Below are 93,437 nucleotides of genomic sequence, written 5' to 3' on the forward strand. Positions count from 1 at the left end.
AAATCCTCCCGATTTTCGTTGGGAGGGTGCGAAATGTGAGTTATTCACAAAACAGCGCGATGTTCAACCATCGCCCGTTCGATTCGGCTTTTTTATTCGCTCGATGGCGTCGTGTTGAAAAAATCAGGCGCTTGTTTGCCCGTTTGCCGGCTGTCCGAGCGGCGCGGATGCTTTTCATTGCTTTTCCCCATCAGTCCGTCGGATTCGTAGCTGAGCGGAAACGTCCGCTTTTTGCCCACCGCCCTCACCCCCTTCGCTTTTACTGTTTGCCGCCAGCCAGCGTTTTACTCCAACCGATGAAAACAAGGACACCGCCACTTTATGGAAAGCGTTTTATCCTAAAATTGTCAGCTAATGTTCACACAATCGTTTTACCGGCGCCGTCCATTCACTTATAATAAACAAGTGAGGAGGGGAAGCCATGAACATCATGATTACAAAAAAAGCGTTTGATTGGTACAAGCGGGAGCTCGGGCTGAAGCCGGGCGATGCGATCCGCTTTTTTGCCCGCTACGGCGGGTGCAGCACCGTGCAAAAAGGGTTTTCGCTTGGCATGGCCAAAGACGAACTGGTCGACAAGCCGGCGGCGCAGACGACGGTTGACGGCGTGACGTTTTTTGTCGAAGACAGCGACCAATGGTATTTTGACGGCCGCGATTTGACGGTTGATTTGGACGAAAAAAGCGGCGAACCGGTGTTTTTGCTCCATTAACCAGCGAAAAAAGCTAGCCGTGACGCTAGCTTTTTCGAATAATGGCGATCGTGCAGCGGGAGATGCAGACGAGCTCCCCTTGTTCGTCCGTAATGCGCACATCCCACACCATCGTCGTCCGGCCGCGGTGCAACACCGTCCCTGTCGCCGTCACCGTCCCGCGGCGAACGGCGCGGACGTGATTGGCGTTGATTTCCAATCCAACGACGTTTTCCGTGTTGGGGTCCACAAGCGCGTACGCGCCGATGCTGGCGACCGTCTCCGCTAAGGCGACTGAGGCGCCGCCATGCAGCAGCCCGGCCGGCTGATGCGTGCGATGGTCGACCGGCATCGTCGCGACGACGCGGCCTTCGCCAAGCTCGATGATATCGATGCCGAGCGTATCGATCAACGTATGTTTCGACATTTCCTTCACAACGGCCAAATCGATCATCATTCCTTCTTCCCCCGTTTCGTGAATCGTTCCAGTTCAAACAGCCGTCCTTCCTGCTGCAAAATGCGCGTTTGCGTCTCACCGAGCAAATCGAAATGCGGAAACTCACCGCGCCGGTCGATCCACTCTTCCTTCAGCCCGTACTGCCGCCCCCAAGCGGCGAGTTTTTCGACATCGGCGCAGCCGACTTTCGTCACTGTCGTGCAATGCGGAAACCGTTCGTCGTACCAATAGTGGGTCAAAAAGGCGATTTCACCGCGCTTCACTTTCTCTTTCCATGCCGCGAGCTCATGTCGGCGGATGCCAAACGCCATCGCACCGCTCCCCTTTACCGCTTCGCCCGCTCATATGCTTCATGCCAGTCAGGAAAATATTTGCGGATCACGATCGGCCGAAACGTATCGCGCTTGACGCAAACGTGCTGCGACTTTCCGGTCACCGCCACCTCGCCGTCCGGGGCGAGAATCTCGTAGCCGTATGTCACGCGGATGCCGTCATAGGCGTCAATCCATGTGCGGACAGTCGCGGTTTCCCCATAACGAAGCGGCTTTTTGTACGACACTTGCAAATCGACAACAGGCGAAATGATGCCTTCTTTCTCCATGTCAGCATAATGAAAGCCAAGCTGTTTGATCAATTCCGTGCGCCCGACTTCCATCCAAACTAAATAGTTCGCGTGGTAGACGACGCCCATTTGGTCTGTTTCCGCATAACGCACTTCAATTTGTTTTTCTGCCACTTTCACGTTCGTTCTCCCTCCATTTTTTACCGGGCCTCCTCTTCTATGTTACCATTCGCCCGTCGGCTCGCTCAAGCGGTAGACAAAAAAACGAAGCCGCCCCCCGCATGAGGGCTGCTTCGTTTACTGGTAGCCGTGCTCCCGTGCAGCGGCTTCGTCTTTAATTTCCGCGCGCATGGCCGCGATCGCTTCTTCGCGGCGGCGGTTTTTCGCCCGGATCTTCTCCTGCTCCTCCGGCGACGCAAACTGCATCGTTTCTTCGGCTTTTTCTATGTTCTCAATGGTGTTTTGCACCATTTCTTGCAACTTTTCCACATTGTCGCTGCGGTCATCCGGTTTCGGACGCGGCATATAGGCTTCCTCCTTTACAAGATTTTCCAGCTACTCACCCTTCGTTTGGATGACTTGGGCGTGCTGGCCGGACTGGTCTTGCATTTGTTTGCCCTTGTTTCCTCCTGCGGCGCGAGGCTGTGTGCCGATATGGTTCGGCACGAAATGCTTGCGGCTTCCTTTCGGATTGCTCATTGTCTTCGCCTCCTCGCCATCTAGTCTGTCCGCCCGGAGGACCGCTATGCATGGGTTATTCTGCTTTTTTGAGCATCCGCTCTTCCAGCTTTTTCTCGATTTTCTCGAGCGCTTCCCGGTCGTTCAACAATTGCCGTTTGTTCTCGCTGATCAATTCTTGGAGAGTCATTTTGCGGGATCGTCTCATCGCTATCAACCTCCCCTCATTATATATTGTAATCTTATTCATGCCCAAAAAAGATAAAAATTATGACAACTTTTCGAAAAATAATGAACCATGAAAAAAAGCGCCTTCCGTCAAAACTGTTCGGTCAACGAAAGAGCGCTGTCTTCTTTTCGAGTTGCGCGGCGGTCACCGGGCCGATGATTTTTTGCCGGATGACGCCGTTTGGGTCGATGATATACGTCGTCGGAATCGTCTGGATTCGGTATCGGTGAAGCGCCTCGCCGCGCACATCCAAGGCGACGGGCAACGTCAGTTTTTTGTCTTTCGCAAATCGCTCCGCATTATCGAGCGTATCTTGCGTCGTCAAATGGACGGCAAGCAACATGACTTCGCGGCCGTGCTGCTTGTAAAACGCCTCAAGCTCCGGCATTTCCTTTTTGCACGGCGGACACCACGACGTCCAAAAGTTGAGGACAACCGCTTTGCCGCGCAAATCAGACAGCCGGACGGCTTTGCCGCCAAGCGTCGGCAGCGTCAAATCAGGGGCCGTCTGGCCGATGCCCGGGCCGCTTTCTATTTCGTCTGTTTCCTGTTCGTTCCCGGCAGCCATCGCATTCCAAAGACCATAGCCGGCAACGGCCAAAAACAATAGGACGACGAACCATTTCCGCACGCATTTCCCTCCCTGCCGGCCGGCGCCCTTTCTTCCATCCAGCGCCCTCCGCCGCTCTGCCCATCATTATAGCACATACGTTTGTGTTTGCCAACGTTGACGTCTAAGGACGAAAAAACGAGGGGCGAGCCCTCGTCATTAACGGATGTTTTTATGGTCGTTTTTCAGTTTCTCGGCTTCCACCTCGGCGTACGAAGCAAACTCGCTCGTCCATTCATTGAAGCCGTTTTTCTTTTTGGCGTTGTTGTTTCGTTGGGCATTGGCATTACCAAGCTTTGTCCGGCCCATGCGTCTCCTCCTCTGCTTCCGTCGGTTCACCTATAGTATCCGCCGGCGGCCAAAAAACTATGCATACAGCGGCTTCAACCGACGGCCGAAACAATGGAAGAAAAGCGAAACAAACACTAGGTGAAAATCGTTGAAAATCAACAACGCTTCGACCTCATGCGGACCGAAAAAAGAAAACGAAAAGGAAACAACGGTTCCATCCGACAACACTGAGGCGTCGAATGATGTTTCAGCCCGAATCGGAGAAAACTAAGCATCGGATGACGGGTCACCCGTTTCAATCGGGTTGTCCGGATAGGAAATCCAGTCGCTGAAACTGCCGACGTACAGCCGAACGTTGTGATAACCAGCTTCGTGGAGCGCCAACACGTTCGGGCAGGCGGTGACGCCGGAACCACAGTAAACGATCAACGGCTGCCCACGGTCAAAATCGGCAAACCGAGCCGCCTGCTCGACAGCGCTTTTCCAGTAGCCGCCTTCCGTCATTCCGTCTTTCCAAAACCGGTGCACCGCTCCTGGGATGCGGCCGGCTCGGCGGTCGATCGGTTCTTCCAGGCCGGCATATCGCTTCCATTCACGCGAATCAATGAGCACAGCCGAGCGATCGCGGACGGCGGCGCGCACATCCTCAACCGTCGCCAGCCATGACCGATCCGGACGCGGCCGAAACGGGCGGGACGCCACAGCAGGGACGACGTTCGTCACCGGATGCCCTTTCTTCTTCCATTCACGATAATTGCCGTCCAATACGTATGCGTGGGCATGGCCGAAATAGCGAAGCAACCACCAGCAACGCGCCGCCATCGCCCCGTCTTGGTCGTCGTAAGCGACAACGGTCACCGTTTCATCGATGCCGACCCGGCCAAACACGTCCGCCGCTTGCTCGGCCGACGGAAGCGGGTGGCGGCCGCCGTGCTCTCCGACTGGGCCCGACAAGTCGCGTTCCAAGTCCATATACACGGCACCGGGAATATGATCTTCCTGGTAAACGGCCGCTCCTTTCGCAGGATCGCCAAGCCAAAACCGACAATCAAGAATGCGCGTGTTTTCGTCGTGCAAATGGCGAAGGAGCCATTCATGGGAAACAAGCGACGCCATATGTCCTCCCCCTTTTTGTTTTTGCTGACGCCAAACGTTGTTTCTTGATCGGAACGGAAAGCAGCCAATCATCAACAGGACGCCGGCGGCGCCGACACGCTCAGCCAGCGCTCGCCATCGTCACGACCGCTCTTTCCCTTCAAGCCGGCTCACGTACTCGCGCACCATCTCCGGCGTCACGCACCGGCGCGCCGGCACGAGGCCGCTTTTGGCCAGTTCGTTCATCCGCTTCGTCACTTCATTGATCCCATCAACCGTAAACGGCTCGCCGCGGCGGCACCGCTCGACCGCTTCGTCGATGAGCCGCTCGCGCTCGGCGTCGAGCATAGCAAATTGCTTCAAGATGGTATGCTGTTTTTGCACATGGGCAGTGATCGCGTGATGCACTTCGCTCAATGGTCCTCGTCCTTTCCTGCTTCTTTTTCCATCAAACGCCGGACGTTCGGTTTCGGCGTCCAACAGTTGAACCGATAGTTCGGTTTCGTCGCATAGCCGAGCCGGCGGCAATACGTGTACAGCCCGTCGGCTCGCTTTTCTATACGGTAGTGGATGCATGTAGCGCAAGCGTGAAACCGGTTCATCAACGCGCCTCCCCGCCGCGGCCCGAAAGAAGGCCGCGAAGCGCCGCTTCGATGCGGGCGAGCGCCTCATGATCCGCCGTTGCGGAGAGCACGGCAAGCAAGCCCTCCATATAGCTGTCGACTTGTTCCGCGAGAGCGGCCGAAAGTGCGGCGACGGCAGCCTTGTATTGTTCTGCGTACGTCGCCACAAGCCGCTCTTTTTGCTCAGCCAAATAGGCGTCGATCGGCTCGACAAGCGCTGCCTCAATTTCCTCTTTCATCCGCCGCTTTTCGTCGCGCTCAAAAAATGATTTGGCGTTTTTATACAGCGAAAGCGCCTTGGTAAACCGCACCCGGTCTACATCCCCAAGGGCGTTGGCAAACTCCGGCGCCGAAAAGGCAAACGGCTCAGGCGGCGTGAGCGCGAGCGCATCATCGAAACGACGAAGCTCATGGAATAGGCGCGAGAACTGCTCGGCCAGCTGTTTGTGCAAAAACGACTCAACACGCAAGCTCGTCGCCCGCAACTCTTGGGCCAAATCAAAGCCAACCGATGCGAGCAACTCGTCGAGGCAACGCTCAAGCGCCCGACGCGCCGGGCCTTGGTCGTCGCGGAGCACCGCCGGGTTGAACGCCTCCTTAAACACATCGTTGAGGCGGAAAAAGACGCGCTGCTTGACGTAATAGAGCAATTCGTCGACTTCTTGGCGAAGCGCCTGCCGGCCGTAGGCATCATCAATGCCAGCAAGCACGGCGTGCATCTTCGTTTTCACCGCCTCAAGCGCCTGCCGTTTCCCCGCTTTTTCCGCTTCGCTTTGCCCGGCGGCGCGCGCGAATTCCTCTGCCGTCCGCCGCGCCCGCTCAAGCTCGGCATATGCGCTCTCGACGGCAACTTCCGCCAGTTCTTCCGTTAAGAAGCGGAAGAAGTCGGTTTCAAAGGCAGACAAGCCGGAGTCCGCCAAGACGCCGCGCGGACCGGGCTCGGCCCCCGTTTTTTCCGCCAGCGCCAAGCGGCTTGAGAGCGCATAAAGGCGCGGAAAGCGGATGCCAAAGCGCGCCAGCTCTCCGTTCATATAGGAAATGACGGCCTCAAGCTCCTCTTTCGACTGGGCCAAATCAGCCGCATTGATGACGAAAAACATTTTATCAAGCGCAAACGTGTCTTTCACGCGCCCAAGCTGAAGCAAAAACTCGCGGTCTGCTTTCGAGAACGCATGGTTATAATACGTCACAAACAACAACGCATCAGCATGCTTCATGTAATGAAACGCCACTCCCGTATGGCGGGCGTTAAGTGAATCCACCCCCGGAGTATCCACAAGCGTCACCCCTTGGCGGGTGAGCGGACAGTCGGCGTACAACACGACCTCATCTAAGAAACATGACACCGCTTCGTCAGCGACATACGTCTCGAGTTCTTCCCAACCGATGGAGACGATCTCCCCGAATCGACCGTTCATCCGCTCATAGCCGGCCGCGGCAGCTGCCAAAAAAGCCACATGCGGCTTTTGCGCCGGATGTTCGGCTCCCGATTCGGCCAGGCGGGCGCAAAGGCGGAGCGCTTCATCCCATGTATCCGCCTCATGGCCGCACTGCCGAAGCGACGATTGCACATCCGCCCAAATTTTCGGTTCGCTTTTCACCTTGACCACCGCCGTGCCGTGCGGATGCTTGTGATCAGGCGGGGCGATTTTGCTGATGGCGGCGGTTGTCGGGTTGGGCGACGATGGCAGAAGCGGGGCGCCGAGCAAGGCGTTCGCCAGCGACGATTTGCCGGCGCTGAAGGCGCCAAACAAGGCGACGGTAAACGATCGCTCGCGAAGCCGACGCGCCTTGTCGCGCAACGGTCCAGCGAAGCGGCCAAGCATTTCGGACCGTTCAAGCCAAGCCGCCGCCTCCTCAAGCCGATCGGCCGCCTCTTCGCTCCGCTGTTTTCCGCCGCTTGAAAGCGTCCGAGCTTCGTCCGCTCTTTCGCTCACTCCGAGGCCGGCCGCTTCCTGACCGAGCGCTTGCTCTTTGACGGAAAGACGGCTTGTTTCCGCTGGCTTGGATGCTGCTTGCGGTTTTGCCGCCTCGGCATGACGCGCTTTCCGGAAGACCGGCGGCGCCGTCAACGCGGCGAGACGGTTTTCATCAAGCGATGCAGACTCGCATGGAGCAGCGATCAGCTGCTCGAACGCACGCCGGCGCTCGTCCCGCTCGGCTCTGAGGCGGGCGAGGCGGGCGGCGAGCTCCACTTTTTCGCGCGCCGCCGAAAGCTGTCCGTTCAATGTTTCTGTTTGGGCGGCCGCCCGTTTGGCGATTTGTTCCTTCAGTTCGGCAAACAAGGCGAGCGCCGAGTCGCGGTAGCGTTTTTTCAGCGCCGCCGCCACCTCATCCGTATAATTTAATAGCGCGGCGCCGCTTGATTCCGCCCCTTGTTTGACGAGGCCGGCAAGCATCGTCTCATCCCACTCCGCCGTCCATTGCTGGCACTCGCTGAACCAATCGTCATCAGCATGCCATTCTTTCCCAAACTGAACAAGGAGCTGGCGGACGTGCCATTCAATTTGCGCCGCCGCTTGCGCTTTGACGCTTTCATAAAACGCCTCAAGCCGCCGCTTGCGCTCTTGCTCCGTTTTTGTCTTCGCGAACAACAAGCCCACTTTGAAATTCGGTTGCATCGCCTGCAAGTACGCCTCAGCCCGCTCCCTCGTCTCAAACGGCATCACGTACGCGTTTTGCAGCACGCGCTCAAGCTCCGAACGGAACGCCTCCTCCGCCCGCGACGGCGCTGTTTGCCAATCGGCAAGCTCCGCCTCAAGGCGATCGAGCTCCGCGATGGCAGCCGCCTCGTCATCGGCGCCGCCAAGCGCCTCGAGGCGCGCCTCAATCTTTTGCTCAAGCGGCTCGTGCCGTGCGCGGAGATGCTCAAGATGGCCGTCGGCGATCCGTTTTAACGCCGATTCGGCGCCGCGGACGAGCCATTCCTCCTTGTCGGCAAACAACCGGCGCAAACAAGCGACAAGCTCATGCCATTCGTTGTGCGGATGTGACGGGTCTTTCAGCGACAAGAAAAACAAACGGGCCGCCTCAACCCCCCAACGCCGGAACGCCTCGGCGGCCGAGGCGCGAAATTCAGCGAACGGCAGCTCGTCGTCGCGATGTTTATCGATTTGGTTGATGATCAAATAAACGGTCTTTCCTTCATCTGTTAATTGTTTTGTAAATTGGAAGTTTAATTCCGCCTGCACATGGTTATAATCCATGACGTAAAAGACGACATCCGCCAAATGAAGCGCTGACTCCGTCGCCAGCCGGTGGGCGTCATCGGTCGAATCGATGCCCGGCGTATCGAGGATCGCAACCCCCGGCGGGATGGCGTCCGTCGTTCGGCTGATTTCAATCCATTCGATCGTCTCCCCGTCCCGGCATTGGGCGCGAATCAAGTCCGGGTCGTACGGCGGTTCATACTCGACCGGCTCATCGCGGTGGAAAAAGACGCGCACATAGTCCGGACCGGCTTTCACTTTGACGAGATTGGCGCTCGTCGGAATCGGGCTGGACGGCAGCATCGGCTCGCCGAGCAACGCGTTGATCAAACTCGATTTGCCGGCGGAAAAATGGCCGCAAAATGCGACAATGAGCTCACCGGATGCCGCTTTTTCGATGAGCTGCTTCACTTTGCCCGCATGCTCCTGGTCATCCGCGGACTGAAGCTGATCGTGCATGTCGATCATTTTCGAAAGCCACAGCCGCAATGACGGCCGCTCAATCGCAATATGCCCCATGACCAAAACCCCTTTGTTTCCGTCAATGTCATTTACATTCATTTTACTGCATTTCGCCCCGTTTCCCAATAGAAAAAAAGAAAAATCCCGCCGTAACCCGACAGGATGACATAGAGAAAGAGGCAACGCCCTGCCGCCGCCCGCAGGCGAACGGCGAACAGATGCCATCATAGACGGCTCAAGGGCTGTTTTTCATTTGTCCGCTGCTTTCAGCTTGCCGCATCTTGCGGATGGCAACCTCCCCCCTTAACCGGGGCAAAAAACGCGGCCGCTCCCGAAACGCCTCCCGGTAGTCGGTGAGCGCCGCCAGCGCTCTTTCCTCAACCGCGATGCGAATCGACAGCAAAAATGCGTTCAAAAGCGAAAAGACAAGCGCGGTGATCGGCGCTTGAAACAAAAGCGGCAACAGCGCGATCTCTAAGGCGACAACCACATAGTTCGGGTGGCGAAGCCATCGGTACGGCCCTTTTTTCACTACTTGGCCGTTTGGCACGATCAAAATTTTCGTATTCCAAAAACGGCCGAGCGACCCAATTGTCCATACGCGCAGCCCTTGCACGACAAGAAAAAGCGGAAACAAAAGCGGCCAGCGGCGCGACGGGCGCGCGCCTTTTCGAAGCGCCTCAACAGCCAACGACAAAAAGAAACCGACATGCATCAATACGATCAACGGGTAATGGCGAGCGCCGAACTCCCGCGCCCCGAGCGCTTTCACATACTGTTCGTTCCGTTTTGCAAGCCGAAGCTCAATGACGCGCATGCCGGCAACCGCCAAAAACACGAACCAAAACCGCACGATCATCCCCCCCATTGAAGCAGCACCATTTCCGCACTAAAGCCCGGGCCGAGAGCGATAAGCAGGCCGTGCCCGGGCGAAAGCGGCTGCCGCATCATCTGTTCGAGCACAAAATACACGGTGGCCGACGACATGTTGCCGTAGCGGGCGAGCACGTCTCTAGCGGCTTTTGTCTGTTCCGGACCGAATCCGAACGCCTCCTCGTACGCTTCAATGACTTTCCTCCCGCCCGGGTGGGCGATGAAATAATGAAGATCCCCAAGTCCTAACCCATGTTCCTGCAAAAACGACTCGACTTGCGGGCGCAGCCAAGAGCGAACAATCGCCGGAATGTCTTTTGAAAAGATGACAAACAAACCTTCGTCACGAACATCCCAGCCCATCACGTCTTCCGAGCCGGGCATGAGCACCGAGCGGGCGGCGATGACACGCGGCGCGCCAGCTGTCGGCGCCGCTCCGTCGCCGGCCACAAGCAAGCACGCCACGCCGTCGGAAAAAAGCGACGTACCGATCACATTGCTTTTGGACCAATCATTGAGTTGAAACGTCAAACTGCAAAACTCAACGGCGATCACAAGCGCCTTGGCATTCGGAAACGCCCGGCAATAGTCGGCTGCCCGGGCGAGCCCAGCCGCCCCTCCCGCACAACCGAGCCCCCAAATCGGCACTCTTACGGCATGAGGGGAGAACGGCAATACGTTCATCAGCCGCGCCTCGATGCTCGGCGTCGACAGCCCTGTCGTTGAGATGTAAAACAGCGCATCGATCTCCTCATGCAAAACAGGGCCGGACGAAGCCTTGCGCAAACAGTCATTGACCGCCTCTCGGCTGTAGCGGACGGCACGGTCGATGTACACCCGATTTTTTTCACCGAAACCGCGCGGCGCGCTGTACCAGGCAAGCGGTTGGACAAACGTGCGCGTATGAATGCCGCTGTTGTCAAACGCCTGCAGCAGCCGCTCCGCACGCGCCATTCGACCGGCGAACAGCCTGGCGACATGCTGCTTCACCTCGTTTTGGGAGGCTGTATACGGCATCCTTGCTGTGCCGACGGATAAAAGAACCGGCATACAAACACCTCGGTCTGTTCCTCTTTATTCTATTAGGATGCGCAACAAGCCAAACTATATGCAATGGAAAATATGTTTGTACACCCGTTTTTTCAGGAACAGCGGATGGATCTCTATATAGATGCAATTTGAAGCTTTACCATTTGCAACTTTTACCCAGTATTTGATCGACTGTCGGGCGACCGAACAACGCCGCTTAAAGACCCATATATGGGTCTGTGAAGCAGGCGGTTGTTCGGTCCTCCGTCACGCCTTGGCGTGACAGAGAAGCCTGTGGCTTTCCTCCGACAGTCGAAAAGAGGCCAACCGCTTTTCCGTCAAGGATATGTTAAACTTCTTCGTTGCATCTATATTAGTTTTCGCAGCCAAAAAAAGTTGCTGCAATCAAAAAACAGGCGCGGACAAAACCGGCCTGTTTTGGAAGGAACATGATCATCAGCGAGGATGTACAATAGGAGAGGTTCGTTATTTATCTCGCTTTTAGCGCGCGGATTTCACTTTCATGCTCGAGCAAGTGCAAAGCGAGGGATTGAAGTACGAGCTCTTGCCGCGCTTGTCCGGCAATGACTTCATTGACTTTTTGTTGCATTTTTGTGAGGGTTTGTTTCATCGCCGAAATTTCATGGAGCGTTTCTAACGTTTCCACGACAGCTTGCCGAATAAACGGCAATTCAGCAACGTCCTCTTTCGTCGCCATCGTTTGTTCCATGCGCCCAATCCGGCTGTCGAGCGCCGCAATGTCGTCTCTGTTGGCCGCCACGGTCTCTTCAAGCTGCCCGATGCGCCCATCCAGCACTGCGACATCCTCTTTCGTTGCCATCGTCCGCTCGATGGTTCCGATGCGCCCATCCAGCGCTGCGACGTCTTCTCTCGTCGCTGCCACGGTCTGCTCAAGCCGCCCGATGCGATCATTCATCCGGACAACGTCTTCTCTCGTCGCTGCCACGGTCTCTTCGAGTTGCCCGACGCGTCCGTTTAACCGCGCAACATCCTCTTTCGTCGCGCTCACCGTTTGTTCAAGCCGATCGATGCGATCATTCATCCGGACAACATCCTGTTTGGTCGCCATCTGATTCCGTATTTGCCGCAGCTCATCGAAAAGGCGCTCCACCCATTCATCCATTGTTTCACCCCCTTTCCTATTCGCTTTCCATTATACCATCATCCCTCCACCAGTTTCTATCATTTTCTCTGTCAATCGACACGCCAATAAAAAAGCCACCCCCATTTCCCGAGCAGTGGCCGGAAAACGAAGATGGCTATAAAAGCGATCAACACCATTATGAAATTTTTTGTTCCTGCAGCGGCAGGGCAACTGATTTTCTCGCTTTGCCTAGATGGAAGACGGCGTTTAAGAGGATGGCGGTCATGCTGCCGGCGACGATGCCGCTGTCGGTTAAAATGCGCAAGCCGGTCGGCAGCTCGGCAAACAAGTTCGGCACCGCCGTCACCCCAAGCCCCACGCCGACCGAGCAGGCGATGATCAGCAAGTTCTCTTGCACAGTTAGGTCAACTTGGCCTAACATTTTCACACCGTAGGCAATGACCATGCCAAACATCGCGAGCATCGCCCCGCCTAAAACTGGAGCTGGTATGATCGTCGCCACTGCGGCGATTTTCGGCACGAACCCAAGCAAGACGAGGAAGGCCGCCGCGGCGTAAATGACGCTGCGCGTTTTCACGCCCGACAATTGGACAAGACCGACGTTCTGCGAGTACGTCGTGTACGGAAATGCGTTCAACAGCCCACCGATGATGATAGCCAATCCCTCGGCGCGGTAGCCGCCCGCCAAATCCTCATCCGTCAGCCGGCGGCGGCAAATGTCGGATAAAGCGAAGTAGACGCCGGTCGATTCAACAAGGCTGACGATCGCGACGAGCACCATTGTGAAAACAGCGGGGCCATGAAACGACGGAGCGCCGAAGTAAAACGGCTGCGGCCAATGAACCCACGATGCCTCAGCGACCGCTGTCCAGTCCACTTTCCCCATCATGGCCGCTGCCGCCGTGCCAGCTGCCATGCCGAGCAAAATGGCAATGGAGCGAATGAACCCTTTGAAGCAACGGTACAACACGATAATGAGTGCAAGCACGCCAAACGACAACGCCAAGTTAGCCGGATCACCAAAGTCCTTCGCCCCTTGTCCGCCGGCCATATTGTTCACCGCTGCCGGGATGAGCGTCAAGCCAATGACGGTCACAACCGAACCGGTGACAACTGGCGGAAACAACGTCCGCAGAGAGAAAATGACGTCTTCATCATTTTTTCACAAACGTCACCATTTGTTCACACTTCCAGCATCGTTTTTGTGAGAAAAGTCACTGTTGCCTCAGTTTTGTACAGTTATGATAGTGTCAAAGCAGGGAAATTGGCCGTTTGGCGCACCTGCTGAATGGCTGTTATGGGGGATGAATCCAACAAAGAGGAGGGATACGGCATGGCAAAACTGATCACAGCGGCCCGGCAAACGAAACAGGAAAAAGAGCCGGCGCTCAAAGGCACGCTGGCCTCTGTGTTTCTGCTCGGCTTTTTCGTCATTTTTTCTTGGGTCAGCGTCTACTTTTTATTTTTGCACCGCCTGTAAGCGGCAAAGGAGGGAATCGGTATGCACATCCATAAGTATGAAAAAATTTGGCTTGCGTTTGGCATCGGCTGTTTGATCGTTTTTTTGACGGTCGTCGGCGTAAGTGCATTCGCCGCCGGACAGCAGCCGCCGAGCTGCCTGACAACGATCGATCCAGAAAAAGTCGATTCGACCCCGCCGTTTGATCATCCGGGGCTCGTCAAAAAAGGAGACAAGGAATACGAGTTGAACATCGTCGTCGCCGCGTTTTCTTTTACACCGAATGCGATCGAAATTCCAAAAGGAGCGAAAGTGACGATCAACGTCACTTCGAAAGACGTCATCCACGGATTTGAAATCCCGGGAACGAACGTGAACATGATGGTCGAACCCGGTTATGTGAACAGCTTAACAACCACGTTTGACAAACCGGGCGAGTATACAATTCTTTGCAACGAATATTGCGGCGCCGGCCACCATATGATGACGGCGCGCATTAAGGTGGTGGAGTAACATGGCACAACCGTTGGAAAAAGTCGATCGCCGCGATGCGAAACTGGCGCTTGCCCATTTGTTCGTCGCCTTTGCCGCCCTCGCGCTCGGGGGGTTCGCCGGCCTATTGCAAACATTAGTCCGTTCCGGCAAGTTTGAGCTCCCGGCTGGGATCAGCTATTACACGATTTTGACGACGCACGGCGTCTTGCTTGGGCTTGTGCTGACGACGTTTTTCATTATCGGCTTCCAGTTTGCCGCCGTCAGCCGCACGACCGGAGCGCTCTCGGACGGTTCGCGCCGGCTCGGCTGGATCGGTTTTTGGATGATGACGTCAGGGACGGCCTGCACAGCCTTTTTCATCCTAACCGGCCAGGCGTCTGTCTTATATACGTTTTACGCGCCGCTTCAGGCGCACGCTGGCTTTTACATCGGCTTGGCGCTTGTCGTCGTCGGCAGCTGGGTGAGCGGCTTTGCGATGTTCGCTCATTATGCCCGCTGGCGGAAAACGCACCGCGGTCAAGTGAGCCCGCTGCTGGCGTTCATGTCAGTGACGAATATGGTGCTATGGCTCGTCTGTTCGCTTGGCGTCGCCGCCACCGTTGTCTTTCAGCTCATTCCATGGTCGCTCGGGCTCACCGACCGGGTGAACGTGCTCTTGAGCCGGACGCTGTTTTGGTATTTCGGGCATCCGCTCGTCTACTTCTGGCTATTGCCGGCGTATATGGTTTGGTACGCCGTCATTCCGAAAGTGATCGGCGGCAAAATGTTCTCCGATTCACTCGCGCGGCTGGCGTTTATCTTGTTTTTGCTGTTTTCGATTCCGGTCGGCTTCCATCACCAATTGCTTGAGCCGGGGATTTCGCCGTTTTGGAAATACGTGCAAGTCGTCTTGACGTTCATGGTCATCATTCCGTCGCTCATGACCGCGTTCGCCATGTTTGCGACGTTTGAATCGTACGGCCGCTCGCAGGGAGCGACCGGCTTGTTCGGCTGGCTGCGGAAACTCCCGTGGAGCGACGCCCGCTTTTTCGCTCCGTTTGTCGGAATGCTGTTTTTCATTCCGGCCGGCACCGGCGGGATTATTAACGCCTCGCACCAACTCAACCAAGTCGTCCATAATACGATTTGGGTGACCGGCCACTTCCATTTAACGGTGGCAACGACTGTCGTCCTAACATTTTTTGGTGCGTCATACTGGCTCATTCCGCATTTGACCGGCCGTGTGATGACGAAAGCGATGAACCGGCTCGCCATCATTCAAACGATCGTTTGGGCGGTTGGGATGACGTTCATGTCCGGCTCGATGCATTTTGCCGGTCTGCTCGGCGCACCGCGGCGCTCGGCGTTCTCAACGTACGGCAATTCGCCGCAAGCGCTTGAATGGATTCCGTACCAAATCGCGCAAGCGGTCGGCGGCACCATCTTGTTCATCGGCATTATTTTGATTCTCGTCATCGTGATCAACTTGGCCTTTTTCGCCCCGAAAGGCGAAACGGAGTTTCCGGTCGCCGAGGCAGCTGCTCCGTATGAACGGGCTGCACTGGCGCTTGAAAACTGGAAGCTTTGGATCGGCCTCGTCGTTGCGCTCATTTTGATCGCCTATACGGTGCCGATCGTCGACATCATTCAAAACGCTCCGCCGGGGTCGAAAGGATACAAATTATGGTGAAACAAGAAGGTGTCCCCAAGCGATCGGGACACCTTCCTCTTTATGTGCATAAAACCGAGACATAATAGGACTTTGTCGACAGAAAAACGAAACGAACAGCGTAAGAACGATGTTTGCACTGACGCGCCTGTTCTATAATCGATAAAGCGCCTTATATTTTTCTTCTAAATATTGAATAAGATAATCGGCTTTCAGCGTTTCGCCCGTCGCATCGCGCACAAGTTCGAGCGGCTTTTTCATTTTTCCAAACTGGTGGATATGAACGGTCAACCATTCACGGATCGGTGCGATGTTCCCCTCTTCAAGCAGCCCAGCTACATCCAACTCTTTTTCCATCGCTTGCTTGAATTGCGCCGCATACATATAGCCAAGCGCATACGATGGGAAATAGCCGAAGCTGCCGCCGGACCAATGGACGTCCTGCAACACGCCGACCGCATCGTTGTGCGGGCGGATGCCAAGGTATTGTTCATATTTCTCATTCCATACATCCGGCAAGTCGATTGCTTCCAGCTCCCCAGCAAACAGCTGCTTTTCGATTTCATAGCGGATGATAATATGGAGCGGATACGTCAGTTCGTCCGCTTCAATACGAATGAGCGACGGCTTCGCTTCATTGATCGCCCGGTAAAACGCATCAAGCGAAACGTCGGCGAACTGCGTGGGCGCGTATTGCAAAAGGCGCGGGTAATGCCGCTTCCAAAACGCATAGTGGCGTCCGATCATATTTTCAAAAAAGAGCGACTGCGATTCATGAATGCCCATCGACGCCCCGCTTGCAAGCGGAGTGCCGACAAGCGACTCGGAAATGTGTTGTTCATACAGCGCATGGCCGCATTCATGGATCGTGCCAAACACCGCGGTGCGGAAGTCGCGCTCGTCGTAGCGCGTCGTAATGCGCACATCGTTCGGGTTGAGCCCGATCGCAAATGGATGGACCGTCTCATCAAGCCTCCCCTTGCCAAAATCATAGCCGAGCTCTTTAAGCAACTCAAGCAGAAAAGCGCGCTGCTTTTCTTTTGGAAACGGCGCGAACAAAAAGGACACATCCGGCTTGTTGGACGCGGCGGAAATGGCGTGCACAAGCGGGACGATGCGTTCGCGCAGGCGGCTGAACAGTTCGTCAAGCAAATCGACGGTCATGCCCGGCTCGTATTGATCGAGCAGCGTATTATACGGGTGTCCTTCATACCCCCAATAACGGATAAAGCGGCGCTGAAACTCGATGATTTGCTCCAAATACGGGCGAAACCGGGCGAAATCAGCAGCCGCTTTCGCTTCTTCCCAAACGCTTTCCGCTTTGGAACAAAGCACGACAAACTCTTTGTATTCATCCGCTGGAATTTTTTTATTGCGCTCGTATTCTTTTTTGCATTCATCAAGCGTTTTCTTTGTCACATCATCGAGCTCTTCATAGACGGCTTTGGGCGACAGCTTGGCAATAAAGGCCGCCATCTCCTCGGATGTCGACATGCGAAACACTTCTTCTGACAGCATGCCGATCACTTCTGATCGCTGCTCGACCCCTTTTTTCGGGGCGCCAGTCCGCAAATCCCAATACATGAGGCCAATCGCTTCGCGGTAGCCCGTCATTTTTTTCACGTATTGCAAAAACTGCGCTTCGATTGGTTTCACTATACTCAGTCCCCCTATGTATTTCATGGCCGTATCATCATTTCCATAACAAGGTGCCATTTTCCTGCTTGCCAGCGAGAAAATGCTATTTTTGTGGAAAATGAAAAAGGGAAGAATATCATTCTTCCCTCACCGCTGTCGGCAACACGTCTTTGATCGCCGCAATGACCCGTTCATCTTCCCTGTCGGTGACGAAAATGGAAACGATGCCGCAGTCGTCGCGCGTGCGGATGAGCCGTCCGACTCCTTGGCGAAGGCGAAGAAGCATATACGGCACATCGACGTCCCAAAACGGGTTGCTATACGCTTTTCGCTTCGCCTGAAACACCGGATCATTCGGCGGATACGGCAGCGACCAAATCATGACGTTCGACAGCGACGGCCCCGGGATGTCCAGCCCCTCCCATAAATGTTCAGAACAAAGCACCGTCTCTTCCTCGCGCTGAAATTCAGCGACCAAATCGCTGATTTCGCGGTCGCCTTCAAACAAAAACGAAAATGGTTCGCCGGCTGCCGCCTCTTTAAACTGAAGAAGCTCCTCGCGCGTCGGGAACAAGATGAGCGCCCGGCCTCCGGTTTCGCGCAATTTTTCAAGCGCATATGCGTATTTTTTGGCAAACAGCGTCTCATCCGCGCGGAACGTCGGCATAAAAATCGTCATCTGTTCGTCGTAATCAAACGGCGACGGCACGCTGAACGATAAATAGTCATCAATGCCTAAGCTTTGCGCTATATATTGGAATGATTTTCCGTTTGATAGTGTTGCCGATGAAAAGACAAACGGCATGCGTTTCGCGAACACTTTTTCGCGCAACACTTCCTGAACGGTGCGCGGCATGACGACAAACGTCGCCTCTTGACGCGACGACTCAAGCCACGTAATGGCGTCGGCGTTTTTCAAAAACAAATCGAGTGAATACTGGATTTGATCCAAATATTCATCCACAATGTTCAGCTGGTAATGATCGATCGTATACGTCTCGCTTTCAAACACAAGCTCGTTGCCGATTTCGACCATTTGGCCGCGGAGCCGCTTCGCCCATTGTTCAAGACGCGGCGACGGCAAAATTTCTTTCCGGTTCGAACCCGGAACGTCTTTCGCGCACGCTTTCAGCTCATCAAAAAAGCGCGTGCTCGTCTCCAGCGTCTCCTCAATTAAATAGGCGAGCTCTTCACGGATGTCGTTTTCAAGAAGACGTGTCAGCAACGTCTCAAGCGTCGTCTCTTTCATTCGATATGTCAACGCCTTTTGCGCAGCGAACTCCAATAAATGCCCTTCGTCAAACACGACACAGCTCGCTTCCGGCAACAGCGGCAGCTGTCCTTCCCGCTTGCGCGCTTCATACGTCCAAACATGTTCCATATAAAAATCGTGCGAGCAGACGATCAAATCCGCCGCCTTCCGGTAATAGTCGCGCCAAAGCGTCTGTCCGCAGCGATGCCGCTTTTCGCACGTGAAACAGTCTTGAAACGGATCCCAGGCGATTTTTTTCCACTGTTCATCAGTCAGGTGGGCGTATTCTTTTCGGTCGCCGTAGCGGTAGAACGACTGCAACGGTTTGTTGTCATGGACGAAGGCCGGAAGTTCATCGTAAATTTGCTCATACAGCTCGATGTCGTCATCGTCATACGTCGTCACTTCTTCCAGTTTATTCAAACATAAATATTGATCCGGCGATTTCGCCAGCCGGACGTCGATTTCCAGCCCGAGCACGTTGGATAGCTTCGCAATATCGCCTTCCTTTTTGACGAGCTGCTCAATGAGCGTCTCATCGGCGCAGGCGATAATGGCCGGCTTGCCTGTATAACGGGCGTAACAAATCGCATACAACAAATACACGATCGTTTTCCCTGTGCCAACTCCCGCTTCGGCGAAGATCACCTTTTTTTCTCGAAACGCCCGCTCGAGCTGAAACGCCATATAAATTTGCTCGTCGCGCAGCTCAAAGCCGGCTTCCGGCAAAATGTCATAAAAAACATCGCCGATCCACTGGCTCAACTTATCAAAAAAGTTTTCATTTTTTTCTACAACAAACGGATAACGCTCATGGCCCATCGTCGCCACCCCTCCAATTGGCATAAACTCCCCCGGCATATCATGCATAAGCGCGCAACAAGTTTGTTGCGCGCCCGATCCCTAGTAACAAAACAATATTATGATCGATGGCCGCCGAGAAGTCAACTTCGAGCTTCGCGCGGCGGCCGCGGCCCCCAGTACTGGTAGTAATGCGTTTCAATAAAGCCGTTAAACAGTTTGCGCCGCTTCGTCGCCGGGCGGCCGTAATGCGTTTCAAAACCGCGGTGGGCGGTTAAAATGTACACCGACCACGTATCCAAGGCGGCGAAGGCGCGGCCGATGGCGCGATAGAGCGCTTCGACCTCCCGTTGTTCGCCAAGCCGTTCGCCGTATGGCGGGTTGCCGACGATCACCCCGTATTGTGCATCGGTCCGAAACTGCTCGGCGCGGCCCTCCCGAAAAGAAATGAGATCGGAAAGCCCCGCTTCGGCTGCATTCATCTTGGCGATCTCGACCATGTGCGGGTCAAGGTCAATCCCGCAAATATCAAGCGGTTGGTCGTAACGCGCCATCTGTTCCGCCTCTTGGCGCGCCTCTTCCCATACCGATTCCCCGATCCACGGCCATTGCTCTGAGACGAAATCCCGGTTAAACCCTGGGGCGATGTTTTGGCCGATCAGCGCCGCCTCAATGGCAATCGTGCCCGACCCACAAAACGGATCGACAAACGGGCGCTCGGGCGTCCAATTGGTGAGCAACACTAAGGCGGCCGCGAGCGTCTCTCTTAGCGGCGCCTCCCCTTGGCGAGCACGGTAGCCGCGTTTATGCAGCCCGGCGCCGCTTGTATCGATCGTCAACGTAGCGATATCTTTGTGAAGCGCCACCTCGATCCGATACAACGGCCCGGTTTCCGGGAACCACGACAAATGATAGCGCGCTTTTAAGCTTTCGACGACTGCCTTTTTCACAATGGCTTGGCAGTCGGAAACGCTGAACAGCGTTGATTTGACCGACTTCCCGATCACCGGAAACTCGGCATCTTTCGGCAAGTAATCGGCCCATGGCAACGCCTTCGTTTGTTCAAACAACTCCTCAAACGTCGTCGCTCGAAACTCACCGACTTTCAGCTTCACGCGGTCAGCAGTGCGCAGCCAAAGGTTGGCCCGGCAAATGGCGAGCGCATCGCCTTCAAACGTCACTTTGCCGTTCTCCACTTGGCACTCATAGCCAAGCCGGCGCACTTCTTCCGCGACGACTGATTCGAGCCCCATCGCGGCCGTGGCAATCAGCGAAAACGAAGTCATCCTGTTCCCCCTATCTGATAGGTGTATGTATCCTCATTCATGGCCTATACTTCCATTATAGTCATATGGAAGGAAAACACACAAAAGAGAAAGCCCTCCTTCCTGCAGGAGGGCTTTCCCACGATTCCAATCACCGCGTTAATCATGTTCTGTAAGCCATGTTCTGTACCTTCGTACTGCAAGCGGCTTTCGCCTCGTACTCCGGCGGTAATCATCTATCTACAGGCAGCGTACGCCGCCTGTCCTTCCCTCCGTTCATTTCCTTCGGGAAGGTGCCCCTACCATCATTTGGGTTTCTCGCTCGTGGGGTTTACCGCGTTCCACCTCTAAGGTTTCCCTTAGAGCTGCGTCACTGTGGCACTTTCAGGGTAATCGAACCATATCCGCATGCGGACGTAGGTTCTTTCCCCGCCGTCAGCCCAGCCGAAGCCAGACTGCCCTAGCTTATGGATTCGCTAGGCACGAACACTACGGGCATCTCAGCACCGTGCGAGCATGGACTTTCCTCTACGGCCGAAACCGGCCGCAGCGATTACCCGAACATGATTAACGCTGCGAGCATCTTACAGTATAGCTGATCTTGGTGTGAGAATCAAGAAGAAAAAATTAGAAATCCCTGCATCAACTTCGCCCTGCCGGCTGGTTATTCATACAGTTTCCGGCCAAACACATGCTTTTCTAAGTTGGAAAGGCGCTGCAAAATGTCGTAGTTCGTCGTTCCCGCCGACATCGCCGGCCGTTTTTGAAGCTCCTCGACTTGCCGCTTCAGCCGGGCGTTTTCCTGGCGCAGCTCGTCAATTTCTTGCTGAAATGCTTCATAATCTTTAATAATGAGATCCAAAAATTGATCCACTTCGTCTTGGTTGTACCCCCGTATGCTTACCTTAAATTCCTTTTCTAAAATGTCTTTCGGCGTCAGTTTCACTTGATGGGCTGACATGGCTTTTCACCTCAATCCGCATTCAACGATCATCTTCTCTTTATTTTTTCAGAAATTCAGCCGGTTGTCAATTGACGGATGGCTTGCCGCATCGATCGGGAAGCCGCATGGCGCCCACGCAGACTTCCCGGCGGCGCCGAAACGCCGTCCTCCCGCCCAAACGCCGCCGGCTGCCGGCGTTTTCCATCCGTAAAAAAACAGAAGCCGACAAAGCGGCTTCTGTTTTTGGCCCTTACTATCGCAACGGAAACGGCGGAAATGGCATCGGTCCCGGACCCGGGCAGTACAGATGGCGATTGGCAGCCTGAGCCACCGCCGATTCCGTATGCGGGAAATAATGTTGATGTTCATACAGGTGATGATAAACATGCGTCGTATGCGATGGATGGATATGCGGCACAATCGTTGCTTCGAAATGATGCAAAACGTTGCAACGAGGCGGATGAACGATCGGCGCCGTTACATTCGGCAGGCAATGCATCATATTCCTCTCCTTTCATCAATTTAGGCTGTTGCTTGACAATACTAGCCTATGATGAACGGAGTGGACTCGTACTAGTATAAACACCCATTTTGAAGAGCCATTCGCGCCAACAATCTACCGGCTCTCTCGCCCCCGGTGCTTCGGACGTTTTGGCATCGTCATTCGTCTTTTTGAATCCGTTATGCGGCGCCGGCCTCTCTGACGTTCATTAATAGATATAATTGAACACGACAAACGTCAAACCGACGACAATAAAAAAGAGATACAAAATTTTTTTGTACATGCTCCGCATCGTCTTCTTCTCCCTGCCATCGTTTTCGTTCATTCCGATGCCATTGTACACGTTTTTTCTTTTTTCTACAAGATTCACAACAAAAAGACGAAACATTTTCGTTTTCTGTCATATTTTGCGCTTGCCAGGGAAATGGACGAGTTCTCACCCGTTTTTCTTGCGTTCAAGCCGCGCGAGCCGCCTGCGCCATTCCGCTTCTTCTTTCTCGCTATGTTGTCGGCTCATCCTAGCGAGCGACCGCCACGCTTCATATGCCATAACGGCATAACGGTGCGCTTCGGCCGCATCCCGGAAATAATGTTCATACACCTTCGCCAGTTCAAGCCCGGCCTTCGCCTTCCAATAGCCATTTCCGTGGATCAACAAGTCGCGCCAAAGGAGAGCAGCCTCTTCATATCGTTTTTCTTTTCGGTATAAAAGCGAAAGCTGCCATTTCGCCGCCTGCGCTTCCTTCGCCCCTTTGCCGCTCGCCTCCTCGTACACCCCCCTTGCAGCCGCTGTTTCCCCGACCGCTTCGAACCAACGGGCGGCGGCCAACTGCTCCTTGGGGTCAGCGAGCCGGTCCGCTTCAAGCAGCTGAACGGATAGGTGAATGTAGAGAGCAATGAGCGACAACACGTCGCGCTCGTTATGGCGCAATACTGGCATGAGCCGGTCTGGATGGGGCGTTTGCAAAAACTCCTTGTACATCATCGGCGCCAAAAAGCCCGGCACATCATCGCCCCGCTCGACATGGAGAATGTGCCGCTCCACTTCCGAAAGGCGCAGCGAATCCAATTTGTCTTTCCATAAGCGGCGGGCGGCGTGATACAAATCAAAATGACCGAACGCTGGCAATTTTGGCACCATGTTGCGGACAAGCGCATGGCGCGTTTTCAGGCGCGGCCAGTCGAACGCTTTTCCATTATAGGTAACAAGCGTCGTATAATCGACGTCAGACAAAAAACTTTGATAGAGCGCCACTTCCGCCCCTGGGTATGGCAGAAGATGCTGGCGGATGGTGACGAAATCGCCAAGAATGCGGGCGTGGCCAAGCAAGAACATGATGTTTCCCGCCCCGCTTGAAAGTCCCATCGTCTCCGTGTCAAAAAAGAATAAGTCGCGAACGGCAAAGCCGCGGCAGGAGAGCGGATGGGAAAACGGCGCTTCCTGCCATCTTTCGTGCACTTCATACAGCGCTCCGAGCCGATAGCGGCCGTGCTGATAGTCAAGCGGATACACCGTTTCCCGAATGAGGCAGTAATCGCCGGCAAACCAATACGGCTTGGCGCCGTACTCCCGCCAAACGTCGGCATACGGCACGTCCGTCACAGGTCGTCCGTCCGGTTTCTCTTCTTCTTTTTCTTCATCGTTCTCCTTTTTATGCCGGGCGGCAAGCAATTCTTTCCATTGCGCCAACTTCGGCTTCATCCGTTCACCCCCTCCTTGCTTGACGTCGGCTTGCTTCTATAAGTTGATTCTCCCACACTCGGCAAAAACACGCATGACGACGCTTAAACGGACGGACCGGCCCAAACGGCAAGTTGTTCGTCCAAAAACTGGACAAGTTCGCGCTTCAACGACGGTCCGTCAGCGCTTGAAATGCCGATGCACGATGGGCAGCCGTCCGCACACGGGCAGCGTTCGACCCATTCTTTCACATGTTTCATGATCTCTTCATACCGTTCAAACACCGCCTCCGACAGGCCGACTCCGCCTGGATAGCGATCATAAAGGAAAATCGTCGGCCGTCCGGAATGCGGCGCCTTAAGCTGCGGCACGACGTGAAGATCGGAGCGGTCGCACATGACAAACACCGGCACGAGATGACCAAGCACATTGGCGATGCCGACAAGGAGTTGTTCAAACAGCGCCGGGGAAAACCGTGACGGCACCGCCTCCCACTCGATCCACGCCGCCGACGTATGAAGCGTTTCCTCCGGAAGGCGGATCGGCCCTGATCCGATGTTTTCAAACGTCGACAGCTTCAGCTTTTTAAAAATCGTCGCCATCGCTCGGACCGATACATCACCGTAACGCACCGCCATTTGTCCGCGCGTTTCGCTCCGGTCTTCCGACAGCACATCAAGCCGGACAGCCAAATTGGCGTCCGTAAAATATTCAACATCGACTTGGCGGACGTACGCCTTTTTCTCCTCCCAGTCGAGCTTTTCAACTTGGTATTGTGCTCCTTCGTGCAAATAAATCGCTTCATCATGAAGCAGCGTCATCGCGCTGAAGCGGTCCATTTCGCCGATGACGCGATGGCGGGCGGTGTCGGAAATATCGATGATGACGACGTTTTCCTGAGCCGCGGAGCGCAAACTGATATCATGCGCGGGAAACGCGTCACTCATCCAGTGCCAGCGCCCAGCGCGTTCGTTTAGCACCCCTTGCTCGGCCAAAAAGTCGAGCACCTCTTCGACCTCGACGCCGCCGAACGTCTCGCCGCGCCGGAACGGAAGCTCATAGGCGGCGCATTTGATATGATCGACCAAAATGAGCAGATTGTCCGGGTTGATGCGCGCCGCCTCCGGCGAGCGGGCGAAAAAGTATTCTGGATGGGAGATGATGTACTGATCGAGGGGGCTTGCGCTTGCGATCATCACAACGAGCGAATCGCCCTGGCGCCGGCCGGCGCGCCCGGCTTGCTGCCACGTGCTGGCGATCGTTCCCGGATACCCTGTTAAGATGCACGCTTGCAATTGGCCGATATCAACACCGAGCTCGAGCGCATTCGTGCTCACCACACCGATAATCTCCCCGCTGCGCAACCCTTTTTCAATGGCGCGCCGCTCGTTCGGCAAGTAGCCGCCGCGGTAGCCGCGGATCGTCGTATCGCCGATTCGTTCGTTCACCACCGCCTGCAAATGGCTTAAAATCAACTCGACACGGACGCGGCTGCGGGCGAAAACGATCGTCGGAATGCGGTTGACAAGCAGCTGTCTTGCGAGCTCAACGGCCGTTTTTGTCGCGCTTTGGCGGATGTTCATCGTCCGCTCGACAACCGGCGGATTGTAAAACACGAAATATTTCCGCCCGCGCGGCGCCCCATTGTTGTCAATAAGCGTCACCGGTTCGCCGATCAGCCGCTCCGCCAACTCTTTCGGATTGGCGATCGTCGCCGACGTGCAAATAAACGTTGGTCGACTCCCGTAAAAGGCGCAAATGCGCTTTAAGCGGCGGATGACGTTCGCCACATGGCTGCCGAATACGCCGCGGTATGTATGCAGTTCATCGATGACGACGTAGCGCAGCTGTTCAAAAAGAGAAATCCATTTCGTATGGTGCGGCAAAATGGCCGTATGGAGCATATCTGGGTTGGTGATGACAATATGGCCCGCTTGACGGATTTTTTGCCGCAGCGCCGGCGCCGTGTCGCCGTCGTATGTATGGCTGTAAATCGACACCCCCATCTCGGCGATGATCTCGTTTAGTTCATTTCTTTGATCTTGAGCGAGCGCCTTCGTTGGAAAGATATACAGGGCGCGGCTCGATGGCTCTTTGGCAATGGCATCGAGCACCGGCAAATTGTAGCAAAGCGTTTTCCCTGAAGCGGTCGGCGTCACGGCGACAATGTTCCGCCCGCTTTGGACCGCGTCATAAGCGGCCGCCTGGTGCGTATACAACGAAGCGATGCCGCGCGCTTTGAGCGCCGCGCCAAGCCGCGGATCGAGTTCGTCTGGAAACGGAACGAAATTCGCTTCTTTCGGTTCGATTTCATGCCAATACACGACATTCGGATCTTGGCGAAGCTGTTCGATCCATTCCGAAAGCGTCTGTTTTCTCACGTCGCATATCACCTCGTTTCTATTTTACATGCATTCCGTTTGTTTGCACTACAAAAAACGCCCACCCAGAGGCAGTCCTGTCTCGTTTCAAACTGGCAGACAACCGATATATCGGAGCCGGCCGAACGACAGAACGTTCGATTGTATCTGAACAGTTTTGGAAAAAGGATGCCTTCCTCTCATCTTCCCCGCCAAGGCGGCATCCACATGGGTCATTCTTCTTGGCACAAAAAAACGTCCAGCCGCTACAGCTGGACGGAATGGGCTCCACGATAGCCGAGCCTTGCCGACAGTTCTTTGCCGATCTGCCGCATGCGCACAGTGAGCGATGTGATGCGGTCGTCCGTCATGCGGATCGTCGGGCCGGAAACGCTGATCGCCGCGACGACGCCGCCAGTATAGTCAAAAATCGGAACGGCAACACATCGGATACCGTACTCGTTTTCTTCCAAGTCAAGCGCATACCCGTTTTGCCGGACGGTCTCAAGTTCGCGGAAAAATGCCTCGCGGTCGGTGATTGTCCAATCGGTATGCTTCGGCAGTCCTTTCCGATCGATGATCTCTGCAGCCACCGCGGGCGGCAAATGGGCTAAAATGGCCTTGCCGACCGCCGTGCAATGCATCGGAGCCCGCTTGCCGACTTTGGAGTGCATGCGCAGCGTCTCCGTTCCTTCCAATTTTTCAATATAAATGACTTCCCCTTGATCATAGACGACGAGGTGGATGACCTCGTTCGTTTCTTTTTCGAGCACGCGCAAATATGGCTTCGCCTCTTGGCGCAAATCGATCGAATCAAGCAGCCTTGAGCTGAGCTCTAAAAACTTGTAGCCGAGCTTATACCGCTCCGTTTCCGGATGTTGTTCGATATAGCCGTATTGGGCAAGCGTCGTTAAAATGCGGTACACCGAACTTTTGTTGATGTCCATTTGTTTCGCGATTTCCGTCACGCCCAGCCCGTCCTTTTTCGTGCTGACGATTTCGATAATTTGCAGCGCCCGGCGGACCGATTTGACCGTGTTTTCTCGTTCCATCGCATTCACCTCGATTTGTTCTCTCCGCTCGCCATTATACACGAACAGCCGGGCTTTTGCAGGCGGGAGAGCAGCGCAGGCGCGCGTGGCAGCGAGCGCCGCCTTAACGGACGGAACGTATTCACCGTCAGGACGCGCCTGATGCCTTGTTTGGCCCAGAGATGCCGCAGGTTCGTTATGAACGTCGGATGGAAACGGCTGGCGCTTTGGCGGCGACGAACGTATTGCGGAGCGTGCCGATGCCGTCCACATCGCATTCAATGACCGTCCCCGGGCCGACAAGCTCGGCGCCGACCGGGCTTCCCGTCAAAATGACGTCGCCCGGTTGCAGCGTCATGACATGAGACAAATACGAAATCATTTTGCTGATGGAAATGATCATCAGCTTGGTCGAGCTGTTCTGCTTTTCTTCACCATTGACCCGCGCTTTCACCGATACAGCCCGAGGATCGAGCTCTGTTTCAATGACCGGGCCGAGCGGTGTAAACGTATCGAACGATTTTCCGATCGTCCAATGGCCGTCCGGGTGGAAAAACTGCGGCGCGGTGACATCGTTGGCGACCGTATAGCCGAAAATATACGACCACACGTCTTCTTCGCTCACCTGTTTTGCCTCTTTGCCGATCACAACCGCCAGCTCGGATTCAAATTTCACTTCACCAACCCCGCTCGGAATGACCACCTCCGCTTCCGGCCCGACGACCGACGAGGATGGTTTAAAGAAAAAGACAGGAATATCTGGCAGTTCCACCGGCAGCTGTTCACTGGAGGCCACATAGTTGGCGCCAATGCCGATCACATGGCGCGGCGCAAGCGGCGCCACGAGCGAAACGCGATCATAGCGAAATACGTTTCCCGTATAATCCCAAGCGGTGAACATATTTCCTTCGATTTCGCGGATCACTTCACCGTTCACCACACCGGCGCGAATCGCGCCATCAGCGAAAAAACGGGCAAATTTCATCGATGGCTACCCCTCTCTGACACGATTTTGTTCCTCAACTTTTTCCTTGACTCGAGCCACCCCGGTCTCCATGGCGGCACGGGCGACGGCGGAAGCGACGGCCTCGACGACGCGCCGGTCAAACGGGTTCGGGATGACATACTCTTCCGTCAGCTCTTCCGGCTGGATGAGCCCGGCGATGGCTTCGGCAGCGGCAATTTTCATCGCCTCATTAATTTGCGTCGCCCGCACATCGAGCGCGCCGCGGAAAATGCCAGGGAACGCCAACACGTTGTTCACTTGGTTCGGCAAATCCGACCGGCCGGTCGCGACCACGGCGGCTCCGGCGGCTTTTGCCTCATCCGGCATGATCTCAGGCACCGGATTGGCCAAGGCGAATACGACCGCCCCTCGGTTCATCGTCCGAACCATCGCCGGCGTCAACGCCCCAGCAACCGAGACACCGATAAACACATCCGCGCCTTGAATGACGTCCGCAAGCGTCCCGGAGATACGGCGGTGATTCGTTTGCCGGGCGATTTCTTCCTTGATGGCGTTCATCCCATGCGAGCGCCCTTCATAAATCGCTCCTTTTGTGTCGCAAACGATCAGTTCGCCGACTCCGATCGACAGCAGCAATTTGGCGATCGCCACCCCGGCAGCGCCGGCGCCGTTGATGACAACCCGGCAATCGGCAAGCTGTTTGCCAACCACTTTCAAGGCGTTCGTCAGCCCAGCGGCCACGACAATCGCCGTGCCATGCTGATCATCATGAAACACCGGGATCGCCATCTCTTGGCGAAGACGCTCTTCAATGACAAAGCAGGCGGGGGCGGCGATATCTTCCAAATTGATGCCCCCAAACGCCGGTTCCAGCAACTTGACCGTTTGAATGATTTGTTCCGGATCTTCCGTATCGAGGCAAAGCGGCACGGCATCGATCCCGGCGAACGCTTTGAACAAGGCGGCTTTCCCTTCCATGACCGGAAGCGCCGCCCGCGCGCCAATGTTGCCAAGCCCAAGCACCGCCGTGCCATTCGAGACGACGGCGACAAAATTGCCCTTCACTGTATAGTTGTACATTTCGTCTTGGTCGACGTAAATTTCTTTGCACGGTTCAGCCACTCCCGGCGAATAAATGAGACTTAAATCATTGGCATTCACGACCGGCACTTTCACTTCAACTGACAGCTTTCCTCTTGCCTGCCGATGGACAAGCAACGCTCGTTCTCGCAAATGTTCCATCACTGATCCCTAGCTACTAGCCTTCCCCTATCCCCTTGTACCGCCTTTTGTGCTGCTTTGCGTTTGACAACCCGGCCAGTAGTAACTAGGAGCTGCCTCCTTTCTCTATTTATTTTCTTAATTTTCTGATCAAAATAGATAGGAAGGAACAAGGTCATCCATCCCTTGTTCCTTATACAACTTTTGGCGTTTATTGCTGAATGGCGGCAAATTTCGCTTTTGCTTCTTGACGGCGGCGGTGCAAAATCGGCTCGGTATAGCCGTTTGGCTGTTCATAGCCGCGGAAAATGAGATCGCACGCCGCTTGGAACGCCACCGAATCATCGTAATTCGGCGCCATCGGACGATAGTTCGGATCGCCGACGTTTTGTTCGTCGACGACTTTCGCCATCCGCTTGAGCGTCTCAAGCACTTGCTCTTTCGTGCAAATGCCATGATGGAGCCAGTTGGCGAGAATTTGGCTCGAGATGCGAAGCGTCGCCCGGTCTTCCATCAGTCCGACGTTGTGAATGTCCGGCACTTTCGAGCAGCCGATCCCTTGGTCGATCCAGCGGACGACATAGCCTAAAATGCTTTGGCAGTTGTTGTCGAGCTCTTCTTGAATCTCTTCCGCTGTCCATTGCGGATGGTCAACGACCGGGATTTGCAACATGTCGTCGCGATAATCGTTCCGATCGTTCGCCAGTTCGCTTTGCACAGCGGAGACGTTCACTTGATGGTAATGAAGCGCATGGAGCGTAGCCGCCGTCGGCGACGGCACCCATGCCGTATTGGCGCCTGCTTTGAGCTGCGCTCCTTTTTGCTTCAGCATTTCGGCCATCAAATCCGGCATCGCCCACATTCCTTTGCCGATTTGCGCCCGGCCGCGGAAGCCGGCGGCAAGCCCAACGGCGACGTTCGATTTTTCATACGCCTGCAGCCAAGTCGATGATTTCATCTCGTTTTTGCGCAGCATCGGCCCCGCTTCCATCGACGTATGAATTTCGTCTCCGGTCCGGTCGAGGAAGCCGGTGTTGATAAAAATGATGCGGTCGCGCACTTGGTAGATGCAGTTTTTCAAGTTGAGCGACGTGCGGCGCTCCTCGTCCATCACGCCGATTTTAATCGTATTCCGCTCAAGGCCGAGCATATCTTCGACACGGTCAAACAGCTCGTTGGCAAACGCCACTTCCGCCGATCCGTGCATTTTCGGCTTGACGATGTAGATGGAACCTTTGCGCGAATTCAAGTAGCGTGTATTGCCGATGAGCGAATGTTTCATAATCAAGCTTGTAATGACGGCGTCCATGATCCCTTCATGCACTTCCTCGCCATTCGCATGCAAGATCGCGTTGTTCGTCATTAAGTGCCCGACGTTGCGCACGAACATGAGCGAACGGCCCGGCAGCACGAGCTCCCCGCCATCCGGCGTTTTGTATACGCGATCCGGGTTCAGGGAGCGCGTCATGATTTTGCCGTTTTTCTCAAATGTCGCTGTCAAATCGCCTTTAACGAGACCAAACAAGTTGCGGTAAACGAGCACTTTGTCTTCGGCGTCAACGGCCGCCACCGAATCTTCACCGTCCATGATCGTTGTCACGGCCGCTTCTAGGACAATGTCTTTGACCCCGGCTTGATCCGTTTTTCCGACCGCATGCTCGCGGTCGATTTGAATTTCAATGTGAAGGCCATTGTTCTTCAGCAACACCGCTGTCGGATGTTGCGGGTCGCCTTGGAAGCCGACGAATTTTTCCGGCTCTTTCAGCCCCGTCGTCGCCCCGCCTTCTGTCGTCACGACAAGCTGGCCATCAACAATGGCGTACTGGACAGCGTCTTTATGGGAATATTGCGCCAGCGGCACCGCTTCATCTAAAAACTGCCGCCCGTAGGCGATGACTTTTGCCCCGCGCACCGGGTTGTACGACGAACCGCGCTCGGCGCCGTCTTCTTCGCTGATGGCATCGGTGCCGTACAGCGCGTCGTACAGGCTGCCCCAACGGGCGTTGGCAGCGTTTAATGCATAGCGGGCGTTCGTCAACGGAACGACGAGCTGCGGCCCGGCTTGCACGGCAATTTCATCATCGACATTGTCGGTCGTAATCTCAAAGTCCTCGACTTCCGGCTCCAAATAGCCGATGTCTGTCAAAAATGCTTTATATTCGTTAAAATCAAAGCGGCCGCGATGCGCTTTATGCCACTCATTCAATTTTTCTTGAATTTCGTCGCGGCGGGCGAGCAATTCTTTGTTGCGCGGCGTCAAGTCGGAAATGAGCGCGCCGAAATCGCTCCAAAACTTGTCTTGATCCAACCCGCTGTTCGGCAGAAGCTCCTCGTTGACAAAGTCGTACAACACTTTGGCGACTTGGATGTTCCCTTTTTGTACGTATTCGCCCATCATTCTCTTCCCCTCTCTTGTTTCTTATTACGAAACATTGTTTCTCAATTTCTCTAAAAAGATGATACCATGAAACGAAATGACTGGCAATCGTTTTCAAAAAATTTTCATTTCACTGTCGACGGCGTCTTTGTCTCTACACAACGCCCCGGCGTCGGGAACAGCTTGCCGGCGTTGAGCAAGTTTTTCGGGTTAAACACGTCGCGGATGGCCGTTTGCGCCAAAATTTCCTCGTCAGTGAAGATGAAGCGCATCTCTTCTTTTTTCTCAATGCCAACGCCATGTTCGCCGGTGATCGATCCGCCGACCGCCGCGCACGCCTTGAGGCATTCGCTTCCGGCGGCAAGCGCCCGCTCCGTCTCCCCAGGCTTGCTTGCATCAAACAGCACAAGCGGGTGCAAATTGCCGTCTCCAGCATGGAAAATATTCGCAATCCGAAGCCCGTATTTGCGGCTAATATTGGCGATTTCGTTCAACACTTCCGGCAGCCGGCTGCGCGGAATGACGCCATCTTGCACTAAATAGTCAGGCGAAATCGCCCCCATGGCGCCAAAGCCGGTTTTCCGGTTCGCCCACCAGCGGGCCCGTTCTTCCTCTGACTGGGCGACTTTCACTTCGCGCACATGATGGCGGCGGCAAATCGTTAAAATATCGTTGATTTGTTCGTCGATCCCGGCGGAAATGCCATCCACTTCAATGAGCAACAGCGCGGCGATGTCTTTCGGATGCCCGACCGGAAACGCGGCCGCTTCGACCGCCTCGATGGCCGTTTGATCCATCATCTCGAGCGCCGCCGGCACGATTCCAGCGGAAATGATGTCAGAAACGGTCTGGCTCGCATCTTCCACTTCGTCAAAATAGGCGAGCACCGTCTGTTTGGCCTCGGGATTTTTCAACAAACGGACGGTGATTTTTGTCACGATGCCAAGCGTCCCTTCCGACCCGGTCAGCAGCCCGAGCAAATCGTAGCCGGGCGGATCCGGAACGCCGTTTCCTCCGATTTCCATCACTTCGCCGTTCGGCAAGACGACTTCAAGCCCTAAAATATGGTTCGTCGTCACTCCGTATTTTAAGCAGTGGGCGCCGCCAGCGTTTTCCGCGACGTTGCCGCCGATCGTGCAGCAATATTGGCTTGACGGATCGGGCGCATAGTAATAGCCGCGGTGGGCGACCGAGTTCGTCAACTTCAAGTTGACAAACCCCGGCTCGACGACGGCGCGCCGGTTTTCGAGATCGACGTGCAACAGCCGCTTCATCCGCGTTAGGCTGATGACGACTTCGCCGTTTAGCGGAATCGCCCCGCCGCTTAGCCCCGTGCCGGCGCCGCGGGCGAGAAACGGAAGATCATGCTCATGGCAGTATTTGACGACCGCCGCCACTTGCTCCGTGCTGTTTGGAAATACAACCGCCCTTGGCAAATGGCGGTGGACGGTGAAGCCGTCGCAGTCATACGCCATTAAATCTTCTTTCCGGTATAAAATCGCCTGTTCCCCAACGATGCGGGCGAGCGCTTGGATGTGCGGGTCGTTCGTTGCAATCGGCCGTTTTCTCATATACGCACGTCCTTCCCTTCTTCTTTTTGGTACGCCCAATCGAGCAGCTGCACCGTATGGACGATTTTTTGGTTTCGTCCATGTTTCATGACGCCAAGCGCCATTTGCAGCATGCAGCCTGGATTGCCCATCGAGATCAGCTCCACCTCTTGCGGCACGTGTTGCATTTTGCTCTCAAGCACCGCTTGCGCCATGTCCGGATGGGTGAGGTTGTAAATGCCGGCGCTGCCGCAGCAACGATCGGCGTTTGGCATGGCGACCATTTCCACCCCCGGAATGCTTTCAATCAAAGCGCGCGGCTCTTGGCGGATGCCCTGGCCATGGGCCAAATGGCACGCATCATGGTAGGTGAGGCGCACGTTCAATTCCGCTTTCGGCGGTTTGAAGCCCGTGTCATGCAAAAATTTGGACACGTCCTCAACTTTGGCGGCAAATTGCTCCGCCTTTTCATGCCATTCCGGGTCATGGCGGAACAGTTCCGGATACTCTTTCAACATGCAGCCGCAGCCGGCGGCGTTAACGATGACATGGTCGACATCTTGAAACGCCTCAATATTTTGCTTGGCAAGCTTCCGGCCGGTTTCGCGGTCGCCGGCGTGAACGTGAAGCGCCCCGCAGCACGTCTGGTTCGGGACGATGACGACATCGTTGCCGTTATGGGTCAACACACGGATCGTCGCTTCGTTAATATCACTAAACATAACATCCATGACGCATCCGGTCAAAATCGCGACGGTCCGCTTTGTTTCCCCCTTCGCCTTAATGAGCGGCTGATGTTTATACTTTCTCCGAACCGGCGTACCGACCGCTGGCAAAATCGCCTCCATCTCAGCCAAGTGATCGGGCATGACACGCAGCAGTCCGGTTTTGCGCGCCACCGTCTGCAAGCCGCTTTTTTGGTACCATTTCAGCAGGCGGCCGAGCCAATCGAGGCGCGACGGATGCGGAAAAATGCCTTTTAAGAAAACGTCGCTGACAAGCGCCTTCCAACCGGTGAGCGGAACCGCCTGGCGGAGCTGGCCGCGCACTTGTTCAATGAGCCCACCGACATCGACATCGGCCGGGCAAGCCGTCGTGCATGCACGGCAATCGAGGCACGTAAAAATCGGATCGAGCAAATCAGGCGTCAACTCAAGCTTCCCTTCGCCGACCGACTTCATCAAATGAACGCGGCCGCGCGGAGAGTGCTGTTCTTCACCCGTCTGTTCATACGTCGGGCATGATTCTAAACACATGCCGCAATGAACGCAATCAGCCCACTTGCTCGGGTCCGGCAAATCGTGAAAACGATAGTTTCCAAGACTCGCGGTCGCACACGCCGGGCTGTCCGCCCGCTCATTGGTCATCGTGCTCATCATTAAATCCCCCCAATAAAGCGTTGATCGTTGACCGTTTTGTTCGGATCGATTTTTCGCTTAATGCCTTCGAGCAGGAAAAAGTACGACGGCTTTCCGCCCCAGACGTCGACGCGCTGGCGCAGCGAAAGCGGCAAATGTTTCACAATCGCGTAGCCGCCCAGGCGAACCGCTGCCTGACGCAGCTCCTCTATTGCCGCCAACACTCCTTCTTCACTCCCATGTACATACGCCTGACAAAGCCCGTGGCCCAATCCGCCGTGCGCCTCGATGCGGACATGGCAACGGTCAGCGATTAAAACGCTTTCACGCAAGACCGAAAGCACATCCAAGTTGACAACCCCGATTTTCACTGCCGCTTCAACACTGTTTTCCGCCTGCTCCAGACGCCCGTTCGGTGCAATCGTGTAAAACGTCCGCCAAAACGCCGCTGTCTCTTCGCCGGCTAAAATGGACATTTCCACCGCTTTCGGCCGCAGTCGTTCAACCCAATGCTCTTGGTAATGGACGGCGTTTTCCACATCTTCAAACCCGATCACAAGCGTATAAACCGGCCGTCCCGTCAGCCGCTCGGAAAGCGCCGGATTGAGCAGTTCAAAACAAATCGGCTCCATCATTGTATCAAGGAACGAAACGGCAAACGAGCGAATGTCATGAAGATCGCCGCTTGGGAACGACAGCAACACAACGCTTTCATATTTCGCGAGCGGTCGAAGCTTGAGCGTAATCTCGCTCAGCACCCCGAGCGTCCCCATCGCCCCAATGAACAGCTTGTTCATATCGTAGCCGGCGACGTTTTTCACCACTTTGCCTCCGGAACGAATGACGGTCCCGTTCGGATAGACGACGCGCAGCCCGATCACCGAATCGCGCGCCGATCCGTAGCCGAGCCGCTTCGGGCCGCTGTCATTCGCCGCAATCACCCCTCCGATCGTCGCTTCCTCCGGCCAAAACGGATCCAAGGCGACCTTTTGCCGATACGGGGCGAGCTCGCGCTGCAAATCGCCAAATTTCGTTCCTGCCTTGACGGTGACCGTCATATCAGCGGCCGCATGTTCGACGATGCCGGTATACTGTTCAAGCGACAACAAGATGTCCGCCTGTTCCCGCTGCCCGCCAAATCCCCGTTTTGTGCCGCGTCCAGCGATGACGACTTTTTTGCCATGGCGGTCGGCATAGCGGAGCACCGCAGCGATTTCTTCCTCTGCTCGCGGATAGACGGCCACCGCCCCATCATTGCCGAGGGGATGGAACGATTCATTCCGTTTGATCTGTTCTGGATGCAAAAACGCCTGCAGCTCCTCAATCCATGTCAATGAAAGCATGAGCGCCCTCCTTCGTTTCGTAATAAGAAACATCGTTTCTTTTTATCTGTAAAAAAAAGCGAACCGCTCGAACCGTTTTCTTTATCAGGCGGAGGGTGTCCCAAAAGAATCGGGACACCTTTTCCGATCACCGTCATATATACAAGTGATTTAGCCCAAAACAACCTTTGGGGCCAGCCCTCCTGCTACTTCTATTAAACCATCGCTCATCCATTTTTTCAATGAATTTTTTGAATTTAGGGATCATTTTGTTCATTCCGTCTCTTCCACCACCACTCCGACCCGCTGCTCGAGCGGCTGAATGACCGCGGCCATATCCAAGTCGGCAAGGCCTGCGGCGATCGCTGCGGCAAACGCTTCTTCTGCTTGAATGCCGAGTCGGCGGCCAAGGCCGATTTCATCCATCAACTCGTTCGCCAAGCGCACATCTTTATGTACATACTTGACCGCCCCGCCAGGAGTGAATCGACGCGGCAACACGAACTGCTCCATATGGCGGCGCAACATCCGGCTGTCTCCATAGCTTTCTTTTAACAGCCGATACAGCTTCCCGGCATGAAGCCCATAAGCGACGCCAGCGACCATCGCTTCCGCCGCGGCGACCGAATGGACGGCGACCAAGTACTGGTTGATCGCTTTTGCCGCGCTGCCGGCGCCGCTTTCTCCTAAATATTCAACCGTTTTTCCTAACACCCGAAGCAACGGACGCACCCGCTCCCATGCTTCTTTCGCCCCGCCGACCATGATCGTCAGCGCCCCTTGCTCCGCCCCTTCCGGCCCGCCGCTTACCGGCGCGTCCAAATAGGCGACGCCGTGCTCATCGGCGCGCCGAGCGACAAACCGGCTTGTTTTCGGACCGACGGTTGTAAAATCAAGGCAAATCGTCCCCGGATGGGCCGCGCTAAGGACGCCGCCTTCACCTGTATACACCTCGATGACATCATCCGGCATCGATAAGCACGTGCAAATGATATCCGCCTCGCCAGCCAGCTCTGCCACTGTCGCCGCCTGTCGGGCGCCAAGGTTGACAAGCGGAACCGCTTTTTCTGTCGTACGGTTGTACACCGTGACATTGAATCCCGCTTCAAGCAGCCGTCTAGCCATGCGCGAGCCCATCACGCCCAATCCAATAAAGCCGACGCGTGTCATCGTCCGCCTCCCCCTTTCATTCCGCGGTATTCATCATACCAAACAAAACTTTCGCTGCTTTTCCCTGATGGAATGTACTCAAGTCCAATCGCTCCATTGTAGCCGTGCTCTTGCAAAAATGCGAAAATCTCGCGATACGGAAGCTCTCCCGTCCCCGGCTCATGCCGCCCGGGGGCATCAGCGAATTGCACATGCGCGATGAGCGGTGCGTAGTCGGCAAACATCGCTGTCACATTGCGTCCGAGCCGAGCCATATGATAGACGTCATATTGCAATTTCACATTCGTCCGGCCGAGATCGCGGATGATCGCCGCCGCTTCCTCAATATCGGTTAAAAAGTAGCCGGGCATATCGAACGGATTGATCGGTTCAATCGTCAGCGTCAAACCATGAACAGCAAGCGTTGCAGCCGCTTCGTCAATGCGGCGCATATACGTCTCCTTCGCCCGCTCGCGCGGCAAGTCCCTTGGCAACACTCCGGCCATGCAATGAAGATTCGGTACACCGAGCGCGAGCGCATAACGCACTCCTTCCTCCAGTGCACGCCGGAATTCATCATGACGGTCAGAAAAAATGGCGAGCCCGCGCTCCCCCTTTTCCCAATCGCCAGCGGGCAAATTCAGCAAAACAAGCGACAGCTCAAGCTGCTCGAGTTCATCAGCAATCGCCTCAGGAGCCACCGAGTACGGAAACTGGCATTCAACGTGCGAAAACCCATGCTGCTTCGCCTTGGCAAACCGGGCGAGAAACGGCGCTTCCGTGAAAATCGTCGATACATTGACGGCAAACTTCATCATGAGGCTCCTTTCTTCTCCATTTCTTTCTCTATATTCGCCCCACCGTTTGCCGATTCCTGCCTCACCGCGTTTCCCCTTTAATGCCGTAAAAAAACAGCCGCACCATTTCGACTTGCCGCTTTGATCAATGCCACCGTCATGGAAAAAGAGGGTGTCCCAAAAGGATGGGGACGCCCTCTTCCGCCTCCATATATGCGTGCTGACCGCTTCTTTAACACTATATGTTGTGCCTATCTTAAAGACAGACGGCCTTTTGGGTCAGCCCCTTTTTGGCGCTCAATCCTCATCGCTGGCGAAAAAACGCAAAATGTAGACAAACAAGTTGATGAAATCAAGGTAAATATTGACCACAATCATCGGGATGTCCGCTTCCGTAAAGCCATAGCGGGCCAAACGGTTGATGTCGTAAATCGTAAAGCCAAGGAAAATCAGAATCCCCAAAGCGGCGATGCCCATTTGCCCTACGCTTGAGAATGGGATGAACCATTGGATGATCAGCAAGCCAAGGAGCGCAAACGCGCCCAGCATCAAAAACCCGCCGAGGAACGAAAAATCTTCTTTCGTTCTCGCTGCGTAAATGGCAACGCCGGAAAACGATACAACGGCCAGCGCAAACGCTTTGAACACCGCCGCCGCGCCGATGATGGAAATGTAATAGCCGATGAGCGGATAGAGCGTCGCCCCCGAGACAAACATAAACGCAAACATAAGCGGATAGCCGACCGCTTTTTTCACGCGGGCGAACATCATGACCAACAGCAGCACAAGTTCAAGCCCGTAAAGGGGCAAATACAGGCCAGCCGGCACCCATTGCCCGGCATACAGCCCCGCCGTCGCGACGGCCAGCGCCGCTAAAAAGGAAACCGCCAACTTCGCCACTGGGCTATGCGGACGATAAACGGTCGAATGATTCATGGCAACCCCCTCCTTTTTCTTTCTAGTTTAGCATATATTTGTTTCTTGTCACAGCCCTTTCTTTTTGATTGACGCAGACTGCATGGACCGTCCACCATGATGTATGGCCCATCGTTCGATCCATCGAAACCAGCGGGCGGCAAACAGTTTTTTCAGCACCGGTGGAACGACAAGCAAAATGAAAAAAATGCGGAACATTTGATAACTTGTCACAACGGCAAGGTCGGCATGCGCTTCCCGCGCCAAAATTCCCATTTGATCCATGCCCCCCGGCGCCAAGGCGATGAACGCTGTCAAATACGGCACGCCATGCAGAGCCGTTAAGACAAATGCCGAAGCCATGGAAAACAAAATGAGCGCAAGACCGGTAACCACAGCCGCCAGCACGGCTCTTCCCTTTTCCGCGATGCGAGCCGGTTTCAGCATTAAGCCTAGATAAGCGCCCATCGCGATTTGCGCGATATCTAACAAAGGCGCTGGCAAATGGGGCGCCGGCGTCCCGGCAATGACCAGAGCCGATGTTCCGATGATCGGGCCAAGCAAATAGGCAGTCGGCAGTTTGATGCGCCTTCCGATGATCGCGCTGGCAACCGTGACGATCAAATACAGCCAAACAAGACCGACGCTCCAATGCGCCCCTTGTCCGCATTCTGCGCCCGTCCCCGCCTCAGCGCCGCCGGAAAAGAACGGGCTTAAGGCGATAAGCGGGACGAGAAACACGACGCCCATCAGGCGCATCACTTGAAAAAACGTGACAATCGTTGCATCGACACCGTCGAGCTCCTCGCCCAACACAAGCATTTGCGACAATCCGCCGGGGATGCTGCCGGTGACGACTGAACGGAGCGGAATCTTTGTCCATCTCGCGACAAGGCAAGAAACAAGGAAGCTAAACAGCAAAATCAACACCGTCGCCAGCAACATCACCGGCAATTGCCGGCCCATCTCCACAAGCGTTCCTGCCGTCATCGATGCCCCTAGCGTATAGCCGATCGGAATAAGCGCAGCGTTGCGAATGCCGACCGGCCAATACAACGCTCCCTTCCAAAAACGGCCGACCAAAAGCAACGCGGCTGCTGGACCGAGCATCCAATGGAGTGGAATGCGGAACAAGGCGAAAATAAAGCCGCCGAGCGCCCCAATCACCAGCGTCAACGCGATGCGCGCCATGTTGTTCCACTTCTCTTGTCTTTTCGAGGCCAAGCGAACACCTTCTCTCTTCCTTTCACAACGACTTTCACCGAATCAACCATTCTCTGTGCTCTCCCTCATGCACATAGCGAAAGCCTTCAGCCGTCCATCGTCAATCTATAGTCAACACACAGCGATGAGACCGTGCCAACAAGAGGAAAAATATGAAAAAACAAAAAGGGTTATTGGTATCATATTGTCTGATTTATCAAAAATGGAGGAATTCGAAATGGTTCATGAAATCCGTCACTGTTTTTATCATTCCGACCATGACGCAACGCTGCGCTCGTTCGATCTGCCAAAAGAACAGCAACGATTCACCGCACTCCCCGCTGAGGCGCTCAAAGCATGCTCCGAGGAAAAAGAAAGAAAGCCGATTGTCATCCTTCATCAAGAACGACCGGTCGGTTTTTTTGTTCTCCACACCGGCAAACAGATCCGACCGTTTACCGACAATCCGCGGGCCGTGCTGCTCCGGTCCTTTTCCATCAATTATCCAGAACAAGGGAAAGGGTTCGCCAAGCAGGCGCTCGCTTTGCTGCCAGCCTTCGTCAACACCCATTTTTCCGATATTAACGAAATTGTGCTTGCTGTCAATGAACGAAACGTTGCAGCGCAGCGATTGTACTTGACTGCCGGTTTTATCGACAGCGGACGGCGGCGCGAAGGAAAAAAGGGGCGACAACTGTTGCTCTATTATCCTCTTTCTGCAACCTAGAAGTCTGCCCGACGAAACCATTTTGGCGGATTCCAAAATAGTGAAATAAACAAATGTTCCAATCGTATAAAACGGAAGATTTTGCATAAATATTCGCTGACTTCAATCCATCGGACAGTTCCTAGGAACGATTAAACAAAAGCATTCCTCTTCGTTTTGCAGAGAGGAATGCTTCCCTTCCCATGAAAGGCAAGAAATCCTCGCTTTTTTCGTCGATCGACGTCCGCTTAATCAGCGAATAAATCGGATGACAAATACCGCTCGCCGGAATCGGGCGCCATGCAAAGGACGCGGGCGCCTTTGGGGAGCTGTTTCGCCACTTTGATGGCGTAATAGGCACTGGCAGCGGCCGAAGCGCCGACCAAAATGCCTTCCTTCGCCGCCAGTTCGCGCGCCATCTGTTGGGCATCCTCATCTTTGATCAAAAAAATGTCATCATAAATCGAGCGATTTAAAATTTTCGGGATAAACCCCGGACCCGTGCCGGGAATTTTGTGCGGCCCCGGCTTGCCGCCCGACAACACAGGCGAACCGTACGGTTCAACGACGTAAATGCGCAAATTCGGGATGCGTTTTTTCAGCTCCTCCCCTGTTCCGGTCACCGTCCCGCCGGTGCCGGCGGTTAACACGAACGCATCGAGCCGTCCATCAAATGCTTCATAAATTTCCACCGCTGTTGTATGCCGGTGTGCATCCGGATTGGCCGGATTTTCAAACTGCATCGGAATAAAGCTGTCAGGGATTTCGCTAGCAAGCCGGTTTGCCTCATCGATCGCCCCTTGCATCCGCTTCTCCGCCGGCGTCAAATAGACTTTGGCTCCGTACGCCTTTAAAATTTTCACCCGTTCGACCGTCGCATTGTCGGGCATCGTAATGATGCAGCGATACCCCCTGGCGGCGCACACCATGGCCAGGCCGATGCCGGTGTTGCCGGACGTCGGTTCGATGATCGTGCTTTTTCCCGGTGTAATTTTCCCTTCCGCCTCCGCGCGTCGGATCATTTCCCAAGCGGGCCGATCTTTGACGCTTCCGCCTGGGTTGAACGATTCGAGCTTTATGTATACCTCTGCCCCGTTTGGATCAGGAAGGCGGCGCAACTTGACAATCGGCGTGCCGCCGATCAAATCTAAAATCGAGTCATACAATTTCACGATCGTCCCCAACCTTTTGCAAAATATTTGTTCGTCCCATTCATTATAAATGATTTTTCCTTTTTCATTCAAACAGTCTGTCCGGTCCGCAGCACCAGGCGTTTTTGGATCGCTTTTCGCAAAAGGACGTTCATTTAGCCGGATCGATTGCGATTTTTCCTCTGTTCTAGTCCGATATTCCCCCTTATAATAAAAAATAAACGATGGAAAGCGAGGTGGCTTTTTTGGCATCTGCGGCACAGCAGCTCGTCACCCATTTAGAAGCCCATTTGCCGAACTTTCTCGCCTATTGGCGGCAACATATGAAAATTGCCGACGATGACAAATACATCGATCATGTCGAACAAAACGGCTTAGCAGTGTTTGAGCTGGTCAAAGAAGCGCTGTTGCGGTCGCTATCTAGCGAGACGGTCGAACGGTTAGCCAACAAAATCGCGAAAGAACGTGCGGAAATGAATGTCGGCATCGGAGCTCTCGTCTACAACGTCAACCTTGGGAGGCGGCTCGTCATCAACCACGCGCTCGCCGCGCCGCTGTCGGTCGACGAGCTGTCCCCGCTCATCGACCATTTGAACGAGCTGTTTGACCAATTTCTGTTTCATGTCATCACAAAATACAATGAGTTAAAAGAAAAAGAACTGCATGAAAAAAACGCGCTCATTGCCAGATCGCATCAAGACCGGCTGACGCTGCTCGGACAAATGTCATCGAGTTTTGTCCATGAGTTTCGCAATCCGCTTACGGCTATTATTGGTTTTATTCAATTATTGAAGTTTGAGCATCCGCATCTTCCTTATTTAGACATTATCGACCATGAGTTGCAGCAGCTGAAATTTCGCATTTCGCAATTTTTGCATGCCTCACGCAAAGAAATTGTTGAAAGCGAAAAGGAAACGTTTTCACTTCACCAGTTGTTGGAGGAAATTATCGAGTTTTTATACGCCACGATCGTCGACAGCGATGTCGACCTTTCGGTGGCGATCGATGAATCCATACATATATTTGCCTATAAAGATCAGCTGCGCCAGGTGCTGGTAAACATTTTGCTCAACTCGATCGAAGCGGTGAAAGAGAGGGAAAAACCGCGGCGGATCAACATCGCCGCCCGTTGCCAAGACGGAAGCATCATCATCGAAATCGCCAACAACGGTCCGTCCATTCCGGCCGACATTGTGGAAACGATTTTCGAGCCGTTTTTTACGACAAAAAAACTCGGAACCGGCATCGGCCTGTACATTTGCAAAAAAGTGATTGAAGACCATGGCGGAGATATCCGCTGTTTATCCGATGAAGACATGACGACGTTTTCCATCCGCCTCCCTGCATAATGAACAGCGGAAATGGGCATGATGGATGAAAAAAGGTGATGCCGATGAAAACGTTTTGGAAAGGCTGGTTGGAGCAGGCGGCAAGTGCCATCCGCGAATGGCTCGAGCGGGAGATGCATTCGTTCGCCGAGCTCGCTGCGTTCATCCGCCATCATCCGGATACCGTTCGACAAGAACGCACATGGCTTGGCTTGACGTACCGGTTCTACTCGCTCACGATAAACGGAGTGTCATTGAAAATGGAAACGAAAGTCGCCCGTGAAGGCAAGGAGCGCATTCTCTTTTTATCGGTCCATGCTCCGCGTACGAAAGCCGCTGTCTACCGCGCCTATGACGAAGACGGCGATTTGGCGGACATCATCGCCACTCCGCCGCTGTCCCAAAAAACCGCACCAGTTTGACCACGGTGCGGTTTTTTCATCATCATTTCGCGAAAAAGCCCCGCTTCCGAGCGAAATGAAAGCAGGAAGAAAGGTCAACCTTTCATGCCCTGCAGCCATTCTTGGTAACATTCCGGACAAAGCGTTTCTTCGTGTTCTTCGCCATTCGTATGGAACGATACGTAATGCACCTTGTCATCGCACTCGCACTGACAGTAAAAACATGTTTCGCTCATCGCTTTCCCTCCCTTGCCTATTAGTGTGAGCCGTCTTATAACAGCGTTGCAAGGGAACTATTCCCAGCGGCATGAGCACAGAATAAACGACGCTCGATGCGATCAGTGCGACGTGAGCGACAACAAATAGTCCAATACCGCCTCTTGCTCTTCCTTCGTAAACCCGGCTTGATGGTCGATCCAATACCGGTGCCCGGCGCCGGTCACATGCACCGACTTTAGAGCTGGAACGGCGGCATTCGCGGCAATGACGCGGCCGCGCCACGTCCGGTCGATCAGCGCCCGCAGACTGTTGCGCGCATCAGGGGCGATGCCTTTTTGAACGGTGCCCGAAAGCCCGAGCTCACCGTTCGGCCCAACCGCCACGCCGCCGTCGTGCAAATACGGCGCACTCCACGCCAGGCCGATGAGGCTCGGCACTTTATACCCGCCCGGCGAATCACCGTGGGCGAAGGCAAGCCTGAGTTGTTTTGGATCTAAACGGTTCGTCGGCACGTTCAATACTTTCGCCCCCTTTGGGATCGGGACCGGCGTATCCGGAGCGTACAACACGGCCTCTCCGAACACTTTTTCTGTCTTTTTCAGTGCTTTCGCCCGTGACGGTTCCGTGCCGATGACATTCGCCGCCACGACGCGGTTGTTCGTCAAATACGCCCCGGCATGGCAGCGGATGCAGCCGGCGCGGACAAACACCTCTCTTCCTCTCGCCGCCCGCTCCTCGCTGATCCGTTCATTTGGCGGCGGAGGATTGAGCGTATTTTGCCAAGCGGCCACGGCATTGTTTTGCTCATTGAACCGATAACCCGGCTCGCTGACGATCAACCCATCTCTGTTTGCTCGCTTCATACGGCGCAATATCGCTCCCATCCGGCACAAACGCATACTCGCCCCGGCGCAAAAGAAGAACGGCGCCGGCGGCTAAGAGAAGGAGAACAGTAACGCTTAGCACACTAGATGCAATCAAAACGTTTAACATATCTTGGACAGAAAAGCCGCTTATCTATTTTTCGACTGTCGAGGGCAAGCCACAGGCTTGCCCCCGTCACGCCTTGGCGTGACGGAAGACCGAACAACCATCCGCTTCTCAGCCCCATACATGAGGCTGAAAGCGGCGTTGTTCGGTCTCCCGACAGTCGATCAAATGCTCGGCAAAAGCCGCAAATGTGAAAACTTCAAATTGCATCTGTATGCAATCGGTCGGCCGCTGAAGAAGAAAATGGGATTTCACCATGGCAAAAGGTGAATCCCATTTTTCATGATTTGTCCGTCAATCGCCCATCCTAACAACAAGGAGGTGAACAGCGTGAAACGCCGATACCGAATATGGGCCGCGACCAGCGCGGTTGTTGCTCTACTCGTTGCCGCAGCCGCCTTGGGGCGACCGGCTCTAGAAGAAAACGCCCCGGCTCCACCACGGCTGAAGCCGTTTGACGCCGAGGTCGCACCCACCCATCCAACCGTTGTCGCCTTAGACAGCTTAAGCGCAGGCGAACAGCTGAAACAGCAGTTGAACAAGCACCCGCGCATTCGGGAAATCCTCCATAATCGCCGCGGTGACCGAAGCCATTATTTCGCCAATGAGATCGTCGTCCGCTTTCGGGCATTGCCATCGGAAAGCCGTCTTCAACAAATGGAGGCAGCCATCGCCGGCCAGCTCATCAAGCAGGTCGACCACGTGTTTGTATTCCGTTCGCGCGGGCAAACGTACGAAGAGATGCGCCGCTATTTCCGATCCCTTCCGATGGTTGATTATTGCGAACCGCACTACATTTACATGCAAAATGAGTGGAACAAGCCGGCGCTGATCCCGAACGATTCGTTTTACGCCCGCTACCAGTGGAACTTGCCGGCCATTCATACTGAAGACGGCTGGACGTTGTCGCGCGGCAAACAAACCGTGCCTGTCGCCATCATTGACAGCGGGGTCGATTTGACCCATCCCGATTTAATCCGCCGCCTTGGTCCCGGATACAACGTATTGGCCGACGACCGCTCTCCGAATGACGAAAATGGCCATGGCACCCATGTCGCTGGCATTATCGCCTCACAGCCGAACAACGACGAAGGAGTCGCCGGCATAACATGGTTCAACCCGATCATGGCCGTCAAAGCATTAAATGCGGACGGCTATGGAACGAGCATCGACGTGGCGAAAGGCATCCGCTGGGCGGTCGACCACGGGGCAAAGGTCATCAATTTAAGCCTTGGCAACTACCAACCGTCCTCGGTGCTTGAAGAGGCGATCCGCTACGCCGACGCCCATGATGTCGTGCTTGTCGCCGCTTCCGGCAACGACAGCACATCACAGCCGAGCTTTCCGGCCGCGTATCCAGAAGTGATCAGTGTTGGCGCTGTCAATCCGGATCTTTCCTATGCACTTTATTCCAACTACGGCGACTATGTGGATGTCGTCGCGCCTGGAACGAACATTGCCAGCACGTTTGCCGGCCACCGGTACGCCGCCCTTTCCGGCACGTCGATGGCCGCGCCGCACGTCACCGCGCTCGCCGCTTTGATCCGCTCCGTCAACCCGCGGCTTTCGAACGATGAAGTGCGCGACATTATTCTCGAAAGCGCTGACGATTTGGGAGAGAGAGGAAAAGATCCGTATTACGGCTATGGGCTGATTAACGTCTACCGCGCGCTCGAGCTGGCTAAGCGATAACCGATGCTCCTTCCGCCAATGATTGGGGAACTCGTCGCTGGGAAAGGTCAAACGGACAAAATTCTCATCTCCTGTGCGAACGATGTTAAAACTCCCCCACAGCATCAATCAGCAAACAGCCGGAAACGGCGCCTTCGGTGCCGCATTCCCATAGAGGAGCGCCTATCTGCTGAAACGAAAAACGATGGGGATTCGAGCTATACCCCCATCGTTTTTTCGCGCGTCAACATCGTCGTCACCGCCCCGACGACCGTGACAACGACAAGCGAGTGGACAAACGGCACTGAGTCGATGATCATGCTCCCAGCTGAAATAATGCAGGCGTCAATGACAAAAATGATGATCCCGACGTTCCAGTTCGTCCATCTAGCGATAAACTGGGCGAGCAGGTCGGTCCCGCCCGTGCTCGTCTCCTCGCGCAGCATCAAGCCGATGCCCGCGCCGACCAGCACCCCGCCGATGACCGCGCTCAAAAGCGAATCCAACACCACCACGCCGCGCAAAACGGACAATACGTCAATCATCCATGAGGAAAATAAAAGTCCGTGCAAGCTGTTGTAAAAAAACGGGCGGTAGTAAAACCATGCGGCTGCATAAAGCGGAACGCTTAAGACGATCATCGTCAACCCAGCCTGAACGTGCCACACGTATTTGGCGATCAGCCCGAGCCCGATCATCCCCCCATCAAGCAAATGGTGAGGGACTAAAAAGACGTTGATGCCAACGCCAAGAAGCAGACTGCCGACAATCACCGCCGCCATTTTTTTGATCATCACGAAACCCCTCCGCCACGGCTTATCCCAACGAGCCAACATGCCTCCATATATATGTATATAGCGCCCCTTGACAGAGCTTGTCTCTTTTTTGCCGCATCGCGGAGGAAATGGCTAGTCACGGACGAAATACAAAAATAAGAGGCCAGGCCTCTATGCCCAACCTCTTATTTTTGCGCTTTTGTCGTCTCGTCATCGTCGATGATGCCTTTTGTCGCATTCTTAAATTCGCGCAGCGTTTTCCCGGCCGCTTGTCCTAACTCCGGCAGCTTTTTCGGTCCGAAAATGAGCAAAGCGAAAAAGACGATGAGCGCAATTTCTCCAAAGCCGATGTTCATGTTTGTCACTCCAATGTTCAAGCGTCGTTTCTTGAATCATTATACCATAGAAGAACGGACGGTGTCATCGTCTTTCCCTTGACAAAACGGCGACAATTTGCCCATCTCTCATTGTTCCTCAAGCAGTCGCACCGGTACGTCTTGTTCGTGTTCCGGCTCATCGGTGAAATAAACGCGAGCCATTTCGCGCTCATCATCGACGTGCTGAATCACCACTTGTTTCCCTTTATACATCACCGGAACGATCTCCCCAGCTTCAGCCATTCGCTTCGCCCGCAACAGTTCCATCTACTCCCCTCCTTTCGCACTGTCCTCCGCCTGCGCCCGCAAGCTTTTCCAAAACAACTCGTCGCTGCAGACGATCTCATGAAGCTCGCCTTCGTCTCCTTTGGCGTTGATGATTTCAAGCAACTGCGTCATATCGCCCATTTCGTGCCGATCGTTTTTCACCGAATCATCCCCTTTCTTTGGCAAACTGATGACAGCGGACATCCCATCGCTTCGTTTCTGCGTTGACTCCCTCAAAAAGAAGGAGTATGATTCGAATTGGTGTGTATAGAAAGGAGGAAACACTATGAAGGAGCGGGACTATTATTTTGACAACGCGAAATGCGCGCTCATGCTCCTCGTCGTGTTTGGCCACTTTCTACGCCCGTACATTGACGGCGTCTTATGGGTGCACAGCTTGTATACGTGGATTTTCTTTTTCCACATGCCAGCGTTCATTTTCATTTCCGGCTATTTCGCCAAAAAATTCCATGAGCACGGCTACTTGCAAAAAATCACGAAAAAATTGCTCATCCCGTACGTTCTGTTCCAGCTGCTGTATTCGATCTACTATTTCTTCCTGTATGACAAACAGTCGCTGGAACTTGACTTATTGACCCCGCATTGGAGTTTATGGTTTTTGCTCAGCCTGTTTAGCTGGAACGTGCTGCTGTTATGGTTCGGCCGGCTGCCAAAGCGGATCGCATTGCCGATGGCGCTTCTTCTCGGCTTGACCGGCGGCATGATGGAAGCGGAAAAATGGCTGAGCTTGTCGCGGACGCTCACGTTTTTCCCGTTCTTTTTGCTTGGATTTTTCTTTCAAAAGTCGGCGATCGAGCGCTTGTTTGCCGCCCCAGTGCGCCTCGTTTCGCTATTTGTGCTTGTTAGCATGTTTTTCGTCATCCATTTCGGGTTTCCGGATTTGCCGCAAGATTGGCTGTACGGCTCGAAATCGTACGATACGCTCGGCGTCTCGGAACCAGCCGGCATTGCGAGCCGCCTCGCCATTTATGGGGCGAGCCTGCTCATGATGTTTGGCTTTCTGTCGCTCATCCCGAGCCGTCGCTTCTCCTTTTCCGTGCTCGGGGCGCGCACGTTTTACATCTATATCTTGCACGGGTTTATTTTAAAATATTTGCACGAGACGCCATTCCCAGACTTTATTATGGATGTGCACGGCTATCCGCTTCTGCTTGCACTGTCGGTTGCCATGATGCTCATCCTTGGAAGCAAGCCGGTCGTCCGGCTCGTGCGGCCGCTGTTGGAATGGCGATGGCCGAACTGGCGGCAGACAACGACCTAGCAGTCAAAAAAGAAGGGGGTGTCCCAAAAGGATCGGGACACCCTCTTTCGTCTCTATATATACGTACTGACCTCTTCTTTCGCACTATATTTTGTGTCTATCCTGAAGGCAGACAGCCTTTTGGGTCAGCCCCTTTTTCCATTTATGGCGCTTTGCCTACAAGTGGAAACCGACTTTTTCATTCAGCGCGTGCGAGCTGCCCGCACCGCTTCCGCTAAGGCGGCGGCCGCCGCCTTTGGCGACGGAGCCGAAGCGATGGCGCTGATGACGGATACTCCATCCGCCCCGGCTTCCACAACGGTTTTGGCGTTCGCAGCCGTAATGCCGCCAATGGCGACGATTGGAATGGTGATGCCGGCTTCGCGCAAGCGGCGGAGAACATCCGGTCCTTGCGCTTCCTTTGCATCCTCTTTCGAACTGGTCGGGTAAATCGGGCCGACGCCGAGGTAATCGGCGCCCGCCTCAACGGCCGCCATCGCTTCTTCGACGTTGTGCGCTGAGACGCCCAAAATTTTATCGCCGATTTTTTCCCGCACGCGCCGCGCGTCCTCATCGTCTTGACCGACATGGACGCCGTCGGCATCAATGGCGAGGGCCAGCTCGACGTCATCGTTGACGATAAACGGCACCCCATAAGCGCGGCAAAGGCGCTGCAGCTGCCGGGCGAGCGCCTCTTTGTCCGCCCCTTTTAAAGCGCCCGGCCCTTTTTCGCGGAATTGAAACAACGTCACACCGCCGTCAAGCGCTTCTTTCAGCACATCGGCGGCCGGACGTTCGCTGTTTTGGCTTCCCATAATGAAGTAAACAGCCAGCCGCTCCTTCATTTCACCGCTCGCGATGCGCGCCATCGTTCTCACTCTCCGTATTGGCGGTACGCCCAATGGTTCGTCGGCCCATGGCCTTGGCCGATGCCGAGCGGATGGGCAATCGCCGATTGCACAAACGCCTTCGCCGTCGCGACAGCGTCGACAGGATGCCGCCCTTTCGCCAGCTCAGCGGCGATCGCCGCGGCAAACGTACAGCCGGTTCCGTGCGTATGGCGCGTGTCAATTCGCTTGCTTTTAAAATAGGAAAATTCGCTGCCGTTATACAGCAAGTCGACGGTTTCTTCGCCATCATCGTCATGGCCGCCTTTCACGACGACATAGCGGGCGCCCATCCGGTGGAGGAGGCGCGCGGCTTCACGGCGGTCATCCATCGTGCGGATGACAACGCCCGTCAACGCTTCCGCTTCTGGAATGTTCGGTGTAATGACAAGCGCCATCGGCAGCAGCTCTTCTTTCAGCGCGGCCACCGCTTCCTCTTGCAACAGCGGAGCGCCGCCTTTGGCGATCATCACCGGGTCGACGACCAGCCGCTCCCATTTCTGTTTTTTCACTTGTTCAGCAACCGTACGAATGATCTCGGCACTAAAGAGCATGCCGGTTTTCACCGCATCCGCGCCTAAATCGGCGGCCACCGATTCGATCTGGGCGGCGACTGCTTCCGCCGACAGCGGAAAGACGCCTTGCACGCCAAGTGTGTTTTGCGCCGTCACCGCCGTGATCGCTGACATGCCAAAGACGCCGAGCTCCTGGAACGTTTTGAGATCGGCTTGGATGCCGGCGCCGCCGCCGCTGTCCGACCCGGCAATCGTCAACGCTTTGTACACCATCGTGTTTCTCCTCCCCTTTTACCGTTGTTCCACCCGGCCATACCGTTTGACATCATCGACGCTTGTATACGCCAACGCGTCCAAAAACGCCGTCTGGAAGCTGCCCGGTCCGCGCTCCCCGGCTTTGGCCGCCGCCTGCTCCGCTGCGACGCCGTAATACACAAGCGCGGCCACCGCCGCTGCCGCCGCATCGCGCTCAACGGCCGCAAACGCTCCGACAACCGATGTCAGCAAGCAGCCCGCTCCGGTCACTTTTGTCAACAACGGATGGCCGTTCTGAATCAGATACGTCGTCTGTCCGTCCGCAACGACGTCCTCTTTTCCAGTAATCGCGACAACGGCGCCGAGCTGCTCCGCCGCCCGTTTGGCCAATGCCACTCGATCGCCGCTTCCTCCGCCGGCGTCAACTCCTTTAATCGCCCACGCCTCACCGATCATATTGGCGATCTCCGCCGCATTGCCACGGATCACGGCGAGCTTGACTTGTTCCGCGATGCGGCGCGCCGTCTCCGTCCGGTAGCGCGTGGCCCCGGCCCCGACCGGGTCGAAAATGACCGGCACGCCGGCTTCATTGGCCGCCTGGCCGGCGACAAGCATCGCTTCCACCTCTTTGTCATTCAACGTCCCAATATTGAGGACAAGCGCTCCAGCGAGCTTCGCCATCTCGCCCACTTCCTCTTTCGCATACGCCATCACCGGCGAAGCGCCAAGCGCAAGCAGCCCATTTGCCGTAAAATTCGTCACAACGACATTCGTGATATTATGGACGAGCGGATTCTCCTCTCTTACCCGCTCGAGCAGTTCCGCCCATTCATGCCAATTGGCCATTTCCGGTTTCTCCCCTTTCCAAGCCTTTTCGCCGGCCATACACTGACTTTCGCCGTATTTTCGGCCAATGGAATGATCCATTCTCCCCATCCATCAGTCTACTCTTTCTTTTTTTGAATTGCAAGACAAAGAAAAAAGGCGGCCGCCAAAGCGCACCTCCCTTTTTGTTCCATTACGAACGCGTCCATTCGGCCGCCCCTCCCTCTTCGGACGGCGCCGCCGGCGACAGCCGCTGCGGCAGCGGCCAATTCCACAAATCCAAATCGATGATATAGCGCGGCCGCCGTTTCGTTTCTTTGTAAATTTTTCCAATATATTCACCAATCAGCCCGAGCGCCATCAGCTGCAAGCCCCCTAACAGCCAGATGGACGTAATGAGCGACGTCCAACCCGTTTCCGTATGCCCGACCCATTTGAGAAAAAGAAAATAGGCGCCAAACATCAAGCTGACGACAAACGAGAGAAACCCAACGAGCGAAATGAAACGGATCGGGGTGACGCTGAACGACGTCACGCCGTCAAGCGCAAAGGCGATCATTTTTTTCAGCGGATATTTCGTTTTCCCGGCCAGCCGCTCTTTTCGGTCATAATAAACCGTCGCCGACCGAAAGCCCAAAAGTGGAACGATGCCGCGCAAAAACAAGTTCGCTTCCCCGAACTGTTCAAGCGCGTCCACAGCGCGCCGGCTCATAAGGCGATAGTCGGCGTGATTGTAAACGAGATCGACGCCAAACGCCTTCATCAACCGATAAAACCCTTGCGCCGTATGGCGCTTGAACCATGTATCGGCATCGCGCCGCCGGCGCACGCCGTAGACGATGTCATAGCCTTCGCGAAACTTTTGCACAAATTCCCGAATCGCCGCTACATCATCTTGCAAATCGGCGTCGATCGAAATGAGGCAATCGGCATGCCTTTTCGCGGCGAACAGCCCAGCAAGCAGCGCGTTTTGGTGGCCGGCGTTATGCGCCAGTTTCAGCCCTTTCACTTCCGGGTGGCGCAAACTCGCTTTGTATATGATCTTCCATGTGTCATCACAGCTGCCGTCATCGACGAACAAAAGCGCGCTGTTGGATGAAATGAGCTGCTCTTCAATCAATTGTTCGCGCAACTCCCGTAAGCGGCGGATCGTCTCCGGCAGCACCTCTTCTTCGTTGTAACACGGCACAACAATAGCCAACGTCGGTTCGAACATGTCACCTTCCTCCCTCCGGCACGACTTTGTATAAATAGATGGTCCACGCGGACTCTTTGGAACGGAACACCCGCTCAAGGCTCAAGGCGTTTTTGCTGGCATTTTCAATCGGCAGCGCTGAAAAAATGTAGCGCCCGCCCATGTCATAAAACACGTTTGTGTTCAATTCCAAGTTGCGAATCGTCCGCTTCGAGTTTTTCTGAAACATATACCGCTTGCCCAGCTCATCGACGAACAAATAGCAGCGCCCGCCCCATTCATCGAAATACTGGCGCAGTTTTTTGTTTTTCGCGAGCTCCTTGGCGATGATGCGGCGAAACCGATGCTTGTATTCGAGCGGATAAAAGTTGTTGTACGTATCGAGTGTGTAAAAGCCGTTGTATTGAGCGATCGCCGGGTGGATGCCGATGCTGGCGACACGGTATGTATGCACCGGGCGGCCGATATAGCGGCGAATGGCGGCAAACTGCTTTTCCGCGTAAAACTCGCGAAACGACGGCTTGTCGCGGTAGACGATTTCCTCATTGCATAAAGCAAGCACGACAAGCTGCAAGACAATGGCCGCCGCACCAACCGCCCGCCACCTTCGGCCTTCCTGCCAAAAAATTTTCAGCGCCAGTGCAAACAAGACGTAAATCACCATTGGCCGCAAAAAATGGTAGCGGGCGAAATTGAACTTATCGAGCAAATCAAACCGTTCGGTGAGCGGCAGCCATCCTTTGTAAAACCAAAACGCATACCATGTCGACAACGCGAAGTTCAACCCGTGCAAAATCAAAAACAGTTTCTCCCGCCGCCAGCTTTTCCGCTTCCATACAATGTACAAGGCAACGAGCGTCACCGGTAAAATGACGAGCCCATGCACGGTCATGACGTGGGTGTGGCCGAGCACATAGTTTTTGAACGTCAGCCGGATGACGCGCCAAAGCGGCAGACGGGCGTGGAAATATTCGTCGCGGCTTGTCGGCTCATTGGAAAACAAGAGCGAATGGACAAGCCGGTAATCGACCGCCAAATAGAGCATCGTCATATAGACGATGGCCGCCAAAAACCGCCAATTCCAACCCTTGCCGCGGATGACATCAATGAGCCACCAAATCCCAAGCGCGCTCAAGAAAAAGAAAAATCCAAGCACGAAGCTCGAATAGAGCGGCAAAAGCGTCAACACCGCCCAGTTCACCCATGAACGCTCGCCGCCCCGAATGTTTAAAAACGCCCAAAGCGCAAGCGGCATCCCGAGCGTACTTAACATTCCCGATGGCCAAAACGGCGTCAAGGCAAACGTCAACGAAGAGCCGATGCGAATCCATCCCCAGCGCTCGCCCGGCAGCACATGTTTTCGCAGCAGCAAATACATGCCGATGAACGCCAATACGCGGGTTGCGGCTTGACTGAGCCCATAGGCGTAAATGGATGGAAACAGGGCGTGAAGCCAAACGATGCCGCTGAATTCTGTGCCGAACGCGTTGCGCGGCAGGCCGTTGATGATTTGCGGAATGACCCCATCGACCGGTCCGAACAGCTCACCGCTTCGAGTGAGCACCTTATACCAAGCGATGTTGGAATCCAAATTGTCATGAACGCGCATATGCGCATCTTCACCGAGCACAAAGTACGGCGACACGTACAAGGCGATGGCAACGAAAGAGAAGAGCAGGAGTCTCTTTTCGATGGACGGCACCTTTTCTCCCCCTTTCGCTTTTACTCATGTCTTTCCTTATTGTTCAACCCAACAGGAAAATTATTCATGGGAATGGAAAAAAACGGACTCCCGTCCAAACAAAAAAACCGCCGTCGGCCAATTGAAGCCTGATGACGGCGGTTTTCTATTCACCTTTTGAACAGCCTTTTGCAGGCAACACAACGTTGCCCAAAAAAGCTGGTGATGGAACGAAAAAACGCGCGAACCATGGAGATTTCGCTCTTGAACGCTCTCCCACCTACGCTCACGCGTGGAAGTGGGGGTTTTCTCGGTTCAGGATGATCAACAACCGCTTTTCCGCGCGTTCGCAACAACGATTTTGCAGAAAGCGCGGTTTTTACCGACCTTGCAAACGGCGTCAAGCCGAGAACAGCGCCGCCGGATTGCCGATGAACATTTGCTCAAGCACTTCGTCGCGGATTCCTTCATTTTTCAGCGCGGGAATGAGGTTCACAAACAAATGCTCGACATGCCAATTTTTCATCATTTCCGCAAACGGCTCCGGCAGCGTAAACGGCCGGCCAAGCCAAACGTTGACAGTGTCATGCGACAGCATAATTTGTTTCTCGTACCCATCGCGGAGCAGAGCAAGGAGCGTCCGCACCCGCTCCTCATCAGTCGGCGCGCCGACCATCCCTTGGATGCCGAAGCGGTCAAACGCAATGTAAACGCCGTAAGCAAGCGTCTTTCGATGATAGTCCGGGTCCGTGTTGCCGCACATATGGCCGATGACAATTTTTTTCGGATCGGCGCCGTGCTCAAGCAAATAGGCGGCTTGTTCCGGCCCCATCGTTCCTTCTTGCGTATGGGTGATGATGACCGCACCCGTCTCTTTTTGCGCGCGGGCGGCAGCGCGGAAGAACATCTTTTCGTACTCGGTGATGCACCCTTTGCTCGAGGCGAGCTTGATGACACCCGCCTTGATTCCGGTATCGGCAATGCCCTCGGTCAGCTCGGCCATAAACATGTCGTAAATATCATCTTCCGCTGTTCCGAGAAGCCGGCGGAATTGGAAGTACGGCGGCGCCCCTTCCCCTTCATAATAATAGCCGGTGGCGCAAATAATGTTCAGTCCCGTCTCTTCAGCAACGCGCCGCAAAAATGCCGGGTTGCGCCCGCAGTCGTTCGGCGTCGGATCGACAACCGTTTGAATGCCGTGCCGCTTCATCTTTTCCGCCGCCTCGACTGCGACGCGAAGCGCCTCGTCTTCGCGGAACGTGCCGCGCGTCACATCGCCTTGAAACCCTGGATAGCCGAAGAGGAAATGCTCGTGGATGAGCGTTTTGCCAAGCTGTTCCACCGGCACTGGGCCAAGGACGGTTTCGACCGTCTTCGCCATCAGGCGTTCACCCCTTTCCCCGCTTTTTCATATTCCTCTTCCTGCAATTTTCGCCAAAGCAACTTGCCGCTTGACGTCATCGGCAGCGACGAGCGGAATTCGACGAGGCGCGGATATTTGTACGCCGCCATTTGCGTCTTGGACCATTCAATGATCTCTTCTTCCGTTACTTTGCCGACATACTCGTCATGAAGGACGATAAACGCCTTCACCGTTTCGCCGCGGCGCGGATCCGGCACGCCGACGACGCACGCCTGCTGAACAGCCGGATGTTTGTACAAAAGCGACTCGACTTCGGTCGGCCACACTTTGTATCCAGAAGCGTTGATCATCCGTTTGACGCGGTCGACGATGAAAAAGTAGCCTTCCTCATCCATCCGCCCGATGTCGCCGGTGCGGAAAAACCGCTTGCCGTCGAGCTCGATGAACGCTTCTTCCGTTTCTTTTTCACGCCGGTAATAGCCGCGGAACACTTGCGGACCACAAACGACGATCTCCCCGACTTCGCCGACGCCAAGCTCCCGCCCCGTCGCCGGGTCGATGATGCGCGCGTCGACGTCAAACGACGGAACGCCGAGACATTGCAATTTCGGCCGGTCCGGCGGATTGAAATGCGTCTGCGAAATCGTCTCCGTCAGCCCGTAGCCTTCAAAATAACGGACGCCGGTGAGCTGGAACAATTTTTCCCCGACCGCTTCCGGAAGCGCCGCTCCGCCGCCGGAAATGCTCGAAAGCGAGGAAATGTCATACCGGCCAAGCGCCGGGTTGGCCAAAAAGTCGATCAGCATCGTGCTGATGTTCACCCAATGCGTGCAGCGGTGCAATTCAATCAGTCGGGCGGCCGCGTCCCGATCCCAGCGCGTCATCAACACCATGGCGGCGCCGGCGAAAATCGGCGTATGCATGCTATGGACCATCCCCGTGACATGGAAAAACGGCAGCGTCGCCAACGCGACCGAATCGCTCGTCACATCGCCCCAGTGGTAGGCGCCGACGATGTTGGCGTTCACCGTCCGGTGCGGGTGGATGCAGCCTTTTGGCACCCCGGTCGTCCCGGATGTGTATGGCAAGACGGCGATGTCATCAACATGGCCGTTGTATGGAAGCGGCGGCAATTGGGCGCCGAGGCAGTCCGCCCATAAAAGAATGCGCTCATCCCCAATGGCCCGCCGCGGCGCCGCCACTTCAGCCGGAAGCGAAACCGGCGATTCATCGGAAGCATAATCAGAATAAGCGGCGACGATGATTTGTTCCAACGCCGTTCGTCCAAGGAGCGGGGCCGCTTTGTCAAGCAGCTCCTGTCCAACGATGGCGACTCTCGTTTCGCAATCATGGACGTAAAAGGAAAGCTCCTCTGAGGTGTTCATCGGATTGATCGGCACGACGATCGCTTCAGCGCGCAAAATGGCATAGTAGGAGATGACAAACTGCGGAGAATTTTGCATGTACAAGAGAACGCGGTCGCCCGGTTTGACGGACAGCTTTTGCTGCAAATAGCCGGCCAACGCGTTCACTTCATCGAGCAACTGTTTGTACGAATACACGGCTCCGTAATAGTAAATCGCCGTTTTGTTCGGATAGCGCTTCGCCGTTGTTTCCAAATGGTCGACCAGCGTCGTCTCCGGCACAGCCAGCGTTTTTGAGAGCCGTTTCGGCCAATACGGGTAATGTCTCGTATTCATTCCGTTTTCCTCCTCCTTTTCACGCGATCGTTCACTGCGGCAGCCTCCACGCAAGCAGCATTGGATAGCTTTTTTTACTGACCAGTTGGTATATAGCCGACTATTTTTTATTGTACACGCTTTCATGAATATTTTCAATAATTTTCTGAATATACAAAACAAAAAATACACCGCCTACAACAGGCGGCAGACGATCGCTTTGATGTCTGCTCCGTGCATACCGTTTCCCCTTTCTTGGCCCGTCATCATTTGCTTGTTCGTTTTTGGTTGATAGACAAAAGCCAATATGGCAAAATATGATTCTAGAAAAGCTTACCATTATGTTGCAAAGAGGAGGAACACATGATGAGATTCGTGATCCCGCTTGTCCTTTCCTTTGCGCTCGCAGCCAGCTTTTTCTTCGACTCGTTCCGTTCGGCCGAAGCGGCAGCCAAAATCAAAACGTATCCAAACTGCACCGCGCTGAACAAAGAGTATCCAGGGGGCGCGGCCCGCTCCGCCTCTGTCAAAAACAAAGGAGGTGGCAAATTCATTTCCCTCGTCCAATCTCGGTTCGTCGACGACTGCACAAGCCGCCTTTCCTCGCCTCGTTTCACAAGTCGGACCGTCTCCCGCGGAACCCCAAGCCCAATGGCCACTTCTGGGCATACAGGCACAAGCCGAGCAAACTCCCCTAAACGAGAGACAAACGAATTGTGAATGATATCGCCGTTATACCGGCAGGCAGAAAAGCCGAGGCATTCGCTGACCACCACTGTCGGAATGGCGTAGTGCATCCTTTTGTACTCCTTTCTCGTTCCGTCACCTCTCTTTGTTATTGTAACCAATTGAAGATCGACTGTCATGAAGGCCATTTCATTGAGCCAGCCAAAAAATCGGTATAAGTTAGAAGAAGCAATAAACAGCTCCAAATGAAAACAGCGCCCTAAGCGAGTTTCCTGCTTAAGGCGCTTATTCGGCAGCTGCTGCATGGCAGTGCACACGCCCATATACACCATTAAAGAAGACGGCAAGGGCGCCAAATATGGTGTTCCGGCTTTCTTCATCGTCTTTCCTCTCGGCGCGGCGCCTGAATGGCGATGCCTTCGTTTTGCAAGGCTTGATAGAGCCGCTTGGCAAATCGCACCGCCTGTTCATTGTCGCCATGGAGACAGACGGTGTCGGCTTCAATCGCCACGTCCGTCCCTTGCACCGAGCGAACGCGCCGGTCGCGGATCATCATAAGCACTTGCGTGACCGCTTCGTCTTCATCCGCGATGATGGCGCGCGGATCGCTTCTTGGGGTGAGCGAACCGTCCGCCTGATACGTCCGGTCGGCGAACACTTCGCTCGCCGTACACAAGCCGTAGGCGCGGCCGGCGCGGATGAGTTCGCTTCCCGACAAGCCGTATAAGACAAGCATCGGATCGACATCATGCACCGCTTTGGCGATCGCTTCGGCCAGCGCCGCGTCTTTCGCCGCCATATTGTACAAGGCGCCGTGCGGCTTCACATGCGTCATCACGCCGCCTTCCGCCTTCACAAACGCAGCCAGCGCGCCGATTTGGTAGACTACATAGGCGTATACCTCCTCTGGCGAAACGGCCATGGCGCGCCGTCCGAAGCCAAGCAAATCCGGAAACCCCGGGTGGGCGCCGATGGCAACGCCATGCTGGATGGCGAGTTGCACCGTCCGCCGCATGACGAGCGGGTCGCCGGCGTGAAACCCACAGGCGATGTTGACAGAGGTCACGTACGATAAGATTTCTTCCTGCCCAAGCCTATACACCCCAAAGCTTTCGCCGAAATCGCAATTCAAATCAATCGTCCTCACCGTTCTCCCTCCCATTGACGGCGAATGGCCGCAATCCATCGAGCCAGCCGTTGCTGTTGTTCCTTATAAAGCCACATCGCTTCTTCCGGCCCGATCGGCTGAAATTGGATAAAGTCACCCGGGCGAGCCTGCGCGAGAATCGGCAAATCCACAGCCGCGACTTGGGCGATGCGCGGGTAGCCGCCGGTCGTCTGGCTGTCCGCCATCAATACGATCGGCTGGCCGGATGCTGGGACTTGCACCGTGCCGAAAACGACCGCTTCCGAGACCATCTCCCGCTCGCGCACAAGCGCCAACGTTGGACCGGAAAGCCGATAGCCGATCCGATCGGACTGCGTCGTCACCTCATAGCGGGCGGCGAAAAACTGGCGGCGGCTCGCCGGCGTAAATTCGTCATACTCCGGACCGGGAACCGCGCGCACCGTTTTCGTTTTCCCACCGATATAGCGGCGGGCGGCCGAAGCAAGACCCCAACGCATCCGGCCGATAACACGACGCCCATGAGTAACGCCGACCGGCAGTGCATCGCCCCGCTGCAACGGGCGGCCTGAAAGCCCGCCAAGCTGGGCTGGAACGTACGTGGAACGGCTGCCCATCACGGGCGGGACGTCGATGCCGCCTGATACAGCGATATACGCTCGAAACCCCGTCCGACACACCCCTACTTCGAGCACATCGCCCGGCTCAACAGCCATCGGCTTCCAAAGTGCAAACGTCCGCCCATTGAGCGTACACGGGAAATCGCCGCCGCATACCGCAACAACGGCCTCGACGCGAAACCGAAGCGTCGGTCCGGCCATCGTCGCCTCAAGCACCGCCTCATCACCGTTGTTGCCGACAAGCGCATTAGCCAGGCGATACGCCCACGCATCCATCGCCCCGCCCGCCGGCACGCCGGCATGCCGGTAGCCAAAACGCCCGCCATCTTGCACGGTTGTAAACAACCCAGCCTCGATGACGTCAATCATGTTCCTCGCTCCAACGTGCAAATTCATCAGCCCCAATCGGCTGAAACGCGACGATATCACCAGCCGCAAGCAAACTTGGCTTCTCTCGGTGCGGGTCAAATAGCTTCAGCGGCGTTCGACCGATCAGTTGCCAGCCGCCCGGCGTCGCAAGCGGGTAGACGCCCGTCTGTCCGCCGGCGATGCCGACCGAACCGGCAGGCACTTTTGTGCGCGGCACCGACCGCCTTGGCGTCGCCAAGCGCGGCGACAACCCTCCTAAATAGGCAAATCCAGGAGAAAAGCCGATCATATAAACTCGGTAGCGTCCGGCCGAATGGAGCGCTACCACTTCGTCTTCTGTCATCCCATGGAAACGAGCGACATCCGGCAAATCCGGACCGAATTCGCCGCCGTAACAGACGGGAATGACGACCGTCCGCGCCGAACGCCGCACCGCTTGTTCAGACCGCCTGATGTTTTTCCTTAGCCATGCGCCTATGCCGATGTAATCGATCATCAATGGATCATAGTAGATGGTGAGCGACGAAAACGCCGGCACGATCTCCTCGATGCCTTCTTTTCGCTCGGCCTGAAGCCGGGCGGCCGTTTGGTGGACGATATCATTCACGTCCTCGTCAATGCGGTCTGAAAACCGAACCGTCACCGCATATTCGCATAATGGAAACAACGTATACTCCACCGTCATCCCTTCCCCCGAAAGCCGAGTTCGCGCGAAATGTCCATCGCCGCCTGCTTCAATCGCGGAACGATGCGCGCCACATCATCTGGCGAAAAGCGTTGTTCCGGCCCGGCGACGCTCAGCCCGGCAACCGCCGTCCCTTCATGGTTGAAAATCGGCACCGCAACGGCGGCCGAATAGTTTTCCAGCTCAGAATAGCTGACCGTATAGCCGCGGCACCGGTCTTCTTCCAACAACCGGCGAAGCGCTTCTTTGTCGGTCACCGTATGTTTGGCGATTTTAACAAGTTCGACTTGTTCTACATAACGTTCCCGCTCCGCCTTGTCCATAAACGCAAGCAACACGCGGGGACACGCACCGGCGTACAACGGAGCGCGCCGCCCGACTTTCGTATAGACGCGCACCGGCTCGGACGTCTCGACTTTTTCGATATACAGCGCCTCATCACCGTCGCGAATGACAAGATTCACCGCTTCGTTCGTCTCCTCTTTCAGCCGCTTCATCACGGGCAGCGCCGCCCGGCGAATATCAAGCCGCTCGGCGACGAGTGCGCCAAACGTCAAGAAGGCTAAACCGAGCTCATAGTGATCGTCTCGTTTTTGCAAAAAACCGAGGACAACAAGCGACTGGGCCATTCGATACACCGACGTTTTCGGCATCCGAAGCCGTTCGACCATCTCCGGCAATGTCAACCGTTCGCAATCGAGAAACAAATCAAGCAGTTCTTTTGTTTTTAACACCGTTTTGTTCATCGTCGCCCCTCTGTTCCGAATATCAGAATATCAATTCCAAAATACGACCTATATATTTCGTATTATAATGAAAAGTGGGACAACTTTCTACTCCAAAAATGAAAAGCGTCTGCTGAACAGACGCCGTTGGATTCAACTCGATAAGCGTTTCAAAAACACATAACTGACTTTTTCATATTCCATTTTTTCCTCATAGAAGCGATGGGCGTCAATCCGCTGCAAGCCGGAGGAGAGCGAGACAATCCCGTAGCCGTGCTCCTTCGCCCACTCGTGTACATAGGACAGCAACGCTTTTCCATACCCTTTCGAACGTTCGCTCGAAGCGGTCACCAAATCGCACACCCAAATAAAGCGGCCGTTATAGAGCGTGATCATCGGCATGAATCCGACAACGGCAACCATTTTGTCCTGATCATATAACGCCGCAAGCTTATACCCTTCTTTTTCTTGCGCTTCCCGCACAAGCGCCGTGTATGTTTCCTCATCCAAATGGGTGCGCAGCTCGCGCATCACCGGAAAGGCGCTTCTCACTTCTTCCTCCGTTTCAAGCCAAACGAATTGCGGCACGATTCCCATCTCCCTTCTTCTATTTCTACATTCATTATAGCCATGTTTGTCCAAAAATGGAACTGCCGCCTTTCCGCAACGTTGATCATCGTTTCGAAAGAAGACTCCCGCTTCAAGCGCGTGAAGGGCGCAACCCAGCGATCAGCGAAAGCTGAATGTCGGCTGATAAACCAACCATTACAGCCGCAGCCGCAAATACGGCCTCAGCGGTTTGCGCCCGAACCGCATGCCTTATGCGCAGGAAAAAGACAACGCCAGCCGGTCATCGCAAACCGGCTGGAATCGTGTTCATCCCCCAGCGCTCCTTTCATTGAAGCGGTTGATCACGTCAGCGAAGCAAGCACAGCCGGCAAGGCATCCACAACGTCCGACGCCAATACATCCCAGGGCGAATGACCGTGTTGAACAAGCCTATCAGCAGCCTTTCCATGCACGAACACCGCATTGCTCACCGCCGGCTGCACCGCCTCGTGCTGCAGCAAAAACGCCGCCACGATGCCCGTCAACACGTCGCCGCTCCCGCCTTTCGCCAAAGCCGGGTTGCCGGTCGTGTTGACATATTGCGATCCATCCGGCGCCGTCACAATCGTATACGGCCCTTTCAACACGACATACACGCCATATTCCATCGCCAGCCGCTTCGACACGCCAAACCGGTCGCGTTCCACCTCGCTGACCGGGCGGCGAAGGAGGCGCGCCATTTCCCCCGGATGCGGCGTGATCACCGTCGGCGCGCTCCGTTCGCGCACCAGCTCGGCGTAATCGCCCCAAAAAAACAAGGCATCGGCGTCGATGACAAGCGGCACCGGCTGGCGCACAAGCTCATTGACCAAGCGGCGAACCCCTTCCGTCCGGCCCATCCCTGGGCCGACAGCGATCGCATCGATCTCAAGCCCATCCCAATCGGCCGCGCCGGCAAACGCGCCGCCCTCGGCCGGCCATGGTCGGCACATCGCTTCCGGCACGCGGTTGGCAACCGCCTCATACACCGTTTCCGGAACGGCGATCGTCACCAGCCCCGCCCCGCTGCGAAGCGCCGCCTTCGCGGCGAGCGTCACCGCTCCGGCCATCGCCTTGGACCCGCCGACGATGAGCAACTTGCCGTACGTTCCTTTATGAGATGACCGTGTTCGCTTCGGCATCGTCCGCACCACATCGCTCTTTTCCCACAAAAACCGAGCAGCCGCCTTCGCCTGCACCGCCGCCGGCGGAATGCCGATATCGACAACAGCGATTTCTCCGTAATAATCGGCTGCTGGGAACGTATACGCCCCAAGCTTTGGGCATTGAATGGTAAATGTCACATCCGCACGTACCGCTGCAGTCACATCCCCACCACCGGCCGGCACTCCGCTTGGCACATCGATGGCATATACAACCGCCCGCGAGCCATTCACTTGTTCAATGATGTCTTTGTACGGCTGGCGCACATCCCCTTTGACGCCGATGCCAAGCAAGGCGTCAATGATGATGTCATAATGCGGCAAGAGCGCCGCCAACTCCCGCTCTTTTCCTTCATAAGCGATCCATGCATAACCGGACCGCTCGTACACCTCAAGCGCCGTGCGCGCCGCCCCTTTCACCTTTTCCTTTGGCGGAACGAGCCAGACATCGGTTTCATAGCCATAACTTTTCAACATGCGCGCGATGACGAACCCATCGCCGCCGTTGTTGCCCGTGCCCGCGAGCACCGCCACCTTGGCAGCGGGCGGAATCCGCTTCTTCAGCGCCCAAAACAGCGCCTGTCCGGCGTTTTCCATCAACGAGTCAGCGCTGATGCCGATCCGTTCTGCCACTTCCCGGTCAATGGCGTACATTTCCTCAGCCGTTACGATCGGAATCATATACGTTGCCCCTTTCGATTGTTCTTCCCATACATATAAATTGTACAATTTTACCAGGAAACTTCGCAAAAGAATACCACTTAGATCTTTTAGAGGCCATCGTTGCACCGACCGCCCCGATGGGCATTGACTCGGACAAATTCAAATCTCACCAACATCTGCCGCCTTGCGGGCGGCGGGTGTTTCTTTTTGTAGACGATCAATCGGGAAAAGCAGTATAGTAGAAAGTAGAAATGTTCAGTCTTCGTTCACTCGAAAAAAAGAGGCGACCGACCTTGACATACATCGAAAAGGGAAGCATCACCTATCTGAAAGCAAGCATATCGCTCTTTTTCGGCGGGTTTGTGACGTTTGCCGTGCTGTATACACCCCAGCCGTTGCTGCCGATTTTCGCCAAACAGTTTCACGTTTCGGCCGCAGCGGCGAGTTTAACCGTATCAGCATCGACCGGCGCACTTGCCGTCGCGATGCTGGCCGCGGCCAACTTGTCGGACCGGATCGGCAAAAAGCGGGTGATGGCCGCCTCGATGTGGCTGACATCGCTGTTGGCCATCGCAATGGCGTTCAGCCCGGATTTTCCGACGCTGCTTGCGGCGCGCACGCTCGTTGGCATCACGGCAGCCGGCATCCCTTCCTTGGCCATGGCGTATGTCGCCGAAGAGTTCCATCCGGCCAGCATCGGCAAGGCCATGGGGCTCTATATTAGCGGCACATCGATCGGCGGCATGGCCGGGCGGATTTTGACGGGCGTACTGACCGATCTTTTTTCCTGGCGCTCGGCGCTGATCACGATCGGATTTCTATCATTGGCGCTTTCCCTTGCCTTTACCGTCTTTCTGCCCGCACCAAGACAGGCCGTCCGGCGGCGGAACAGGGAAACGCTGCGGCAGGCATACGCCGTCCACCTTCGCAACAAGCCGCTTATGGCGCTCGTAGTGCTTGGCTTTTTGTTCATGGGCGGGTTTGTGACGCTGTACAATTACATCGGCTTTTTGCTGAGCGAGCCTCCGTATTCATTCCGACAATCCGTGCTCGGCTTTTTGTTTATCGTTTACATATTTGGCGGCATCGGCTCTGTCTATATGGGACGGCGGGCGGATCTTCGCGGCCACGCCTGCACCTTGCGTTTGTCGGTCGCTTTGACGGCGCTCGGGGCGCTCGCCACGCTCGCTCCGTCCGTGCTCGTGAAAATAGCCGGTTTGGCGCTGTTTACGTTTGGCTTTTTCGGCTGCCACTCCATCGCCAGCGCCTGGATCGGCGAACAGGCGCACGTCTATAAGGCGCAGGCGTCTTCCTTGTATCTTCTTTTCTATTATTTAGGGTCAAGCCTTGCCGGAACAGCCGGCGGCTACGTCTGGACGCATTTCCATTGGAGCGGTGTCATCGCTTTTGTCATCACACTCCTCGCTCTGTCCGGCCCGCTTATCTTCTATGCGGAAAAACGGCGGCCATCGCCTTCGCGATGACCGCCGCCTCCGTCATGATTGCTTGGCGATCACTTGCAGCCCAAACTGCAGGCAATCGTCGCAAATCGCCGCCAGCGGACCTTTGGCCAGCCTTGGTTTTTCTTTGAGACAAAACGAGCAGCGGACGCCGCCATGCGCCTCTTCCGTCTCCATGGCCAGCGTTTCCTCAAGTTTTTCCAATGAGAAGACAGCCAACGCCTCGTATACATTATCAAGCAAATGATCATCAATATAGGCACATTTTCCTTCCCAACGGAGCGCGATGAGTTTCGCCGCCACCGCCATCCCTTCGTAAAACCGGCGCCGAGCCTCGTCCTCCCTTTGCTCGGCCATAGCGATCAATTCATCGGCAAAACGCTCGAGCGCCCGAGGCGTGCATTCATCAAGCCATCTTGTTGTTCCGCTTGTCATGCACATTTCCCCTCCCTCGTTTCTTTCCCTTTTCAATACGACAAACGGGCGTATTTTCCTTCTTCACCGCGGCCATTCATCAAGAAAACGGGATCGCAGCTCAAGCGGCGGCAGCTGACAATGATCACGCTTTGGAACGAGACGATGCCGACGATTGGCAATCGCGTCATACATATGATCGCGCAACAGCCGAGGGATGAGAAACCCAGCCGCTGCCATCCAATTCCACGGCCAAGCTAGACGCCGGCCGATGCGCAGGACAGCCTCGGATTTTACATAACAGCACCCGTTCTCGATGAGGACGACGCTGTCTTCTGCTGACATCTCCTGCTTTGCCAGCAACGCTTGGCCAACGATGCTCTGTTGCGCCGCAAAGCGGAACACCGCCTGGCGGTCGCGGGCGGCGATCCAGTGCGCGCTCGCATGGCAAAACAGGCAATCGCCATCAAATAAGATGACAGGATGCATCACGTTCCCTCCATTGACCGGCTGTCGACCGGCTCGATGCAGGCGATCACGTCGTTTTTCGGCGAGTTGACCAGCGGCGCCACTTCGTACATGCGCATCTCGCCGCTCGGATACGGCAACAACAACGATTTCAAATACTCGCTGTCATCAAAGCTTGCATCAAGCCAGTCGTCATGCCGCTCGGGAGGCAATATGACCGGCATCCGGTCGTGAATGGGGGCGATGAGCTCGTTCGCCCTCGTCGTCATGATCGTGCACGTCTCAAGCGGCCCGCTCGGCCCTTTCCAACGCTCCCACAGTCCGGCAAAGGCAAATGGCTCGCCCGTTTTGAGGGTGAACCGGTACGGCACTTTTTTCGTTCCTTCCTTTTTCCACTCGTAAAACCCGTCAGCTAAAATGAGGCAGCGCCGCCGCTTGAACGCATGGCGAAAACTCGCCTTTTCATCGACCGTTTCCGCCCGGGCGTTGATCATCTTGGCGCCGATGCGGGCATCTTTCGCCCAAAACGGCACAAGCCCCCAGCGCATCATTTTCCCGACTCTTTCTCCCCCCTCGGCGACGATGGTCAACACATCTTGACCCGGAGCGATGTTGAACCGGGGCGCGAGCAGGCCTTGATAACGGAAACGAAACAGCGTCTGCAATGTTTCCGAATCAGCGGTTAACGTAAACCGGCCACACACAGCATTCACTCCTTGACCAGTTGGCCGATGCCATCTTGATCCTCTATTGCATCCATTATAATACAAAAAGCGGCCGAACACGAATCGCAGCCGTCTCTAGGAAGCAGTCTTTTCCAATGAGCGCAAAAACACCAACACCCGTTCTACATACTCATCGCTGTAGAGAGAAAAACTTTTCACATGATCCGCTTTGTCCGTCAGCCATAGCTGAAACGCATCCGGATGGGTTTTGTACAGTTTTACGCTTTCTTCATACGGAATCGAACGGTCGTCTTTGCTGTGAATGAACAAAATCGGCCTCGGCGCGACACGATCGACGGCATGGATGGGCGAAGACACGCCTAGATCCAAATCGGCCAGCGCCGGAACGATCGCCAAAATCAAATACGTAAACGGCACGTTCGGCAGATGCGTCCATACCGGCATATTGGCTCGCAAATACGATTCGAGGTCGCTGAACGGGCTGTCCGCAATCACCCCGCGCACGTCATTGTCTTCTGCCGCCGCCAAGATCGATGTCGCCGCTCCCATCGAAACGCCGTATAAGGCGACTGGCTCGCGATAGTGCCGCTTCGCGTAATCGATGACGCCAAGCAGATCGTCTTTCTCTTTGACGCCGATCGTAATCATATCGCCTTCCGACTCACCGCTCGCACGAAAGTCAAACAAGATGACGCGGTACCCGTCGTCAACAAGCCGCTTGGCGAGCGGCAAAAACGGCACGTTTTTCTGAATCCGGTTGCCGGCATACCCATGGGCAAAAATGACCGTCATCTTCGCCGCTCCTTTAGGCGGAATGATCCAGCCTTCGAGCGCCGTTTTCCCATCTTTGCTTGTAAATGTCGCACTTTCATACGCCATGCCATAGTCTTTCGGCGTCATGGTAATCGGCTCGCGCGGTTTATGCGTCAGCTGCCAGCCGACATAAACGGACAAACCGACGCAGGCGAGCACCCCCAACATCACGACGCCAATGGCCGCCGAAATCCACACGCGCCGTTTCGTCCGGCGCGGCGTGCGCACCAATTCCATGCGCATTTCCCCCTCTCGCTTTTCCCTTTTCTTTCATCCTACTTGTTCCATTGCTCATTTGGCAATCAAAAAAAGAGATGTCCGCCCAACACGAACATCCCTTTCACTCACGGCCCGCTTCATGCCGCCAATTTACGAATGGGCAAGCGGGGCAGACGCTCCTTTACATCTGACGATCAAGTCAAACTCACGCACCGACGTCATGCGTTCATCGACGAGCCCGCGCTCCCACACATGACGCACAAACAGCTCGGCGATCCGCTGATTCCGATCGTTTTCCTGTCCGCGTTCAAGGGCGATGATGCTCAAATACAGATCACACATCCGATTGGCAATCGCTTTCGCGTGGAACGTCTGCACCTCATCCGCTTGGCCGCCAAGACGGGCGAGCGCGGCCACCAATTCCTTCAACCCTTCTTCAACCGGGCGGGCAAGCGGCTTGACTTCGGCCGTCAACCGCTCAACCTTCTCCTTCATCTCTGTGATGAACCGCTCGTGAATGCGGTATTTGCGCATCAAACGCAGCACCTCGAGCGCCAAAATATTCGCCGTTCCCTCCCAAACCGTCAGCACTTGCGCATCGCGCAACAGGCGTGGCGTAACAAAATCTTCAATATACCCGTTGCCTCCATGCATTTCAATCGCCTCATGGCTGAACGCGATCGCCTCTTCGGCGGTGCGCATCTTAAGGAGCGCAATCAGAAGCCTGAGCCATGCTTTCTCCGCCTCGCTCGCTTCATGCGGCGCGGCCATGACGCGGTCAAACAAGGCGATCATGTCAAAGCAGGCGCTCGTTTCCACTTCCTGTCTCGCTGTCAAATTGGCGAGCGTCCCGCGCACCATCGGGTAATTCGTCAACACATGACCAAAGGCCGTGCGCCGCTCGGCGTATTGTTTCGCCTCTTCAAGCGCCCGCTTCATGATGCCGACGGAAGCAACCGCATTGCAGACGCGCGAGAGATTAAGCGCTTCCATCATATAATAGAAGCCTTTCGCCGGATCGCCGACGACATACGCCTTGGCGCCGTCAAACACGACTTCGGCGGACGGCACGGCGCGCACCCCTAATTTATCCTTTAAGCGGCGGATGGTGATGCCGTTTAATGTCCCATCCTCGTTGCGCCATGGGACGAGAAACAAGCTCAGCCCTTTCGTCCCCGGCCCGCTCCCGTCGATGCGCGCCAACACGAGCGCTACGCCGCAGCGGCCGGCGTTGCTGGCAAAATATTTTTCCCCGTATAACTGATAATGATCGCCGCACGGCACGGCGCGCACCGCATTGGCACCAACGTCCGACCCGCCTTGGCGCTCGGTTAAAAACGTCGCTCCTTCGTACAACTCGACTTCCCCGGTGGAGATGACATGGGGCAAATACGTCGCCTTCAGCTTTTCATCGGCAAAATGCTCGAGCACATAGGCGGTCGCCATCGTCAACGTCACCGGACAATAAAACCCGGGCTCGGCTTGGGATAAGATATACCCTTGGGCATATGAATAAACATAGTTTCCTTTTCTCCCAAGCTCGGGAATCGGCTTGTGCACATAGCCGACAATCCCCGTTTCGTACGTCTGTTTTGCCGTCTGCTCGTATCCTTCGTTCACCCACACTTCAGAAATGTCGTTTCCAAACCGGTCGTACTTAATGAGGCGCGGCTGCCCTTCGCGGTCGGTATGCACAGCGCGGCGGTCAACGTCTGTCAAACAAAATTCGTAAAACGACGCGAGCTTTTCTTCCGCATACCGATACAATTCGTCATCCAAATGCCGTTTCAAATTCGCCAACAAATTCGGATCGACTTCACAAAGCGGTTTCATCGTCTCTCCCCTTTCTTCGATTTTCGTTCCCCTCACAATTTTTGGAGCTCTATCAAGACGGCTAGGCGATCCCATTGCGCCGCCCCCAACGCTCCTTATCTTCCTTGCGCGACCGCCTCCCGCGCCCGCAGCACTTGTTTCAACACTTTTCCCGTCGCATTGCGCGGCAGTTCGGCGATCGCCTCATACAGACGCGGAATTTTATAGTCAGCCAGCTTGTCAGATAGGAAGCGCTTACATTCCTCCGCAAGCGGTTCAAGCGGTTGATTTAATACCACAAATGCTTTTGCCGTTTCGCCCCACTCCGGATGCGGCACGCCGATCACAGCGACATCCGCGACCGCCGGATGCGTCCGCAGCACATCTTCCACTTCCTTTGGATAAATGTTGACGCCACCGGAAATGATGACATCTTTTTTCCGGTCGACGATCCAAATGTAGCCATCTTCGTCGCGGCGCGCCAAATCGCCGGTGTACAGCCAGCCGTCTTTGATCGCTTCGTTCGTTTTTTCTTCGTCCTTATAGTATCCTTTCATCACGCTCTCCCCGCGCAGCACGATCTCCCCGACCTCGCCGGGCGCGACCTCCTGTCCGTTCTCATCGACGATGGCCACCTCGCAATGAAGAGCGGCATAGCGGCCGACGCTTCCCGCTTTTTCGCCATGCTCCTCAGGGGACAAGTACGTGCCGTTCGGGCCCGCTTCAGTCAAACCGTATAAACCCATCATCCGCCCGGCGCCAAAACGGCTGGCGACAAACTTCACTTCCTCGCGCGACAGCGGCGCCCCGCCGTACATCCAGCAGCGGACCGAAGAAAGGTCGTATTCGTCAAAGCGCGGGTGCTTTGCCGTCAACAAGTACGCCACCGGCGCGCCAAAAAAGTGGGTGATCTTATGGCGCTCAACGAGTTCAAGCAAGGCATCCGGGGAAAAGGAAGGAGCCAAGACATGGGTCGCGCCGACATACGTGCCGCCTATGAAAAACAAATGAAGTGGCGCCGAGTGGCTGAGCGGCATGAGATGCAGCAGGCGGCTTTGACGGTCGATTTTCGTTTCGATCACGATCATGTCCGCAACCGTGATCACATTGCGATGCGTGAACAACACCCCTTTCGGCCGCCCCGTTGTCCCCGATGTATACAAAATCGTTGCCTCATCATCCTCTTTGGCTGGGCAGACGATCTCGTCGGAATCACCCGAATCGATCAACTCCTCGAGCGACAGCCAGCCGCCTTCCGCCTTCCCGGTCTTCACCCAGATCACATCGCTTCCGCCGACGAGCGGGGCGAGCACTTGATGAACCGAATCATGAGCGATCAGCGCCTTTGCCTCGCTATGGCCGAGAATATACTGCACCTCAGCCGCCGTCAAGCGCGCGTTAATCGGCACAACCACGGCGCCGAGGCGCAAAACGGCAAAGTACGAAACGGCAAACTCTTTGGTATTGGGCATATACAGCGCGACTTTATCGCCGCGTCCGACACCAAGCCGCGCGAGCGCTGACGCCAGACGGTTGACCGTTCGGTTGACTTCGGCGTAGGAAAGCTCCGTTTCCCCATCGATAATCGCCGTCTTGTCGGGAAATTTCCTCGCATTGCGGGCAAGCAGCTCTGAAATGTTCATCCATCCGATCCCTCCCATTGTCGCAATCGCTGTTCAAAATCGGAAAGCAGCGCTTCCATCTCCGCCTTCAGCTGCAGCAAATCCTCAATCCGCTCGTTCACCTCCTTCAATTTCCGCCGCCCGTATTCGACCGTTTTTTCCAGCTGTTTCTTCCCCGTTCGGTCCTCATCAAACAGCGAAATCATCTCATGAATCTCGTCAAGCGAAAAGCCGAACCGTTTGCCGCGCAAAATGAGCTTGAGCTTCGCCCGCTCCTTTTTCGTGTACAGCCGCTGCCCTGACTCGGTCCGAATCGGGGAAAGCAATCCGCGTTCTTCATAATAGCGGATCGTCCGGGTGCTCACATCAAACTCGTGCGCCAAATCGGAAATGGTGAAATAGTGCATAGCCATCCCTTTTCTAGAAGTAATATTCTGAATTTTATTTTAATTGACGTTGACGTAAAAGTCAACGAGCAGGAATACAAAGAAGCGGGAGTACGGCCTTCCATTATAGGATGAACATTTTGCCCAAACAACGCTTCCCCTTCAGCCAAAAGCAACGAGTCCGGCAAAAACGGCCGCTTTTTTACGAGCCTTCTAAGTTCATGCGCAACCTAACACGTCTCAAACCATCTGCACAAGCCGGCCACGAACGATGCGCCGCTCGCCACCCCCGCTGACCGACCACTGTCGAGATGCAGGCGAAACAGTGATTGACCAAAGAAAAAAAGCCCTCGTCTAAGAAGGCTTTTCCTCTCACCCGCCCGCTCCCGTATAAAAGCGCAAGGCAAACCGCCAAAAGCGGCGGGAAGCCCATAAAAAGAGCATAGCCACAGCCAAAGCCGCCAGCACCGCAGCCATGCTCCATTTCCCAAGCAGCGCCAAAGCCGGCGTATTGGTGATCAACACCGCCGGCAGAACGTACGTAATCACGAAGCGCACCGCGCCGCGGTACATGCTGCCCGGGAAGCGGGCCGTGTCAAAAAACGAGTCGAAAATAAACGACAAATCATCAATGCGCACCACCCAAAACGACGTCGTCATGAGCATCATCCATAACGAATAAATAAGCAAGAGTGACGCGGTCATCACGACGAAAAACATCAAGACGTCCGCCGCCGACGGCACGTAGCGTTCGACATACAAGCCGTAGCCGATGACGCCGAGGCCAAGCGCTACATCGATCAGCCGCCAAAAGACAAGATGGCGGAAGCTGACGTAAAACATGCTGTCGACCGGCTTCGTCAAAATATAATCGAGCGTGCCGCGCCGGACATGCTCAAGCAAACGCGGCATGTTCGGCCGAAGCGCGAAATCGATCCATCCGCGCAGCGTATTAAAAACGCCGAGCAGCACAAGCACTTCCCCATACGTCCAGCCGCCTAACCGGTCCGTCTGATAAAAAAAGATATGGATCGTAAGCAGGGCGATGCCGAGGCCAAAAAAGCTGGCGATAAAATTGCCGAAAAATTCGCTCCGGTATTCCATTTCCTCGACCAAACAAGCGCGGAAAAACTCGCGGAACACCCGCCCGTATCGCCGCATGTTCATCCACCTACCGCCTGGTTTTTTCGCATTCCTGCTTTCCAAAGCCACTGCACCCCCGCGACAAACACGGCCATCCACCCGGCCGCCACCGCAAAGCCGCGCGCCAACTCTCCTCCATCCACCGCCCCGGTGGCGATTTCAATCGGAAAACTGATCATATAGCGGAACGGCAGCCATTCGCTCCATTCGCGAAGCGCCGGCGGCAGCATTTCAAGCGGCGCAATTCTGCCCGATAAAAACAACGAAATGACATCGATCACGCCGTACACCGCCGCCACCTTTGTGACCCAAAACGCGAGCAGCCCGCACGAGTAGCTCAACAAAAACCGAAGCGCCGCACCCAATACGACCGCCGCCAAAAACAGCACCGCTTGCCCTGCCGTCATATGCGGGCGAAGCGGCGGCCAAAACACCGCCCCCACCAGCCAAACCGGCGCTAAAATGACGGCAAACAGCCATTTGTAAACGATGTTTTCCGCAATCGCCCAATGGATCGGATGAACCGGCCTAAGCAGCAAATTCGAAAACGTCCCTTCGCGAATTTCACGGTCGAGCTCCCATACATCCCACGCGCTCGTCATCCGCTCGACAAAAATGACCGCCATAAAATAGAACAGAAACGACTCGCTCTCTTCCGGATGAATGTTCATCCAGACAAACATCGTAATGAGCGGCTGCGTGATGGCGCCCGTCATCCAGACGAACGTCGCAAGCCGATACGCAAGCATTTCGATGTATTTCATCCGCAATAGGGCGATATATTTGCGAATCATACGTGTTCCTCCCAAAACGCGCGCGCAATCACTTCCTCAAGCGGCGGGTCTTCGATGTTGATATCGCGGACGTCAAATCGTTCCAACAACCGCGCTGCTGTCTCCGCCGCCGTCTCGCGCGCCACCCTGAGCACAATCGTCCCTTCTTCGATTTCCGCCACTTCGCCGTACTCGCTCCAATCGACATTTGGCAGCCGAGAAAACCGAACCTCGAGCCGCTTGTACGGCGCCAGCTTCTCCGTCAGCACCGACAAATCCCCGTCGTAAATCAATCGCCCGTAGTTAATGATCATCACCCGGTCGCAAAGCGCCGCGACATCCCCCATGTAATGCGACGTCAACAAAATCGTCGTCTCGTGCTCCCGATTGTAGTCCACGATAAAGCGACGCACGTTTTCCTGCGTATGGACGTCAAGCCCGATCGTCGGCTCATCCAAAAACAGCACGTGCGGCCGATGCAACAGCGCCGCCGCCAGCTCGCAGCGCATCCGCTGGCCAAGCGACAGACTGCGCGTCGGCTTGTCAAGAAGCGGCGCCAAGTCGAGCAGTTCCGTCAATTCCTCGAGCGTCTGGCGGAACGACCGATCGTCGATGTCATAAATCGCTTTATTGACCAAAAACGTCTCCATTGGCGGAATGTCCCAAATGAGCTGGCTTTTTTGCCCCATCACCAAGCTCATCATTTTTTTAAACTCCGGCTTTTGCTCAAACGGCACAAACCCGCCGACCGTGATCTCCCCTGACGTCGGATGCAAGAGGCCGGCCAACATTTTCATCGTCGTCGTTTTCCCCGCCCCGTTTGGCCCTAAAAAGCCGACGATTTCCCCTTTCTCAATCGTAAACGAAACGTCCTTCACCGCCTCAATGACGCGATAGTCGCGCCGCCATAAATGACGCACCGCCTCAAGCCATCCCGCATCGCGGCGATGGACGCGGAACGATTTATGCAAATGGCTGACACGGATCACAGTGCCCATCCTCCAATAGTGTACTGTTGACATTCTTTTGTTATATCACATCGAGGGGGCGCGCCGCAAAGAAAAACATTTCGCCATCTTTTCTCTATCGTTCCCATCTTTCGTCATGTATAATAGAGAGAGAATCGAACGAGAAAGGAGATTGTCGAATGGGGGATATTACAAATGAAATGATTTGGCAAGCCATTAAAGAACTTGCCGAGCAGCTGCAACAAACGAACGGACAAGTGCAGCAACTGGGCCAACAGGTGCAACAAACAAACGAGCAAGTGCAGCAGCTCGGTCAACAGGTGCAACAAACAAACGAGCAAGTGCAGCAACTGGGCCAACAAGTCCAACACCTTAACAGCCAAGTGCAGCAGCTGAACCACCAAGTACAGCAAACTCATGAGCAAGTCGACCAGCTCGCCAAACAAGTGCAGCAAACGAATGAACAACTCAGCCAATTAAGCCAGCAAGTGGCCGACATGGACAAACGGCTCACCGATGTCGCCAACGGCCAAAACATTTTGGTCGAAGAGCTGTTTGAAAACAAAAAGGAGATCAAGCGGGGCAAAACGGCGCTCAATATGTACTAGACGTCAGTCCGCTCCATTTCGTTGATCTCTTCGACGTTTAACGCTTGTTCCATATCCTGTGTGAACATAGCCATCATCAAACAACATCCCCCTGCTTACGTCATACTAAAACTCCGAATCATCGTCGCCGCAAATGAAGCCCGGAAGGTTCTCCTAAACGGATCTTCCGGACTTTCTCATCATGAAAACGGACACGGTCTCGTCTCATCAGCCCAGCATCTCTTTCACCGTCGTTCGCTCCTCAATCACCGATGGATTTCCAAACTAGCCTAGTCCGCTTGCTTTCTTCCATGCCCCCGACTCCTCTACTTATAATTCACTAATACATAGAAAGGTTGTTATTAAGCGCCGTCACTTAATAACAACCTTTCGCACGTTTCAAGAAAAGGACTTCAGCTTATCTGCGTCTTCGCCGCCAGCGTCTTCGCCAGCTCGAGGAAAAAGTCGAGCGCCTCTGGATTGGCCATTGAGCCCGGGTTGACTGCCTTTTCGAGCGGGAAGCCTAAGAGCAGTTTCCGGATCGGAATCTCCATTTTCTTTCCGTTTAGCGTTTTCGGAATTTGCTTCACCTCGTAAATTTCATCTGGAACAAAGCGCGGCGAGACGTGTTGCCGAATCGATTGGCGGATGCGTTCTTTCAGCTCGTCATCGAGCGCCACGCCCGGCTTGAGGACGACAAACAGCGGCATAAACGACTGCTTGCCCATCATTTCCAAATCGACAATGAGGCTTTCGAACACCCCGTCGACCGCTTCGACCGCGCGGTAAATTTCGCTCGTACCCATGCGGACGCCGGCTCGGTTGATCGTCGAGTCGGAGCGTCCGTAAATGACGCATCCCCCTTGTTCGTCAATTTTAATCCAGTCGCCGTGCTTCCAGACGCCCGGGTACGTGTCAAAATAGCTGTTCCGATACCGTTCGCCGTCCGGGTCGTTCCAGAAAAAGAGCGGCATCGATGGCATTGGTTTTGTGATGACAAGTTCGCCAACTTCATTGACAAGCGGCCGACCGTTTTCGTCAAACGCCTGCACATCGGCGCCCAACGCGCGGCACGAGAGGACGCCGGCGCGCACCGGCAAAATGGGGGAGCCGACGACAAACGCGGTGCACACATCCGTTCCCCCGCTGCATGACGCTAGACAAATATCGTCCTTGACGTTTTCATACACCCATGCGAACCCTTCGACCGTCAGCGGCGAACCGGTCGAGAGCACGGCCTCGAGCTTTGACAAGTCATATTGCTCTTTTGGCTTCAGGCCGAGCTTCATGCAGATGTTGATAAACGCCGCGCTTGTGCCAAAATGGGTGATGCCCGCCTTTTCGGCCAAATCCCATAAGACGTTGCCATCTGGATACGTCGGGCTGCCGTCATAGAGCACGATGGTCGACCCGGCCAGCAGTCCGCCGATCAAAAAGTTCCACATCATCCATCCAGTCGTCGTAAACCAGAAAAACGTGCTGTCTTTCGTCAAGTTTTCGGAAATCGTCAATGCTTTCAAATGTTCAAGCAAAATGCCGCCATGCCCCTGGACGATCGGCTTCGGCAAACCGGTCGTTCCCGAAGAATACAAAATCCAAAGCGGATGGTCAAACGGAACGTCTTCATAGACGAGCTCCGCCTTGTCCGCCACGACATCATCCCACAGCACGACGCCCTCATCCGGTGCTTCCATCTGCCCGCGCCAATACGGAAGCAGCACCGTCTTTTTCAATGACGGCAATTTGGCGCGCAATTCGGATACAACCGGCATTTTGTCAAATTCTTTGCCGTTGTATTGGCAGCCGTCGACGGCAAACAAGACAGTCGGCTCGATTTGCGCGAACCGGTCAATGACGCTGCCAGCGCCAAAATCCGGCGAGCAGCTTGACCAAATGGCGCCGATCGAGGCGCACGCCAAAAACGCCATCACCGTCTCGGGGATATTCGGCATATAAGCGACGACGCGGTCGCCGCGCTTCACTCCCATCGCTCGCAATGCTTTGGCGATCGCCGCCGTTTTTTCGCCGAGCTCCTGCCATGACACTTCCCGGTACGGCACGCGTTCCGAGCGGAAAATGATGGCCGGGCGGTCGGCGCGCGCATGCCGGAAAATATGTTTCGCATAGTTGAGCCTAGCGCCTGGAAACCACTCCGCCCCTGGCATCTTCCGCTCCCGCAGCACACACTCATACGGCGTTGCCGCCTGAACACCACAATATTCCCAAACCGTTTCCCAAAATGACTCAAGCTCGTCGACCGACCATGTCCACAGCTCGCGGTATGAAGAGAAGGAGAGCCCTTTATGTTCTCTCAACCAATCCATATATCGATGAAGGTTGGAGCTCTTGATTTGTTCCTCCGTCGGCTGCCAAAGAATCGTCCCTTCCGTAATCGCTTTCATTTCATCGTGCGTCAATGGACGCCGTCACCGCCTTTCTGCCGATAATTTGTTCAGACTATTCATATGATAACATGATTTCCTACTGTTTTGAATAGTTGTTGGTTCGACAACTCTGTCAGAAAAAGATGAAACAAATTTGTTGACAACAGCGAGGCAACTGGAATATGATAAATTCAAAAGTTGGTCTAAGCAAAAAAAATATCTTTAGTAAAAAATATTAACCGGAGGGAAACTTTTATGGCACAAGGAAAACGTTGCCGCCTCTCCGATATGAAACCGGGCGATCGATTTCGCATCGAAAAGGTTGATGTTCCTGATCCTATGTTAAAAAGGCGGTTGCTTGATTTGGGATTTGTACCCGGCGGGGAAGTGAAGGTTGGACAAAGAAGCCCGCTTGGCGACCCGACCGCCTATCGCGTTTGTGGAACGACGATCGCATTAAGGAAAGAAGAAAGCGACTATATTTACGGGGAGAAGATCGACCATGACTGATATGACGTATACGATTGCCTTAATGGGAAATCCGAACACCGGCAAAAGCACGTTGTTCAACGTCTTAACGGGCCTGCGCCAACATACCGGCAACTGGCCCGGGAAAACGGTCACTCATGCCGAAGGAGAATGCCACCACCGCGGCACATTGTACCGGATCGTCGACTTGCCGGGAACGTATTCGCTCTATTCCAATTCAGCCGATGAAGAGGTGGCGCGCGATTTTCTCCTGTTTCAACGTCCTGACGTTACGATCGTTGTAGTCGACGCTACGGCATTAGAACGCAACTTGAATCTAGCGCTTCAAGTATTGGAAATGACCGACCGCGTCATTATCGCTATCAATTTGATGGATGAAGCGAAAAAGAAAGGCATTCATATCAATACAAAAAAATTAGCCGCCAAACTCGGCGTGCCGGTCGTGCCGATCTCGGCCCGCAACCGGGAAGGAATCGATGCACTGCTTGATACAGTGGATGCCATGGCGCATGGCCGCATCAACACCAACCCGCTTTCCATCCGGTACAGCCCGGAAATCGAACGAGGCATTGCCAAACTTCTTCCACTCGTGAAAGACGTAATGGGAGACACGTATCCTGCTCGCTGGATCGCTCTTCGTCTCCTTGACGGCGATACATCGCTGCTTCAAGCGCTGAAACAACCGCCGCAACCATTGATCAAGGAGGGGAACGCGTATGCCTGCTGCGGATCTGTCAAATCAGTTTGACCAGCTAATGAACGAAGCCAAGTCATTAGCACCGGCTGACACGCGTGAACAGATCGTTTCTGCCATTTTCCAAACGTCAGCTGCGCTTTCTCAAGAATGTGTCACGCATACAGCGGTCGCAAAACGCGATCGAACGGAACAAATTGACCGGATCGTCACGTCGAAGCGGTGGGGATTTCCAATTATGCTGGCGCTTCTCGCCGCTGTCCTTTACATGACGATCGCCGGCGCCAACGTATTTTCCGATTCGCTCGCCCGCTTGTTCGGAACGATCGAAACGTATCTCACCATGGCCTTTCAAGCGATTCACGCCCCCGACTGGTTGCACGGCCTCATTGTACTTGGCCTATACCGCGGCACGGCTTGGGTCGTCAGCGTGATGCTGCCGCCGATGGCGATTTTCTTTCCCGTATTCGCGTTGCTCGAAAATTATGGCTACTTGCCGCGTGTCGCCTTTAACATGGATCGCTTGTTTCAAAAAGCGGGAGCGCATGGCAAACAATCACTGACGATGGCCATGGGCTTCGGCTGCAACGCGGCGGCCATCATGTCGACGCGCATTATCGAATCACCGCGCGAACGAATGCTGGCCATTTTGACCAACAACTTCGTCCCCTGCAATGGACGTTGGCCAACGCTGATCCTGCTTTCCTCCTTATTTATGGCAGCCGGCTATACAGGCGGATGGAACACGTTCGTGACAGCAGGTGTGGTCGTCGCCATGGTGTTGTTTGGCATCGTCGTCACGTTGACCGTTTCATGGGTCTTATCCAAGACGGCCTTGCGCGGCATTCCGACCCATTACACGCTGGAGCTGCCGCCGTACCGACGCCCGAAAATCATGGAGACGATCATCCGGGCCACCCTCGACAAATCACTCTATGTGCTGAAACGGGCGGTCACCGTTGCGGCGCCAGCCGGCGTAATCACATGGATTCTCGCCAATCTTCATATCGGCGACACAACCGCGCTGGCCGCTTTCGCCCACTGGCTTGACCCATTTGCCAAAGCATTGGGATTGGATGGCTACATTTTGATGGCGTTCATTTTAGGCTTGCCAGCCAATGAAATTGTCGTGCCGATTTTGCTGATGGGCTATTTATCCGCAGGGGCGCTCATTGAAGCCGATGGTCTGCATTCTCTTAAACAACTTTTGCTCGACCACGGCTGGACGTGGCTCACCGCCCTCAATATGATGCTGTTTTCCCTGCTTCACTACCCATGCGGCACGACGCTCGTCAACATTTACAAAGAAACGAAAAGCGCGAAATGGACGTTCGTCGCCTTTGCCTTGCCGACAGCGATTGCCATTGCGGTCACCTTTACGACCGCACAGCTGGCGAGATGGCTCGGGCTCGTATAAACGGCGCAGCCCCGCTTCCCGATCGAGGGAAACGGGGCTGTTTTTTTGGACAACTAGACTTGATAAGAAAAAGCAGTTCTTCACCAAACGTTGTACTGGAAGGCGCCCACTCATGTCTTTCATCCATTTCTTGAATCATGAATGAGGTTGCATGATGGCGCAAGAAACCGATCCGATTGGCCAAGCGCATATTATGGCGATGAACCGAAGAAACAGCGCCGCCTCCAATTCTCCATCCTTCTTCCCTATCTATACTTCCTTGACTTCTTCTAGATGGGAAACATCGCCTTCCACAACCAGGCGAAACACGTCCGCATTCACCTCCACAATCGTCACGCTCGTGCCGTACATATACGGCGGCGCCCAAAGCTGGTCAAGCGGCGCGCCTTTGAACGCCGCCACGAGCGTTTTCAGCACGACGCCGTGAGTGACGATTAACACCGTTTCTCCCTCGTGCCGCTCGATGATGCGCCGCACCGCTTCAAGCGCCCGCTGCTGCACGTCGCAAAACCGCTCGCCACGCTTTGGAGCGTACAGGTGGGGCGCGTTCCAAAAATGGTCGAACGCAACCGAATCCATTTGCCGAATCTCGTCATGCGTCTTTCCTTCCCAATCGCCAAGATGAATCTCGCGCAGCCGCTCGTCTTGATAGATCGGAATGAGCCGCCCGCCGCGGACAATCTCCGCCGTCTCAAGCGCCCGGCCGCTTGTGCTTGTGTAAATCGCAGCCAATTCCACCGCTTCAAGCCGCTTTCCAAGCCGCATGGCGTCTTGCCGCCCTTTTTCCGTGAGCGGCGAGTCTTGCCAGCCTTGCATCCGCTTTTCGACGTTCCACTTTGTTTCCCCATGTCTTGTTAAATACAATGTTGTCGTCATATCCTTCCGTACGTCTCCCCTCTATCAATCTACTACAGACGAAGTGCAGCCGATTCGCTATTGTCCGTTTCCACTGCCGCTTGAATGCCGTTGGCAACGCGGCCGCCGGACCTAGCGCCTCGACACAAGTAATGTTCAGCTTTTGATATTCCTTTTCACAAGCTTTGTCAGTCTGATTCCTTCCGGCGTCTCCCTCTCCTCAATCACTTGAAACCCATGACGTTTGTAAAAACGAATGGCCGGCGTGTTGCCGCTGCCGGTCGTTACAACCATTTCGCATGCCGATGGCTCTTGCTTGATGACAAAGGCAAGCAACGCACTGGCGATCCCTTGGCGGAAACAATCTGGATCGACCATCAGCCGGCAAAGGTGAAGCGTCGGGCCGCTTCGCTCATAGGCGATCGCCCCAACGAGCCGCCCGCCTTGACAATAGCCGAAAAAGCGCTCGCCGCATCGTTGCAGAGAAGCGATCGTATCGCGAAGCGGCGGGAGCGCCTTGCTGCCGATGAGCTGCGCCTCGATCGTATACGCGCGCCGTTGTAGGTGCAGCACCGCAGCAGCCGTTTCGTCGTCTGTTATGTGAAGTTCCGCAATCATGCTCCTCTCCCTTTCGATGGCGAAAAAGCGGCCGAGCCCGGCCGCTTGTCATGAATGAATCACTTCTTCTATCGCCTCTTGCAGCGAATGAAAGCCTTTTTTCTCCCGACCGTCTTTTCGAACGGTCCATTCCTGCTTCTCAAGCGCCAGTTCACCGCGTTCGTTTTTTACAAACGGCATGTGAATGGTGATCATCTCATCGTCTTTGTTGATCGTATAGCCGACATAATAGCGATTGCCTTCACCATGCTCTTCAAAAATGCCGACTTGGTCGAGTCCATAGGCTTCCATCATCGGCTCGAGCGTGTCGATGAACTCCTCGATCACAACGCTTCTTGGCGCAAATTCCATCTTCGTTTCCTCCTCTTTGCCCATGCTCAATGTTAGTGTGCGGCAAAACGAGGAAAAGAATGAACGGAAAAGATCGGCTACGCCGGCGGTTCGCCGCAAGCGTTGCGGTTGTGTTCTTCCAGCCATTGTTGCAGCTTTTCCGCTTCAAGCGAACGGCTGAAATAAAATCCTTGCGCATAGTCGCAATGCATTTGCGAAAGAAGCGCCACTTGTGACTCCGTCTCGACTCCCTCCGCCAACACTTCAATATCCAAACTTTTGGCTAAATGAATGATCGTATCGACAATCGTGGCATCTTTCGAGTTTTCCGCAATGCCTTGAATAAAACTGCGGTCGATTTTCAACAGCGACACCGGCAAATTGCGGATGTAAGCCAATGATGAAAAACCGGTTCCAAAGTCATCGATCGCCGCCTGTACGCCAAGTCGCTGCAGTTCGGTTAAAATGTGCCTGCCGGTCTCAATGTTTTCCATCAATCCACTCTCCGTCACTTCCAAAATGAGCCGGTTAGGCGCAAGCCCCGTCTCGCGCAAAATGCGCTTCACATGCTCGACAAGTTCGGGGCGGTTGAGCAAAAACGGCGATAAATTAACCGCTAACTTCAGTCCGGGAAATTTTCTTTCCCATTCTTTCACTTGGCGGCACGCCAGTTCCAACACCCATAATGTAATTTCAAAAATAAACCCGCTTTCCTCCGCCAACGGAATGAAATCGAGCGGCGGAATGTCGCCAAGCGCCGGGTGGCGCCAGCGCAACAGCGCCTCAACCCCCATCGCCTTTCCTTTCGCGAGCTGCACTTTCGGCTGATAGCATAAATACAACTGCCCGCGCATAATAGCAAACGGCAAATCTTGCTCAATCACCGCCTGCCGATGCTCGGTCGGGCGGTAAAAGGCATAGCCGTTCCGCCCCCGCTCTTTCACTTCGTACAGCGCTTGATCAGCGTATTTCATCACTTGCTCGATCCGATCGCTGTCTTTCGGGAAAAAAGCGATGCCGATCGATAAGGTCGATTGGATGAGCTGTTTTTCGTAATAAAACGGCTCGTGAAACGAACTGACAAGCCGCTCCGCCAAGGCGGTCATCTCCGTTTTCGTGATGTTCGGCAACAAGAGAACAAACTCATCACCGCCGATGCGGGCAAAAAAGTCGCCGGGACGCAACGCCCGCTCGACGCGCTTGACCGCCTCGCGCAAAAAGTAATCGCCGGCTTGATGGGAAAAATGATCGTTGATCCATTTGAATTTGTCAAAATCCAAATAACAAAGAGCAAACGGCGTCTGACTCGCGATCAGCTCATGAATATGCCGCTCGAAATAGCTGCGGTTGGCGATGCCCGTGAGCGAATCGAAATAGGCAAGTTGGCGCAGCTTTTCTTCGTACCGCTTCCGCTCGCTGATGTTTTTCACGGTCACAATGACGCAATCGAGCGTCCCCGCTTCATCGATGATCGCCTTCCCTTGCGCCTCCATCCAAACCCATTCGCCTTTCTCGCCTTGCTTGCGAAATTCGGCGGATTGCGTCTCGTATGTATCGTACAGCTCAGCCAATTTTTGTGCCACGACCGGGGCGTCATCAGGGTGGACAAATGTCAGCACCTCTTCGTATGACACTGGAAGACGCTTGTTTGTTTTTCGCTTCCATGACGGCGGAATGTATGACAATTCACGATTAGGAGAAAAAATCAACACGTAATCGTTCGAATGCTCAACAATCAGCTGCAGACGCCGTTCCGCTTCGGCAAGCCGCGCTTGCAGGCCGCGCTCCTCCGCTTGGCGGCGAAGAACGCATAAGACGGCGGCCGTCTGTCCGTTTTCACCGATGATCGGCGACACGCCCGCAACCAATAAGCCGTCAAGCAACTCCCAGCGAAAGGCAGCCGGGCGCTGTTTCACCCGTTCAACCAACGCCCGTCCTTCGACGGACAGCGTCCTCTGTTCTTCTTCACTCAGCGCCAAGCCGGCAAAAGCCGGATTGTTGTAAATGATCACGCCTTGCAAATTCAAGATGACCACTGCTTCTGTGAAGTGATGAAAAAAGGCCGTATATTTGTCCATGCAAGCTACCTCGCCGTTTCACCAAAATAAGCGATGTCCACACTTCCATTTTCACGAAAATCACGACAAAAATCAACAAATTTCGCAAACATTTTGTCAAAAATATGGAACTGCCCGCCGGCGGCCTTCCGGTCACCCGGTTTGCCGTTGGCGGGCGCGAATGGGACACGTTTGACAGCACGTTCCCCCATTTGTTTTCACGTACAGGCAGCACGTCGTCCGCTGCATGCCGCTCGCGCCTTTCCAAAAGCGACGGAGCGGATTGTCTTTTTGGCCAAACAGGCGGCCGTCTGCGTCATAAACAAGGAAATAAAAATCATCGCGCAGCCGGTCGGCGACCGGGGCAAGCGACTCATCCTCAAGCCAACGTTCATATACCCAATACACGTAAATCGCGACATTTTCCCATAAGACGAGCGGCGATACGCGCGTCAGACGCCGCAACCGAGCGATGAGCGGAGCGAACAAGCCGGCGAACACGTCGCGAACGGCTTGCTCGCGCCAGCGGCTGCGCTCAATGCCGCACATCTCCGCTTCCGGCGACGCAAGGCGAAAGCGCGGCATCCACATTTCCCCTTCGCCGTCCGTATCAAGCCAAATTCGCTCAGGATCGAGCACAAGCCGCTTGTTCCACACCGACATGGCGTATAAGGCCATCGGCGCCAAAAAGCTTAGGCGCTTGACGAGCATCGAAGCGGCAACCGCGTCGTTTGCCGCCCCCATCTCGGCGTGGACGTGCGCCACATACTTCGCGAGCTGCCCGTCATCATTCAGCAGCCAGGCCAACAACATCGATGACGAGACATCAGCAGCTTCGCTCGAAAAACGGTACGTTTCCAACGCTTTCACTTCTTCTTCACTTAACCTCATCACGATACGCCTTCTTTCTGTAGGATGCGCCGCCCTTTGCCGTACGGAATGCAAAGCGGAGTGCCAAAGAGCGGATCATACGTGATTTGGCAATCCATTTGGAACACATCTTTCACGAGCTGGCGGGAAATGACATCCTCCGGCTTCCCTTCGGCGTACACCGTTTTGTTGCGAATGGCGACGAGATGATGCGCATAGCGGCACGCCAAATTTAAATCGTGAAGCACCATGACGATCGTCCGCCGTTCTTTTTCATTCAGCTCAAACAATAAATCTAAAATGTCAATTTGATGCGCGAGATCCAAATACGTCGTCGGCTCGTCAAGCAAGATGATGTCTGTTTCTTGCGCCAGCGTCATGGCAATCCATGCGCGTTGGCGCTGGCCACCGGACAGCGAATCAACCGGCCGCTCGGCAAGCTCTTTCAGCCCTGTGGCCGCCAAGGAGCGCGCAACGGCGCGCTCATCTTCGTCACTCCATTGCTTGAACCACGTTTGATACGGGTAGCGCCCTTGCTTCACAAGTTGCAAAACGGTCAGTCCTTCCGGAGCGACAGGTGACTGCGGCAAAATGGCGAGCCGGCGGGCGATTTCTTTTGTCGGCTGTTTGGCGATTTCTTTTCCATCCAGCAGCACAGCGCCGCTTGTTGGTTTTAGCAGCCGGGCCAAGGCGCGCAGCAACGTCGACTTGCCGCAGCCGTTCGCGCCGATGAACACCGTGATTTTTCCTTTCGGAATCGTCAAGTCTAAACGGTCAATCACGATCGCCTCGCCATAGGATAGCGTCAACTCTTTCGCCTGCAACCCATGCATGCGCATCCCTCCTTATAATTTCCGACTTCGGTACAATAAATAAATGAAATACGGTGCTCCAATCGCCGCGGTAAACACTCCGGCCGGAATTTCCGTCGGCGCCAAAAGCAGCCGCCCAGCCAAATCCGCCCCCATGACGAACACACCGCCTAACAGCGCAGCGGTCGGAAGAAGCGCGCCAAACGCCGAACCGACAAGGCGGCGCGCCATATGCGGCGCCATCAGCCCGACAAAGCCGATGCCGCCGGCGAAAGCGACCGCGCCGCCGGTGAGCGCGGTGCTAAGCAAAACAAGTCCTAGCCGTTGCCGTTCGACCGCCCCGCCAAGCCCAATCGCCAGCTCATCGCCCAGCTCCTGCACATTGACATGCCGCGCGGCCAACATCGCCACAAGGAGCAGTCCGATGACCCATGGCGCCATGAGCGAAACGTGTTGCCAAGAAGCACCATACACACTGCCCGTAATCCACACGTTTGCCTGGCTCGCCCGATAGATGGGTCCTGTGATCATCAACAGTGTCGTCAACGCCTGCATGAGCGCAGAAACGCCGATGCCGACAAGCACGAGCCGAAGCGGGGCGAGGCCGTTTTTCCACGCCAGCATATATACGAGCCAAGCAGCGGCCGTAGCGCCGAGAAAGGCGGCAAGCGGCAGCCAGTGGATGCTGACGGTGAGAGAGTTGTTTTCATCGCTAAACAGCGCCAAAAAGCCAACAACCGCGGCCACCGCTCCGCCGGTGATGCCGAGCACATCCGGTGAAGCGAGCGGATTGCGCACCATTCCTTGCAAAACCGCGCCGGCGACAGCCAGCGCCATCCCCGCCATCCAGGCAACCAATACGCGCGGCAGGCGGAACGTCACAATCACCGTCTGATGAATTTCCTCTCCGTATCCGAACAGCGCGGCAGCGGCCTCAAGCGGGGACATGCGCATTTCGCCGCTGCCAATGCTGATAACGAAAAGGAAGACGGCCGCTGCTATGAGCGCGGCGAGCACCGCAACAGCTTTTTTGTCATAGAAAAACGAGATGTGTTTTCCCATTCGGACCGTGATGTATTTTTTCATTTTGCGGCGATCCCCCTGCGGGCAATGTAGATGAAAAATGGAACGCCGAGCAAGGCGGTGACGATGCCGACCGGCACTTCGCGCGGCATCAGAACGTAGCGCGCCCCAATATCGGCCATAAGAAGCAAAATCCCGCCGAGCAAGGCGCAATACGGGAGCAGCCAGCGGTGGTCGACGCCGGCCAACGCCCGCGCCATATGCGGCACCATGATACCGATAAAGCCGATCGGACCGGCGACGGCGACCGATCCGCCAGCCAGCAGCACGACTAACAGAACGGCGGCAGCCTTGATCAAATTCGTTCGCTGTCCGAGTCCTTTCGCTACATCGTCTCCCATCATTAAGATGTTGACATGGCGCGCCAGCAGCATGGCCCCAGCCCAGGCGGCCGCCAAATACGGAAAAACGGCCGTCAACAACTCGAGCTTCCGGCCAGCGACCGACCCGGCCAGCCAAAAGAGCACTTCTTCAAGCGCTTTTTCATTCATCGCCAGCATTCCTTGCGTCAGCGAGGCAAATAAAGCCGCGACCGCCGTGCCGGCAAGCGTCATCTTCAGCGGTGTCAGCCCGTCTTTCCCTGCGGCGCTGATCACAAACACGATCGCCGCCGCGGCCGCCGCCCCAATAAACGCGATCCATGACAACATTTGCAATGAAGAAATGGAAAAAAAGGTGACCATCACAACAATGAAAAAACCGGCCCCGGCGTTAATGCCGAAAATGCCTGGCGAAGCGAGCGGGTTTCGCGTCAGCGCTTGCATGAGCGCCCCAGCCATCGCTAGGCTTGCGCCAACGACTGCCGCAATCAACGCTCGCGGCAGCCGAACCGTCGCCACGACTAAATGGGCGTTCGATCCGTTATTGTCGATAAGAGCCGCCATCGCCTGCCGCCAACTCGTGTCGGTATATCCACAAACGATGCTCATCCACATGGCGGCAAGCAGCACAATCAGCAAACCGATGAGGCCAACCATTTTTTGACGGTTTGTCGACAGCATCTCTGAGATCTCCCTTGCTTCATTCTCTATATCTCTATCGTCAAGTCTATTTGATAATGACTCTCATCGTCAATGTTTTTTCGCATTTTCTTATGATTTTTTTATCATTTTTTCATTTATAGTTGACAATGATTCTCAATTTTATTTATTATATCAACGTAAATGAAATTCATTATCAAATTCAAAGGGGGATTAGCTAATGAAATCAAGGCATCTCACCCTTCTTTCCGCCTTCATCCTTTCCCTCCTGCTTCTTGCCGGCTGCGGCGGAAAGCAGGAAGAAAAAACAGCCAAACCAGCGGAAAACAATGGGGCGAAAGCGGAAGTGAGCTACACGGTCGAACACGCCATGGGCACGGCCGAAATCAAAGGAACGCCAAAACGAGTCGTCATTTTAACGAACGAAGGAACGGAAGCGCTGCTCGCGCTAGGCGTGAAACCAGTCGGCGCCGTCAAATCGTGGACGGGCGATCCGTGGTACGACCATATTAAAGATAAAATGGAAGGCGTCAAAGAGCTCGGTTTGGAGTCAGAGCCGAACGTGGAAGCGATCGCCGCCTTGAAACCAGATTTGATTATCGGCAACAAACTGCGCCATGAAAAAATTTATGAACAGTTGAACCAAATCGCCCCGACCGTGTTCTCAGAAACGCTGCGCGGCAACTGGAAAGACAACTTTATGCTGTATGCGAAAGCTGTGAACCAAGAGGAAAAAGGGAAACAAATCATTGCTGAATATGACAAACGCATTGAAGACTTAAAAGCAAAACTCGGCGACAAGCTGAAGATGAAAGTATCGATCGTCCGCTTTATGGCCGGCGACGTGCGCATTTACCATAAAGACTCGTTCTCCGGCGTCATTTTGGATCAACTTGGCTTCGCCCGCCCGGAATCGCAAAACGTAAACGACTTTGCGGAAACCGGCGTGACGAAAGAACGCATTCCAGCAATGGATGGCGACATCCTGTTCTACTTTACATATGAGACAGGGGACGGCAAAGCGAGCGAACTTGAAAAAGAATGGATCAACGACCCGCTCTTTCAAAACTTAAACGTCGCGAAACAAGGCAAGGTGTACAAAGTGAGCGACACGATTTGGAACACGGCTGGCGGTGTGCTCGCGGCTCATTTGATGTTGGATGATATTGAGAAATATTTCTTGCAAAAACAGTGAAGCTTTCAGCAAGGGCTGTATGGAGGGGTGCGTATCCGCCTTCCGCACAGCCATCTTTTTCCATGTACCATGCACTCATTACTCCTCTGCCCGGCAAAGACATAAAGTTGGGAGTTTACTATGACGGAATGATCACAATTTGCCTTAAGACGGAAAAGATCCATGAGCAACGTTTTGCCCTCCACCCGGGCATGAAAATCCCCTTTTTCTTCCCATAATGAAGAGTAGGCGCAAACAGCTCAATAGGACGTTATACTTAATGGTGGCTTGGACCCTGTACAGAAAAGCGTTCGAATCCACTGGGTGCACCACCCATTGTCCGCCCTTTCCCGATGCGGAGGAAAGGTAACGACGAACGGAAAACTGCCGCATGTCTCCCGTGGATTCGCTGTTTGCGCACTCGATCATCGAAAAGGAGGATTTTCATCATGGATGTCATCTATCCTCGCTGCGCAGGATTGGATGTTCATGCCGAAACCATCGTCGCCTGCGCACTATGGGAAGAAGATGGACACATTCAAAAGGACATTCAAACCTTCTCCACGTTCTCGAAGGGACTTGGCGACCTGCTGGAGTGGCTCGAAGAACATGGCGTCACCCGTGTCGCCATGGAATCCACCGGCGTGTATTGGAAACCGGTCTTCGCCTTCCTCGAGGGCTATGTCGACTTGACACTGGCCAATCCGCAACGGATCAAAAATGTCCCGGGAAGAAAAATCGATGTCTCTGACGCCGAGTGGATCGCTAAGCTGCTCCGCCATGAACTCGTTGAAAAAAGTTTCGTCCCCCCAGCGGATATTCGCGAATTGCGGGATTTTTACCCGCCTCCGCAAAAAGTGGGTCGGACAGCTGACTTCGGAGAAAAACCGGATTCAAAAAGTGCTCGAGTCTTCCAATGTCAAAATCGGCTCGGTCCTCTCCGATCTCTTCGGCGTTTCTGGAAAAGACATCCTTGCCCGGCTGCTTGAGAAGGGATACGTGGACAAGGACGAGTTGGANNATGGGAACCGACATGAGCGTCTTTGAAACGCCGGAACGGGCGGCCTCATGGACCGGATTGTCCCCCGGCAACCATGAAAGCGCCGGAAAGCGAAAGAGCACGCGCACGACAAAATGTTGCCCTGCGCCAACGCGTCATGGCTGTTCGCTTGGTCATGGAAGGATATCTTGGAAAAGACGTCGCTGCCATGCTCCATCTATGTCGCCAAGGTGTGTTTATTTTGTAATTTGAAAAAGGATTCTAAAATAATGTGCTAATTTACACCAATCACTCATATTCTTTTACCCAATTCTTCTTTCAATTCAATAGGCCGTTCACCGCAAATGTTAAAAGACTAGTACTCCAGAGAATGACAGACATAGGCTCAAAACTTTATACTTAACCGGCGCAACATGTCAAATGTATCGACATAGGGCACATTGAATGCATGGCAAACATTAGGAATAAAAATTCTGCTTTTAGAATTAGGATGAAATTGTTCATGTGTTACTACAATAAAATTGTATGTCTTTGCAAACGCTATTAACCAACTATCTGCTGCACTAGCAAACTCTCTTTTTGCCGCCTCAAAATATTGCTCCTGCTGAACAGCCCAAGTAATAATTTCCTGATATGTTCTAAGAACTTCAATTTTATCGGTTGACTCGAACCATCGGGCAAAATAATGGTTGGCCCACTCACTTAATTCATCATTTTTATGAAAGCTATTAATTTCCTGTTTAACACGGTCAATGCTTATGATGTTGCCGTTTTCGGCATGTTGAAGCAGGGCATCCCAAAAGGAAGGAGCGATATCAAAAGAATAATACCTTTTATAGGCTTCAATAAAAATGCTCGTATCCATTACAAATTTATGGCTAGAACTCATATATATCTCCCCGTATCGACATATTCGGCAAACTTAGCAAAAGTGTCACCAGAAAGCCCCGTCAATTGATAGGCTTCACGATAAAGGATCGTTCCTTCCTTTGCCGCGCTTATGACTGCTTCCGCAAAATGACGGCCGATACGCATCGTTTGAGTTGCGTAAAAATTGCCTCCGCTTGTTTTCGTTTGTTCCGTTTGTTGTCGAAGCCGTTTCATATAATCTTCATAAAATAAAAAAAACTCCTCTTTTGTCACAAGGTTTAAGTCTAGAGCTCTACGTGCCGCCACAATTTCACTAACCTTAAAATAGCGAGCCGCCTGTTCAAAACGATCTTCCGATTGACCAACCTGTTTCCATATAATAATTAACTCATCTTCAGGAACAAGAAACTCAGCGGCTACTTTGTTGCATGCGTTTTCAATTTCAGCATCAGCAGGCTGAAGATTTTTCAAATCGAATGCGGCACTCTCCCCGTACCAAATATGAGCAAGTTCGTGGGCCAATGTAAACATTTGCGCGGCTTTTCCGTCTCTTCCATTTATGAATATTAAAGGGGCATAGTCATCAATAAGGACAAAACCACGAAATTCCGCAACATCCAGTTTTCGATGTGTATTATTGCCAACTACTCCATTAATGACTACAATAATGCCGATATCTTCAGTTTTTCTAATAAGATTGCGTAAAGCTTCCTGCCAAGTTGATTGTTTTGATGCCCATCCATCTTCCAAATTTAACGTCCTTCGCATATCTTGTGCAACGAGTTTTGGATCCATTAACAAGTTCGCACGCCCCACATAATTTAAAGGCGGATTGCCTAGCTGAATTAAATAATCTCGCATCCACTGTTGCCGTCTTTCCATCGTTTGAACCGTTTCCAAAAGATTTGGACTCGGGCGAACAGCTCCTTCATCTCTCACCGTGCGATAATGAGGAATTCTCAACTTCTCCTCTGGTGGATTAGGGAGAAAAAAATAACCAAGAGGTACAGCTGTCATTTTTGCAAGCTTTTCTAACTGCTTAAGCGTCGGCTGGCTCTCTTGATTGATCCATTTATCAATATTAGGAAACTGATCCTTCAGCCGATCAAAATTATCCATGCGTTTGATCACCCATTGTAGGACATTGGGTTTAACCTCAACCTTAACCATTGTATTGCCCCTCCTCTTTGACTATAGTATGCCACAAATGCTGGAAAGAAAAAAGAGAGGAGAGAGCATTCAATAAAAAAAGCTGGCCTCAAAAGGTCATTGTACCACCTTTTGGGACAGCCTCCTGTAAATGTATCACTAACGGCTAACCGCCCGCAGCATAAACGCCTCCACATCATTCTCCGGACCGACAAATTCAATATCCGTGCCGATTGCTTCAAAGTGCTTGCGGGCAAACTCGATTTTTGCCGATTCGCCCGGACGCAAATCTCCTTCCCATTCCTGTCCTTTCGTTTCTAGGACGAAGTACAGCTTTTCTTCTCCGTCTTTCTCAATGACAAGTGCCCAGTCAGGGTTGTAGGAGCCAATTGGCGTGTCAATTTTAAACCAGCTTGGCATCTTCACATATACTTTTATTTTTCATCGTTTTCAAAGCGTTTGACAAAACGCTCTTCCACATCCGAATCATAGACGACATGGTCAAACGGCGATTTTTCGCTCGGAATCGCATTGTCGTTTAAATAGGCAAGCAATTCCTCGTTTTGGAACAATTCGACGGCATAATACGCATCGTTGCCGATTTTATAATATTTCCCCCCGTCTTTTAACAGCTGCTTCATTTCACGCTGGATGATCTTTGTCACTTCTTCGATAAATTTTTGCGGATTGTTTTTGAAATCCTCAAGCCGCTTGCAGCGGGTTAAGATGCGGACAATCGTCTTCCGCGTTAAATTCGTGCGGTTTTGTAGTTCGGTAATGACGTCTGGAAGTGTATGGTGCAAGCTGACGTAATCTTCGACACTTTCGCTTACCGTTGCGCCTGCACCCCTGTCACGCGGTCAATTTCCACTTTTCCCTTGCGGCTTAAAATGCGAATTTTCTCAATGCGCGGCATCGTTTGAATGCTTTCGACGCACTTTTGAATCAATTGTTCGCTATCAAAATCGACGGAATAGACCGTTTTATATTTGATTTTGTCCCATAACTGTCTGAATTCTTCCTGATTGAATACCCGACATATTTAACCCGTGGTGCTAGATAAAACTCAGACAAGCATAAAAATAGCCCTTGCTGGCGGATCTCCAGTAGAATGAAAGTGCGACCCATCATTCGAAAGGAGAGATCCCCCACCCCATGCAAGAGCACTTTCATTTTACTACAGAAGATCAAGCCAAACTGCAAAAGCAATATTCCGCCATTTTCTGTTTTGTTTCTGCCCAACTGTCGTTGATTCAAATGTA

General features: G+C 54.4%; 92 protein-coding genes, 1 other RNA gene and 5 pseudogenes. 19 read left to right on the plus strand and 79 right to left on the minus strand.

Going from position 1 to position 93,437, the window contains the following annotated elements; translation table 11 throughout:
- Nucleotides 1-92 precede the first annotated feature (92 nt).
- Nucleotides 93-239 (minus strand): hypothetical protein, encoded by a 147-nt coding sequence (locus ETR37_RS19075; protein WP_013145445.1) that lies wholly within the window; start codon nucleotides 237-239, stop codon nucleotides 93-95.
- A gap of 182 nt (nucleotides 240-421) precedes the next feature.
- On the opposite strand from ETR37_RS19075, the gene ETR37_RS05565 reads away from it, so the two are divergent.
- On the plus strand, nucleotides 422-712 hold the full coding sequence (locus tag ETR37_RS05565; RefSeq protein WP_015374734.1) for a HesB/YadR/YfhF family protein: 291 nt from the start codon (nucleotides 422-424) through the stop codon (nucleotides 710-712).
- Nucleotides 713-737: 25 nt separating this feature from the next.
- Here the strand turns inward: ETR37_RS05565 and ETR37_RS05570 are convergent, their stop codons facing one another.
- The 16 genes and pseudogenes from ETR37_RS05570 to ETR37_RS05640 all read right to left on the minus strand — a co-directional run.
- Nucleotides 738-1,145, minus strand: a complete 408-nt coding sequence (locus tag ETR37_RS05570) for a hotdog fold thioesterase (protein ID WP_033004754.1) — start codon at nucleotides 1,143-1,145, stop codon at nucleotides 738-740.
- Nucleotides 1,145-1,459: a hypothetical protein gene (locus ETR37_RS05575; RefSeq protein WP_011231059.1), complete on the minus strand. Its 315-nt coding sequence runs from the start codon at nucleotides 1,457-1,459 to the stop codon at nucleotides 1,145-1,147. The genes ETR37_RS05570 and ETR37_RS05575 overlap by 1 nt, the downstream gene beginning before the upstream one ends.
- Before the next feature lie 14 nt (nucleotides 1,460-1,473).
- Nucleotides 1,474-1,890, minus strand: a complete 417-nt coding sequence (locus ETR37_RS05580; protein WP_013145448.1) for an acyl-CoA thioesterase — start codon at nucleotides 1,888-1,890, stop codon at nucleotides 1,474-1,476.
- A gap of 117 nt (nucleotides 1,891-2,007) precedes the next feature.
- On the minus strand, nucleotides 2,008-2,235 hold the full coding sequence (tlp, locus tag ETR37_RS05585; RefSeq protein ID WP_013145449.1) for a small acid-soluble spore protein Tlp: 228 nt from the start codon (nucleotides 2,233-2,235) through the stop codon (nucleotides 2,008-2,010).
- A gap of 30 nt (nucleotides 2,236-2,265) precedes the next feature.
- A complete protein-coding gene (locus ETR37_RS05590; protein ID WP_011231056.1) occupies nucleotides 2,266-2,409 on the minus strand; it encodes an acid-soluble spore protein N in 144 nt (47 codons plus the stop codon).
- A gap of 55 nt (nucleotides 2,410-2,464) precedes the next feature.
- Nucleotides 2,465-2,596, minus strand: a complete 132-nt coding sequence (locus tag ETR37_RS05595) for an FbpB family small basic protein (RefSeq protein ID WP_011231055.1) — start codon at nucleotides 2,594-2,596, stop codon at nucleotides 2,465-2,467.
- Nucleotides 2,597-2,720: 124 nt separating this feature from the next.
- On the minus strand, nucleotides 2,721-3,248 hold the full coding sequence (locus tag ETR37_RS05600) for a TlpA family protein disulfide reductase (RefSeq protein WP_020753890.1): 528 nt from the start codon (nucleotides 3,246-3,248) through the stop codon (nucleotides 2,721-2,723).
- 138 nt (nucleotides 3,249-3,386) lie between these two features.
- Nucleotides 3,387-3,536, minus strand: coding sequence for a hypothetical protein (locus tag ETR37_RS19080; RefSeq protein WP_015374731.1), 150 nt, complete (start codon nucleotides 3,534-3,536; stop codon nucleotides 3,387-3,389).
- A 249-nt stretch (nucleotides 3,537-3,785) separates the two neighbouring features.
- Complete coding sequence (locus tag ETR37_RS05605) at nucleotides 3,786-4,634, minus strand: sulfurtransferase (RefSeq protein WP_015374730.1); 849 nt, start codon at nucleotides 4,632-4,634, stop codon at nucleotides 3,786-3,788.
- Between the two features lie 120 nt (nucleotides 4,635-4,754).
- Nucleotides 4,755-5,030, minus strand: a complete 276-nt coding sequence (locus tag ETR37_RS05610) for a YpbS family protein (protein ID WP_015374729.1) — start codon at nucleotides 5,028-5,030, stop codon at nucleotides 4,755-4,757.
- On the minus strand, nucleotides 5,027-5,215 hold the full coding sequence (locus tag ETR37_RS05615) for a hypothetical protein (RefSeq protein ID WP_013145453.1): 189 nt from the start codon (nucleotides 5,213-5,215) through the stop codon (nucleotides 5,027-5,029). The genes ETR37_RS05610 and ETR37_RS05615 overlap by 4 nt, the downstream gene beginning before the upstream one ends.
- Entirely contained in the window at nucleotides 5,215-8,964 is a 3,750-nt protein-coding gene (locus ETR37_RS05620) for a dynamin family protein (protein WP_129447025.1), read from the minus strand. The genes ETR37_RS05615 and ETR37_RS05620 overlap by 1 nt, the downstream gene beginning before the upstream one ends.
- Nucleotides 8,965-9,142: 178 nt before the next feature.
- Entirely contained in the window at nucleotides 9,143-9,766 is a 624-nt protein-coding gene (locus ETR37_RS05625; RefSeq protein ID WP_015374727.1) for an isoprenylcysteine carboxyl methyltransferase family protein, read from the minus strand.
- Entirely contained in the window at nucleotides 9,763-10,830 is a 1,068-nt protein-coding gene (locus tag ETR37_RS05630; RefSeq protein ID WP_015374726.1) for a type III polyketide synthase, read from the minus strand. The genes ETR37_RS05625 and ETR37_RS05630 overlap by 4 nt, the downstream gene beginning before the upstream one ends.
- Before the next feature lie 469 nt (nucleotides 10,831-11,299).
- Nucleotides 11,300-11,953 carry a hypothetical protein gene (locus ETR37_RS05635; RefSeq protein ID WP_129447026.1) on the minus strand — a complete coding sequence of 218 codons (654 nt, stop codon included), beginning with the start codon at nucleotides 11,951-11,953 and terminating at the stop codon, nucleotides 11,300-11,302.
- 157 nt (nucleotides 11,954-12,110) lie between these two features.
- A pseudogene (locus ETR37_RS05640) lies at nucleotides 12,111-13,070 on the minus strand (nucleobase:cation symporter-2 family protein); the annotation flags it as partial.
- 198 nt (nucleotides 13,071-13,268) lie between these two features.
- On the opposite strand from ETR37_RS05640, the gene ETR37_RS05645 reads away from it, so the two are divergent.
- The 3 genes from ETR37_RS05645 to ETR37_RS05655 are packed head-to-tail and all read left to right on the plus strand — an operon-like array spanning nucleotide 13,269 to nucleotide 15,558.
- Nucleotides 13,269-13,415, plus strand: coding sequence for a cytochrome c oxidase subunit 2A (locus tag ETR37_RS05645; RefSeq protein WP_015374723.1), 147 nt, complete (start codon nucleotides 13,269-13,271; stop codon nucleotides 13,413-13,415).
- Between the two features lie 21 nt (nucleotides 13,416-13,436).
- Nucleotides 13,437-13,907, plus strand: a complete 471-nt coding sequence (locus ETR37_RS05650; protein WP_011231043.1) for a cytochrome c oxidase subunit II — start codon at nucleotides 13,437-13,439, stop codon at nucleotides 13,905-13,907.
- Between the two features lies 1 nt (nucleotide 13,908).
- Complete coding sequence (locus ETR37_RS05655) at nucleotides 13,909-15,558, plus strand: b(o/a)3-type cytochrome-c oxidase subunit 1 (RefSeq protein WP_129447027.1); 1,650 nt, start codon at nucleotides 13,909-13,911, stop codon at nucleotides 15,556-15,558.
- A gap of 132 nt (nucleotides 15,559-15,690) precedes the next feature.
- On the opposite strand, the gene ETR37_RS05660 is transcribed toward ETR37_RS05655, so the two are convergent.
- From ETR37_RS05660 to gpsB, 5 genes are all read right to left on the minus strand, one after another.
- Nucleotides 15,691-17,193 carry a carboxypeptidase M32 gene (locus ETR37_RS05660; RefSeq protein WP_015374721.1) on the minus strand — a complete coding sequence of 501 codons (1,503 nt, stop codon included), beginning with the start codon at nucleotides 17,191-17,193 and terminating at the stop codon, nucleotides 15,691-15,693.
- A gap of 118 nt (nucleotides 17,194-17,311) precedes the next feature.
- Nucleotides 17,312-19,249 (minus strand): ATP-dependent DNA helicase, encoded by a 1,938-nt coding sequence (locus ETR37_RS05665; RefSeq protein ID WP_060787816.1) that lies wholly within the window; start codon nucleotides 19,247-19,249, stop codon nucleotides 17,312-17,314.
- A gap of 122 nt (nucleotides 19,250-19,371) precedes the next feature.
- Nucleotides 19,372-20,514: a THUMP domain-containing class I SAM-dependent RNA methyltransferase gene (locus ETR37_RS05670; protein WP_014195686.1), complete on the minus strand. Its 1,143-nt coding sequence runs from the start codon at nucleotides 20,512-20,514 to the stop codon at nucleotides 19,372-19,374.
- A 147-nt stretch (nucleotides 20,515-20,661) separates the two neighbouring features.
- Nucleotides 20,662-21,058: RNase P RNA component class B (rnpB, locus tag ETR37_RS05675), an RNA gene on the minus strand.
- Nucleotides 21,059-21,157: 99 nt separating this feature from the next.
- Nucleotides 21,158-21,454, minus strand: coding sequence for a cell division regulator GpsB (gene gpsB, locus ETR37_RS05680; protein ID WP_011231037.1), 297 nt, complete (start codon nucleotides 21,452-21,454; stop codon nucleotides 21,158-21,160).
- Between gpsB and ETR37_RS05685 the strand changes: the two genes are divergently transcribed.
- Nucleotides 21,453-21,647, plus strand: coding sequence for a hypothetical protein (locus tag ETR37_RS05685; protein ID WP_014195685.1), 195 nt, complete (start codon nucleotides 21,453-21,455; stop codon nucleotides 21,645-21,647). The genes gpsB and ETR37_RS05685 overlap by 2 nt on opposite strands.
- A 42-nt stretch (nucleotides 21,648-21,689) precedes the next feature.
- On the opposite strand, the gene ETR37_RS05690 is transcribed toward ETR37_RS05685, so the two are convergent.
- The 14 genes from ETR37_RS05690 to ETR37_RS05760 form a co-directional block, all read right to left on the minus strand.
- Nucleotides 21,690-21,935, minus strand: a complete 246-nt coding sequence (locus tag ETR37_RS05690; RefSeq protein ID WP_025950050.1) for a CotD family spore coat protein — start codon at nucleotides 21,933-21,935, stop codon at nucleotides 21,690-21,692.
- Nucleotides 21,936-22,374: 439 nt separating this feature from the next.
- Nucleotides 22,375-23,640, minus strand: a complete 1,266-nt coding sequence (locus ETR37_RS05700) for a ribonuclease H-like domain-containing protein (protein ID WP_015374718.1) — start codon at nucleotides 23,638-23,640, stop codon at nucleotides 22,375-22,377.
- Nucleotides 23,641-23,723: 83 nt separating this feature from the next.
- On the minus strand, nucleotides 23,724-26,000 hold the full coding sequence (locus tag ETR37_RS05705) for a DEAD/DEAH box helicase (protein ID WP_015374717.1): 2,277 nt from the start codon (nucleotides 25,998-26,000) through the stop codon (nucleotides 23,724-23,726).
- A gap of 245 nt (nucleotides 26,001-26,245) precedes the next feature.
- The gene (locus ETR37_RS05710) at nucleotides 26,246-27,031 is read right to left on the minus strand and encodes an IclR family transcriptional regulator (RefSeq protein ID WP_033025320.1); all 786 of its coding nucleotides are present in this window, start codon (nucleotides 27,029-27,031) and stop codon (nucleotides 26,246-26,248) included.
- A gap of 175 nt (nucleotides 27,032-27,206) precedes the next feature.
- Nucleotides 27,207-27,995: a fumarylacetoacetate hydrolase family protein gene (locus ETR37_RS05715; protein ID WP_015374715.1), complete on the minus strand. Its 789-nt coding sequence runs from the start codon at nucleotides 27,993-27,995 to the stop codon at nucleotides 27,207-27,209.
- Between the two features lie 6 nt (nucleotides 27,996-28,001).
- Nucleotides 28,002-29,219 carry an NAD(P)-dependent malic enzyme gene (locus ETR37_RS05720; protein WP_011231030.1) on the minus strand — a complete coding sequence of 406 codons (1,218 nt, stop codon included), beginning with the start codon at nucleotides 29,217-29,219 and terminating at the stop codon, nucleotides 28,002-28,004.
- 190 nt (nucleotides 29,220-29,409) lie between these two features.
- Complete coding sequence (locus tag ETR37_RS05725; protein ID WP_129447028.1) at nucleotides 29,410-31,593, minus strand: malate synthase G; 2,184 nt, start codon at nucleotides 31,591-31,593, stop codon at nucleotides 29,410-29,412.
- A 107-nt stretch (nucleotides 31,594-31,700) separates the two neighbouring features.
- Complete coding sequence (locus ETR37_RS05730; protein ID WP_129447029.1) at nucleotides 31,701-33,146, minus strand: FAD-linked oxidase C-terminal domain-containing protein; 1,446 nt, start codon at nucleotides 33,144-33,146, stop codon at nucleotides 31,701-31,703.
- Nucleotides 33,143-34,504: a (Fe-S)-binding protein gene (locus ETR37_RS05735; RefSeq protein WP_122983936.1), complete on the minus strand. Its 1,362-nt coding sequence runs from the start codon at nucleotides 34,502-34,504 to the stop codon at nucleotides 33,143-33,145. The genes ETR37_RS05730 and ETR37_RS05735 overlap by 4 nt, the downstream gene beginning before the upstream one ends.
- On the minus strand, nucleotides 34,504-35,826 hold the full coding sequence (locus ETR37_RS05740) for an FAD-binding oxidoreductase (RefSeq protein WP_129447030.1): 1,323 nt from the start codon (nucleotides 35,824-35,826) through the stop codon (nucleotides 34,504-34,506). The genes ETR37_RS05735 and ETR37_RS05740 overlap by 1 nt, the downstream gene beginning before the upstream one ends.
- Before the next feature lie 252 nt (nucleotides 35,827-36,078).
- A complete protein-coding gene (locus tag ETR37_RS05745; RefSeq protein ID WP_011231025.1) occupies nucleotides 36,079-36,975 on the minus strand; it encodes an NAD(P)-dependent oxidoreductase in 897 nt (298 codons plus the stop codon).
- The gene (hyi, locus tag ETR37_RS05750) at nucleotides 36,972-37,769 is read right to left on the minus strand and encodes a hydroxypyruvate isomerase (protein ID WP_011231024.1); all 798 of its coding nucleotides are present in this window, start codon (nucleotides 37,767-37,769) and stop codon (nucleotides 36,972-36,974) included. Before hyi ends, ETR37_RS05745 begins: the two co-directional genes overlap by 4 nt.
- 279 nt (nucleotides 37,770-38,048) lie before the next feature.
- The gene (locus ETR37_RS05755) at nucleotides 38,049-38,687 is read right to left on the minus strand and encodes a Bax inhibitor-1/YccA family protein (RefSeq protein WP_011231023.1); all 639 of its coding nucleotides are present in this window, start codon (nucleotides 38,685-38,687) and stop codon (nucleotides 38,049-38,051) included.
- 48 nt (nucleotides 38,688-38,735) lie between these two features.
- Nucleotides 38,736-39,890: an AbrB family transcriptional regulator gene (locus ETR37_RS05760; protein ID WP_129447031.1), complete on the minus strand. Its 1,155-nt coding sequence runs from the start codon at nucleotides 39,888-39,890 to the stop codon at nucleotides 38,736-38,738.
- 217 nt (nucleotides 39,891-40,107) lie between these two features.
- Here ETR37_RS05760 and ETR37_RS05765 point away from each other — a divergent pair, with 217 nt between their 5' ends.
- Nucleotides 40,108-40,596, plus strand: coding sequence for a GNAT family N-acetyltransferase (locus tag ETR37_RS05765; protein WP_081132516.1), 489 nt, complete (start codon nucleotides 40,108-40,110; stop codon nucleotides 40,594-40,596).
- Nucleotides 40,597-40,823: 227 nt separating this feature from the next.
- Here the strand turns inward: ETR37_RS05765 and cysK are convergent, their stop codons facing one another.
- Nucleotides 40,824-41,747, minus strand: coding sequence for a cysteine synthase A (gene cysK, locus ETR37_RS05770; protein WP_033025319.1), 924 nt, complete (start codon nucleotides 41,745-41,747; stop codon nucleotides 40,824-40,826).
- 224 nt (nucleotides 41,748-41,971) lie between these two features.
- Here cysK and ETR37_RS05780 point away from each other — a divergent pair, with 224 nt between their 5' ends.
- On the plus strand, nucleotides 41,972-43,075 hold the full coding sequence (locus ETR37_RS05780; protein ID WP_033025317.1) for a sensor histidine kinase: 1,104 nt from the start codon (nucleotides 41,972-41,974) through the stop codon (nucleotides 43,073-43,075).
- A 44-nt stretch (nucleotides 43,076-43,119) separates the two neighbouring features.
- Nucleotides 43,120-43,476 carry a hypothetical protein gene (locus ETR37_RS05785; protein ID WP_033025256.1) on the plus strand — a complete coding sequence of 119 codons (357 nt, stop codon included), beginning with the start codon at nucleotides 43,120-43,122 and terminating at the stop codon, nucleotides 43,474-43,476.
- Between the two features lie 74 nt (nucleotides 43,477-43,550).
- Here ETR37_RS05785 and ETR37_RS19085 read toward each other — a convergent pair whose 3' ends face one another.
- Complete coding sequence (locus ETR37_RS19085) at nucleotides 43,551-43,691, minus strand: hypothetical protein (protein WP_164977981.1); 141 nt, start codon at nucleotides 43,689-43,691, stop codon at nucleotides 43,551-43,553.
- 102 nt (nucleotides 43,692-43,793) lie between these two features.
- Nucleotides 43,794-44,519, minus strand: a pseudogene (locus ETR37_RS05790) (electron transport protein); the annotation flags it as partial.
- Between the two features lie 475 nt (nucleotides 44,520-44,994).
- Between ETR37_RS05790 and ETR37_RS05800 the strand changes: the two are divergent.
- Nucleotides 44,995-46,356 (plus strand): S8 family peptidase, encoded by a 1,362-nt coding sequence (locus ETR37_RS05800; RefSeq protein WP_129447033.1) that lies wholly within the window; start codon nucleotides 44,995-44,997, stop codon nucleotides 46,354-46,356.
- 197 nt (nucleotides 46,357-46,553) lie between these two features.
- Here ETR37_RS05800 and ETR37_RS05805 read toward each other — a convergent pair whose 3' ends face one another.
- The 4 genes from ETR37_RS05805 to ETR37_RS05820 form a co-directional block, all read right to left on the minus strand.
- Nucleotides 46,554-47,129, minus strand: coding sequence for a YitT family protein (locus ETR37_RS05805; RefSeq protein ID WP_033025253.1), 576 nt, complete (start codon nucleotides 47,127-47,129; stop codon nucleotides 46,554-46,556).
- Nucleotides 47,130-47,296: 167 nt separating this feature from the next.
- Nucleotides 47,297-47,467 carry a twin-arginine translocase TatA/TatE family subunit gene (locus ETR37_RS05810; protein WP_011231011.1) on the minus strand — a complete coding sequence of 57 codons (171 nt, stop codon included), beginning with the start codon at nucleotides 47,465-47,467 and terminating at the stop codon, nucleotides 47,297-47,299.
- Nucleotides 47,468-47,575: 108 nt separating this feature from the next.
- Nucleotides 47,576-47,755: an H-type small acid-soluble spore protein gene (locus tag ETR37_RS05815; protein WP_011231010.1), complete on the minus strand. Its 180-nt coding sequence runs from the start codon at nucleotides 47,753-47,755 to the stop codon at nucleotides 47,576-47,578.
- Nucleotides 47,756-47,917 carry a hypothetical protein gene (locus ETR37_RS05820; protein ID WP_227456639.1) on the minus strand — a complete coding sequence of 54 codons (162 nt, stop codon included), beginning with the start codon at nucleotides 47,915-47,917 and terminating at the stop codon, nucleotides 47,756-47,758.
- Between the two features lie 124 nt (nucleotides 47,918-48,041).
- On the opposite strand from ETR37_RS05820, the gene ETR37_RS05825 reads away from it, so the two are divergent.
- Nucleotides 48,042-49,037, plus strand: a complete 996-nt coding sequence (locus ETR37_RS05825; protein WP_013523631.1) for an acyltransferase family protein — start codon at nucleotides 48,042-48,044, stop codon at nucleotides 49,035-49,037.
- Between the two features lie 182 nt (nucleotides 49,038-49,219).
- Here the strand turns inward: ETR37_RS05825 and thiE are convergent, their stop codons facing one another.
- The 5 genes from thiE to ETR37_RS05850 form a co-directional block, all read right to left on the minus strand.
- On the minus strand, nucleotides 49,220-49,885 hold the full coding sequence (gene thiE, locus ETR37_RS05830; RefSeq protein WP_129447034.1) for a thiamine phosphate synthase: 666 nt from the start codon (nucleotides 49,883-49,885) through the stop codon (nucleotides 49,220-49,222).
- Between the two features lie 5 nt (nucleotides 49,886-49,890).
- On the minus strand, nucleotides 49,891-50,691 hold the full coding sequence (gene thiD, locus ETR37_RS05835) for a bifunctional hydroxymethylpyrimidine kinase/phosphomethylpyrimidine kinase (RefSeq protein WP_053413475.1): 801 nt from the start codon (nucleotides 50,689-50,691) through the stop codon (nucleotides 49,891-49,893).
- An 18-nt stretch (nucleotides 50,692-50,709) separates the two neighbouring features.
- Nucleotides 50,710-51,519, minus strand: coding sequence for a hydroxyethylthiazole kinase (gene thiM, locus ETR37_RS05840; protein WP_013145495.1), 810 nt, complete (start codon nucleotides 51,517-51,519; stop codon nucleotides 50,710-50,712).
- Between the two features lie 172 nt (nucleotides 51,520-51,691).
- Nucleotides 51,692-52,714, minus strand: coding sequence for a glycosyltransferase family 2 protein (locus ETR37_RS05845; RefSeq protein WP_023634543.1), 1,023 nt, complete (start codon nucleotides 52,712-52,714; stop codon nucleotides 51,692-51,694).
- Nucleotide 52,715: 1 nt separating this feature from the next.
- Complete coding sequence (locus tag ETR37_RS05850; RefSeq protein WP_013523628.1) at nucleotides 52,716-54,395, minus strand: DUF6044 family protein; 1,680 nt, start codon at nucleotides 54,393-54,395, stop codon at nucleotides 52,716-52,718.
- Between ETR37_RS05850 and ETR37_RS19090 the strand changes: the two genes are divergently transcribed.
- Nucleotides 54,385-54,555, plus strand: a complete 171-nt coding sequence (locus ETR37_RS19090) for a hypothetical protein (RefSeq protein ID WP_155467694.1) — start codon at nucleotides 54,385-54,387, stop codon at nucleotides 54,553-54,555. The two genes, ETR37_RS05850 and ETR37_RS19090, sit on opposite strands and share 11 nt — an antisense overlap.
- Nucleotides 54,556-54,774: 219 nt before the next feature.
- On the opposite strand, the gene ETR37_RS05855 is transcribed toward ETR37_RS19090, so the two are convergent.
- From ETR37_RS05855 to ETR37_RS05900, 9 genes are all read right to left on the minus strand, one after another.
- Nucleotides 54,775-55,755, minus strand: coding sequence for a phosphotriesterase family protein (locus ETR37_RS05855; protein WP_015374694.1), 981 nt, complete (start codon nucleotides 55,753-55,755; stop codon nucleotides 54,775-54,777).
- Entirely contained in the window at nucleotides 55,755-57,437 is a 1,683-nt protein-coding gene (locus tag ETR37_RS05860; protein ID WP_060788285.1) for a long-chain fatty acid--CoA ligase, read from the minus strand. Before ETR37_RS05860 ends, ETR37_RS05855 begins: the two co-directional genes overlap by 1 nt.
- A gap of 302 nt (nucleotides 57,438-57,739) precedes the next feature.
- Nucleotides 57,740-58,483, minus strand: a complete 744-nt coding sequence (locus ETR37_RS20075; RefSeq protein WP_015374692.1) for a 2-thiouracil desulfurase family protein — start codon at nucleotides 58,481-58,483, stop codon at nucleotides 57,740-57,742.
- On the minus strand, nucleotides 58,480-59,250 hold the full coding sequence (locus ETR37_RS05875) for a 5-oxoprolinase subunit PxpA (RefSeq protein WP_015374691.1): 771 nt from the start codon (nucleotides 59,248-59,250) through the stop codon (nucleotides 58,480-58,482). Before ETR37_RS05875 ends, ETR37_RS20075 begins: the two co-directional genes overlap by 4 nt.
- Entirely contained in the window at nucleotides 59,247-60,218 is a 972-nt protein-coding gene (locus tag ETR37_RS05880; RefSeq protein ID WP_033006630.1) for a 5-oxoprolinase subunit C family protein, read from the minus strand. Before ETR37_RS05880 ends, ETR37_RS05875 begins: the two co-directional genes overlap by 4 nt.
- A complete protein-coding gene (gene pxpB / locus ETR37_RS05885; protein WP_015374688.1) occupies nucleotides 60,211-60,903 on the minus strand; it encodes a 5-oxoprolinase subunit PxpB in 693 nt (230 codons plus the stop codon). The genes ETR37_RS05880 and pxpB overlap by 8 nt, the downstream gene beginning before the upstream one ends.
- A complete protein-coding gene (locus tag ETR37_RS05890) occupies nucleotides 60,900-61,649 on the minus strand; it encodes an IclR family transcriptional regulator (RefSeq protein ID WP_015374687.1) in 750 nt (249 codons plus the stop codon). Before ETR37_RS05890 ends, pxpB begins: the two co-directional genes overlap by 4 nt.
- Nucleotides 61,650-61,781: 132 nt before the next feature.
- The gene (locus ETR37_RS05895) at nucleotides 61,782-62,225 is read right to left on the minus strand and encodes a GNAT family N-acetyltransferase (protein ID WP_033006629.1); all 444 of its coding nucleotides are present in this window, start codon (nucleotides 62,223-62,225) and stop codon (nucleotides 61,782-61,784) included.
- A gap of 314 nt (nucleotides 62,226-62,539) precedes the next feature.
- The gene (locus tag ETR37_RS05900) at nucleotides 62,540-64,060 is read right to left on the minus strand and encodes a bifunctional ADP-dependent NAD(P)H-hydrate dehydratase/NAD(P)H-hydrate epimerase (RefSeq protein WP_015374685.1); all 1,521 of its coding nucleotides are present in this window, start codon (nucleotides 64,058-64,060) and stop codon (nucleotides 62,540-62,542) included.
- Nucleotides 64,061-64,335: 275 nt separating this feature from the next.
- On the opposite strand from ETR37_RS05900, the gene ETR37_RS05910 reads away from it, so the two are divergent.
- Nucleotides 64,336-65,526 (plus strand): MFS transporter, encoded by a 1,191-nt coding sequence (locus ETR37_RS05910; protein ID WP_015374684.1) that lies wholly within the window; start codon nucleotides 64,336-64,338, stop codon nucleotides 65,524-65,526.
- 12 nt (nucleotides 65,527-65,538) lie between these two features.
- Here ETR37_RS05910 and ETR37_RS05915 read toward each other — a convergent pair whose 3' ends face one another.
- The 10 genes from ETR37_RS05915 to ETR37_RS05960 all read right to left on the minus strand — a co-directional run bounded on the left by ETR37_RS05915 (nucleotide 65,539) and on the right by ETR37_RS05960 (nucleotide 74,827).
- Nucleotides 65,539-65,937: a hypothetical protein gene (locus ETR37_RS05915; protein ID WP_015374683.1), complete on the minus strand. Its 399-nt coding sequence runs from the start codon at nucleotides 65,935-65,937 to the stop codon at nucleotides 65,539-65,541.
- A 63-nt stretch (nucleotides 65,938-66,000) separates the two neighbouring features.
- A complete protein-coding gene (locus tag ETR37_RS05920) occupies nucleotides 66,001-66,405 on the minus strand; it encodes a thiol-disulfide oxidoreductase DCC family protein (protein ID WP_015374682.1) in 405 nt (134 codons plus the stop codon).
- Nucleotides 66,405-67,088 (minus strand): SOS response-associated peptidase, encoded by a 684-nt coding sequence (locus tag ETR37_RS05925; RefSeq protein WP_015374681.1) that lies wholly within the window; start codon nucleotides 67,086-67,088, stop codon nucleotides 66,405-66,407. The genes ETR37_RS05920 and ETR37_RS05925 overlap by 1 nt, the downstream gene beginning before the upstream one ends.
- Before the next feature lie 96 nt (nucleotides 67,089-67,184).
- The gene (locus ETR37_RS05930) at nucleotides 67,185-68,126 is read right to left on the minus strand and encodes an alpha/beta hydrolase (protein WP_060788290.1); all 942 of its coding nucleotides are present in this window, start codon (nucleotides 68,124-68,126) and stop codon (nucleotides 67,185-67,187) included.
- A 126-nt stretch (nucleotides 68,127-68,252) separates the two neighbouring features.
- Nucleotides 68,253-69,935: an acyl-CoA dehydrogenase family protein gene (locus ETR37_RS05935; protein WP_129447035.1), complete on the minus strand. Its 1,683-nt coding sequence runs from the start codon at nucleotides 69,933-69,935 to the stop codon at nucleotides 68,253-68,255.
- A 95-nt stretch (nucleotides 69,936-70,030) separates the two neighbouring features.
- On the minus strand, nucleotides 70,031-71,557 hold the full coding sequence (locus tag ETR37_RS05940) for a class I adenylate-forming enzyme family protein (RefSeq protein ID WP_060788292.1): 1,527 nt from the start codon (nucleotides 71,555-71,557) through the stop codon (nucleotides 70,031-70,033).
- Nucleotides 71,554-71,943 carry a MerR family transcriptional regulator gene (locus tag ETR37_RS05945; RefSeq protein ID WP_025950097.1) on the minus strand — a complete coding sequence of 130 codons (390 nt, stop codon included), beginning with the start codon at nucleotides 71,941-71,943 and terminating at the stop codon, nucleotides 71,554-71,556. Before ETR37_RS05945 ends, ETR37_RS05940 begins: the two co-directional genes overlap by 4 nt.
- A 351-nt stretch (nucleotides 71,944-72,294) precedes the next feature.
- Complete coding sequence (locus ETR37_RS05950; RefSeq protein WP_129447042.1) at nucleotides 72,295-73,083, minus strand: ABC transporter permease; 789 nt, start codon at nucleotides 73,081-73,083, stop codon at nucleotides 72,295-72,297.
- A 2-nt stretch (nucleotides 73,084-73,085) separates the two neighbouring features.
- Nucleotides 73,086-73,859 (minus strand): ABC transporter permease, encoded by a 774-nt coding sequence (locus ETR37_RS05955; RefSeq protein WP_081132510.1) that lies wholly within the window; start codon nucleotides 73,857-73,859, stop codon nucleotides 73,086-73,088.
- On the minus strand, nucleotides 73,856-74,827 hold the full coding sequence (locus tag ETR37_RS05960) for an ABC transporter ATP-binding protein (protein WP_081132509.1): 972 nt from the start codon (nucleotides 74,825-74,827) through the stop codon (nucleotides 73,856-73,858). The genes ETR37_RS05955 and ETR37_RS05960 overlap by 4 nt, the downstream gene beginning before the upstream one ends.
- A gap of 158 nt (nucleotides 74,828-74,985) precedes the next feature.
- Here ETR37_RS05960 and ETR37_RS05965 point away from each other — a divergent pair, with 158 nt between their 5' ends.
- Nucleotides 74,986-75,414: a hypothetical protein gene (locus tag ETR37_RS05965; protein WP_013523607.1), complete on the plus strand. Its 429-nt coding sequence runs from the start codon at nucleotides 74,986-74,988 to the stop codon at nucleotides 75,412-75,414.
- A 392-nt stretch (nucleotides 75,415-75,806) separates the two neighbouring features.
- Here ETR37_RS05965 and ETR37_RS05970 read toward each other — a convergent pair whose 3' ends face one another.
- Nucleotides 75,807-77,795 (minus strand): acetoacetate--CoA ligase, encoded by a 1,989-nt coding sequence (locus ETR37_RS05970; RefSeq protein ID WP_164977982.1) that lies wholly within the window; start codon nucleotides 77,793-77,795, stop codon nucleotides 75,807-75,809.
- A 237-nt stretch (nucleotides 77,796-78,032) separates the two neighbouring features.
- On the opposite strand from ETR37_RS05970, the gene ETR37_RS05975 reads away from it, so the two are divergent.
- The 3 genes from ETR37_RS05975 to ETR37_RS05985 are packed head-to-tail and all read left to right on the plus strand — an operon-like array spanning nucleotide 78,033 to nucleotide 80,377.
- Nucleotides 78,033-78,287, plus strand: coding sequence for a FeoA family protein (locus tag ETR37_RS05975; RefSeq protein WP_081132506.1), 255 nt, complete (start codon nucleotides 78,033-78,035; stop codon nucleotides 78,285-78,287).
- Nucleotides 78,280-79,014, plus strand: a complete 735-nt coding sequence (locus ETR37_RS05980) for a FeoB small GTPase domain-containing protein (RefSeq protein WP_081132505.1) — start codon at nucleotides 78,280-78,282, stop codon at nucleotides 79,012-79,014. Before ETR37_RS05975 ends, ETR37_RS05980 begins: the two co-directional genes overlap by 8 nt.
- On the plus strand, nucleotides 78,983-80,377 hold the full coding sequence (locus tag ETR37_RS05985) for a nucleoside recognition domain-containing protein (protein ID WP_129447037.1): 1,395 nt from the start codon (nucleotides 78,983-78,985) through the stop codon (nucleotides 80,375-80,377). Before ETR37_RS05980 ends, ETR37_RS05985 begins: the two co-directional genes overlap by 32 nt.
- Nucleotides 80,378-80,626: 249 nt before the next feature.
- Here the strand turns inward: ETR37_RS05985 and ETR37_RS05990 are convergent, their stop codons facing one another.
- The 8 genes from ETR37_RS05990 to ETR37_RS06025 form a co-directional block, all read right to left on the minus strand.
- Nucleotides 80,627-81,253: a histidine phosphatase family protein gene (locus tag ETR37_RS05990; protein WP_129447038.1), complete on the minus strand. Its 627-nt coding sequence runs from the start codon at nucleotides 81,251-81,253 to the stop codon at nucleotides 80,627-80,629.
- 135 nt (nucleotides 81,254-81,388) lie between these two features.
- Complete coding sequence (locus tag ETR37_RS05995; RefSeq protein WP_020754740.1) at nucleotides 81,389-81,850, minus strand: GNAT family N-acetyltransferase; 462 nt, start codon at nucleotides 81,848-81,850, stop codon at nucleotides 81,389-81,391.
- A gap of 48 nt (nucleotides 81,851-81,898) precedes the next feature.
- Nucleotides 81,899-82,201, minus strand: a complete 303-nt coding sequence (locus tag ETR37_RS06000; protein ID WP_033005359.1) for a DUF5634 family protein — start codon at nucleotides 82,199-82,201, stop codon at nucleotides 81,899-81,901.
- A gap of 77 nt (nucleotides 82,202-82,278) precedes the next feature.
- Entirely contained in the window at nucleotides 82,279-84,258 is a 1,980-nt protein-coding gene (locus ETR37_RS06005; RefSeq protein ID WP_129447039.1) for a putative bifunctional diguanylate cyclase/phosphodiesterase, read from the minus strand.
- A 132-nt stretch (nucleotides 84,259-84,390) separates the two neighbouring features.
- Nucleotides 84,391-85,128 carry an IucA/IucC family C-terminal-domain containing protein gene (locus ETR37_RS06010; protein ID WP_060788297.1) on the minus strand — a complete coding sequence of 246 codons (738 nt, stop codon included), beginning with the start codon at nucleotides 85,126-85,128 and terminating at the stop codon, nucleotides 84,391-84,393.
- Nucleotides 85,128-85,940, minus strand: coding sequence for an ABC transporter ATP-binding protein (locus ETR37_RS06015; protein ID WP_129447040.1), 813 nt, complete (start codon nucleotides 85,938-85,940; stop codon nucleotides 85,128-85,130). Before ETR37_RS06015 ends, ETR37_RS06010 begins: the two co-directional genes overlap by 1 nt.
- Before the next feature lie 12 nt (nucleotides 85,941-85,952).
- Nucleotides 85,953-87,005 (minus strand): FecCD family ABC transporter permease, encoded by a 1,053-nt coding sequence (locus ETR37_RS06020; RefSeq protein WP_020756817.1) that lies wholly within the window; start codon nucleotides 87,003-87,005, stop codon nucleotides 85,953-85,955.
- Nucleotides 87,002-88,003, minus strand: a complete 1,002-nt coding sequence (locus ETR37_RS06025) for a FecCD family ABC transporter permease (protein ID WP_060788299.1) — start codon at nucleotides 88,001-88,003, stop codon at nucleotides 87,002-87,004. The genes ETR37_RS06020 and ETR37_RS06025 overlap by 4 nt, the downstream gene beginning before the upstream one ends.
- Nucleotides 88,004-88,202: 199 nt before the next feature.
- Between ETR37_RS06025 and ETR37_RS06030 the strand changes: the two genes are divergently transcribed.
- Together ETR37_RS06030 and ETR37_RS06035 are read left to right on the plus strand one after the other, a co-directional pair.
- Nucleotides 88,203-89,177 (plus strand): ABC transporter substrate-binding protein, encoded by a 975-nt coding sequence (locus ETR37_RS06030; protein ID WP_013523560.1) that lies wholly within the window; start codon nucleotides 88,203-88,205, stop codon nucleotides 89,175-89,177.
- Nucleotides 89,178-89,605: 428 nt separating this feature from the next.
- Nucleotides 89,606-90,300: pseudogene (locus ETR37_RS06035) on the plus strand (IS110 family transposase); the annotation flags it as partial.
- A gap of 241 nt (nucleotides 90,301-90,541) precedes the next feature.
- On the opposite strand, the gene ETR37_RS06045 reads toward ETR37_RS06035, so the two are convergent.
- The 3 genes and pseudogenes from ETR37_RS06045 to ETR37_RS20080 form a co-directional block, all read right to left on the minus strand.
- On the minus strand, nucleotides 90,542-91,045 hold the full coding sequence (locus ETR37_RS06045; RefSeq protein WP_020756559.1) for a DUF4411 family protein: 504 nt from the start codon (nucleotides 91,043-91,045) through the stop codon (nucleotides 90,542-90,544).
- A complete protein-coding gene (locus ETR37_RS06050; RefSeq protein ID WP_081212921.1) occupies nucleotides 91,042-92,196 on the minus strand; it encodes an ImmA/IrrE family metallo-endopeptidase in 1,155 nt (384 codons plus the stop codon). The genes ETR37_RS06045 and ETR37_RS06050 overlap by 4 nt, the downstream gene beginning before the upstream one ends.
- Before the next feature lie 138 nt (nucleotides 92,197-92,334).
- Nucleotides 92,335-93,208: pseudogene (locus tag ETR37_RS20080) on the minus strand (restriction endonuclease); the annotation flags it as partial.
- Nucleotides 93,209-93,330: 122 nt separating this feature from the next.
- On the opposite strand from ETR37_RS20080, the pseudogene ETR37_RS06065 reads away from it, so the two are divergent.
- Nucleotides 93,331-93,437: pseudogene (locus tag ETR37_RS06065) on the plus strand (IS982 family transposase); the annotation flags it as partial.

It is taken from the genome of Geobacillus sp. PK12 (assembly GCF_004123125.1).
Taxonomy (GTDB): domain Bacteria; phylum Bacillota; class Bacilli; order Bacillales; family Anoxybacillaceae; genus Geobacillus; species Geobacillus zalihae.

Bases quoted from the DNA above. Each gene is read 5' to 3' on its own strand.
- ETR37_RS05845 (WP_023634543.1), bottom strand. From the start codon at position 52,714: ATGTTCGAACCGACGTTGGCTATTGTTGTGCCGTGTTACAACGAAGAA.
- ETR37_RS05895 (WP_033006629.1), bottom strand. From the start codon at position 62,225: ATGGGAATCGTGCCGCAATTCGTTTGGCTTGAAACGGAGGAAGAAGTG.
- tlp (WP_013145449.1), bottom strand. From the start codon at position 2,235: ATGCCGCGTCCGAAACCGGATGACCGCAGCGACAATGTGGAAAAGTTG.
- ETR37_RS05915 (WP_015374683.1), bottom strand. From the start codon at position 65,937: ATGACAAGCGGAACAACAAGATGGCTTGATGAATGCACGCCTCGGGCG.
- ETR37_RS05630 (WP_015374726.1), bottom strand. From the start codon at position 10,830: ATGCCGGTTCTTTTATCCGTCGGCACAGCAAGGATGCCGTATACAGCC.
- ETR37_RS05855 (WP_015374694.1), bottom strand. From the start codon at position 55,755: ATGGCGAAGACGGTCGAAACCGTCCTTGGCCCAGTGCCGGTGGAACAG.
- ETR37_RS06050 (WP_081212921.1), bottom strand. From the start codon at position 92,196: ATGGTTAAGGTTGAGGTTAAACCCAATGTCCTACAATGGGTGATCAAA.
- ETR37_RS06045 (WP_020756559.1), bottom strand. From the start codon at position 91,045: ATGAGTTCTAGCCATAAATTTGTAATGGATACGAGCATTTTTATTGAA.
- ETR37_RS05890 (WP_015374687.1), bottom strand. From the start codon at position 61,649: ATGAACAAAACGGTGTTAAAAACAAAAGAACTGCTTGATTTGTTTCTC.
- ETR37_RS05620 (WP_129447025.1), bottom strand. From the start codon at position 8,964: ATGGGGCATATTGCGATTGAGCGGCCGTCATTGCGGCTGTGGCTTTCG.
- ETR37_RS05805 (WP_033025253.1), bottom strand. From the start codon at position 47,129: ATGATCAAAAAAATGGCGGCGGTGATTGTCGGCAGTCTGCTTCTTGGC.
- ETR37_RS05970 (WP_164977982.1), bottom strand. From the start codon at position 77,795: ATGAAAGCGATTACGGAAGGGACGATTCTTTGGCAGCCGACGGAGGAA.
- ETR37_RS05645 (WP_015374723.1), top strand. From the start codon at position 13,269: ATGGCAAAACTGATCACAGCGGCCCGGCAAACGAAACAGGAAAAAGAG.
- ETR37_RS05985 (WP_129447037.1), top strand. From the start codon at position 78,983: ATGCCTGCTGCGGATCTGTCAAATCAGTTTGACCAGCTAATGAACGAA.
- ETR37_RS05720 (WP_011231030.1), bottom strand. From the start codon at position 29,219: ATGGAACATTTGCGAGAACGAGCGTTGCTTGTCCATCGGCAGGCAAGA.
- ETR37_RS06025 (WP_060788299.1), bottom strand. From the start codon at position 88,003: ATGCTGTCGACAAACCGTCAAAAAATGGTTGGCCTCATCGGTTTGCTG.
- ETR37_RS05975 (WP_081132506.1), top strand. From the start codon at position 78,033: ATGGCACAAGGAAAACGTTGCCGCCTCTCCGATATGAAACCGGGCGAT.
- thiD (WP_053413475.1), bottom strand. From the start codon at position 50,691: ATGGTGTACAAAGCGTTGACGATTGCCGGGTCGGACAGCGGCGGCGGC.
- ETR37_RS05615 (WP_013145453.1), bottom strand. From the start codon at position 5,215: ATGAACCGGTTTCACGCTTGCGCTACATGCATCCACTACCGTATAGAA.
- ETR37_RS05715 (WP_015374715.1), bottom strand. From the start codon at position 27,995: ATGAAATTTGCCCGTTTTTTCGCTGATGGCGCGATTCGCGCCGGTGTG.
- ETR37_RS05950 (WP_129447042.1), bottom strand. From the start codon at position 73,083: ATGCGGCGATACGGGCGGGTGTTCCGCGAGTTTTTCCGCGCTTGTTTG.
- ETR37_RS05655 (WP_129447027.1), top strand. From the start codon at position 13,909: ATGGCACAACCGTTGGAAAAAGTCGATCGCCGCGATGCGAAACTGGCG.
- ETR37_RS06015 (WP_129447040.1), bottom strand. From the start codon at position 85,940: ATGCATGGGTTGCAGGCGAAAGAGTTGACGCTATCCTATGGCGAGGCG.
- ETR37_RS05690 (WP_025950050.1), bottom strand. From the start codon at position 21,935: ATGCATTGCCTGCCGAATGTAACGGCGCCGATCGTTCATCCGCCTCGT.
- ETR37_RS05710 (WP_033025320.1), bottom strand. From the start codon at position 27,031: ATGGAACGAGAAAACACGGTCAAATCGGTCCGCCGGGCGCTGCAAATT.
- thiE (WP_129447034.1), bottom strand. From the start codon at position 49,885: ATGGCGCGCATCGCGAGCGGTGAAATGAAGGAGCGGCTGGCTGTTTAC.
- ETR37_RS20075 (WP_015374692.1), bottom strand. From the start codon at position 58,483: ATGAAGAAAGCCGGAACACCATATTTGGCGCCCTTGCCGTCTTCTTTA.
- ETR37_RS05900 (WP_015374685.1), bottom strand. From the start codon at position 64,060: ATGATTCCGATCGTAACGGCTGAGGAAATGTACGCCATTGACCGGGAA.
- ETR37_RS06020 (WP_020756817.1), bottom strand. From the start codon at position 87,005: ATGAAAAAATACATCACGGTCCGAATGGGAAAACACATCTCGTTTTTC.
- ETR37_RS05670 (WP_014195686.1), bottom strand. From the start codon at position 20,514: ATGACTTCGTTTTCGCTGATTGCCACGGCCGCGATGGGGCTCGAATCA.
- ETR37_RS06010 (WP_060788297.1), bottom strand. From the start codon at position 85,128: ATGAGGTTAAGTGAAGAAGAAGTGAAAGCGTTGGAAACGTACCGTTTT.
- ETR37_RS05740 (WP_129447030.1), bottom strand. From the start codon at position 35,826: ATGCTTTCATTGACATGGATTGAGGAGCTGCAGGCGTTTTTGCATCCA.
- ETR37_RS05605 (WP_015374730.1), bottom strand. From the start codon at position 4,634: ATGGCGTCGCTTGTTTCCCATGAATGGCTCCTTCGCCATTTGCACGAC.
- ETR37_RS05590 (WP_011231056.1), bottom strand. From the start codon at position 2,409: ATGAGCAATCCGAAAGGAAGCCGCAAGCATTTCGTGCCGAACCATATC.
- ETR37_RS05685 (WP_014195685.1), top strand. From the start codon at position 21,453: ATGGCTTTTCACCTCAATCCGCATTCAACGATCATCTTCTCTTTATTT.
- ETR37_RS05565 (WP_015374734.1), top strand. From the start codon at position 422: ATGAACATCATGATTACAAAAAAAGCGTTTGATTGGTACAAGCGGGAG.
- gpsB (WP_011231037.1), bottom strand. From the start codon at position 21,454: ATGTCAGCCCATCAAGTGAAACTGACGCCGAAAGACATTTTAGAAAAG.
- ETR37_RS19090 (WP_155467694.1), top strand. From the start codon at position 54,385: ATGGACGGCACCTTTTCTCCCCCTTTCGCTTTTACTCATGTCTTTCCT.
- ETR37_RS19080 (WP_015374731.1), bottom strand. From the start codon at position 3,536: ATGGGCCGGACAAAGCTTGGTAATGCCAATGCCCAACGAAACAACAAC.
- thiM (WP_013145495.1), bottom strand. From the start codon at position 51,519: ATGGCCAATTGGCATGAATGGGCGGAACTGCTCGAGCGGGTAAGAGAG.
- ETR37_RS05860 (WP_060788285.1), bottom strand. From the start codon at position 57,437: ATGAATACGAGACATTACCCGTATTGGCCGAAACGGCTCTCAAAAACG.
- ETR37_RS05745 (WP_011231025.1), bottom strand. From the start codon at position 36,975: ATGACACGCGTCGGCTTTATTGGATTGGGCGTGATGGGCTCGCGCATG.
- ETR37_RS05815 (WP_011231010.1), bottom strand. From the start codon at position 47,755: ATGGAACTGTTGCGGGCGAAGCGAATGGCTGAAGCTGGGGAGATCGTT.
- ETR37_RS05755 (WP_011231023.1), bottom strand. From the start codon at position 38,687: ATGAATCATTCGACCGTTTATCGTCCGCATAGCCCAGTGGCGAAGTTG.
- ETR37_RS05955 (WP_081132510.1), bottom strand. From the start codon at position 73,859: ATGATTCGCAAATATATCGCCCTATTGCGGATGAAATACATCGAAATG.
- ETR37_RS05665 (WP_060787816.1), bottom strand. From the start codon at position 19,249: ATGGGCCATGAGCGTTATCCGTTTGTTGTAGAAAAAAATGAAAACTTT.
- ETR37_RS05920 (WP_015374682.1), bottom strand. From the start codon at position 66,405: ATGCATCCTGTCATCTTATTTGATGGCGATTGCCTGTTTTGCCATGCG.
- ETR37_RS05930 (WP_060788290.1), bottom strand. From the start codon at position 68,126: ATGCGCATGGAATTGGTGCGCACGCCGCGCCGGACGAAACGGCGCGTG.
- ETR37_RS05810 (WP_011231011.1), bottom strand. From the start codon at position 47,467: ATGAACATCGGCTTTGGAGAAATTGCGCTCATCGTCTTTTTCGCTTTG.
- ETR37_RS05570 (WP_033004754.1), bottom strand. From the start codon at position 1,145: ATGATCGATTTGGCCGTTGTGAAGGAAATGTCGAAACATACGTTGATC.
- ETR37_RS05825 (WP_013523631.1), top strand. From the start codon at position 48,042: ATGAAGGAGCGGGACTATTATTTTGACAACGCGAAATGCGCGCTCATG.
- ETR37_RS05700 (WP_015374718.1), bottom strand. From the start codon at position 23,640: ATGAAGCCGAAGTTGGCGCAATGGAAAGAATTGCTTGCCGCCCGGCAT.
- ETR37_RS05990 (WP_129447038.1), bottom strand. From the start codon at position 81,253: ATGACGACAACATTGTATTTAACAAGACATGGGGAAACAAAGTGGAAC.
- ETR37_RS05735 (WP_122983936.1), bottom strand. From the start codon at position 34,504: ATGATGAGCACGATGACCAATGAGCGGGCGGACAGCCCGGCGTGTGCG.
- pxpB (WP_015374688.1), bottom strand. From the start codon at position 60,903: ATGACGGTGGAGTATACGTTGTTTCCATTATGCGAATATGCGGTGACG.
- ETR37_RS05725 (WP_129447028.1), bottom strand. From the start codon at position 31,593: ATGGGCGAATACGTACAAAAAGGGAACATCCAAGTCGCCAAAGTGTTG.
- ETR37_RS05945 (WP_025950097.1), bottom strand. From the start codon at position 71,943: ATGCACTATTTCACCATTTCCGATTTGGCGCACGAGTTTGATGTGAGC.
- ETR37_RS06000 (WP_033005359.1), bottom strand. From the start codon at position 82,201: ATGGAATTTGCGCCAAGAAGCGTTGTGATCGAGGAGTTCATCGACACG.
- ETR37_RS05935 (WP_129447035.1), bottom strand. From the start codon at position 69,935: ATGAAACCGCTTTGTGAAGTCGATCCGAATTTGTTGGCGAATTTGAAA.
- ETR37_RS05940 (WP_060788292.1), bottom strand. From the start codon at position 71,557: ATGAACATTTCAGAGCTGCTTGCCCGCAATGCGAGGAAATTTCCCGAC.
- ETR37_RS05635 (WP_129447026.1), bottom strand. From the start codon at position 11,953: ATGGATGAATGGGTGGAGCGCCTTTTCGATGAGCTGCGGCAAATACGG.
- ETR37_RS06005 (WP_129447039.1), bottom strand. From the start codon at position 84,258: ATGGACAAATATACGGCCTTTTTTCATCACTTCACAGAAGCAGTGGTC.
- ETR37_RS05595 (WP_011231055.1), bottom strand. From the start codon at position 2,596: ATGAGACGATCCCGCAAAATGACTCTCCAAGAATTGATCAGCGAGAAC.
- ETR37_RS05650 (WP_011231043.1), top strand. From the start codon at position 13,437: ATGCACATCCATAAGTATGAAAAAATTTGGCTTGCGTTTGGCATCGGC.
- ETR37_RS05785 (WP_033025256.1), top strand. From the start codon at position 43,120: ATGAAAACGTTTTGGAAAGGCTGGTTGGAGCAGGCGGCAAGTGCCATC.
- ETR37_RS06030 (WP_013523560.1), top strand. From the start codon at position 88,203: ATGAAATCAAGGCATCTCACCCTTCTTTCCGCCTTCATCCTTTCCCTC.
- ETR37_RS19085 (WP_164977981.1), bottom strand. From the start codon at position 43,691: ATGAGCGAAACATGTTTTTACTGTCAGTGCGAGTGCGATGACAAGGTG.
- hyi (WP_011231024.1), bottom strand. From the start codon at position 37,769: ATGAAGTTTGCCGTCAATGTATCGACGATTTTCACGGAAGCGCCGTTT.
- ETR37_RS05965 (WP_013523607.1), top strand. From the start codon at position 74,986: ATGGGGGATATTACAAATGAAATGATTTGGCAAGCCATTAAAGAACTT.
- ETR37_RS05995 (WP_020754740.1), bottom strand. From the start codon at position 81,850: ATGATTGCGGAACTTCACATAACAGACGACGAAACGGCTGCTGCGGTG.
- ETR37_RS05880 (WP_033006630.1), bottom strand. From the start codon at position 60,218: ATGATTGACGTCATCGAGGCTGGGTTGTTTACAACCGTGCAAGATGGC.
- ETR37_RS05980 (WP_081132505.1), top strand. From the start codon at position 78,280: ATGACTGATATGACGTATACGATTGCCTTAATGGGAAATCCGAACACC.
- ETR37_RS05730 (WP_129447029.1), bottom strand. From the start codon at position 33,146: ATGAGAAAACGGCCGATTGCAACGAACGACCCGCACATCCAAGCGCTC.
- ETR37_RS05765 (WP_081132516.1), top strand. From the start codon at position 40,108: ATGGTTCATGAAATCCGTCACTGTTTTTATCATTCCGACCATGACGCA.
- ETR37_RS05625 (WP_015374727.1), bottom strand. From the start codon at position 9,766: ATGATCGTGCGGTTTTGGTTCGTGTTTTTGGCGGTTGCCGGCATGCGC.
- ETR37_RS05575 (WP_011231059.1), bottom strand. From the start codon at position 1,459: ATGGCGTTTGGCATCCGCCGACATGAGCTCGCGGCATGGAAAGAGAAA.